100 protein-coding genes and 3 pseudogenes are annotated in these 111,503 nt (G+C 72.4%); 51 read left to right on the top strand and 52 right to left on the bottom strand.

Translation table 11 applies throughout. The features are described from left to right. Positions 1–73 precede the first annotated feature (73 nt). Positions 74–940: a universal stress protein gene (locus tag ACIRF8_RS19310; RefSeq protein ID WP_404216402.1), complete on the bottom strand. Its 867-nt coding sequence runs from the start codon at positions 938–940 to the stop codon at positions 74–76. Between the two features lie 262 nt (positions 941–1,202). On the opposite strand from ACIRF8_RS19310, the gene ACIRF8_RS19305 reads away from it, so the two are divergent. From ACIRF8_RS19305 to ACIRF8_RS19295, 3 genes are all read left to right on the top strand, one after another. Further along, positions 1,203–1,787 carry a hypothetical protein gene (locus tag ACIRF8_RS19305; RefSeq protein WP_404216400.1) on the top strand — a complete coding sequence of 195 codons (585 nt, stop codon included), beginning with the start codon at positions 1,203–1,205 and terminating at the stop codon, positions 1,785–1,787. Positions 1,788–2,030: 243 nt separating this feature from the next. After that, positions 2,031–2,489, top strand: coding sequence for a Crp/Fnr family transcriptional regulator (locus tag ACIRF8_RS19300; protein ID WP_404216398.1), 459 nt, complete (start codon positions 2,031–2,033; stop codon positions 2,487–2,489). Positions 2,490–2,582: 93 nt separating this feature from the next. Beyond that, on the top strand, positions 2,583–3,287 hold the full coding sequence (locus tag ACIRF8_RS19295; RefSeq protein WP_404216396.1) for a response regulator: 705 nt from the start codon (positions 2,583–2,585) through the stop codon (positions 3,285–3,287). A 6-nt stretch (positions 3,288–3,293) separates the two neighbouring features. Here ACIRF8_RS19295 and ACIRF8_RS19290 read toward each other — a convergent pair whose 3' ends face one another. Continuing rightward, positions 3,294–5,027 (bottom strand): GAF domain-containing protein, encoded by a 1,734-nt coding sequence (locus ACIRF8_RS19290; RefSeq protein ID WP_404216394.1) that lies wholly within the window; start codon positions 5,025–5,027, stop codon positions 3,294–3,296. Positions 5,028–5,388: 361 nt separating this feature from the next. Between ACIRF8_RS19290 and ACIRF8_RS19285 the strand changes: the two genes are divergently transcribed. Together ACIRF8_RS19285 and ACIRF8_RS19280 are read left to right on the top strand one after the other, a co-directional pair. Further along, positions 5,389–6,099, top strand: a complete 711-nt coding sequence (locus ACIRF8_RS19285; protein ID WP_404216392.1) for a PP2C family protein-serine/threonine phosphatase — start codon at positions 5,389–5,391, stop codon at positions 6,097–6,099. 94 nt (positions 6,100–6,193) lie between these two features. Further along, positions 6,194–6,454, top strand: a complete 261-nt coding sequence (locus ACIRF8_RS19280; protein ID WP_404216390.1) for a DUF5133 domain-containing protein — start codon at positions 6,194–6,196, stop codon at positions 6,452–6,454. A 6-nt stretch (positions 6,455–6,460) separates the two neighbouring features. Here ACIRF8_RS19280 and ACIRF8_RS19275 read toward each other — a convergent pair whose 3' ends face one another. Further along, positions 6,461–8,242, bottom strand: coding sequence for a coagulation factor 5/8 type domain-containing protein (locus ACIRF8_RS19275; RefSeq protein WP_404216388.1), 1,782 nt, complete (start codon positions 8,240–8,242; stop codon positions 6,461–6,463). A gap of 261 nt (positions 8,243–8,503) precedes the next feature. Between ACIRF8_RS19275 and ACIRF8_RS19270 the strand changes: the two are divergent. Next, a pseudogene (locus tag ACIRF8_RS19270) lies at positions 8,504–9,067 on the top strand (glycoside hydrolase family 16 protein); the annotation flags it as partial. A 15-nt stretch (positions 9,068–9,082) separates the two neighbouring features. On the opposite strand, the gene ACIRF8_RS19265 reads toward ACIRF8_RS19270, so the two are convergent. Then, positions 9,083–9,643, bottom strand: a complete 561-nt coding sequence (locus ACIRF8_RS19265) for a DUF4232 domain-containing protein (RefSeq protein ID WP_404216386.1) — start codon at positions 9,641–9,643, stop codon at positions 9,083–9,085. Between the two features lie 149 nt (positions 9,644–9,792). On the opposite strand from ACIRF8_RS19265, the gene ACIRF8_RS19260 reads away from it, so the two are divergent. Beyond that, positions 9,793–10,431, top strand: coding sequence for a TetR/AcrR family transcriptional regulator (locus tag ACIRF8_RS19260; protein WP_404216384.1), 639 nt, complete (start codon positions 9,793–9,795; stop codon positions 10,429–10,431). A gap of 120 nt (positions 10,432–10,551) precedes the next feature. Continuing rightward, positions 10,552–12,210 (top strand): MDR family MFS transporter, encoded by a 1,659-nt coding sequence (locus tag ACIRF8_RS19255; protein ID WP_404216382.1) that lies wholly within the window; start codon positions 10,552–10,554, stop codon positions 12,208–12,210. A gap of 79 nt (positions 12,211–12,289) precedes the next feature. On the opposite strand, the gene ACIRF8_RS19250 is transcribed toward ACIRF8_RS19255, so the two are convergent. From ACIRF8_RS19250 to ACIRF8_RS19240, 3 genes are read right to left on the bottom strand one after another with little or no spacing between them, the layout of a single operon-like run. After that, a complete protein-coding gene (locus tag ACIRF8_RS19250; protein WP_404216380.1) occupies positions 12,290–12,757 on the bottom strand; it encodes a pyridoxamine 5'-phosphate oxidase family protein in 468 nt (155 codons plus the stop codon). Between the two features lie 43 nt (positions 12,758–12,800). Continuing rightward, positions 12,801–13,325, bottom strand: a complete 525-nt coding sequence (locus tag ACIRF8_RS19245) for a GNAT family N-acetyltransferase (RefSeq protein WP_404216378.1) — start codon at positions 13,323–13,325, stop codon at positions 12,801–12,803. Between the two features lie 29 nt (positions 13,326–13,354). Continuing rightward, positions 13,355–14,701 (bottom strand): ROK family protein, encoded by a 1,347-nt coding sequence (locus tag ACIRF8_RS19240; protein WP_404216376.1) that lies wholly within the window; start codon positions 14,699–14,701, stop codon positions 13,355–13,357. Positions 14,702–14,879: 178 nt separating this feature from the next. Here ACIRF8_RS19240 and ACIRF8_RS19235 point away from each other — a divergent pair, with 178 nt between their 5' ends. From ACIRF8_RS19235 to ACIRF8_RS19215, 5 genes are all read left to right on the top strand, one after another. Then, the gene (locus ACIRF8_RS19235; RefSeq protein ID WP_404216374.1) at positions 14,880–16,196 is read left to right on the top strand and encodes an ABC transporter substrate-binding protein; all 1,317 of its coding nucleotides are present in this window, start codon (positions 14,880–14,882) and stop codon (positions 16,194–16,196) included. 14 nt (positions 16,197–16,210) lie between these two features. Then, the gene (locus tag ACIRF8_RS19230) at positions 16,211–17,218 is read left to right on the top strand and encodes a carbohydrate ABC transporter permease (RefSeq protein ID WP_404216372.1); all 1,008 of its coding nucleotides are present in this window, start codon (positions 16,211–16,213) and stop codon (positions 17,216–17,218) included. Then, on the top strand, positions 17,211–18,104 hold the full coding sequence (locus ACIRF8_RS19225; RefSeq protein WP_404216370.1) for a carbohydrate ABC transporter permease: 894 nt from the start codon (positions 17,211–17,213) through the stop codon (positions 18,102–18,104). The genes ACIRF8_RS19230 and ACIRF8_RS19225 overlap by 8 nt, the downstream gene beginning before the upstream one ends. A gap of 41 nt (positions 18,105–18,145) precedes the next feature. Continuing rightward, positions 18,146–19,510 carry a GH1 family beta-glucosidase gene (locus ACIRF8_RS19220; RefSeq protein WP_404216368.1) on the top strand — a complete coding sequence of 455 codons (1,365 nt, stop codon included), beginning with the start codon at positions 18,146–18,148 and terminating at the stop codon, positions 19,508–19,510. A gap of 155 nt (positions 19,511–19,665) precedes the next feature. After that, complete coding sequence (locus ACIRF8_RS19215) at positions 19,666–20,613, top strand: SDR family oxidoreductase (protein WP_404216366.1); 948 nt, start codon at positions 19,666–19,668, stop codon at positions 20,611–20,613. 19 nt (positions 20,614–20,632) lie between these two features. On the opposite strand, the gene ACIRF8_RS19210 is transcribed toward ACIRF8_RS19215, so the two are convergent. Both ACIRF8_RS19210 and ACIRF8_RS19205 read right to left on the bottom strand, forming a co-directional pair. Then, complete coding sequence (locus ACIRF8_RS19210) at positions 20,633–20,872, bottom strand: hypothetical protein (RefSeq protein ID WP_404216364.1); 240 nt, start codon at positions 20,870–20,872, stop codon at positions 20,633–20,635. A gap of 38 nt (positions 20,873–20,910) precedes the next feature. Next, complete coding sequence (locus ACIRF8_RS19205) at positions 20,911–21,072, bottom strand: hypothetical protein (protein ID WP_404216362.1); 162 nt, start codon at positions 21,070–21,072, stop codon at positions 20,911–20,913. Between the two features lie 539 nt (positions 21,073–21,611). On the opposite strand from ACIRF8_RS19205, the gene ACIRF8_RS19200 reads away from it, so the two are divergent. Both ACIRF8_RS19200 and ACIRF8_RS19195 read left to right on the top strand, forming a co-directional pair. After that, the gene (locus tag ACIRF8_RS19200; RefSeq protein WP_404216360.1) at positions 21,612–22,547 is read left to right on the top strand and encodes a MerR family transcriptional regulator; all 936 of its coding nucleotides are present in this window, start codon (positions 21,612–21,614) and stop codon (positions 22,545–22,547) included. A gap of 23 nt (positions 22,548–22,570) precedes the next feature. Continuing rightward, entirely contained in the window at positions 22,571–23,917 is a 1,347-nt protein-coding gene (locus ACIRF8_RS19195) for a hypothetical protein (RefSeq protein WP_404216358.1), read from the top strand. Here ACIRF8_RS19195 and ACIRF8_RS19190 read toward each other — a convergent pair. After that, complete coding sequence (locus ACIRF8_RS19190; RefSeq protein ID WP_404216947.1) at positions 23,814–24,650, bottom strand: endo alpha-1,4 polygalactosaminidase; 837 nt, start codon at positions 24,648–24,650, stop codon at positions 23,814–23,816. The two genes, ACIRF8_RS19195 and ACIRF8_RS19190, sit on opposite strands and share 104 nt — an antisense overlap. 300 nt (positions 24,651–24,950) lie before the next feature. After that, on the bottom strand, positions 24,951–26,282 hold the full coding sequence (locus ACIRF8_RS19185; protein ID WP_404216946.1) for a S41 family peptidase: 1,332 nt from the start codon (positions 26,280–26,282) through the stop codon (positions 24,951–24,953). A gap of 185 nt (positions 26,283–26,467) precedes the next feature. Here ACIRF8_RS19185 and ACIRF8_RS19180 point away from each other — a divergent pair, with 185 nt between their 5' ends. The 4 genes from ACIRF8_RS19180 to ACIRF8_RS19165 all read left to right on the top strand — a co-directional run bounded on the left by ACIRF8_RS19180 (position 26,468) and on the right by ACIRF8_RS19165 (position 29,920). After that, positions 26,468–26,863 carry a nitroreductase/quinone reductase family protein gene (locus ACIRF8_RS19180; RefSeq protein WP_404216356.1) on the top strand — a complete coding sequence of 132 codons (396 nt, stop codon included), beginning with the start codon at positions 26,468–26,470 and terminating at the stop codon, positions 26,861–26,863. A 76-nt stretch (positions 26,864–26,939) separates the two neighbouring features. Further along, entirely contained in the window at positions 26,940–27,563 is a 624-nt protein-coding gene (locus tag ACIRF8_RS19175; RefSeq protein WP_404216355.1) for a TetR family transcriptional regulator, read from the top strand. Beyond that, positions 27,547–29,193, top strand: coding sequence for an acyl-CoA dehydrogenase family protein (locus ACIRF8_RS19170; RefSeq protein ID WP_404216353.1), 1,647 nt, complete (start codon positions 27,547–27,549; stop codon positions 29,191–29,193). The genes ACIRF8_RS19175 and ACIRF8_RS19170 overlap by 17 nt, the downstream gene beginning before the upstream one ends. A 7-nt stretch (positions 29,194–29,200) precedes the next feature. Next, positions 29,201–29,920, top strand: coding sequence for a ribonuclease H (locus ACIRF8_RS19165; protein ID WP_404216351.1), 720 nt, complete (start codon positions 29,201–29,203; stop codon positions 29,918–29,920). A 61-nt stretch (positions 29,921–29,981) separates the two neighbouring features. Here ACIRF8_RS19165 and ACIRF8_RS19160 read toward each other — a convergent pair. Next, positions 29,982–30,836: pseudogene (locus tag ACIRF8_RS19160) on the bottom strand (family 16 glycosylhydrolase); the annotation flags it as partial. A 216-nt stretch (positions 30,837–31,052) separates the two neighbouring features. After that, positions 31,053–32,483 carry an endo-1,4-beta-xylanase gene (locus ACIRF8_RS19155; protein WP_404216349.1) on the bottom strand — a complete coding sequence of 477 codons (1,431 nt, stop codon included), beginning with the start codon at positions 32,481–32,483 and terminating at the stop codon, positions 31,053–31,055. 366 nt (positions 32,484–32,849) lie between these two features. Between ACIRF8_RS19155 and ACIRF8_RS19150 the strand changes: the two genes are divergently transcribed. Continuing rightward, entirely contained in the window at positions 32,850–33,812 is a 963-nt protein-coding gene (locus tag ACIRF8_RS19150; RefSeq protein WP_404216347.1) for a D-2-hydroxyacid dehydrogenase family protein, read from the top strand. Positions 33,813–33,827: 15 nt separating this feature from the next. Here ACIRF8_RS19150 and ACIRF8_RS19145 read toward each other — a convergent pair whose 3' ends face one another. Next, complete coding sequence (locus tag ACIRF8_RS19145; protein WP_404216345.1) at positions 33,828–34,292, bottom strand: cupin domain-containing protein; 465 nt, start codon at positions 34,290–34,292, stop codon at positions 33,828–33,830. A 237-nt stretch (positions 34,293–34,529) separates the two neighbouring features. On the opposite strand from ACIRF8_RS19145, the gene ACIRF8_RS19140 reads away from it, so the two are divergent. After that, positions 34,530–35,315, top strand: coding sequence for an SAM-dependent methyltransferase (locus ACIRF8_RS19140; protein WP_404216343.1), 786 nt, complete (start codon positions 34,530–34,532; stop codon positions 35,313–35,315). Positions 35,316–35,438: 123 nt separating this feature from the next. Then, entirely contained in the window at positions 35,439–37,073 is a 1,635-nt protein-coding gene (locus ACIRF8_RS19135) for a GMC oxidoreductase (protein ID WP_404216341.1), read from the top strand. A 40-nt stretch (positions 37,074–37,113) separates the two neighbouring features. Here the strand turns inward: ACIRF8_RS19135 and ACIRF8_RS19130 are convergent, their stop codons facing one another. From ACIRF8_RS19130 to ACIRF8_RS19115, 4 genes are read right to left on the bottom strand one after another with little or no spacing between them, the layout of a single operon-like run. Then, positions 37,114–37,593 carry a carboxymuconolactone decarboxylase family protein gene (locus tag ACIRF8_RS19130; protein ID WP_404216945.1) on the bottom strand — a complete coding sequence of 160 codons (480 nt, stop codon included), beginning with the start codon at positions 37,591–37,593 and terminating at the stop codon, positions 37,114–37,116. A gap of 5 nt (positions 37,594–37,598) precedes the next feature. Continuing rightward, the gene (locus ACIRF8_RS19125) at positions 37,599–38,681 is read right to left on the bottom strand and encodes a dihydrodipicolinate reductase (RefSeq protein ID WP_404216339.1); all 1,083 of its coding nucleotides are present in this window, start codon (positions 38,679–38,681) and stop codon (positions 37,599–37,601) included. Between the two features lie 39 nt (positions 38,682–38,720). Then, positions 38,721–39,587 carry a fructosamine kinase family protein gene (locus tag ACIRF8_RS19120; RefSeq protein ID WP_404216337.1) on the bottom strand — a complete coding sequence of 289 codons (867 nt, stop codon included), beginning with the start codon at positions 39,585–39,587 and terminating at the stop codon, positions 38,721–38,723. Positions 39,588–39,592: 5 nt separating this feature from the next. Continuing rightward, a complete protein-coding gene (locus ACIRF8_RS19115; protein ID WP_404216335.1) occupies positions 39,593–40,855 on the bottom strand; it encodes a benzoate/H(+) symporter BenE family transporter in 1,263 nt (420 codons plus the stop codon). A gap of 146 nt (positions 40,856–41,001) precedes the next feature. On the opposite strand from ACIRF8_RS19115, the gene ACIRF8_RS19110 reads away from it, so the two are divergent. Continuing rightward, positions 41,002–41,535, top strand: coding sequence for a helix-turn-helix domain-containing protein (locus tag ACIRF8_RS19110; protein WP_404216944.1), 534 nt, complete (start codon positions 41,002–41,004; stop codon positions 41,533–41,535). Between the two features lie 16 nt (positions 41,536–41,551). Here ACIRF8_RS19110 and ACIRF8_RS19105 read toward each other — a convergent pair whose 3' ends face one another. From ACIRF8_RS19105 to ACIRF8_RS19085, 5 genes and pseudogenes are all read right to left on the bottom strand, one after another. Beyond that, the gene (locus ACIRF8_RS19105; RefSeq protein WP_404216333.1) at positions 41,552–43,090 is read right to left on the bottom strand and encodes a substrate-binding domain-containing protein; all 1,539 of its coding nucleotides are present in this window, start codon (positions 43,088–43,090) and stop codon (positions 41,552–41,554) included. 117 nt (positions 43,091–43,207) lie between these two features. Next, a complete protein-coding gene (locus ACIRF8_RS19100; RefSeq protein ID WP_404216331.1) occupies positions 43,208–43,840 on the bottom strand; it encodes a DUF6629 family protein in 633 nt (210 codons plus the stop codon). A 67-nt stretch (positions 43,841–43,907) separates the two neighbouring features. Next, positions 43,908–45,323, bottom strand: coding sequence for an FAD-binding oxidoreductase (locus ACIRF8_RS19095; protein ID WP_404216329.1), 1,416 nt, complete (start codon positions 45,321–45,323; stop codon positions 43,908–43,910). 100 nt (positions 45,324–45,423) lie between these two features. Beyond that, positions 45,424–48,024 carry an ATP-binding protein gene (locus ACIRF8_RS19090; RefSeq protein ID WP_404216326.1) on the bottom strand — a complete coding sequence of 867 codons (2,601 nt, stop codon included), beginning with the start codon at positions 48,022–48,024 and terminating at the stop codon, positions 45,424–45,426. Positions 48,025–48,101: 77 nt separating this feature from the next. Next, positions 48,102–48,224: pseudogene (locus ACIRF8_RS19085) on the bottom strand (oxidoreductase); the annotation flags it as partial. Positions 48,225–48,376: 152 nt separating this feature from the next. On the opposite strand from ACIRF8_RS19085, the gene ACIRF8_RS19080 reads away from it, so the two are divergent. Both ACIRF8_RS19080 and ACIRF8_RS19075 read left to right on the top strand, forming a co-directional pair. Further along, positions 48,377–48,847 carry a MarR family winged helix-turn-helix transcriptional regulator gene (locus tag ACIRF8_RS19080; protein ID WP_404216324.1) on the top strand — a complete coding sequence of 157 codons (471 nt, stop codon included), beginning with the start codon at positions 48,377–48,379 and terminating at the stop codon, positions 48,845–48,847. Further along, the gene (locus ACIRF8_RS19075) at positions 48,844–51,489 is read left to right on the top strand and encodes an FUSC family protein (RefSeq protein ID WP_404216322.1); all 2,646 of its coding nucleotides are present in this window, start codon (positions 48,844–48,846) and stop codon (positions 51,487–51,489) included. Before ACIRF8_RS19080 ends, ACIRF8_RS19075 begins: the two co-directional genes overlap by 4 nt. Here the strand turns inward: ACIRF8_RS19075 and ACIRF8_RS19070 are convergent. After that, the gene (locus ACIRF8_RS19070; protein ID WP_404216320.1) at positions 51,486–51,869 is read right to left on the bottom strand and encodes a Ser-Thr-rich GPI-anchored membrane family protein; all 384 of its coding nucleotides are present in this window, start codon (positions 51,867–51,869) and stop codon (positions 51,486–51,488) included. The genes ACIRF8_RS19075 and ACIRF8_RS19070 overlap by 4 nt on opposite strands. A 240-nt stretch (positions 51,870–52,109) precedes the next feature. On the opposite strand from ACIRF8_RS19070, the gene ACIRF8_RS19065 reads away from it, so the two are divergent. Continuing rightward, on the top strand, positions 52,110–52,496 hold the full coding sequence (locus tag ACIRF8_RS19065; RefSeq protein WP_404216318.1) for a hypothetical protein: 387 nt from the start codon (positions 52,110–52,112) through the stop codon (positions 52,494–52,496). A 120-nt stretch (positions 52,497–52,616) separates the two neighbouring features. Continuing rightward, complete coding sequence (locus ACIRF8_RS19060; RefSeq protein WP_404216316.1) at positions 52,617–53,123, top strand: DUF5709 domain-containing protein; 507 nt, start codon at positions 52,617–52,619, stop codon at positions 53,121–53,123. 22 nt (positions 53,124–53,145) lie between these two features. On the opposite strand, the gene ACIRF8_RS19055 is transcribed toward ACIRF8_RS19060, so the two are convergent. Then, on the bottom strand, positions 53,146–53,316 hold the full coding sequence (locus ACIRF8_RS19055; protein WP_404216314.1) for a hypothetical protein: 171 nt from the start codon (positions 53,314–53,316) through the stop codon (positions 53,146–53,148). A 112-nt stretch (positions 53,317–53,428) separates the two neighbouring features. On the opposite strand from ACIRF8_RS19055, the gene ACIRF8_RS19050 reads away from it, so the two are divergent. Next, the gene (locus ACIRF8_RS19050) at positions 53,429–54,223 is read left to right on the top strand and encodes an SDR family NAD(P)-dependent oxidoreductase (RefSeq protein ID WP_404216312.1); all 795 of its coding nucleotides are present in this window, start codon (positions 53,429–53,431) and stop codon (positions 54,221–54,223) included. 43 nt (positions 54,224–54,266) lie between these two features. Then, positions 54,267–54,590, top strand: a complete 324-nt coding sequence (locus tag ACIRF8_RS19045) for a YkvA family protein (RefSeq protein ID WP_404216310.1) — start codon at positions 54,267–54,269, stop codon at positions 54,588–54,590. On the opposite strand, the gene kdgD is transcribed toward ACIRF8_RS19045, so the two are convergent. Together kdgD and ACIRF8_RS19035 are read right to left on the bottom strand one after the other, a co-directional pair. Further along, positions 54,559–55,488 carry a 5-dehydro-4-deoxyglucarate dehydratase gene (gene kdgD, locus ACIRF8_RS19040; protein ID WP_404216308.1) on the bottom strand — a complete coding sequence of 310 codons (930 nt, stop codon included), beginning with the start codon at positions 55,486–55,488 and terminating at the stop codon, positions 54,559–54,561. The genes ACIRF8_RS19045 and kdgD overlap by 32 nt on opposite strands. A 79-nt stretch (positions 55,489–55,567) precedes the next feature. Then, positions 55,568–56,740, bottom strand: coding sequence for a mandelate racemase/muconate lactonizing enzyme family protein (locus ACIRF8_RS19035; protein ID WP_404216306.1), 1,173 nt, complete (start codon positions 56,738–56,740; stop codon positions 55,568–55,570). Positions 56,741–56,874: 134 nt separating this feature from the next. Here ACIRF8_RS19035 and ACIRF8_RS19030 point away from each other — a divergent pair, with 134 nt between their 5' ends. After that, complete coding sequence (locus tag ACIRF8_RS19030) at positions 56,875–57,750, top strand: LysR substrate-binding domain-containing protein (RefSeq protein WP_404216304.1); 876 nt, start codon at positions 56,875–56,877, stop codon at positions 57,748–57,750. Positions 57,751–57,900: 150 nt separating this feature from the next. Then, a complete protein-coding gene (locus ACIRF8_RS19025; protein WP_404216302.1) occupies positions 57,901–59,304 on the top strand; it encodes an MFS transporter in 1,404 nt (467 codons plus the stop codon). A gap of 76 nt (positions 59,305–59,380) precedes the next feature. Here the strand turns inward: ACIRF8_RS19025 and ACIRF8_RS19020 are convergent, their stop codons facing one another. Next, positions 59,381–60,742 carry an MFS transporter gene (locus ACIRF8_RS19020; protein WP_404216300.1) on the bottom strand — a complete coding sequence of 454 codons (1,362 nt, stop codon included), beginning with the start codon at positions 60,740–60,742 and terminating at the stop codon, positions 59,381–59,383. Between the two features lie 178 nt (positions 60,743–60,920). Next, complete coding sequence (locus tag ACIRF8_RS19015) at positions 60,921–61,589, bottom strand: TetR/AcrR family transcriptional regulator (protein WP_404216298.1); 669 nt, start codon at positions 61,587–61,589, stop codon at positions 60,921–60,923. 165 nt (positions 61,590–61,754) lie between these two features. On the opposite strand from ACIRF8_RS19015, the gene ACIRF8_RS19010 reads away from it, so the two are divergent. Both ACIRF8_RS19010 and ACIRF8_RS19005 read left to right on the top strand, forming a co-directional pair. Next, on the top strand, positions 61,755–62,657 hold the full coding sequence (locus tag ACIRF8_RS19010; RefSeq protein ID WP_404216296.1) for a shikimate dehydrogenase: 903 nt from the start codon (positions 61,755–61,757) through the stop codon (positions 62,655–62,657). 47 nt (positions 62,658–62,704) lie between these two features. Continuing rightward, positions 62,705–64,522 (top strand): bifunctional sugar phosphate isomerase/epimerase/4-hydroxyphenylpyruvate dioxygenase family protein, encoded by a 1,818-nt coding sequence (locus ACIRF8_RS19005; protein WP_404216294.1) that lies wholly within the window; start codon positions 62,705–62,707, stop codon positions 64,520–64,522. A gap of 99 nt (positions 64,523–64,621) precedes the next feature. On the opposite strand, the gene ACIRF8_RS19000 is transcribed toward ACIRF8_RS19005, so the two are convergent. Next, the gene (locus ACIRF8_RS19000; RefSeq protein ID WP_404216292.1) at positions 64,622–65,197 is read right to left on the bottom strand and encodes a DinB family protein; all 576 of its coding nucleotides are present in this window, start codon (positions 65,195–65,197) and stop codon (positions 64,622–64,624) included. Between the two features lie 81 nt (positions 65,198–65,278). Between ACIRF8_RS19000 and ACIRF8_RS18995 the strand changes: the two genes are divergently transcribed. From ACIRF8_RS18995 to ACIRF8_RS18985, 3 genes are read left to right on the top strand one after another with little or no spacing between them, the layout of a single operon-like run. After that, positions 65,279–65,545, top strand: coding sequence for a hypothetical protein (locus ACIRF8_RS18995; RefSeq protein WP_404216290.1), 267 nt, complete (start codon positions 65,279–65,281; stop codon positions 65,543–65,545). Positions 65,546–65,589: 44 nt separating this feature from the next. Continuing rightward, positions 65,590–66,816, top strand: coding sequence for a 4-hydroxybenzoate 3-monooxygenase (locus ACIRF8_RS18990; protein WP_404216288.1), 1,227 nt, complete (start codon positions 65,590–65,592; stop codon positions 66,814–66,816). A 36-nt stretch (positions 66,817–66,852) separates the two neighbouring features. After that, positions 66,853–67,323: an SRPBCC domain-containing protein gene (locus ACIRF8_RS18985; RefSeq protein ID WP_404216286.1), complete on the top strand. Its 471-nt coding sequence runs from the start codon at positions 66,853–66,855 to the stop codon at positions 67,321–67,323. 91 nt (positions 67,324–67,414) lie between these two features. Here ACIRF8_RS18985 and ACIRF8_RS18980 read toward each other — a convergent pair whose 3' ends face one another. The 4 genes from ACIRF8_RS18980 to ACIRF8_RS18965 form a co-directional block, all read right to left on the bottom strand. Beyond that, positions 67,415–69,697: a beta-glucosidase gene (locus tag ACIRF8_RS18980; RefSeq protein WP_404216943.1), complete on the bottom strand. Its 2,283-nt coding sequence runs from the start codon at positions 69,695–69,697 to the stop codon at positions 67,415–67,417. Positions 69,698–69,804: 107 nt separating this feature from the next. Next, positions 69,805–70,647 (bottom strand): carbohydrate ABC transporter permease, encoded by an 843-nt coding sequence (locus ACIRF8_RS18975; RefSeq protein WP_404216942.1) that lies wholly within the window; start codon positions 70,645–70,647, stop codon positions 69,805–69,807. Beyond that, on the bottom strand, positions 70,647–71,591 hold the full coding sequence (locus ACIRF8_RS18970) for a carbohydrate ABC transporter permease (protein WP_404216941.1): 945 nt from the start codon (positions 71,589–71,591) through the stop codon (positions 70,647–70,649). Before ACIRF8_RS18970 ends, ACIRF8_RS18975 begins: the two co-directional genes overlap by 1 nt. A gap of 11 nt (positions 71,592–71,602) precedes the next feature. Next, positions 71,603–72,910, bottom strand: coding sequence for an ABC transporter substrate-binding protein (locus tag ACIRF8_RS18965; RefSeq protein WP_404216284.1), 1,308 nt, complete (start codon positions 72,908–72,910; stop codon positions 71,603–71,605). A 141-nt stretch (positions 72,911–73,051) separates the two neighbouring features. Here ACIRF8_RS18965 and ACIRF8_RS18960 point away from each other — a divergent pair, with 141 nt between their 5' ends. From ACIRF8_RS18960 to ACIRF8_RS18945, 4 genes are all read left to right on the top strand, one after another. Further along, a complete protein-coding gene (locus ACIRF8_RS18960; protein ID WP_404216282.1) occupies positions 73,052–74,086 on the top strand; it encodes a LacI family DNA-binding transcriptional regulator in 1,035 nt (344 codons plus the stop codon). Positions 74,087–74,214: 128 nt separating this feature from the next. Then, a complete protein-coding gene (locus tag ACIRF8_RS18955) occupies positions 74,215–75,210 on the top strand; it encodes an alpha/beta hydrolase (RefSeq protein ID WP_404216280.1) in 996 nt (331 codons plus the stop codon). A 71-nt stretch (positions 75,211–75,281) separates the two neighbouring features. Next, positions 75,282–75,917, top strand: coding sequence for an RNA polymerase sigma factor (locus ACIRF8_RS18950; protein WP_404216278.1), 636 nt, complete (start codon positions 75,282–75,284; stop codon positions 75,915–75,917). Next, positions 75,914–76,969: a CU044_5270 family protein gene (locus tag ACIRF8_RS18945; protein ID WP_404216276.1), complete on the top strand. Its 1,056-nt coding sequence runs from the start codon at positions 75,914–75,916 to the stop codon at positions 76,967–76,969. The genes ACIRF8_RS18950 and ACIRF8_RS18945 overlap by 4 nt, the downstream gene beginning before the upstream one ends. A 27-nt stretch (positions 76,970–76,996) precedes the next feature. On the opposite strand, the gene ACIRF8_RS18940 is transcribed toward ACIRF8_RS18945, so the two are convergent. The 4 genes from ACIRF8_RS18940 to ACIRF8_RS18925 form a co-directional block, all read right to left on the bottom strand. After that, entirely contained in the window at positions 76,997–78,361 is a 1,365-nt protein-coding gene (locus tag ACIRF8_RS18940; RefSeq protein WP_404216274.1) for a DEAD/DEAH box helicase, read from the bottom strand. A 175-nt stretch (positions 78,362–78,536) separates the two neighbouring features. Further along, entirely contained in the window at positions 78,537–79,517 is a 981-nt protein-coding gene (meaB, locus tag ACIRF8_RS18935) for a methylmalonyl Co-A mutase-associated GTPase MeaB (RefSeq protein ID WP_404216272.1), read from the bottom strand. A 12-nt stretch (positions 79,518–79,529) separates the two neighbouring features. Continuing rightward, the gene (gene scpA, locus ACIRF8_RS18930) at positions 79,530–81,725 is read right to left on the bottom strand and encodes a methylmalonyl-CoA mutase (RefSeq protein ID WP_404216270.1); all 2,196 of its coding nucleotides are present in this window, start codon (positions 81,723–81,725) and stop codon (positions 79,530–79,532) included. Further along, positions 81,722–83,536 carry a methylmalonyl-CoA mutase family protein gene (locus ACIRF8_RS18925; protein ID WP_404216268.1) on the bottom strand — a complete coding sequence of 605 codons (1,815 nt, stop codon included), beginning with the start codon at positions 83,534–83,536 and terminating at the stop codon, positions 81,722–81,724. The genes scpA and ACIRF8_RS18925 overlap by 4 nt, the downstream gene beginning before the upstream one ends. A 257-nt stretch (positions 83,537–83,793) precedes the next feature. On the opposite strand from ACIRF8_RS18925, the gene ACIRF8_RS18920 reads away from it, so the two are divergent. After that, positions 83,794–87,165, top strand: coding sequence for a CARDB domain-containing protein (locus tag ACIRF8_RS18920; RefSeq protein ID WP_404216940.1), 3,372 nt, complete (start codon positions 83,794–83,796; stop codon positions 87,163–87,165). A 79-nt stretch (positions 87,166–87,244) separates the two neighbouring features. Here ACIRF8_RS18920 and ACIRF8_RS18915 read toward each other — a convergent pair whose 3' ends face one another. After that, positions 87,245–87,619 carry a PPOX class F420-dependent oxidoreductase gene (locus tag ACIRF8_RS18915; RefSeq protein WP_404216939.1) on the bottom strand — a complete coding sequence of 125 codons (375 nt, stop codon included), beginning with the start codon at positions 87,617–87,619 and terminating at the stop codon, positions 87,245–87,247. Between the two features lie 164 nt (positions 87,620–87,783). Here ACIRF8_RS18915 and ACIRF8_RS18910 point away from each other — a divergent pair, with 164 nt between their 5' ends. The 5 genes from ACIRF8_RS18910 to nrfD all read left to right on the top strand — a co-directional run bounded on the left by ACIRF8_RS18910 (position 87,784) and on the right by nrfD (position 95,194). Then, a complete protein-coding gene (locus tag ACIRF8_RS18910; RefSeq protein ID WP_404216266.1) occupies positions 87,784–89,799 on the top strand; it encodes an ATP-binding protein in 2,016 nt (671 codons plus the stop codon). 112 nt (positions 89,800–89,911) lie between these two features. Continuing rightward, the gene (locus tag ACIRF8_RS18905) at positions 89,912–90,139 is read left to right on the top strand and encodes a hypothetical protein (protein WP_404216264.1); all 228 of its coding nucleotides are present in this window, start codon (positions 89,912–89,914) and stop codon (positions 90,137–90,139) included. A 23-nt stretch (positions 90,140–90,162) separates the two neighbouring features. Continuing rightward, positions 90,163–93,408, top strand: coding sequence for a formate dehydrogenase (fdh, locus tag ACIRF8_RS18900; RefSeq protein WP_404216262.1), 3,246 nt, complete (start codon positions 90,163–90,165; stop codon positions 93,406–93,408). Continuing rightward, positions 93,405–94,238 (top strand): 4Fe-4S dicluster domain-containing protein, encoded by an 834-nt coding sequence (locus tag ACIRF8_RS18895; RefSeq protein ID WP_404216260.1) that lies wholly within the window; start codon positions 93,405–93,407, stop codon positions 94,236–94,238. Before fdh ends, ACIRF8_RS18895 begins: the two co-directional genes overlap by 4 nt. Before the next feature lie 56 nt (positions 94,239–94,294). Then, entirely contained in the window at positions 94,295–95,194 is a 900-nt protein-coding gene (nrfD, locus tag ACIRF8_RS18890; RefSeq protein WP_404216938.1) for an NrfD/PsrC family molybdoenzyme membrane anchor subunit, read from the top strand. A 15-nt stretch (positions 95,195–95,209) separates the two neighbouring features. Here the strand turns inward: nrfD and ACIRF8_RS18885 are convergent, their stop codons facing one another. From ACIRF8_RS18885 to ACIRF8_RS18870, 4 genes are all read right to left on the bottom strand, one after another. After that, the gene (locus tag ACIRF8_RS18885; RefSeq protein WP_404216258.1) at positions 95,210–95,593 is read right to left on the bottom strand and encodes a hypothetical protein; all 384 of its coding nucleotides are present in this window, start codon (positions 95,591–95,593) and stop codon (positions 95,210–95,212) included. Positions 95,594–95,663: 70 nt separating this feature from the next. Beyond that, positions 95,664–96,632 carry an LLM class F420-dependent oxidoreductase gene (locus tag ACIRF8_RS18880; RefSeq protein ID WP_404216256.1) on the bottom strand — a complete coding sequence of 323 codons (969 nt, stop codon included), beginning with the start codon at positions 96,630–96,632 and terminating at the stop codon, positions 95,664–95,666. A gap of 26 nt (positions 96,633–96,658) precedes the next feature. Further along, the gene (locus tag ACIRF8_RS18875) at positions 96,659–97,216 is read right to left on the bottom strand and encodes a DUF6328 family protein (RefSeq protein WP_404216254.1); all 558 of its coding nucleotides are present in this window, start codon (positions 97,214–97,216) and stop codon (positions 96,659–96,661) included. After that, the gene (locus ACIRF8_RS18870; protein WP_404216252.1) at positions 97,204–99,582 is read right to left on the bottom strand and encodes a phosphoketolase; all 2,379 of its coding nucleotides are present in this window, start codon (positions 99,580–99,582) and stop codon (positions 97,204–97,206) included. The genes ACIRF8_RS18875 and ACIRF8_RS18870 overlap by 13 nt, the downstream gene beginning before the upstream one ends. Positions 99,583–99,916: 334 nt before the next feature. On the opposite strand from ACIRF8_RS18870, the gene ACIRF8_RS18865 reads away from it, so the two are divergent. The 4 genes from ACIRF8_RS18865 (at position 99,917) to ACIRF8_RS18850 (ending at position 101,656) form a co-directional block, all read left to right on the top strand. After that, on the top strand, positions 99,917–100,498 hold the full coding sequence (locus ACIRF8_RS18865) for a cysteine hydrolase family protein (RefSeq protein ID WP_404216250.1): 582 nt from the start codon (positions 99,917–99,919) through the stop codon (positions 100,496–100,498). Positions 100,499–100,582: 84 nt separating this feature from the next. Then, positions 100,583–100,843: a WhiB family transcriptional regulator gene (locus ACIRF8_RS18860; RefSeq protein ID WP_404216248.1), complete on the top strand. Its 261-nt coding sequence runs from the start codon at positions 100,583–100,585 to the stop codon at positions 100,841–100,843. Positions 100,844–100,940: 97 nt separating this feature from the next. Further along, the gene (locus tag ACIRF8_RS18855) at positions 100,941–101,219 is read left to right on the top strand and encodes a hypothetical protein (protein ID WP_404216246.1); all 279 of its coding nucleotides are present in this window, start codon (positions 100,941–100,943) and stop codon (positions 101,217–101,219) included. Positions 101,220–101,257: 38 nt separating this feature from the next. After that, positions 101,258–101,656 (top strand): VOC family protein, encoded by a 399-nt coding sequence (locus ACIRF8_RS18850; RefSeq protein ID WP_404216244.1) that lies wholly within the window; start codon positions 101,258–101,260, stop codon positions 101,654–101,656. A gap of 6 nt (positions 101,657–101,662) precedes the next feature. Here the strand turns inward: ACIRF8_RS18850 and ACIRF8_RS18845 are convergent, their stop codons facing one another. From ACIRF8_RS18845 to ACIRF8_RS18830, 4 genes are all read right to left on the bottom strand, one after another. Then, positions 101,663–103,384 carry a PP2C family protein-serine/threonine phosphatase gene (locus ACIRF8_RS18845; RefSeq protein ID WP_404216242.1) on the bottom strand — a complete coding sequence of 574 codons (1,722 nt, stop codon included), beginning with the start codon at positions 103,382–103,384 and terminating at the stop codon, positions 101,663–101,665. Positions 103,385–103,528: 144 nt separating this feature from the next. Next, the gene (locus tag ACIRF8_RS18840; RefSeq protein ID WP_363193868.1) at positions 103,529–103,732 is read right to left on the bottom strand and encodes a cold-shock protein; all 204 of its coding nucleotides are present in this window, start codon (positions 103,730–103,732) and stop codon (positions 103,529–103,531) included. Between the two features lie 109 nt (positions 103,733–103,841). Beyond that, positions 103,842–104,606: an alpha/beta hydrolase gene (locus ACIRF8_RS18835; protein ID WP_404216240.1), complete on the bottom strand. Its 765-nt coding sequence runs from the start codon at positions 104,604–104,606 to the stop codon at positions 103,842–103,844. Between the two features lie 68 nt (positions 104,607–104,674). After that, positions 104,675–105,391 (bottom strand): MIP family channel protein, encoded by a 717-nt coding sequence (locus ACIRF8_RS18830; RefSeq protein ID WP_404216238.1) that lies wholly within the window; start codon positions 105,389–105,391, stop codon positions 104,675–104,677. 208 nt (positions 105,392–105,599) lie between these two features. On the opposite strand from ACIRF8_RS18830, the gene ACIRF8_RS18825 reads away from it, so the two are divergent. Next, entirely contained in the window at positions 105,600–105,812 is a 213-nt protein-coding gene (locus ACIRF8_RS18825) for a hypothetical protein (protein WP_404216236.1), read from the top strand. Between the two features lie 101 nt (positions 105,813–105,913). On the opposite strand, the gene ACIRF8_RS18820 is transcribed toward ACIRF8_RS18825, so the two are convergent. The 5 genes from ACIRF8_RS18820 to ACIRF8_RS18800 form a co-directional block, all read right to left on the bottom strand. Next, a complete protein-coding gene (locus ACIRF8_RS18820; RefSeq protein ID WP_404216234.1) occupies positions 105,914–106,564 on the bottom strand; it encodes a fasciclin domain-containing protein in 651 nt (216 codons plus the stop codon). Positions 106,565–106,691: 127 nt separating this feature from the next. Further along, complete coding sequence (locus ACIRF8_RS18815; protein ID WP_404216232.1) at positions 106,692–108,287, bottom strand: molybdopterin-dependent oxidoreductase; 1,596 nt, start codon at positions 108,285–108,287, stop codon at positions 106,692–106,694. Between the two features lie 57 nt (positions 108,288–108,344). Then, complete coding sequence (locus tag ACIRF8_RS18810) at positions 108,345–109,091, bottom strand: anti-sigma factor domain-containing protein (protein ID WP_404216230.1); 747 nt, start codon at positions 109,089–109,091, stop codon at positions 108,345–108,347. After that, positions 109,088–109,672: a sigma-70 family RNA polymerase sigma factor gene (locus ACIRF8_RS18805; RefSeq protein ID WP_404216228.1), complete on the bottom strand. Its 585-nt coding sequence runs from the start codon at positions 109,670–109,672 to the stop codon at positions 109,088–109,090. The genes ACIRF8_RS18810 and ACIRF8_RS18805 overlap by 4 nt, the downstream gene beginning before the upstream one ends. A 121-nt stretch (positions 109,673–109,793) precedes the next feature. Next, complete coding sequence (locus ACIRF8_RS18800; protein ID WP_404216937.1) at positions 109,794–111,287, bottom strand: SDR family oxidoreductase; 1,494 nt, start codon at positions 111,285–111,287, stop codon at positions 109,794–109,796. Positions 111,288–111,503: the final 216 nt, after the last annotated feature.

Raw genomic sequence — 111,503 nt, 5'->3', positions numbered from 1 at the left:
CGGCGCCACTGCCTTTCGGTCGAGGAAGACCGAGCCTACGAGCGGTGACGGGGGGAGCGCAGCCCGGAGGCGCTCACGTGTGCGGGACGATCGCCACGGGGCTGGTCACGTGGTGCACCACCGAGTGCGCCGTACGGCCCAACCGGTCCGCGTCGATGTCGCGCCCGATCACCGTCAGACCGGCCGCCGTGGACGCCTTCAGCAGATGGTGGCCCGGCTGCCCGTACAGCAGGCGCTCCACCACCCGCACCTCCGGGTACTTCGCGCGCCACACCTGGAGCGCGCCCTCCAGAGCACGGCGGCGCAGCGTCTCGCGGCGCGCCGCGTCCCCCGGCGCCACCGTCACGCCGGACGCGTCGGCCCGCAGCGGCGGCAGCGTCCAGGCGTGCAGCGCGTGCAGTTCCGTACCGCGCAGGGCCGCCGCCTCGAAGGCGTAGGACAGTATCTCGTCGGACGGACCGGTCACGTCCAGGCCGACGACCACCGGCAGGAACGCGCCACCGGCGCGGGCGCGTTCGTCCTCGGGGAGTCCTCCGGCCCGTACCAGGACGACGGGCCGCTCGGCGCTCGCCGTGACGGCGAGCGCCACCGAGCCGACGAGGAACCCGGAGTACCCGGTGAAGCCGCGCGAGCCCAGCACCAGCGTCTCGGACTCGGCTGCCGCCGCCAGGAGCGCGGCGACCGCGGGCGCCGGGCGGCGGCGGGCGATGATCTCCAACGACGGGTACAGGTAGGAGAGTCGGAGGGCGGCGCGGTCCAGGACGCCCCGTCCGGGAAGGTCGACGTCGTGCGGTGGCGGGGCCGGGCGCTCGCCGCAGTCGGCGTGCAGCAGGCGCAGGGGCAGACCACGGCGAAGCGCCTCGCGAGCCGCCCAGTCGGCGGCGCTCATGCTCTCGTGCGAACCGTCCGTCCCGACGGTCAGGATGCGCATGCTGGTCATGGCGGAACCTCTCGATGGCATGGGTGCGGTGCTCCGTGACGGGTTCCACGCAGGAGGGCGGTCACGCGTGTCCGCCCGAGGAACCGGATGCACGGTGCGGCGCGTGCGCCGGGCAGGCGACTGCGCGCAGGTCGAGGTCGTGCCACGGACCCTGTCACCCGCGCCGGGCGCGCCGCGAGAGGCGAACCGGCTCTGGAACAGGGGTCGTTCGGCCCCTGTGTGCGCGGGGCCCGGCCGCGCCACCGTAGGGCAGGGGGCCGCCATGACGAGGTGCAGGCCGAACCGGACAGCGCGCGACAACCCGTTGCGCCGCAGGTCGGACGTGATCGAGGCCCGGGCGGCGCTGCTGCTCGCCGTGCTCGCCGTCCTGGTGGCACCGCTCCTCGGAGCGCTGAGCGGCTGGGCGGCCCACGCCGACGCCCGCGACCGGGCCCGCGCCGAACACGGCGCCCGCCACATGCAGCGGGCCCGACTGCTGGAAGCGGCACCGGAGTTCGTGCCGTCCACCACCGGCGTCCAGGACGCCGCCACCTACCCGGTGACGGTGCGCTGGAGCGACGGGCGGGGCCGCACGATCACCGCGCTCGCCCCCGTCGAGGCGGGGCTCGACCGCGGCGACCCCACCACCGTCTGGCTCGACCTCCACGGGGGCGTCACCACGGCGCCCTGGGGCAGCGGCGACATCTGGTCCCACACTCTCGCCGCGGGGTTCCTCGTCGCCGCGGTCACGGCGGGGTTCGCCGTCACGAGCCGTCTGGTCCTGCACCGCGTCCTGGACCGGCGCCGCCTCGCCGCCTGGGAACGCGACTGGCTGCGGGTCGCACCCGCGTGGGACCCCAGGCGCTGACCGTCCTGCCCGCCCGGCGCGCCCGCGGACCCGACCCGGATCCGACAGGCCCCTGGCCAGAGCCGTTCGGCCCCTGGCCCGTGCGGCGCGGGTCCCCGATCGTCGGAGGTAGCGCACGGCGGCAGTCCGGAAGTTGCGACGACCGTCGGCCGGGGCCACGCGCCGACCCACACGGCCCCGGCGGAGGACGCCGGAGGGAAACGTTCCCGGCCGTCGTGCGGTGCCCCCGAAAGGAGGCAGCTCATGACCACCATGGCCCCGCGCATGAGCCAGACCCTGCCCGACGAACACCGTGGCCGGCTGATGCGGATCTCCCGCGAGGTGGCCTTCCCGCAAGGCCGCCGGCTCTTCGAGGAGGGCTCGCGCGCGGACCGCTTCTGGATCGTGGCCAGCGGCAGCGTCGCCCTCGACATGCGGGTGCCCGGACAGCGGGCGCCCATCGTCGAATCGCTCGGACGCGGCGAACTGATCGGCTGGTCCTGGCTTTTCTCGCCCTACGTGTGGCAGCTCGGGGCGCAGACCGAGACCCCGGTGCGCGCCCACGAGTTCGACGCCGTCACCGTGCGTCTGATGTGCGCGTCGGACCTGGGACTCGGCTCGTTCGTCGCCCAGTGGGTCGGCGGCATCCTCGCCCACCGGCTGAGCATCACCCGCTCCCGGCTGCTGGATCCCTACGTCCCTTACGGTCACGAGGCGGCGTGACGGCCGCGCGGCGAGCCGATCGGGACCGTTCGGCCCTGGCGGATCACCGCGCAGGCCCCCATGATCGAGGGACATCGCATCCGAGGGGGACGTATGCCACAGCCACCCGGTTCCTCCGCGGACCGTCCCATTCGCATCCTGCTCCTCGACGACCACGAGGTGGTCCGGCGCGGCCTGCGCGATCTGCTCGATGCCGAGCCGGACATGGAGGTCGTCGGAGAGGCGGCCACCGCGGCCCAGGCCCTCGCCCGGGGGCCCGCCCTGCGGCCGGACGTCGCCGTGCTCGACGTCCGGCTGCCCGACGGCGACGGCATCACCGTCTGCCGCGAACTGCGCTCGAAGCGGCCCGACTTGAGCTGTCTGATGCTCACGTCGTTCGACGACGACGACGCGCTGCTCGACGCCATCATGGCGGGGGCGGCCGGCTATGTGCTCAAGCAGATCAAGGGCTCCGACCTGGTCTCCGCCGTACGCACCGTCTCCTCCGGCCAGTCGATGCTGGACCCGGCGACGACGGCGCGGCTGATGCGGAGCCTGCGCGGACCCGAGGCCGCGAGCGCGGAACAGGACGACAGCGCCACCGCGGCCGACGGCCGGGTCGCCGACCTCACCGAGCGGGAACGGGACATCCTCGTCCTCGTCGGGGAGGGGCTCACCAACCGGCAGATCGGCCTCAGGCTGTTCCTCTCCGAGAAGACGGTGAAGAACAACATCTCGCGGCTCCTCGCCAAGCTCGGTGTCGAGCGGCGGATCCAGGCGGCGGTGCTGGCCAGCCGGTTGCCACCGCGCCCCCGGTAGCCGCCGTCACTGCCCCGGCCGCAGCGGCACGTGCCACTCCAGACGTGCGCCGTCGCCGCTCGCCCGGGTCGTGGTGGTCAGCGTGCCGCCCCGGCCGCGAGCGCGCGCCGCCATGTTCGCGAGGCCGCTGCGGTGCTCGGTCACCTCCTCCGGGATGCCGACGCCGTCGTCCTCCACGGTCAGGGCCAGGGCGCCGCCCCGTACGACGAGCGCGACCTCGGCGGAGGAGGCGTGCGCGTGCCGCGCCACGTTCGTCAGCGCCTCGCCGAGCACGGCCACGGCGTCGTCGGCGACGGGCGGCGGTACGTCCACGTCGATCAGTCCCTCCATCCGCAGGGCCGGGGTGAAGCCGAGCACGCGCGCCGCGTCCTCCACGGCCCGCACCGTGCGGATCCGCAGCCCGGCACCGGTCGGCCGTGCCTCCTGCTCCCGCAGGCCGAAGATGGTCGAACGGATGATCTTGATGGTGGTGTCCAGGTCGTCGACGGCCCGCATCAGCCGCTCCGAGGCCTGCGGATGCTGCACGAACCGTTGTGCGCTCTGCAACGTCATACCTGTCGCGAACAGCCGCTGGATGGCCAGGTCGTGCAGGTCCCGGGCGATGCGGTCACGGTCCTCGAGCAGGCTCATCTGCTCCGCGTCGCGGCGCCGGTCCGCCAGCTCCAGGGCGAGCGCCGCCTGCCCGGCGAACCCGACCAGCGGTACCAACTCGGCGGCGGAGAAGGGCTGTCGCTCCGCGCGGCGGGCGAGCGTCAGCACGCCCCGCACGGTCTCGTGGGTGCCGATGGGCACGGCGACGGCGGGGCCGAGCCCCTTCCAGCGGGCCGGCTGATAGGTGATCCTCGGGTCCGCCAGCACATCGTCCGACGTGACCAGTTCGCCGGCGGCCAGCGCGGCGCCCGCGAAGGTGCCTTTGCGCGGCAGCGTCACGTCGTGGTGGGGCGCCGCGTACTGTCCGAGCGCCAGCGTCTCGTGCAGCTCGTCGGTGCCGGGGATGACCAGTGCCACCATGCCGAGGTCCGCGGCGGCGATCTCCCGGGCGCGCTCCACCATCAGCCGCAGCACCGGCATCTCCGCGGTGCCCGACAGCAGGCTACCGGTGAACTCCGCGCTCAACTGGAGCCATCGCTCACGGAGTTGGACTTCCTCGTACAGGCGCGCGTTCTCGATCGCGACGCCCGCGGCGGCGCCGAGGGTCTGGAGCACCGCCACGTCCTCGGCGTCGAAATCCATGCCTCCCCGCTTCTGGGTGAGGTACAGATTGCCGAACACGTGGTCGCGCACCCGGATGGGAACGCCCACGAAGGTGTGCATCGGCGGATGGTGCGGCGGGAACCCCGACGACGCCGAGTGGTCCGCGAGTTCGGGCAGCCGCAGCGGCTCGGGGTGGCGGATCAGCTCACCGAGCAGGCCGTGCCCCGAGGGCAGGTCGCCGATGCGGGCCCGCAGGGTGTCGCTGATGCCGACGGGCAGGAACTGCGAGAGCTTGCGCCGGTCCTCGCCGATCACGCCCAGGGCGCCGTACTCGGCGTCGACCAGGACCACCGCCGCCTCCACGATGCGGCGCAGCACCTGCGAGAGGTTCAGCTCCTGGCCGACCGAGAGGACCGCCTCCAGCAGGCCCTGGAGACGGTCGCGGGTGCCGCGTACGGCGTCGATCCGCGCCTGGAGTTCTTCGAGCAGTTCGTCGAGCCGCAACCTCGGCAGCGGCCCGGGCCCCCGTGCAGCATCGTTGCCCATCCGTCCTCCGCGGGACTTCGGCGCACGTCCGTCCTCCTCACGGTAGCGGCCCGGGCCGCCGTCATGACCTGCCTTGTCGCACCCGGGACGGTGGAGTGCGGGCGTCCGGTGCGGATCGCCCCCACGCGGCGGTGCCGTGGCGCGCGCGGAACCTCGTCCGTGCGGCGAAGGAAAAGAGGAAACTGCCTTCTCCCGCGAGCCTGGCGCGTGCCAGGATCAGGATGCCCCGGGCACATTCTGTGCATGCTTCGGGGAAACCGTCACACAGAGCGCCCGGATGACTACACTCTCCGGGACATCGAAACGGCCGCGCTCCCCTCCCGCCGGAACCGCCCGCCCGGCCCGCCCCCGGAAGGCTCCCATGACCACCCGCCCGCGTACGACGAGCTCGCTCCCGGAGACGGTCGGCACCCTGAGCGTCTGCGCCCGCCGCCTGACCTCGGGCGCCCGGCAGGACGGCAGGGGCGGCGACCTGCACGGCGCCGTCGCCACCCCGTTCGGCACCCGGCTGCTCATCGGGGACGTCATGGGGAAGGGCCCCGAACTGTCCCGTACCGCCGATGCCGTACTCCGCGCCTGGCATCAACTGGCCGGGCGTCAGCGGTCGTTGGAGGTGCTCGCGGTCCGGCTCCATTCGCTGGTCGCCCACTCCGACGAGCCCGACCGGTTCGTCACCGCCACGTTCGTGAGCGTCGCCGACGACGGCTCCGCCGAGCTCGTCTGCTGCGGCCATCCGCCACCACTGCTCCTGCGGGGCGGCGGCGCGGTGCCCGCCGCCGTGCCGGCCCCCGCGCCCCCGCTCGGCCTGCTCGACCTCGCCCACGGCTGGTGCGCGGCCCAGCCCGTCCCGCGCACCGCCTGGGACCGGATGCTGCTGCACACCGACGGGGCCTCCGAGGCGCGTGATGCCACCGGCACCTTCTACCCCCTCGCCGAGCGCGCCGCCGAACTGGGCCGGGCAGCCCTCGCCGCCTTCACCGCCGCCCTCGCCGCCGACCTGATCCACTACGCGCGCGGGCCCTTGCAGGACGACGCCACGCTCCTCGCCGTCGAGCCGGCGCCCGCCCCCTGACCGCGGGTCCCGCGACGGGCCGGCACCCGTCCGTTTGCCCGATGATCGGCAGGGCACAAGGGCGAGGACCCCGCGACGACAAGGAGCCCTCACGATGCTGCTGGCCCACCCCGCCCTGCTGGCCGATCTCGTCCGCGAGTACGAGGCGCTCAGCCTGCTCGACGCCGACGAGGGCGGCGCCGAGGCGCGGCGCCGCCTGGACGACGTCTCCTACACGCTGTGCGTCGCGACCGGCACCCGCGACATCGACGCCGCCCTCGTCGCGGCCAGGCACCGGCTGCCCGGTGCCCGGGTCCACGACGACTCGCTCATCGGGGCGGCCCGCCCCAGGACGGCGCGGATGTCGAAGGTGTGAGACCGGTCAGGGGTAGGACACCACCGTCGACGGCACGGTGGACGTCCCCGAGGTGGCGGCCCCGATGTTGTTGATCACGTGCTCGTACTGGCCGTTGCCGCCCAGTGAGACCACCAGCAGATCGTGGAACTTCACGCCCGCCGTGTTCGGCGCCGCGAAGCCGTGGTCCTGCCGGATGGTCGGATCCACGTTGTAGTAGCAGTACGAGCCGAGCCCCCAACCCTCGTGACTGGTCACGGAGTTGGCGACCTTGTACGCGGCGTAGCCCCGCACCGAGCCGTTCTGGATCGCGGCCTGGTTCGGGGCGTCGTAAGCCTTCTCGTTCTGGAAGAAGATCGTGCGTCCCCGCTGGCCGTTCCACTGCACGTCGTACTTGTTGAAGTGCTCCACGAACAGGCCGGTGGCCAGCACGTCGTCGCCGTTGACGACGATGCCGTAGTCGGCGCGGTTCGTCTCCCAGCCGACGCCGGTGCCGTGGTCGGCGCGCCACACCCAGGTGTGGTCGACGATCGTGTGCCGCGCGTTGATCACCATGCTGGTGGTGGCCTTGCCCGCGCCCGCGCCGCCGATCCGTACGAACACGTCCTGCACGGTGATCGGGTCGGCCGAGTGGTCCGCGGACGCGCCCTGCGGGCCGACCTCCAGCAGGACGGGGGAGTTGACGGGCCCCGCGTCGATGAGGAACCCGGCCAGCCGCACCCCGCCCACGTCCGCCACCTTGAGCGCGGTGACCCCGCCGTCCGGGACGAGCGTGGCATAGCCGAGACCGAGGACGACGGTGCCCGCCCGGTTCACCCGGATCGGCGCGTCGAGGTGGTAGATGCCGGGCGTCAGAAGCAGGTGCAGCCCCTGGGACAGGGCGGCGTTGATGGTGGCCGCGCTCACCCCGGGCTTGGCGACGTAGAACTGGCTCAGCGGGACCGACGTGCCGCGCGGGGTGCCGCTGCCCCAGCTCGTACCGCGTGCGTTGGTCCGCTTCTCCGGCAAGAACACCTTGTACTCCGCGCCGTCCAGATACAGGAACGGCTTCTCGCGGGAGACCGGTGTGGTGTTCAGGGTGGTGTACGGCGGGTTGGGGAAGCTCTGCGCGGGCGCGCCCTCGACGCCCGAGAAGACCATGTTCCAGACGGCGTTGGCCCAGCCGCCGACGGACGAGTCACGGGTGTACCACTGCTGCTGGGAGTAGGGTCCCACGCTGCCGTCGATGCGGCTGTCGGCGATGTAACCGCCACTGGCCCAGCCGTATCCGGCGGGTGCCAGGTTGAGGCCGCCGCGCACATGCATCCGGCGGAACGGGGCGGCCTGCGCGACGGCCCACCGGTTCGTGCCGTTGACCGGCACCAGCGCGAGGTTCTCGGCGCTGCGCCAGAAGTTCTGCGTCGCGTTGCCGTCGAACCAGCCCGCGTCGACCGTGACGTCCCCGTTGATGGTGGTGTTGTCGGGGGACAGGCCCAGGCCCGCTATCGAGGTGTAGAAGCCGAGTTGGGCGTTGAGGCCGTGGTAGGTGCCCGGCTTGAACAGGAGCGCGTAGCGCCCGGTGCCGAACTGCGCCGTCTCCTGCTTCTTAAAGATCTCGTCGAGCTTGGCCTGGATACCGGGGGTGGAGGGGTCGAAGACGATCACGTTGGGGCCGAGATCGCCGCCGCCGGCCAGGGGTGCGCGCGACTCGGCCGACGGCTTGGCAGGTGCGGCGGAGGCGACCGCCGAACCGAGCACGGGCAGGGCGGCCGAGGCGGCGACCGCGCCGAGGACGGTCCGACGGGAAGGGGGCGGGGGGAGGTGGGACACGGCGGCTCTCCTGGTTCATGAAGTGAACGAGTGGGGGTGGTGGGAGCGCTCTCCTGGCGACGCATGCTTCAGGCGTGTGAAACGGGCGTCAAGAGTTGTGACCGAAGTTCGCGGCGATTCGGGGGGCGCAGCCCCAACAAAACGCCCAAAGTGGGCAGTTGCTCGTCGTCGGCGATTCAGGAAGTGACGGAAGGAGTCCTTCACATCCGTCCCCTCCGGCACGCTTGACACTCGGAGACGGGGACTCATACCTTCCGCCGAGAGCGCTGCCCGGTCAACGGCGGGTCGCAGGCCTGCGTCGACTCCACCGACTCCGTCCGCACGCAGAACGGCAACCTGGTCCTCGCCGCCAAGTACTGCGAGGGCACCTACGGCAAGGTCAGCGTGCGAATGAGGCTGCCCGTCGGCGACGGGTTCTGGCCCGCCTTCTGGCTGCTCGGCAGCGACGTGGACGACCCCTCGGTGTCATGGCCCGCGTCGGGCGAGACCGACATCATGGAGAACATCGGCTACGGCGACTGGACCAGCCCCGCGCTGCACGGCCCCGGCTGCTCCGCGGACGGCAGCATCGGCGCGCGGCAGCACTGTCCCGACGGCGGCCTGGCCGACCAGTGGCATACCGGTGGAGCGCTGCACGACCTGGTCGTCGACGGTGAAGCGCAGTTCGGGCGGGGTCCACTCGACCCCGTAGGCGGCGCCTGTCCGGCGGGCTGGAACAAGGTCACCCAGCCCTGCTGGGGGCTTCCGCAGTCCAGCGTGGACGCGATCGCGCGCGGCGGTGTCCAGGCGGAGGTGGACCGGGTCCGCGTGGAGCAGAAGCGGTGAGCGCCTGAGAGCCTCCTAGACGGCGAGGATGCCCCGGCCGGTCGTCTCCTCGTGGAGCACCTGCGCCGCCCGCTCCTGGGACGTCTGCCAGAGCGTGGTCACCGGCTCGAAGACGCGCAGCCCGGCCGGGGCACCCAGCTTCAGCACCTGGAACGTACGGCCGTCGTGGTCCGGCACGGCGGCCACATGCACGGACAGGACGGTACGGGCCTCCTCCTCGGCGTCCTTGGAGTCCGACAGGGAGCGGACGGCCGCGTAGGCGGTGCTGTGCCCGGCCAGTTCCCGCCCGGCGTGCGGCAGGGCCGGCACGGGCAGGGCGGCCCCGTCGAGATCGCCGTAGGTGACGGTGGGGACGCGGTCGACGAGGCAGGCCCGCGCCGAGTCGTTGCGCACGCTCAGCCTCAGCACGCCGTCGCTGTCGTCGGACGGCTCGGCGCGCACCGTCAGATCCTTCTCGGCGCAGGGTGCCGGTTTCGCGGCGGACGGTCCCGCCCAGGCGGCGGGGATCGCGAGGGAGATGAGGGCGACCGCGGCGACGGCGGCGGCCACGACAGGACGTGCGTGCGTCGGATGCATCGGGAACCCCACATCGTTGCCGCAATACGGACATACCAGGCTAGCCCGGAGGGCGGTCTCCGCGCATCGCCAGGGATCGGGACGGGGTGGAGGTGGGCGGGGCGGGGTGGAGTGACCGCAAGTTTGCACGGTGTGCAAGAATCCTCCGCGTGATCACCACCGACCCGCAGCCGAGCGCCCCCACCGAGGGGCTGCGCGCCCGCAGGCGCCGCCGTACCCGGGCCGAGCTGCACGCCGCCACCGTGCGGCTCGTCCGCGAACTGGGCTTCGCGCACGTCACGGTCGAGATGATCAGCACCGAGGTCGGTGTCTCACCCCGTACCTTCTTCAACTACTTCCCCAGCAAGGAAGCCGCGCTGTTCGCCCTGCCCGGCAGTCTGCCGCCCGCCCTCGCCGACCGGTTCGCCGAAGGGACCGGCCAGGACACCGACGCCGTCCTGCGCGACCTCGGCGACGTGCTCGCCGACCACCTCCAGGAGGCGGCCCCCAGCCCCCAGGAGCTGGAGGACATGCTGCGTATCGCCGAGGGTGTGCCGTCCGTCCTCGCCACCTTCCTCGCCCAGTGCGAGGCGGCGGAGCGCGAACTCGCCCGCACGATCGCCCGGCGTACCGGCACCCCCGCCCAGGGGGAGAGCGCCGAACTGCTCGCGGGCATCGCCATGGCGACCGTCCGCAGCGCGCTCAAGAGGTGGTCGCGGACGGGCGAGAACCGCGGCGGCCCCGCGGTCTGCGTACGGGAGTCCTTCACGACCCTGCGCACGCTGCTCGGGCAGGCCGCGGTGCGGTAGGCACGCCCCACGACGCACCTCTCCCAGGACCCCGCACCACCCGTACGCGGCCACCGCTCTCCCCATGCCGCACGGTCAGCCGAACCATCCACACCCGTACGTACATCGGAGAACCACGCAATGACGCACGCCCCCGCGACCGAGGGCATCGACAGCGATCCCACCGAGAGCGCAGAGAGCGCAGAGAGCGCAGAGAGCGCAGAGAGCGCGGAGAGCGCGGAAAGCACGGTCAAGCCGGCCAACTTCGGGCTGATCTTCGCCGCGCTGATGCTGACCATGCTGCTCGGCGCCCTCGACCAGACCATCGTCTCCACCGCCCTGCCGACCATCGTCGGCGAGCTCAACGGCATCGAGCACATGGCGTGGATCACCACCGCCTACATCCTCGCCGCCACCATCGGCATGCCGGTCTACGGCAAGCTCGGCGACCTCATGGGCCGCAAGAACATCTTCCTCGCCGGTATAGCCCTGTTCCTGGTGGGCTCGGTGGTCTGCGGACTCGCCCAGAACATGGGCACGTTGATCGCGGGCCGCGCCCTCCAGGGCCTCGGCGGCGGTGGCCTCATGATCACCTCGCAGGCGATCATCGCCGACCTCGTGCCGCCGCGTGAGCGCGCCAAGTACATGGCACCGATGGGCGCCGTCTTCGGTCTGTCCTCCGTCGTGGGACCGCTGCTCGGCGGCTGGTTCACGGACGAGCACTCCTGGCGCTGGGCGTTCTGGGTCAACCTGCCGCTCGGTGTCCTCGCCCTCTTCGTCGCCGCCGTCGCGATCAAGCTGCCGCGCAAGACCGTCCAGGTCACGCTCGACTACCTCGGCACCGCCCTGATGGCCGCCGCCGTCACCTGCACCGTCCTCTTCGCGAGCTGGGGCGGCACCCAGTACGCCTGGTCCGACCCGCTGGTCATCGGTCTCGGCGTCGGCGCGGTGATCGCCTGGGTCCTGTTCTTCGTCGCGGAGAAGCGCGCCGAGGAGCCGGTGATCCCGCTCCACCTGTTCCGCAGCCCGATCTTCAACGTGGCCACGCTGCTCGGCATGATCGTCATCGGCCTCGGCATGTTCGCGATCGTCGGGTACATGCCCACCTACCTCCAGATGGTCTACGGCAAGTCCGCCACCGAGTCCGGGCTGCTGCTGATCCCCATGGTCGTCGGCATCATGGGCACCGCCCTGCCGTCCGGCGCGATCATGTCCAGGACGGGCCGCTACAAGATCTATCCGATCGTCGGCACCGCGATCATCATGCTCGTCGCGTACCTGATGTCGACGCTCGACGTCTCCGACCCGGTCTGGCTCGTCTGCCTCTACGTCGGTCTCGCGGGCGCCGGTGTCGGCCTGATGATGCAGACGCTGGTGCTCGCCGTGCAGAACGACTTCCCGGGCTCGGAGGTCGGCACGGCCACCTCCGCGAACAACTTCTTCCGCGAGATCGGCGCGACGCTCGGTGTCGCCGTGGTCGGCGCCGTGTTCGCCAGCCGCCTCACCGACAAGCTCGCCGCCGGCCTCCCGGCGGAGGCCGCGGCCAAGGTCGGCGACAGCGACTCGCTCACCCCCGCCCTGGTCCGCGATCTCCCGCCGGCGCTGCGCGAGACCGTCGTCAACTCCTACCAGGAAGCGCTCGTCCCGATCTTCCTGTACCTGTTGCCGGTCTTCGCGGTCGGCCTGGTGCTCGCCTTCGTCCTGAAGGAGAAGCCGCTCGCCGACAGCGCCGACTGGCACGCCGAGAACACAGCGCCCGGCGACGCCTCCGCCGAGAAGGAGCCGACCCCGGTCGGCTGACCCACCCGGCCACCCCCGTGCCCCTCGCCGCCCGCGCGGCGAGGGGCACACGCGCGTGTGCCTCGTGCGCGGTCGGTTGTCAGTCCTCGACGAGCCATTCCCCGTCGCGCATCAGGTCCCGGTCGGCGATCTCGTTCACCTCGCGCCAGGCCTGGACGAGCAGCGGGCGGATACGGAAGTACGGGTACGGGCCGGCGGAGTCACGCGGGTCGAACCCGCACTTCGCCGCGAACGTGTCGCAGAACGCGGTCGTGGCCTCCGCGTCCGGCACCACCTCGGCCTCGCCCACGATCCGCACGACGTCCCGGGTCTCCCCGAGGGTGAGCTGCACCCGCCCGGTCGCGAGGAGATTGCGGGCGAGCGGATTCGTGGCACGGGTCGACACATGGACATGCCCGTCCTGCCACAGGAACGACAGCGGCATCAGATACGGCTGCCCGCCCTCGGCCCCGGCCGTCGCCACCCACGCGTCGACGTCCGTCTCCAGCCGGGCGAGAGTGTCCTGCTTGCGCTGCTTCGCCGAACGGGCGGGCGCGGCCTGCGTCATCAAGGCTCCTTCGTGCGGGACCGGTCGAAAGGCGGCGCCGTCGTCACGACGGCGGCGCCGCGTAACACCGTACGTCCACCAACTCGCCAGGCCCCCAGCGTTGTCGCGTCGCGCCCAGGCATTCCCAGCCGAGCCGTTCGTACAGGGCGACGGCCGCGCTGTCCGTCGCGACGACGTCGAGGACGGCACGCGCGCCGCGCCGCCGTGCCTCCCGCACGGCCCGGTCGAGCAGCGCCGCCCCGATCCTGTGCCCCCGGGCCGCGGGGTCGACGAACAGCCTGCTGACGACCGCCACCTCGGTGTCCACCGAGCCCGGGAGCACGGTCGGCGCCACATCGCCCGCGCCCGGTGGCACCAGCATCACGTGCCCGACGACCCGCCCGCCCCACTGCGCGACCCAGGCCGCGGCGTGCCGGTCGCCGGTGAGCCAACCGGCGGGGTCGGACGGCCAGTTGACGGGGTAGCCGTCCGCCGCGTGCACCGCGCCGAGGACGGTGGCGCACGCGTCGAGGTCGTCGGTGTCGCGCGCCCTGACCAGCGGTTCGGCGGCAGTGGTGATCTTTCGCACGGCCTCATGGAAGCACGTTCCGCCCGCGGCTACTGGCCCGACGCCTGACCTTCCACGGCAGGGACCCGTCCCCGTACGCCCCGCCGTGCCACCAACGCCCGCCGCCAACCCGGGAGTTCCTGCGCCGGGGCCGGTTCGGCCCGGCGACCGCCCCGGGCGAAGAACCCCGCGAGCGGCAGGGTGGCGGCGCCGACCGTCACCGCGTCGGGGCCGAGGCGGCCCAGCTCCACACCGACCCGGCCCACCGGATAGTCGAGCGCGTACGTGCCGATGTGCCGGCGCACCGACTCCAGGAAGCGGGGTCCGAGCCGCAGCCCCGCCCAGCCGCCGATCAGGACGCGCTCCGGCTGGAAGAGGTTGATCAGGTCGGACAGGCCCGCCCCCAGGTACTCGGCGGTCTCCGCCAGGACCGAGAGCGCCAGCGCCCGTTCCCGCTCGGAGGCGTCCGGGCGGCCTTGCCCGTAGGCGGTCTCCAGGAGTTCGGTCAGCGCCGCCTCCTCGCCGCCGTCGCCGCTCGGGGACCCGCCCGCCTCCCGCCACCGCTCGACGAGCGCCTGCGCTCCCGCGTACGCCTCCAGGCAGCCCAGCGCCCCGCACCGGCAGCGCCGCCCCCGCACCCGCACCGTCAGGTGGCCCCATTCGACGGCCCGCCCCTCGGCGCCCTCCTCGGCGACCACGCAGGCCCCGACGCCCGAGCCGAACAGCACCACGACCGCGCTGCCGGCCCCGCGCCCGGCCCCGAACCACATCTCGGCCTGACCGAGCGTCTTGGCGCCGTTGTCGATGAAGTACGGCACGGAAGAGGGGAGTTGGGAGCCCTCGCGCAGCAACTGCTCCAGGGGAACCGCCCGCCAGCCGATCGTCTGGCCGTGCACCACGGCGCCGCGCTCCGGCTCCCGGGCCACGATGCCGGGGACGCCGACGCCCACCCCGAGCAGGTGCCCGGGGTCCGCGTCCGCCGCCGCCAGGACATCGGCGACGCCGTCGCGGATGTGCCGCACCACGAGATCGACGTCGTAGCGGTCCCGCACGGCCAAGGGCCTTTCCACCCGGGCGAGTTCGGTGAGGACCAGGTCGAACAGCTCGACGCGGACCAGGTTCTCGCCGACGTCCACCCCGATCAGCAGGCCGCAGTCCGGCGCGATCCGCAGCAGCGTGCGGGGCCGTCCGCCGTCGGACTCGACGCTGCCCGCCTCCTCCACAAGACCCTCGGCGGCCAGCTCCGCCACCACATTGCTGACGGAACCTGAACTCAGGCCGGTCGCCGGGCCCAGCTCGTACCGGCTCAGCGGACCGTCGAAATACAACTGTTGCAATAGGGCCGCGCGATTCTCGCGCCGCAGGTCGTGCACCGTACGCCCGTTCCGCCCGGCCATGATCTCCCTCTCCCTGCGTCGACAAGACGCCAACAACCCCCGACCCGCGCAAGATACCCGTGCGCGAGCCCTTGACGCCCTCTTCCTGTGCGGCTTAACTCACAGCCTAAATTAAGCCCTGAGGGCGTTCATTACCTGAACGCGTCGGGGTTCCTCCGGATAAGGGACACCTGGAGCCATGAGCAGAATCCGAGCCGCAGCCGTCGGCGCCGCCACCCTCTCGCTCGCCCTCGCCGCGACCGCCTGCGGCGGCGGCTCGTCCTCGGGGGGCGGGTCCGACGCCTCCCCGAAGACCCTCACGTACTGGGCCTCCAACCAGGGCCCCAGCATCTCGGTCGACAAGAAGGTCCTCCAGCCCGAACTCGACAAGTTCGAGCAGCAGACCGGGATCAAGGTCAAGCTCGAGGTCGTCCCGTGGACGGACCTGCTCAACCGGATCCTCACCGCCACCACCTCCGGCCAGGGCCCCGACATCCTCAACATCGGCAACTCCTGGAGCGCCTCGCTCCAGGCCAGCGGCGCACTGCTGCCCTGGGACGCGAAGAACTTCGAGAAGATCGGCGGCAAGGACCGGTTCGTCGCCTCCGCCGTCGAATCGGCCGGCGTCCAGGGCAAGGACCCCGCCGCGGTGCCGCTGTACTCGCTGTCGTACGCGCTCTTCTACAACAAGAAGATGTTCAAGGACGCGGGGATACCGAAGCCCCCGACCACCTGGGACGAGATCGTCGCCGACGGCAAGAAGATCTCCAAGAACGGCAAGTGGGGACTGGCGGCCGAGGGCTCCAACCTGTCCAACAACATCCACCAGGTCTTCGTCCTCGCCAAGCAGCACGGCGCCGACTGGTTCACCGCCGACGGCAAGCCGGACTTCACCTCCGACGGCGCCGTCGCGGCCGTCAAGCAGTACGTCGACCTGATGGCCAAGGACAAGATCATCGCGCCGGGCAACGCCGAGTACGCGCAGAACCAGTCCCTGAGCGACTTCTCCAAGGGCAAGACCGCGATGGTGCTGTGGCAGGCCGCCGCCTCCACCTTCGCCTCCCAGGGCATGAAGGACGACGAGTGGGGCGTCGTGCCCGCACCCGTCCAGTCCGGCGCCCCCGGCCAGGGCCGCAACATCAACTCCATGGTCGCCGGCATCAACATCGCCGTGTTCAAGAACACCAAGAACCTCGACGGCGCCACGAAGTTCGTGAAGTTCATGACGAGCGACGAGGAGTCGAAGATCCTCAACAAGGCCTACGGCTCGGTCCCGCCGGTCAAGGCCGCCCAGGGTGACGCGGCCTTCGACACACCCTCCACGTCCGTCGTCAAGGACACCCTCGCCAAGAGCGCGGCCCCGCTGCCGCAGGTCGCGGACGAGTCGCAGTTCGAGACCGCCGTCGGCACGGCCGTGAAGGAACTGTTCGCGGACGCCGCCGCCGGCAAGCCGGTCACCACGGACTCCGTGAAGGCCGCGCTGACCAAGGCCCAGCAGTCGATGCCGACGAAGTGAGTCCGGAGACCCTCATGACCACGACCGCCACCACCCCCGCCGAGGCGGGGGAGGGGCGGGCCGTCGGCGAGAAGACCCCCGGAGCGGCGCGCGGCAAGAACCGCCGCCCCGGGCGGATCCGCCGCATCGGCCTGCCGTACCTGCTGCTCCTGCCGGCCCTGGCCCTCGAACTCCTCGTGCACCTCGTGCCGATGGTCATCGGCATCGTGATGAGCTTCCGCGAGCTGACCCAGTTCTACATCCGCGACTGGACCACCGCCCCCCGGACCGGCCTCGACAACTTCGAGGTGGCCGTCGACTTCGACGCCCCCGTCGGCCAGGCCCTGCTCCACTCCTTCTTCGTGACCGTCCTGTTCACCGTCCTGTCCGTCGGCCTGTGCTGGGCGATCGGCACGGCGGCGGCGATCTACATGCAGGAGACGTTCAAGGGCCGAGGCATCCTGCGCGCCGTGTTCCTCATCCCGTACGCGCTGCCCGTCTACGCCGCCGTGATCACCTGGGTCTTCATGTTCCAGCACGACAACGGCCTGGTGAACCACGTCCTGCACGACCAACTCGGCGTCACCGACAAGCCCTCGTTCTGGCTCATCGGCGACAACAGCTTCTACGCGCTCCTCACCGTCTCCGTGTGGAAGGGCTGGCCGTTCGCCTTCCTCATCGTGATGGCGGGACTCCAGAACATCCCCAAGGAGATGTACGAGGCCGCCTCCCTCGACGGCGCCGGCCTGTGGCAGCAACTACGCCGCATCACCCTGCCCTCACTGCGCCCCGTCAACCAGGTCCTCGTCCTCGTCCTGTTCCTGTGGACGTTCAACGACTTCAACACGCCGTACGTGATGTTCGGCAAGGCGGCGCCGAAGGCCGCGGACCTGATCTCGGTCCACATCTACCAGTCGTCGTTCGTCACCTGGAACTTCGGCAGCGGCTCCGCCATGTCCGTCCTGCTCCTGCTGTTCCTGCTCGTCGTGACCGGCGTGTACCTGGCGCTCACCTCACGGGGAAGGAAGACCGCCGATGTCTGACACCCACGTCGCCCGGGCCGCGACCGGCGCCCCGCACCGCTCGCCGACGGCCGCGCCCCGCTCCTTCGTCTGGTCCCGGCGGATCTTCCTGACGCTGCTCACCGGCTTCGTGCTGCTGCCCGTCTTCGTCATGGTCTCCAGCTCGCTCAAGCCGCTCGAAGACGTGCAGGGCGAGTTCCACTGGATCCCCAGCGGGCTGACGATCCGGCCGTACATCGACATCTGGTCGACCGTCCCGCTCGCCCGGTACTTCACCAACTCGCTGATCGTGGCGGGCACGGCGACGGTCTGCTCGGTCGTCATCGCGGTGTTCGCCGCCTACGCGGTCAGCCGCTACCGCTTCCGCGGCAAGCGCGTCTTCACGGTGACCGTCCTGTCGACGCAGATGCTGCCCGGCATCCTCTTCCTGCTGCCGCTGTTCCTCCTCTACGTCAACATCGGCAACGCCACCGGCATCGCCCTGTTCGGCTCGCGCGGCGGACTGATCCTCACCTACATGACGTTCACGCTGCCGTTCTCGATCTGGATGCTGATCGGGTACTTCGAGTCGGTGCCGCGCGACCTCGACGAGGCCGCCCTCGTCGACGGCTGCGGCCCCCTCGGCGCCCTGTTCCGCATCATCGTGCCGGCCGCGATCCCCGGCATCGTCGCGGTCGCCGTCTACTCGTTCATGACGGCCTGGGGCGAAGTGCTGTTCGCCTCCGTCATGACCAACGACACGACCCGCACCCTCTCCGTCGGCCTCGGCGCCTACGCCAACCTCAACGACGTGTACTGGAACCAGATCATGGCCGCCTCCCTGGTCGTCAGCGTGCCCGTCGTCGCCGGCTTCCTGCTGCTCCAGCGCTACCTCGTCACCGGACTGACCGCCGGCGCCGTCAAGTGACCGACGCCCGTACCAGCGCACGCCCTTGTGAAAGGAACCCTGTGTCCGACCCCCTTGACCTCGCCGCCTTCCCGCACGACTTCCTGTGGGGCACGGCCACGTCGGCGTACCAGATCGAAGGTGCCGTCAGCGAGGACGGCCGCTCGCCCTCGATCTGGGACACGTTCTCGCACACCCCCGGCAAAGTCGACAACGACGACCACGGCGACATCGCCTGCGACCACTACCACCGCTGGCGCGAGGACATCGGCCTCATGCGGCAACTGGGCACCAACGCCTACCGCCTGTCCGTCGCCTGGCCGCGCGTCGTGCCCGGCGGCGACGGCCCGGTCAACGCCAAGGGCCTCGACTTCTACGACGAGGTCATCGACGCGCTGCTCGCCGAGGGCATCACCCCGTCGGTCACCCTCTATCACTGGGACCTGCCGCAGACGCTCCAGGACCGGGGCGGCTGGCCCGCCCGCGAGACCGCCGAGCACTTCGCCGCCTACGCCGCCGTCGTCGCGGAGCGGCTCGGCGACCGCGTGAAGCACTGGACGCCGCTCAACGAACCGCTCTGCTCCGCGTGGATCGGTCACCTCGAAGGCCGGATGGCGCCCGGCTGGACCGACCTGACCGCCGCCGTCCAGGCCTCGTACCACCTGCTGCTCGGCCACGGCCTGGCCACCCAGGCGATCCGCGCGGCCGTGCCCGGCGCCGAGATCGGCATCGTCAACAACCTCGCCCAGGTCGAACCCGCCACCGACCGGCCCGAGGACGTCGCCGCGGCCCGCCGCATGGACGGCCACTCCAACCGCTGGTGGCTCGACCCGGTGCACGGCCGCGGCTTCCCCGCCGACATGGTCGAGGTGTACGGCGTCGAACTCCCCGAACAGCCGGGCGACCTGAAGACGATCGCCGAACCCCTCGACTGGCTGGGCCTCAACTACTACTTCCCGTCCACGATCGCCGACCACCCCGCGGGGCCCGCCCCCTACGCGCAGGCCGTACGCCGGCTCGGCCTGCCGCGCACCGGCATGGACTGGGAGATCGACGCGGACGGCATCGAGACGCTGCTGCTGCGCCTCACCCACGAGTACGGCGCCCGCAAGCTCTACGTCACCGAGAACGGCTCCGCCTTCCCCGACGTCGTACGCCCCGACGGCGCCGTGGACGACCCGGAGCGCGAGGAGTACCTCGTGAACCACATCGCGGCGTGCGCCCGCGCGGTCCGCAAGGGCGCCCCGCTCGCCGGGTACTTCGCGTGGTCGCTGCTCGACAACTTCGAGTGGGCGTACGGCTACGACAAGCGCTTCGGCCTCGTCCACGTCGACTACGCGACGCAGACGCGCACCATCAAGGGCAGCGGCCACCGCTACGCGGACCTCGTGCGCCGCCACGGGGCCCGGGCGCGGCGCGCCGCCTGAGAGGCCGGGGGCCGGCGGGGCCGCCGGGAACGGCCCCGCCGACACGGTCACGCAATCCCGACAGAAGATGTCGGGATTTACCGAGACGCTTGACGACGCTTGACCAAGAAGCCGCTGACGAGGCGGCGGACAGCGCCGAGACTCGGGAGACACACGTGACCCACGCGCAACCACAGGACCGCCAGGACAGCCCGGCGCCGCTCGACGGAAAGGTCGCACTCGTCGCGGGCGCCACCCGCGGCGCGGGCCGCGGCATCGCCGTGGAACTCGGCGCGGCGGGCGCCACGGTCTACGTGACCGGCCGCACGACGCGGGCCCAGCGCTCCGAGTACGACCGCGCCGAGACCATCGAGGACACCGCGGAGATGGTCACGGCGGCGGGCGGACACGGCATCGCCGTCCCCGCCGACCACCTGGAACCCGACCAGGTCCGCGCCCTCGTCGAGCGCGTCGACGCCGAACAAGGCCGCCTCGACGTCCTGGTCAACAACATCTGGGGCGGTGAACTCCTCTTCTCCTGGTCCGCCCCCGTCTGGGAGCACGACCTCGACAAGGGCCTCAGGCTGCACCGCCTCGCCGTCGAGACACACGCCATCACCAGCCATTTCGCGCTGCCGCTCCTGCTGCGCCGGCCGGGCGGCCTGGTCGTCGAGATGACGGACGGCACGGCCGAGTACAACCGCGCCCACTACCGCACCTCCTTCTTCTACGACCTGGCCAAGAGCTCCGTGCTGCGGATGGCGTTCGCCCTCGGCCACGAACTCGGCCCGCGCGGCGCCACCGCCGTGGCCCTCACGCCCGGCTGGATGCGCTCCGAGATCATGCTCGACCACTTCGGCGTCACCGAGGACACCTGGCGCGACGCCGTCGCGGCCGAACCGCACTTCGCCATCTCCGAGTCCCCGCGCTACGTCGGCCGTGCGGTCGCCGCGCTCGCCGCGGACCCGGACGTCCGCCGCCACAACGGGGAATCCCTCTCCAGCGGCGGCCTCGCCCAGGTCTACGGCTTCACGGACCTCGACGGCAGCAGGCCCGACGCGTGGCGCTACCTCGTCGAGGTCCAGGACCCGGGCAAGCCGGCGGACGTCACCGGATACCGGTAGCCCCAGGTGTATTGATCAGCTAGATCCCGTCGTCCGGAGTGTCGACGCGGGTGGGCCAGACCGCGCTGCCGCCGCCGCGCCACTCGATGAAGTCCGGATCGTCGAGCGGCGCGTCGTCGAGGCCGGCGCGGCGCAGGAACTCCACCACGTCCGCCCGCGAGGTCGCGAGGCCCGCGTCCTCGCCGTGGATGGCGACCCGCCGCCCGCCGGGCTGCGCCGCGTGCACGACCACTGAGGGGTATCCGTCACGTCCGTCCATGCCCCTCAGCTTCGTACCCCGCGGACGACTCCGCACCCTCAGCCGGCCGGCGGCGCGGCGGGGGACAGCCGCTCGCCCTCGTCCGCGGCGGCCCGCACCAGCACCCTCGCCACATCGAGCGGAGCGGACAGCATCGGCCAGTGCCCCGTCGCCAGCTCGAAGCAACCGACGGTCGGCCGCGCCGGCACCCCCAGCGGCATCGGTGCCGCGAACCCCGACAACCCCTCCCGCTCGGCGGGCCCGAGGTCCTGGAGATCCCCCCCACACCCGTGTCTTCGCCGGCGCGGGCGGCGGCGCGCGCACCCCCTCGCCCTCGGTGCGCGCCCGCTCCAGGAGATATCCGCGTACGTCCTCGGTCACCAGGTCCATGGTGCTGTCCCCGTCGCCGGGCGGCCCCGCGTCGAGGCAGACGAGCCGGGGGACCCGCTCCGGCCGGCGCGACGCGGCGCCCAGCGCCGGATGGATGCCGTAGCAGTGCCCGACCAGGACCACATCGGGCTCCGCGACGTGATCGACGAGCTGCACCAGATCCTCGATGTGCGCGTCCAGGTCCGTGGTGGCCGACGCCAGATGACGCCGGTCGCCCAGACCCGTCAGAGCCGCCGCGACGTCCCGCCAGATCCGGCCCGCCGTGCAACCCCCCGACACCAGCACGAAAGCCGCCATGAGCGTGCCCCTTCTCCTTCGATACGTGTGGAACGGCCGTACCGTAGGAACGCCCCCGGAGGGAGGTTCAAGCGTGACGCCGCACGACGAACCGGGTGACATGGGCATCGGAGAGCTCGCCGAGCGGGCCGGTACGAGCGTGAAGACGGTCCGCTTCCACGCGGACCGGGGCCTGCTGCCGCGGCGCCCGCGCACCCCCGGCGGGCACCGCCGCTTCGGCGACGAGGCGCTGCACCGGCTCCGCACGATCCGCGGGCTGCGCGCACTCGACGTGCCGGTGCCCGACATCGAGCGCGCCGTGAAGGAGGAGGACGCGCTGCGCGTCGCCGTCGCCCGCCGCCTCACGGCCGTCAAGGGCGAACCGGCCGCACTGCGCCGGCGTGAGAGCGCGCTGCGGCTGGTCGAGGAGTCCGGCGCCTCGGCCGAGCGCGCCGACCGGCTCGCCGTGCTCGCCGCCGCGCCGCTGCCGCCGACCACCACCGAACTCGCCCGGTCCTGGCGGCGCAGACCGCCGTCGCGCCGCCTGCCGAGACCGCTCGCCGCGGCCATCGTCGACGCCGCCGTCCGCACCCCGGCGCCCGACCCGGCCCCGGGCCCGCTCCTCGCCTACGCCCGTCTGCACGCCCTGGCCCGCACCGCCGCGGCGCCCGCGCCGCCCGCCCGTGACCCGGGCTGCGACCCGGTCGCCCTGTACGAAGGCCTGGGCGTGGCCCACGAGTCGGGGGCCGCCGCCGTGGCCGCGGGCCGCACCCCGGGGCCGGGTCCCGCCCTCGACGCGTTCGTCACCGCGCACGCCGACGCCCAACGCACGCGGAACAGCGCCGACTTCAGGCGGCGCCTGCGCACGCTCCTCGCCCGCACCACCGACCGGGCCGTGGACCGCTACGGGCGATTCGCCGCCGCCGTCGACCCCGCCGCGCCCCCCACCATGGGCGCGGCCCACGACCGGCTCGGCGCCGCGCTGCGCGCCGACCCGGGACCGAGTGCCGAGGCGGGGCGCGGGCCATGACGGATTCCGGTTACGGTGCTGGGGTGATCAACCCGCAAGGCAATTACGAGGCACACCCCAGCGAGCCGGGGACGGCGCTGCTGCTCGCGGCGGCACCCGCGGGCAAGGGGTGCCTCATCGACGCGGCGTCCGTGCTCCCGTCGCTCGCGGCGGTCCCGCCCGGCGCGCTCACCGGCACGGCGACGGCCACCGTCGTCGAACTCGCCGACCCGCTCGACCCGCAGGCCGTCCTCACCCGTCTCCGCACGGTCGCCGCGCTGCCCGGACCGCTGCACCTGTACGTCACGGGCCAGCTCCACCTCGACCACCGCCAGCGCCTGCTGCACCTCGCGCTGGCCCGCACCACCCCCTCCACGCTGCGCTACACGGCCCTGCCCTGGCACTGGCTGACCGGCGAACTCGCCCTGCGCCGCCCGCACACCACCACCGTCGTCGTCGACCTGGTCACCGACGCCGCCGCCTGGCACCACGTCCGCGCCGGCGGCCTCGGCCTCGGGCACGGCACCGGCCTCTACGGCCGGGTGAGCCCGCCCCCGCCCCGGCGCACCGTAATGACCCCTGCCTACCTCAAGACCTACGCCGACATCTGGCGCACCGGTGAACGGCCCACCCAGGCCCATCTCCACGAGACAGCAGCCGCCCGCTCGGGCCCCCAGGGCGCGCTGTTCCTGTCCCAGGCCGCGCCCGCGCGGACGGTGCCCGCGCAATCCCCGCCCCCCGCTGCCGCGGTCGTCCGGGCGGCTCAGGCCCCGGCTGCCCCGGTGCCCGTCGTTCCCGCTCCCGCCCGGCCCGGCCCCCTCCCTCCGGAGCCCCCGCGATCAGCCCCCCGGCCCCCGGCGCAGGGTGAGGACCCGCACGTCGTGCTGCTCGCGGCCGCGCAGGCGGGGCGGCACGGGGAGGCCGCCGCCATCGCCGCCCTGTGGGAGAGCGAGGCGCTGCGCGCGCACGGGGCCGGGTCGGCCCAGGCCATCCACTGGCTGGAGGTGCGGGCGGACCTGGCGCGGCTGGCCCAGGACCCGCCCCGCAGTTGCGAGTTGTGGACGGCGGTCGCCCAGGCCCGGCTCGCCCGCGGCGAAGCACCGGCCGACGAGGACGTGGAGGCGGCCGTCGACCGGGCCCACCACCAGTGGGAGCAGGTCGAGGACCCGGTCAGGGCCAGGTCCCAGGCCACCGCCCTCACGGCCCTGCGCCGCCAGGTCCCGGGACGGCGCCCCGGCGCGCTGGAGGCGATCCAGCGCCGCCTGGACGCGCTCGCCGCGGCGCCCGTCAACAGGCCTTCCGCACATACCCCTCGGACCCCGCCGGACGCACGTCCAGGTCCCGCAGCACGATCGACAGCCGCGCGCCCCACGCCCGGCAGGCCCGGGTGAAGTCGGCGGCGCGGTACTCGATGACGAAGACCCGGTCGTCGTACGCGGACGCGTAGGCCCCGCACTCGTCGTAGCGGGCGCACTCCTCCGCCACCGCGAAGTCGAAGCCCACCGCGGCATGCTCCGGCAGCAGCTCGGCCGTGTTCTTCTGGCCGACGGCGAGCCCCGCGGTGTGCGCGCGGCGGGCGAGCAGTCGCGCGAAGGCGACCGCGTCGGCGGGCTTCAGCAGGCCGTCGGAGCGTTCGTAGGAGTCGAGGTTGTCGGGCTCGACGGCCTGGTAGCCGTCGTCCGCGCAGCCGTCGATCCACGCCCCGACGATCTTCGCCAGCCGTACCCGCTTGTCCGCCGTGGACAGGTCCAGGAGCGCCTCGTCCCAGTCCTCGTCGATCACCAGGTCGCCGTCCCCGTCGCGCAGCAGCAGGTCGGGGTGGTGGCTCCGCCACCAGCGCAGCGCGTCGGGCTGGGCCTGGAAGGCGTTGACGTAGCAGACGTTGTAGCGCCCGCGGGCCGGTCGCGCGCTCCGGTCGCGGGCGAGGGCGCGCACCCCGGACGGCGGTCCGTAGGCACCGCCGATCTGGTAGTCGAAGTCCATGTCCGCCGTGGGGCGCTCGACGCGCGGTGGCCGGTCCTCGGCGGACGGAGGCGACGAGCAGGCGGACAGCGGGACGGCGAGGCCGAGGACGAGGCACAGGGCGGACAGGCGACGCAGGGTCCGGGAGAGCGGGGCGGAGATCACCACGGCACCCTACGGCCCTGTGAGCGGCGGGGCGCGGGCCGGTCCGCACCGGCCGTGGCGCACCTCACGCCCCACCCCCGGACGCCCGGGAACAACTTCGGCCCGGCGCCCGTTGAACCCACCGTGGGCACGGATGGAACAGTGTCCCCGGGCCTCACCTATCGCCCGCAGGGAAGATCGTTCGGCTGAAGCCCTGCGGAGCCCCCCGCCGAGAGGCGACCGCCATCCGTGCTCACCTCGGGCCGCCCCGGCCGTGATCCCCCGTCACGGCCGGGGCTTTCCGCTGCCCGGGTGCCGTCAGCCGCGGGCGAGCGCCGCGACCGCCGCGTCGAACGCCGTGTCACGGTTCTTCGCGAACTCCTCGTCGGTGAAGACCGGGGTGCGCACGTGCGGCGGGATCCCGGTGCCGTCGAAGGTCTGCCCGGAGCGGGTCAGGAACTCCTCGTTGGGCAGCAGGACCTCCATGCCGTTGGGCAGCCTGCGGTCCATCGTGTCGGAGAAGACGCCCTGGGTGGCCTCCCCGACGCGGATCGTCCTGCCGGGCCGGTCGATGAGCGCCTGGGTGAACGTCTCGCCCGCGCTGATCGTCGAACCGCCCGTCAGCAGGGCGATCGGGCCCGTGTAGCGCGGCACACCCCGCGCGGGCTCCACCGTGATCGGCTGCGGACGGGTGTATCGGGTGCGCTTGCGGTACGCCGTGTACGAGGTGTCCGTGAGGCGTTCGGCGATGTGCAGACCGAGCGAGTCGTAGCCGCCGCCGTTGACCCGCAGATCGATGACCAGCCCCTTGAGGGAACCCGCCCGCCGTGCGGTGAGGACCGTGTCCAGCGCCTTGTCGAGCTCCTTGACATGGACGTCGTACGAGCGCTCCTGCCCGGCGTAGCCCGCGAACGCGGAGATACGCAGGTACCCCTGCCCGTTCGGCAGATCCGCGTAGCCGATCCGCCCGCCGGCGAACTCGCGCAGCTCCTTGCCGCCGAGGTCGCGCCGGACCACGTACTCCGTGACCTTGGCGTCCAGCTCGGCCCCGGGCATGGTGGTGCCGGGCCGGACCTGTGCGAAGCGGCGGTCGCCATCGAGGACCGCGACATGCGCGTCGTACAGCGGCGCGACCATCTCGCTGAGGACGGCGAACAGCTCGTCCCGCGTCGTTCCGGCGTCGATCCTGGGCCGGTAGGTGTCGCGTACGGCGTGCCAGTCGATGCCCTTGGCGGCGAAGAACGGGTAGTTCTCCTCGAAGGACTGCCAGAAGACGTCGAACGCCGCCACCGGGCTGTCGGGCAGCGGACGGCGGCAGTCCTTCGGCAGTGCCGCGATCCGGCGCAGTTCCCGGTGTCCGGGTGAGCCCGCCACCTGGAGGGTGCCCCGCGGTCGCAGGGTGAAGACCGATCCCTCGCTGTCCGTGTACGTGCCCGGCCCCGTGCGGCGTGCGGTGTCGCCCTCCATGCAGCCGGCCGCTGTCGTCTGGTACTCCCGCAGCCGCCCGTGGGTCACCGACAGGACCGTGCCGTAGCCGGTCACCCGCCAGACGCCCTCGACCGACGGCCGCCCGGCCGTCCCCGCGGCGGATCCGGGCGCCGCCGCGCCCGCGAGCGCCAGTGTCACGAGCGCCGCGGTCGTCGCCGTCACCGTTCGGAAGTGCTTCTGTCGCACCGTCATCTTCTCCCCGTCCACGCCCTGTCGAGGCCGTGCTCATGTCGTGTGCCTGCTGAGGGGAGTGACGATTCCGGACCGGGGAGCCCGGCACCATCGGGTGACCCGGTCGATTCGGCCTGGGGCTGACCCCCGGCTGGGACAGGCCCTAAAGTGCGGGCATGTCGCGTGCCCAGGAGACCAGACACCGCATCGTCACGACGTTCCAGCGCCGGGTCGCCAATCCGCTGTCGGTACGGCTGCCCGGGCAGGTCCTCGTCGAGACCACCGGCCGCGTCTCGGGCCGGGCCCGCCGCACCCCGGTCGGCGGTCGGCGCGTCGGCGACTCGTTCTGGCTCGTCTCCGAGTTCGGCCTCGCCTCGCAGTACGTGCGCAACATCCAGGCCGATCCGAGGGTCCGGGTCCGGCTCCGGGGCCGCTGGCACACCGGCACCGCACACCTGCTCCCCGACGACGACCCCCGCGCCCGCCTGCGGACCCTGCCGCGCTACAACAGCGCGGCCGTCCGCGCCCTCGGTACGCAACTGCTCACGATCCGGATCGACTTGACCGACTGAACCGGCCGCCCCTTCGCCGGGCCGGGGTATCCGCCCACCCCTTGTTGAAGCAATGAATCAGTGCTTCACTCCTTGTGTGCCCTACCGACGAACACCTGCCGTGCAGGCCCGCATCGACGCCCAGCGCACCACCGTCCTCGACGCGGCCACCGCCCTGCTCGCCGAGCACGGTTACGCGGGCTGCTCCATGTCCGCGGTCGCCGCGCGCGCGGGCATCGCCACCGGCAGCGTCTACCGGCACTTCCCGAGCAAGGCCGAGCTGTCCGTCGAACTGTTCCGGCGCGTCGTCACCCGCGAGGTGGCCGCCGTACGGGAGGCGGCGGCCAGACCCGCGGGGTCGCCCGCAGAGCGGGTCGTCGCCGTCGTCGAGACCTTCGCGCGCCGCGCCCTGAAAGCGCCGCGCCTCGCGTACGCCCTGCTCGCCGAACCGGTCGACCCGGCGGTGGACGCCGAACGCCTCGTCTTCCGGCGCGCCTTCCGCGACGTGTTCGCCGAGCACATCGCCGACGGCGTACGCGCGGGGCAACTCCCGGCACAAGACGCGCAGGTGACGGCCGCCGCGCTGGTCGGGGCGGGCGCCGAGGCGCTCATCGGACCGCTGTCCGACCCGGACCGGGGACCCGACGCCGTCCCCGCCCTGCTCACCTTCACCCTGCGAGCCCTCGGAACCTTGGGAGCCGTCGATGCCGACCACGCATGAAGTCACCAACCAGGTACCGCCGCTGACCGGCCACGACGCAGCCGCCGATCCGGCGCTCCTGGAGAGCCTGCGCCGCGAGGGCGCCGCCTGGGCCGAACCCGACCTGCACGACCTGGGTACCCTCGCCGGTTCCGCGCAGGTCCAGGAGTGGGGGCGGCTGGCGGAGCGGAACCATCCCGTCCTGCACACCCACGACCGCTACGGCCACCGCGTCGACGAGGTCGAGTTCCACCCGTACTGGCACGCCCTGATGACCGTCGCCGTCGAGCGCGGCCTGCACGCCGCGCCCTGGGCCGACGACCGGCCCGGCGCCCACGTCGCCCGCGCCGCCAAGATCTACGTATGGGGACAGGCCGACCCCGGCCACCTCTGCCCGGTCTCCATGACCTACGCGGCCGTCCCCGCGCTGCGCACCACACCGCGCCTGGCCGCCGTCTACGAGCCGCTGCTCACCTCCGGCGTCTACGACTTCGGGCTGCGCGAGCCCACCGGCAAGCGCGGCCTCATCGCCGGGATGTCGATGACGGAGAAGCAGGGCGGCTCCGACGTCCGCGCCGGCACCACCCGCGCCGTGCCGACGGGGGAGGAGGGGCAGTACGCGCTGACCGGCCACAAGTGGTTCACGTCCGCGCCCATGTCCGACGTCTTCCTCACCCTCGCCCAGGCGCCCGGCGGCCTCTCCTGCTTCCTGGTGCCGCGCGTCCTGCCCGACGGCACCCGCAACGCGATCCGCCTCCAGCGCCTCAAGGACAAGCTCGGCAACCGGTCCAACGCCTCCTCCGAGATCGAGTACGAGGGCGCGCTCGGCACGCTCGTCGGCGAGGAGGGCCGGGGCGTCGCCACCATCATCAAGATGGTCAACATGACCCGCCTCGACTGCGCCGTCAGCTCCGCGTCCGGCATGCGCCAGGGCCTCGTCCAGGCCGTCCACCACGCCACCCACCGCAGCGCCTTCGGCGCCCGCCTCATCGACCAGCCGCTGATGACCAACGTCCTCGCCGACCTCGCCGTCGAGGCCGAGGCCGCCACCGTCGCCGCCCTGCGCCTCGCGGGCGCCGTCGACCGGTCCGCGCGCGGTGACGACTCCGAGGACCCGCTGCGCCGCATCGGCCTCGCCGTCACCAAGTACTGGGTGTGCAAGCGGGCCCCCGCGCACGCCGCCGAAGCCCTGGAATGCCTCGGCGGCAACGGCTATGTCGAGGACTCCGGCATGCCGCGCCTGTACCGGGAGGCGCCCCTGCCCTCGATCTGGGAGGGCTCGGGCAACGTGGCCGCGCTCGACGTGCTGCGCGCCATGGCCCGGCAGCCCGCCACTGTGGAGGCGTACTTCGAGGAGGTCGAGCGGGCGAGCGGCGCCGACCGGCGGCTCGACGAGGCCGTGGCCCGGCTGCGCAAGGACCTGGCCGGACTCGGCGGTGACCCGGGCGCCCTCCAGTTCCGGGCCCGCCGCCTCGTCGAGACACTGGCGCTCGTCCTCCAGGGCTCGCTCCTCGTACGCCACGGGGCCCCTGCCGTCGCCGACGCCTTCTGCGCCTCACGGCTCGACCGCGACTGGGGAGTGGCCTTCGGTACGCTTCCATTGGGCGTGGACACGTCAGCAATCCTCGATCGGGCGCGGACCCTGGCATGATCGAGGCATGGCAGAACGTGTGATCGCCGCGTGTGACGGCGCGTCGAAAGGAAACCCCGGGCCCGCGGGCTGGGCATGGGTCGTCGCCGACAGCGACGAGCGCCCCGTCCAGTGGGAGGCCGGCGCGCTGGGCACGGCGACCAACAACGTCGCCGAACTCACCGCGCTGGAAAGGCTGTTGAGCACCATCGCCGCCGATGTGGCGCTGGAGGTCCGGATGGACTCCCAGTACGCCATGAAGGCGGTCACGACCTGGCTGCCCGGCTGGAAGCGCAAGGGCTGGAAGACCGCGTCCGGCAAGCCCGTCGCCAACCAGGAGCTGGTCGCCCGGATCGACGCGCTGCTCGAAGGCCGCGAGGTCGAGTTCACGTACGTGCCCGCGCACCAGGTCGACGGCGATCCGCTCAACGACTTCGCCGACCGCGCCGCCAGCCAGGCCGCGATCCAGCAGGAGGACGCGGGCAGCGCCCTCGGCTCGCCCGTGCCGCCGCCGTCGCCCGCGTCGAGCAAGTCCGCGCGGCCCTCGGCGTCCTCGGGCGGCTCCACCCGCGCCGGATCCGCCAGGAAGCGGACGTCCGGCTCCGCGCAGGCCTCCGGTTCCGCCTCGCGCACCCTGAAGGCGAAGTTCCCCGGCCGCTGCCGCTGCGGTCGCTCGTACGCCGCGGGCGAGGAGATCGCCAAGAACCCCGACGGCTGGGGCCACCCGGAGTGCCGCGCGTCGGCCTGACGGGCCCCGAGGCCCTGCCCGCTCGGCGGCAGGGCCTCACTCACCACGCGAACCGGGTCTAGTTGGACACCCGCACGTAGTCCACGACCAGTTGCTGCGGGAACCGCGTGTTGCCGTCCGGGTCGCCGGGCCAGTAACCGCCGACGGCCAGGTTCAGAATGATGAAGAACGGCTTCTCGAACACCCAGCGGTTGCCGCCGAGATCCGCGGGCGTGCGCGTCTGATAGACCGTGCCGTCCACCGACCACTTGATGGAGTTCGGCGACCAGTCCACCGCGAACGTGTGGAAGGCGTCCGCGAACGCCTGCCCGCCGGGCAGCGAGTAGCCCGCGCCGATACCCCCGGAGCCCGAGTACCCGGGTCCGTGGATCGTGCCGTGCACCGTCGACGGCTCGAAGCCGACGTTCTCCATGATGTCGATCTCACCGGAGTTGGGCCAGCCGACCGAACCGAGGTCGTCGCCGAGCATCCAGAACGCCGGCCACATGCCCTGCCCGCGCGGAATCTTCATCCGCGCCTCGACGTGTCCGTGCGTCGTCGTGAACTTGCCCGCCGTGTTCAGCCGTGCCGAGGTGTACTGACAACTCCCGTACCAGCACTGGTAGTTGCCGGGGTTCTCCTTGCGGGCGGTGATCACCAGGTGGCCCTGGCCGTCGAGCGCCGCGTTCTTCGCGCCGGACGTGTAGTACTGCCGCTCGTGGTTGTTGACGTTGTCGCCGGTCTCGATCTGCCACTTCGACCCGTCGGCCGCCGCGCCCGCGGGCCCGTCGAACTCGTCGGAGAAGGTGATCGCGGCAGCCGCGGCGCGGCCGTTCGTGTCCGTGTCGGCGGCGTGGGCCGCGGGCACCAGGCCGGCGCCCAGACAGAGGAGGGCGGCCGTCGCCAGGGGCAGCCTGCGGCGGAGGGGTATGCGCATGAGAGATCACGTCACTTCGGGTAGGGGGATCGCGCCTGTCTCGGGCGCGCCAGAAAGTGAAGACGAGGAAGGTGCACGTGGTGCGTTAACTTCAAGAGTTGATTTAAGGGAGAGGCGGAAGACCCGTCAAGGGATACGACACACCTGGACCGGCCGGGAGCGCGCGAGGGCCGCCGCCACGAGGACGGCGACCCGGGGTGCGTCAGGTGGCTCTTCTCAGGTGCGGGTCCAGCGCTGGTTGCTGCCGTTCGAGCAGGAGTAGAGCTGGATCTGGGTGCCGTTGGCGGTGCCGTTCCCGACGGCGTCGAGGCAGAGGCCGGACTGGACGCCGACCACGGAACCGTCGGAGTTGAGGCGCCACTTCTGGTTGTCGGCGCCCCAGCAACTGTAGATCTGCACCTTGGCGCCGTTGCCCGTACCGGCGGCGTCCAGGCACTTGTTCCCGTAGACCCTGAGTTCACCGGCGGCGGTGTACGTCCACTGCTGGTTGGTGCCGTTGTTGCAGTCCCAGAGCTGGATCTGGGTGCCGTCGGCGCTGCCGGTGCCCGGCACGTCGAGGCAGCGGCCCGAACCGACGCCCTTGATCTGCCCGCCGTCCGCCGGGGGAGTGGAGGTGCCTCCGTTGAGCGCGTTGAGGACGGAGGTGTACGCGGGCTTCTTGCTGCCGTCACCGTTGAACAGCAGCGGCGTGTCCCCCGAGCGCCAGGAGTCGGTGTCGCGCACACCCCAGACGGTGATGCCGAGGCAGCGCGAGACGGCCAGGCAGTCGTTGGTCACGTTCGCGTACGTCGTCGGCGAGGCGCCCTGGATGTCGAGTTCGGTGATGGCCACGTCGACGCCGAGGGCGGCGAAGTTCTGCAGGGTGGTGCGGAAGTTGCTGTTGTAGGGGCTTCCGCTGTTGAAGTGCGACTGGAAGCCGACGCAGTCGATCGGCACACCGCGCTGCTTGAAGTCCTTGACCATGGCGTACATCGCCTGCGTCTTGGCCCAGGTCCAGTCCTCGACGTTGTAGTCGTTGTAGCAGAGCTTGGCGGCCGGGTCGGCGGCGCGCGCGGTGCGGAAGGCGACCTCGATCCAGTCGTTGCCGGTGCGTTGCAGGTTGGAGTCGCGCCGGGCGCCCGAACCGCCGTCCGCGAAGGCCTCGTTCACGACGTCCCACTGCGCGATCTTGCCCTTGTAGTGGGCCATCACGCCGTTGATGTGGTCGATCATCGCCTGGCGCAGCGCGCCGCCGCTGAGGCTCTGCATCCAGCCGGGCTGCTGGGAGTGCCAGGCCAGGGTGTGGCCGCGCACCTTCTTGCCGTTCTGCACCGCCCAGTTGTAGACGCGGTCGCCGCCGGAGAAGTTGAACTGGCCGCGCTGCGGTTCGGTGGCGTCGATCTTCATCTCGTTCTCGGGCGTCACCATGTTGAATTCACGGCCCGCGATGGACGTGTACGCGGAGTCGCCGAGCCTGCCCGAGGCGATGGCGGTGCCGAAGTAGCGGCCGCTCTGCGCCGCCGCGGCGCCGAGCGTGCTCTCGGCGGCGTGTGCGGACGCCGGCGCGGCCAGCGCGGCGACCGCGCCGAGGATGCCGGCGGCCAGCGCCAGCAGCAGGCCGCGGATCTTCCGGCGGACGACGGATCTGGGAAGGGCGTACGAGCCCATGGCTGTGCCTCCAAGGTAGAAGTCACGGAAGGACCGAAGTGCGAGGAGGGGACGGCCGGGCGGCGTCGCGGACCTCTCGCCGGTTCCTCAGACAGGGATGATTGAGGTTTTGACGGTGGATCGTCAATACCTCACGCAGAAGAAGTTTCCGTTTCAGCTCCGAAACTTTCCGGTATCTCGGTGAGCTGGGCGAAAAAGGCCCGCCGCCCGCAGAGGAGGCGCAATTTGTGGACAGATTGGCGCTCGTTCTTGACCGGGGAGCTCCGCATTCCTACTCTGCGGCGCCGCTGTCTCCGGAAGTTCTCCGAAAACCTTTCGGCGGTCGATGGCTAAGGTGGGCGGACAAGATCGATCCGGGGAGTGTTGATGACCATGCTGCGTTGTGCCGTACTCGACGACTTTCAGGACGTGGCCCGTGAGCGAGCCGACTGGGCGCGCCTCACCCACCGGGTCGACGTCCGCTTCCTGCACCGCCACCTCACCGCGCACGACGACCTCGTCGCCGAGCTCGGCGACTGCGAGATCGTCGTCGTGATGCGGGAACGCACCCCGTTCCCCGCCGAGTTGTTCGCGCGCCTGCCCAAGCTGCGGCTGCTGATCACCTCGGGGATGCGCAACGCGTCGATCGACCTGGCCGCGGCGACCGCCGGCGGCGTCACCGTCTGCGGCACCCCGAGCAGCTCCGAGCCGCCCGCCGAGCTGACCTGGGCCCTCATCCTGGGGCTCGCCCGCGGCATCGTCACCGAGAACGGGAACCTGCGCTCCGGTGGCCCCTGGCAGTCGACCCTCGGCGCCGACCTGCACGGCCGCCGCCTCGGTCTGCTCGGCCTCGGCAAGATCGGCACCCGCGTCGCCAGGGTCGGCGCCGCCTTCGGCATGGACGTCGCCGCCTGGAGCCAGAACCTGACCCCGAAACGCGCCGCCGAGGCCGGGGTCGCGCTCGCCGGGTCCAAGGAGGAACTGTTCGAGACCAGCGACTTCGTCTCCGTGCACCTCGTACTGAGCGAGCGGACCCGCGGCCTCGTCGGCGCCGGGGAACTGCGGCGGATGCGCCGCGACGCCTACCTCGTCAATACCTCGCGCGCCGCGATCGTCGACCAGGAGGCGCTGCTGCGGGCGCTGTGCGAGGGCTGGATCGCCGGAGCCGGCAGCGACGTGTTCGAGACCGAGCCGCTGCCCCTGGACGACCCGCTGCGCACGGCGCCGAACTTCCTCGCCCTGCCCCACCTGGGGTATGTGACCCGCCGCAACTACGACGGCTACTTCCAGGGCGCGGTCGAGGACATCGAGGCGTATCTGGCGGGCAGCCCGATCCGCACCCTGAACTGACGTTCCGGCCCGCTCCTACGTGCGCACGAACTCCCGCAACTCCTCGGCGAGATGCGGGAACTGCGCCAGCACCGAAGGCGGGGCGAACTCGTGGTCCGCGTAGTCGAACCCGGGCGTGACGACCTCCGCCACCAGGCCGTGACCGGCGCCGCCGACCAGCCGCGACGCCTTCCACCAGGAGCCGGGCACCAGCAGGAACCGTTCGGCGTCGGCGCCCAGCACGGTGCGCGACAGCGTCCCCGCGGGGTCGACCGTGACGTACTCCAGCGGGCCGCCGTCGATGAGGAAGTGCAGGATGTCGCTGCGATTGCGGTGCAGCAGGCCGCTGGGGTGGGCCGCGTCGAGCAGGTAGTAGATCGACGTGGCCGAGGGGCGCGGGCCGTGCGGCGTCGCCATCTCCCGCGGACCGGTGTAGACGCGCCGGAACCAGCCGCCCTCGCCGTGCTCCTCCAGGCCCAGTTCGTTTCGCCAGTCGCGCACGGCGGCTCCCTCCTGCGATGTACGGATCCACGCGCACCGGGCGCGCCCGGTAACCGTACGGGCGCCCGGCGACCACGGCACGTCGGGGCCGCCGCACGGCGCGGCCGACGCCACCGTCCGCTGTCGGACCCGTACCCCCCGTGCACGCCCAACGCCCTGGTCGGTGCCGGGAGTTGGCATGGCAGACTGAGACCAAGGTCATCCGACACCCCGCCCCTCGCGACCATGGAGCCCCCCATGACGGCACCCGCCCCCCGGCCCAGAATCGACACCAGCCAGGCGCACCCCGCGCGGGTCTACGACTGGCTCCTCGGCGGGAAGGACAACTACCCGGTCGACGAGGCCGTCGGCGCGCAGCTCCCGCCCGAGGCGCGCGAGGGGGCGCGGCAGAACCGGGAGTTCATGCAGCGGGCCTCCGCCTGGCTCGCGACGCAGGGCGTCGACCAGTTCCTCGACATCGGCACCGGCATCCCGACCGCGCCGAACCTGCACCAGATCGTGCAGCGCGTCGTCCCCGCCGCGAAGGTCGTCTACACGGACAACGACCCCATCGTGCTCCGGCACGCGGAGGCGCTGCTCGTCAGCACGCCCGAGGGTACGACCGACTACATCCAGGCCGACGTCCGTGAGCCGCGGACGATCCTGGAGCACGCCCGTACCGTCCTCGACTTCGACCGCCCGATCGCGCTCTCGCTGATCGCGCTCATGCACTTCATCTCCGACGAGCAGAACCCGTACGACCTCGTCTCCACGCTGGTCTCCGCACTGCCCTCCGGCAGCTACCTCGTCCTCTCGCACGCCTCGTCCGACATCTTCCCCGAGCTGTCGGACCAGGTCACCGCCGAGTACGCGAAGGGCGGCATCACGCTCGGCTTCCGCGACCGCGCGGGCGTGGCCCGGTTCCTGGAAGGGCTGGAGCCGGTGGAGCCGGGTCTGGTCACGGCGTCCGAGTGGTACCGCGACGAGGCCGCGCCGAAGCCCGAGGACAGCGGGATCTACGCCGTGGTGGCCCGCAAGCCCTGAACCGGGCCGGGGTCATGGCGCATCGGTGGGAAACCCGTGCTCGTTACCTATTGGTATGCATCGACTTGTACGGCGATCAACAGTAGAACTCGTTCTCATTCACCCGAGAGTGAGGACCCCACGATGACTGACGCAACCCGCCCTGAAGTGGACCGTACCGGGATCTCCCGCCGCGGCTTCCTCGCAGGAACAGGTTCTCTTCTGGGCGCCGTGGCCCTGGGGGGCCGCGCCGCGGCCGTGGAGCGCGACGCGGACTCGGCCGTCGCCGACGGTGCCCGCATTCCCGCCCTGGTCATCGGCACCGGGTACGGCGGTTCCGTCGCCGCGCTCCGGCTCGCCGAGGCCGGGGTGGACGTGCACATGGTGGAGATGGGCATGGCCTGGGACACTCCGGGTGCCGACGGCAAGATCTTCGCCAACACGACCAGCCCGGACAACAGATCCTTCTGGCTCAGAACCAGGACGAAGCAGCCCCTCAGCAACTTCCTCGGCTTCCCGATCGACCGGGACATCCCCCGCTACACGGGCATCCTCGACGCCGAGGACTTCGCCGGGATCACCGTCTACCAGGGCCGTGGTGTCGGCGGCGGCTCGCTGGTCAACGGCGGCATGGCCGTCACGCCGAAGCGGGAGAACTTCGGTGCCGTCCTGCCCTCCGTCGACGCGGGCGAGATGTACGGCACGTACTACCCGCGGGCCAACGCCGGCCTGGGCGTCGCCACCATCGACCCCGACTGGTTCGAGAGCGCCGAGTGCTACCAGTACGCGCGCGTCGGCCGCAAGCACGCCGAGCGCTCCGGCTTCCCCTTCGTCTTCGTGCCGGACGTCTACGACTGGGACTACATGAAGCAGGAGCAGGCGGGCACGGTGCCGAGATCCGCGCTGGCCGGCGAGATCCTGTACGGCAACAACCACGGCAAGAAGTCCCTCCAGAAGACCTACCTGCCCCGCGCGCGGGCCACCGGCCGAGTCGCCATCTCGCCCCTGCACAAGGTGACGTCGGTGGCGCCTGCCTCCGGCGGCGGCTACACCGTGCGCGTCGACCAGCTCGACACCACGGGCGCCGTCACCGCCACCAAGGAGATCACCGCGGAGCGCGTGTTCTTCGCCGCGGGCAGCGTCGGCACCAGCAAGCTCCTCACCAAGCTGAAGGCGACGGGCGCGCTGCCCGCGCTCAACGACGAGATCGGCAAGGGCTGGGGCGACAACGGCAACGTCATGTGCGGTCGCGCCAACCACCTGTGGGACCCGACCGGCGCCCTCCAGTCGGCGATCCCCACCGGCGGCATCGACAACTGGGCCGCGGGCGGCGCGTTCGCCGAGGTGGCGCCCCTGCCGACCGGCATCGAGACGTACGCCTCGTTCTACCTGTCCATCACGAAGAACCCGCACCGCGCGCAGTTCACGTACGACCCGGCGACGGGCGGGGTCGGGCTGAACTGGCAGACCGCGTGGAAGCAGCCGGGGATCGACGCGGCCAAGACCATCTTCGACAAGATCAACGCGAAGGAGGGCACGATCTACCGCACCGATCTCTTCGGCACGTACAAGATCTGGGGCGACCACCTCACGTACCACCCGCTGGGCGGCGCCGTGCTCGGCAAGGCGACCGACAACTACGGCCGCCTGCACGGCTATCAGGGCCTCTATGTCATCGACGGCTCGCTGATCCCGGGCAATACCAGCGTCAACCCGTTCGTGACGATCACGGCGCTCGCCGAGCGCAACATCGACCGTATCGTCGCCACCGACCTGTGACGGCCTTGCCCTGCTCAAGCCCCGTGCGCCGCACCGGCGTTCACGGCTTGGGCAGGGTACACACCGCGTCGAGGCCGAGCACGTGGTTGAGCCGCCCGAACGCCAGCCACGAACCGATGGCCATGCTCAGCTCCACGATCTCGGCCTGGCTGTAGCACGCCGTCATCCGCCGCCAGAACGCCTCGTCGAGCCCGTGGTGGTCGACGGTGTACCGCTCCGCGTACTCGGCGGCCAGCCGGGTCCGCTCGTCGAACGCGATGGTGTCACGCCAGTCCGCCACCGCGTCGGCGAACGACTCCTCGACCTTCTCGCCGTCCCGCTCGGTGCGCCAGTCCAGGCAGAACAGACAGCCGTTGAGCTGCGCGACCCGCAGCCGCGCCGCCTCGAACTCCCGCAGCCCCAGGGACGAGTGGTCGTACACCGCCATGGAGAACTGCGCCGCCACCGGACCGATGCCGGGCACCATCTCGCCCCACACGTACGGGATGGGCTCCTGGCCGTCGGGTATGTCGATGCTCATGCCGGTCATGGCTGCTTCCTTCCGAGTCGGCCGACGGCGGGCAGGACGGGTACGTCGAGTGCGTCGTACAGGCCGGGCGGCGCCGCGAGCAGCCACTCGATCGCGCCGACGAGCCGCCCCACGGCGGTCGCGTTGCCGCCCGCCGCGTGGTTGCCGCCCTCGTCGGTGGCCTGGACGGTCACCTCGATGCGCGGGCGGCCCTCCACGATCACGCGGTGCGCGCCGGCTCCGCCACCGGGCGGCACCGGCCAGTCGGGCGCGCACGAAGGGTGGATCCGGGTCACGTGCTCGACGACGATGCGGACCTCGCCCTCCACCACGCCCTGCACCTCGAAGCGGACCGCGCCCTGGGTGCCCGCCGCGAAGTCGCCCATGGCGGCCGTCGTGACGTCGCTCTCCAGGGGGCGACGCTCCACGGTCTCGCGGATCTCGTCGAGTTCGGCCCCGAGCGCCCTGGCCAGCAGCCGCAGTTGCCCGCCCCACACCATGGTGGGGACCGACTCGGCGAGCATCAGCGGTTGGTACTCCATGGGGTGCCCCATGCCGACGAGGTGGCGGACCGAGTCCTCCTGGTCGTACGTCGAGTAGTCGAAGATCTCCTGGCAGCGCAGGACGTCGATCCGGGCGCCGAGGCCGCTGACCAGGAGGGGCAGGACGTCGTTGGCCCAGCCGGGGTCGACGCCGGACACGAACAGCGAGCCGCCGCCCTCCTCGATGGCCGCGCGCACCGGACCGGTGAACTCGGGGGGCGCGCCGCGCGGATCGTAGAGGGGGTACAGGGCCGGGCTGACGACGACGGCGCCGGCGCGCAGGGCCCGGCAGATGTCGGCGAGGGCCTCGTCGGGGCGGAGTTCGCCGGAGGCGGCGTAGAGGACGGCGCCGGGCCGTGCGGCGAGCACCGCGTCGACGTCGGTCGTCGCGGTGACGCCGAGGGCGTGGTCGTGACCGGCCAGGTCGCCGGCGTCGCGGCCGTCCTTGGCCGGGTCGTGCACGAGTACGCCGCAAAGTTCGAGCCCGGGGTGGGCGTCGACGGCTCGGATCGCCGCGCGGCCCACGTTCCCGGTGCCCCAGACCACCGTGGAAGTCATGGGCCGGAGGGTAACCTGACGTACCGTCAGTTCATAGCCCTAACGGGCGAGTTGGTGGTGGGCCGCGGTCAGGGCCTGCTCGGCGTAGCCGCGGCCGAAGAGGACCGCGTGGACGAGGATCGGAAACAGTTGGTGCAGCGGGACGCGGTCCTGCCAGCCGGGTGCGAGGGGCGCCGCCTCCTGGTAACCGTCGAGGATCCGGTCGAGGTGCGGGGCGCCGAACAGGCGCAGCATCGCGAGATCGGTCTCCCGGTGTCCGCCGTGCGCGGCCGGGTCGATCAGCCACGCGCCGCCGTCCGGGCCCCACAGCACGTTGCCGTTCCACAGGTCGCCGTGGAGCCGGGCGGGCGGCTCGGCGGGCCCCGCGAGCCGGGGCAGCAGATCGGCGACCTTCTCGAAGGTCGCGGCCTCGGCGGCGCGCAGGGTGCCCGCGTCCACCGCGAGCCGGACGTAGGGGAGCACGCGGTGCTCGGCGTACCAGCGCGGCCAGTCCCGACCCGGGACGTCGCGCATCGGGGCGAGACCGATGAACGCGTCCGTCGGGCCGCCGGGCGGGGCCGCGCCGAACGCGGGGGCGCCCGCGGCGTGCAGAGCGGCCAGGTCCGCGCCGAACCGCCGCGCGCTCAGATCGGTCGCCCGCCCCTCGGTGACACGGTCGGTCACCAGCCATCCCTCGTCCTGCCCGTGCACCCGGGGGACGGCGACGGCCCCCGCGTCGGCCAGCCAGCGCAGCCCGGCCGCCTCCGCCCGCGAGGCGTCGGCGGTCTCGGACTTCTTGACCATCACCACGCGCCCGTCGTCGAGGACCACCTCGGACAGCGCGGAGGAGAGACGGCGCTGCTCGGCGGCCCGGCGGCCCGTGCAGCGTGCGACTGCGGCGGCGACTGCGGCTGAAGGGTGGGACATGCGTCTCAGCGTACGACCGCGGGCGGGCCGTCGCCGTGGTGTGCGGGGGCCCCGGGATCTCCGTGACGTGCGGGGGCCTTCGCCTGCTGCCGGCGGCGGCCGAGCGCGGCGACGACGCTGGTGAGGACCCCGGCGAGCAGCCCCCAGAACGCCGAACCGATGCCGAGCAGTGTCACGCCGGAGGCCGTCGCGAGGAAGGTGACGGCCGCCGCCTCCCGGGAGCGCGGGTCGGACAGGGCCGAGGCCAGCGACGTCTCGATCGTGGCGAGCAGACCGACGCCCGCGACGGCCAGCACCAGCGCGTGCGGCATCGCGACCAGCAGCGAGGCGACCGTGGCGCCGAGCAGCCCCACGCACAGGTAGAAGATCCCCGCCCACACCGCCGCGAGGAAGCGCCGCTCCCGGTCGGGGTGGGCCTCCTCGCCGGTGCAGATCGCGGCGGTGATCGCCGCCAGGTTGAGCCCGAACGCGCCGAACGGGGCGAGCACCGCCTGCACCGCCCCCGTCATCGTCAGCAGCGGCGACACGGGCACCTGGTACCCGGAGCCGCGCAGCACGGCGACGCCCGGCAGGTTCTGCGAGGCCATGGTCACCACGAACAGCGGTACGCCGACGCTGACGAGCACCTTCCAGTCGAACTCCGGCGTCGTGAACACGGGGTGCGCCAGGGAGAGCCGCACCTTCTCCAGGTGCCAGCCCCCGGTCATGACGGAGGCGACGACACCGCCGCCCAGCGCGACCAGGACCGCGTACCGGGGCAGGAACGCGCGCCCCAGCAGGTACAGCACGAACATGGGGAACGCGAGGGCGAAGCTGCCGTCCATCTCGGTGAACAGCCCCGTGCCGAACTTCAGCAGGACCCCGGCGAGGAGCGCCGCCGCGAGCGGGACCGGGACGCGGTCCATGACGCGGGCGAACCAGCCGGTGAGCCCGCTGAGCAGGATCAGCACGCCGCTGAGGACGAACGCCCCGACGGCCTGGCCCATCGACACCCCGCTGAGCCCCGTGGCCAGCAGCGCCGCGCCCGGCGTGGACCAGGCGGTCACCACCGGCGCCCGGAAACGCAGCGAGAGGCCGACGCTCGTCACGGCGAGCCCGACGCCCAGCGCGAGCATCCACGACGAGATCTCCCGCGCGTCCGCGCCCGCCGCCCGCGCCGCGGTGAAGACCAGGGCCGCCGAACTCGTCACACCGACCGTGACGGCGATGAGTCCGGCCGCCACGGCCGAGGGCGGTGCGAGGGCGCGTATGCGGGCGAAGAGGGACATGCGGGCATCACTTCCGAAGGGCGCGACGAGGAACGGAACGCTCCGCGCACGGCGTTCCATAAACGGAACGTTCTGTATATGGAACACTAGGGAGCCGGACGGTGAGCCGTCAACAACAGCGCGGACGGCGGACGGGAGCGGAGGCGATGGGCCTCAACGACGAGGTGGGACGCAGACTCAAGGCGCTGCGCCGCGCACGGGACCTGTCCCTGTCGGAACTCGCCCGCCGCTCGGGCGTCGGCAAGGGCACCCTCTCGGAACTGGAGAGCGGCCTGCGCAACCCCACCCTGGAGACCCTCTACGCGCTGACCACCGCGCTCGGCAGCCCGCTGAGCGCCGTCCTCGACGACCCTCCCGCGGGGGCGCGCGGCGGCGTGTCCGGCAGTGCGGTGACCGCGGTGCTCCTGGAGCGGTACGACGACCGGGACGCGGCCACCGACGTCTTCCGCGTCACCATCGCCGCCGGCGCCACCCAGGACTCGGCCGCCCATGCCGCGCACACCACGGAGAGCCTCATGGTGCTCTCCGGCACCGCGCTCGTCGGGCTGCCCGACGCGCCGCAGAGCGTCGGCCCGGGCGGCCACGCCCACTGGCGGGCCGACGCCCCGCACCGCTACGCCGCACCGGACGGCGAAGTCCACGGCATCCTCTTCGTCCGGTACCCCAAGCGCCGCCCATAGGGCGGAAGTTCGGGCGTCAGGTGCCGTCGCCGCACACCCGGAGTCCGACCGGTGTGCCGCAGGGCAGGTGGCCGTGGGCGGCGATCACCCCCTTCCCGACCCCGTCGTCGACGGCGTACGCGAGGAAGCTCGACGCCAGTGAGCCGGCGGGCGGACGGCCGTAGGTGTACGCGTACTCGATCTCGCGGTACGGGTAGCCGTTGTCGGCGAGCCGGTCCGGGTCGGGCGCCCGCCCGTCGAGGGTGACGCGGTGCAGACCGCGGGGCGCTTCCGGCGGGGTCGCGGCGCGCAGCTCGCTGTAGCCGATGGCGCCCGGGGTGCCCGCCACCGTGGAGAGGACCTGCTCCGTCGAGTCGAGTTCGCAGCGCAGCACCGCGGCGGCGCGGACCGTGCGGTCGACGCAGTCGTCGGAGGAGGCGGGTGGCTCCTCGGCCCCCGCGAGGACCCGGCGGCCGAGCGCGCCGCGGGTGCCGGAGCCCGAGGTGCGGCTGACGAGGACGACGGGCAAATCGGGGCCGCCGAGCCGGGACCAGTTGCGGATCTCGCCCCGGTAGAGGCGGCGTACGTCGGCGACGGACAGGTCCGTCAGACGCACGTCGTCCTGGACGACGAGGGTGAACAGGGAGACCGCGACGCGGCTCTCGCCGAGCCGGGTGTAGCTCGCGGGACGCGGCCCGTCCGAGAAGGCGATCACCGCCCCCTGCTCGGGCCCGCCCCCGGACAGGGCGAGCTCCCGCACCCCGGTACGGCTGCCGTGCGCGGCGACCGCGATGTCCGGACGGCCGCCGCAGTGCTCCCGGTACTTCGCCGCAAGCTCGGACAGCACCGGCGCGAACGCGGTCGACCCCGTCAGGCGCAGCGTCCCGCTCTCGCAGTCGTCGGGCAGCGGGGGCGGCATCAGCAGGGGCAGGGTGGCCGCGGCGATCAGCGCGAGGCCGAGCACGACGGTCGTCCAGCGGGCCTGTCGGCTGAACACCGGCGGCTTCTCGTCCGGGGTGAGGCTGTGGTTCTCGTGGAGCGTGCCGTCCTTCAGATCACCGGTGACGACGACCCGGTCGCCCTCCCGGCCGCCCGTCAGAAGCACCAGGATCTTGTAGTGCGCCCCCGGCTTCAACGGGACGCGCGGTATGCGCAGGGTGCTCGGTCCCGCGACGAGCAGACCCGGCTGGTTCTCGAAGTAACCCATCAGGTTGGCGTGTTCGGCGGGCAGCGTGACGTCCTTGGCCTCGATGCGGCGCCCCGGGAACTCGGCGGTGAGCCCGTACTGCGCGGAGGGGTCGATGTAGTCCGACTCCTCGATGTGCCGCGAGCCGTCGTTCTCGACACGCAGCAGCACGAGGGTGGCGTCCCGCATCGCGGGCAGGTCGTTGAAGAGGCCGAGCCGCGGATCGGCCGCGCTCACCTGCCCGTTGTGCCCTATGGCGATGTCCATCTGCTTGCGGAAGCCGATGCGTCTGCTGCGCCGCGCCCGCCGGTCCGCGACGAACGGCGTGACGATGGAGACGGCGCCGAGCAGCAGGCCCGCGGCGGTGAAGGTGATCTCGAGCCATCCCATGGAGGCGACGGTACGGACCCGCCCGATCGCCGCGACGGGGCCGCCGCCGACCTTCGCCCACTGTTCGTCAGGCGTTCAACCGCGCTCGCCCGGCCGCGTCGTCGCCGCCTTCCGCGCCTACCGCGACAGGGCCTGTCCCCGGCGGCGGCGTGTCCAGGCGTACAGCACCACCGAGCACACTGCGGCGCAGGCGCACCAGGTCGACAGGAACTCCCAGCGCCACAGCGCCGCGCAGACGGCGGCGGCGACCGCGACCAGCGCGCCGAGCAGCACCAGGCCCGCGTCGCCCGACAGGAGCAGCGAGCCGACCGTCGCCAGCAGGTATCCGGCGATGAGCCATCCGGCGTGCGGCAGGCCGATCGCGTAGGCCATGGTGTGACCGCGGATCGTGGCCGTGACGGTCTTCGTGACCAGGACGTACGCGAGGGCGGCGCCGGTCACGACGCCGCACGCGAGCGGGAGCGCCAGGCGCCGGCGGGCCCGCGGCGGCGCCGCGCACAGCACGCCCGCCGGTACCCACAGCGGCAGCAGCGGCAGCGCGATCACCGCCCAGACGAGGACCGCGGGTCCGCGGCCACCGCCGTCGTCCCAGATCACCGCCTCGGTGATCTGGTGCGCGCCGAGGAGCAGCGGGAGCGCCGCGAGCGGCAGCGCGCGCGGCCGGGTGCGGGCCGCGCGCACCACGCAGGCGACCCCCACCGCGGCGATCGCGCTGCCCGCCACGAGATCGGCCGTCGCGCTCCAGCACATGCGGGCCACGCTACGTTCCCGCAGCTCATACGGCGCGTCGACGCCCGCCCGGTGGGTCAGGGGACGGTCAGGGCCGGGCCTCGTAGCGGGCGGCCGGGTCCGGCTCGATGTTCTGGTTGAGGCGGAAGACGTTCTCCGGGTCCAGGGCCGCCTTGACGCGGGCGAGGCGCGTGTAGTTGCCGCGGTAGCTCGCCCGCACCCGCTCCTGCCCCTCGTCCATCATCATGTTGACGTAGGCGCCGCCCGCCGAGAACGGGTGCAGGGCCTCGAAGTAGTCGATCGTCCAGCGCTTGACGAGGTCGGCGTTGGCCGGGTCGGGGTCCACGCCCGCGTAGACGCTCGCCCACCGCGCGTCCCGGTAGTGGAAGGCGGTGTCGCTCGCGCGGTGGTCGTGGACGGCTCCGTCGATCGGGTACAGGTGCATCGTGGACTGCATGCTGGGCGCCTCGGGACCGAACTTGGCGTGCAGCGCCACGGCCTCGTCGGGGATGTCCCGCACGAAGTCGGCCCGCCAGTACCACTGGTCGCCCGGCGGGTAGAGACCGTCGAACATCGACTGGAGCGCCGGATGCGGCATCGGCGCGACCGCGTGCAGCAGCGGCGCCGGGAGCCCGTCGAGGAGCGGCGCCATCGCCCGGCCGGCCGCCTCGGGGTCGTCGTGCGTGTGGCACCACACGACGGCGCACACCTTGCGCAGATGCAGCTCCTCGGGGAACGGCGGCGCGGGCGGCACGGTCGCGAACATGAAGAAGCCGTTGACGTCGCGGGGCGCCGAGGGGAGGAACTCCCGGTAGGCGGCGAGGACCTCGGCGCCCTGTTCGGCCGGCCAGAAGGTGGGGCCCGCCACGACCGTGCCCACCTCGTGCAGGCGGAACGTGAACGCGGTGACGACGCCGAAGTTGCCGCCGCCACCCCGCAGCGCCCAGTACAGGTCCGGGTCCTCGTCGGCGTCCGCGCGCACGTGGCTGCCGTCGGCGAGGACGACCTCCGCGGCCAGAATGTTGTCGACGCTCAGGCCGCAGCGCCGGGTGAGGTGGCCGATCCCGCCGCCGAGTGCGAGGCCGCCGACCCCGGTGGTGGAGATGATGCCGCTGGGCGTGGCCAGACCGTGTTCGTGCGTGGCCGCGTCGACCTGGCCCCAGGTGGCGCCGCCGCCGACGCGCACCGTGCGGGCCGCGGCGTCGACCTCGACGGAGTCCAGCGGCGCGAGGTCCGCGACGACCCCGCCGTCACAGGTGCCGAGCCCCGCCCCGTGATGGCCCCCGCCCCGCACCGCGAGCGGCAGCTCGTGACGGCGCGCGAAGGCGATGGCACGCGCGACGTCGTCGGCGTCGGCGCAGCGCGCCACGAGCGCGGGACGCCGGTCGATCATCGCGTTGTAGACGGCACGCGCCCCGCCGTACCCGGGATCCTCCGGGCCGATCAACTCGCCGTGAAAAGCGCTGAGTTCGCTGCGTGCCGCTTGTGCGGGCGTGATGGTCATGCGGTCCCCCGTGGAGCGATGGATGTGGTCCGACCGTTCTACGGCCTCGGGGAGCGCCCCGGCATGCGTGCCGGACACCCATCTCGGGCCCGGCGCCTACCTACGTTTCGGCGTCCCCGAGCAGCCCGAGTTCGCGGGCCCGCGCGGCGGCCAGGCGCCGGGTGGGGGCGTCCAGCTTCTCCAGGACCGCGCGGACGTGGTTGTCGACCGTACGCACGGAGACGACGAGCCGGTCGGCGATCTGCGGATTGGTCAGCCCCTGCGCGAGGAGCCGCACCACCTGGAGCTGACGGCCCGTCAGCCCCGCCGGGTTGCGTCGCGTCGCCGCGTGCGGCCCCCGGGGCACGCGGCGCACCCCGAGCGCCCGCAGCCCGGCCCTGACCAGACGGGCCAGCGGCACCGCGCCCAGGGCGTCCAGGGTCGCGAGCGCCCGCAGCCGGTCCGCCGGGTCGGGGCTCTCCGCGAGGGCCGCCGCGTGCTCGTAGGGGCAGCCCGCCTCCTGCCACAGCCGGGCCGCCTTGTCCCACTGGCCCGCCGCCTGCAACGCGTACGGATGGCCCGAGCCGTCCCGCGGCACCGGCCGGCCCGCCTTGGTCAGCCAGTAGCCCAGCTCGGCCCCGTGCGGTGAGCCGGTCGCCTCCCTGGCCCGCGCGTACACCGGCTCGACCGCCGCGACGACACCGGCCGGGTCGCCGCGCAGCCAGGCCGCCTCCGCGCGCGCCGCCGCCACCGGACCGGTGCGCTGGAGCTCGCGGGTGCCCTGGGCGATCCGCCACGCCTGGTCGAGGAGCGCGCCGCCGCCCGCGACGCCGCGCCGGATCCTGACCCGGGCGAGGACGGTGAGCGCCGGACAGCGGGCGGGCGGGAAGACGTCGGTGCCGAGCAGCGCGAACCGCTCGGCCGCCGCCCAGTCGCCCTCGGCGAACCGGTGCAGTGCCCGCTCGACCTGGAGGTAGGTGAGGAAGCCCAGGTGCTCGGCGCGGTCGGCGAGCTCGACGGCGGGCGTGAGGAACCGGTCCGCCTCGGCGAGGCGCAGGTCGTCGAGGAGGAACCAGATGATGTTGGCGTACGCGCGACAGGCGTGCTCCACCTCACCGGCGGCCAGCGCCACGCGCAGGCTCTCCTCCAACTGCCGCTGCCCCGACGGGTCGCCGCACCGCCAGCGGGCGCTGCCCACGTTGTTCAGCGCGTGCGCGAGGATCGCCGTGTCGCCCACCGAGCGGGCGAGCGCCATCGCCCGCTCGCCGTAGTCGACCGCCTGCGCGTACTCGTCGGACAGCATCCGCAGTTGGGCCGTGTTGCTCAGGGCGAGGGCCAACAGGCGCGCGTCCCCGGCCCGTTCGAGGACAAGGAGTGCTTCGCGAGCGGCCTCCTGCGCCGCGTCCGCGTCACCGGCCCACCAGTGGATGCGCGACAGCCAGCGCAGATCCGCCCCCAGCGCCCGCAGATCGCCCAGTTCCCGGCGCAGCGCGACGGCGTCGCCCTGCGCGGCGACCGCGGCCACCGAGTCCCCGATGGTGTAGCTCTCGACCGCGTACCGCTCCAGGAGATCGGCCCGTTCGGCGGGGCCGAACCGGCTCCGGTGCCGCAGCACGAGCCGCAGGTGGGCGGCGGCCTCCCGGTGCGCCCCCGCCCGCGCGGCGTCCCGGGCGGCCCCGGGGCCGAACCGCGTCACGGCCCCGGTGTCCCCGGCCGCCGCCGCGTGGTGCACGATCCGCGAGCGGTCGGTGCCGGGTGCCGCCACCAGCGCGGCGAGCACGGCCCGGTCGAGCGCGATGCGCCGCGCCGCGGGCAGGGAGTCGACCACCGCGCGGCGGATGATCTCGTGCCGGAACGCCACCCGGTCCACCGCCACCACCAGGAGTCCGCCCTGCTCGGCCGCCGCGAGTGCGTCGTCGCCGTCCCGCAGCAGGGCGTCCGCGAGGGGGCGCTCCACCGCCGAGGGCACCACGGCGAGCTGTTCGAGGGCGTCCAGGGCCGCGTCGCCGAGGCCGCGCAGCCGGGCCAGGACGGCGTCGACCACGGTCGGCGGGACCACGCCGGTACCGCCCGCCGCGATCACCTCGGCGACGAAGAACGGATTGCCCGACGTCACGGTGTACACCTGCGCCGGATCGAGGTCCGCCGCCGCGCTCAGCGCGCGGACCGCCTCGGGGGAGAGGGGAGCCAGCGGCAGCCGGTGCACCCGGGCCGCCCCCGACACCACCCCGAGCAACTGGCGCAAGGGATGGCCCCGGCCGAGCTGGTCGTCCCGGTAGGTGAGGACGAGGACCGCCGGCAGGTCCTCGACCCGGCGCACCAGGTAGCGCAGCGCGTCCAGGGACGCCTCGTCGGCCCAGTGCACGTCCTCCACGACCAGTACGGCGGGGTGCGGAGCGCCGGCCAGCTCGGCGCGCAGGGCCTCGTGCACCCGGTGCCGGTCACCCGCGTCGCGCACGGCCCGCGCCAGCTCGGTACCGACGCTGCCGACGAGGTCCCGCAGCGGCCCGAGCGGGCGGCCGGTGACCAGGTCGTCGCACTGCCCGACCAGAAGCCGGGCGCCGGGCGGCAGCACGCCCGGCAGGGCCCGTACGAGGGACGACTTGCCGATCCCGGCCTCGCCGAGGACGAGCACGACGGAACCGGCGCCGACCGTGGCGTCCCGCACGGCGGCGGCCAGCCGCTCCAGTTCGAGATCCCGTTCCAGGATCCCCCCGTCCACGTCCGGATCCTCCCACCGCGCCGGGTTCGGCGGGCGCGGTGGCGGGACGGATACGCCGATCGTCCCGGGCGTGCTCGTCAGCTCTGCGCCGTCGGCCGGACGACGATCTCGTTGACGTCCACGTCGGCCGGCTGCTCGACCGCGAACGCGACGGCGCGGGCGATCGCCTCGGGCGCGATCCCCACCCGGTCCCGCATCCCGGCGACCTCCGCGCGGACCCGCTCGTCGGAGGCGTGGTCGCGTACGACTACACCGCGTTCCACGTGGCCGGGCAGCCGGAGCACACGCTGGTGATCTACGCGGAGACGGGCGCCGGTTAGGTATTTGTATCCACCACGTATATAGTTTCCGTATGCATCTATCCTCGGGGTCCGCCGGACCCGCTGAGGCTCTGCGGATCGAAGGCGCCGCCCGCGGCCTCCTGCGGGGGATCGGGCACCTCACCCAGACCCTGTTCAAAGCCGGGGACTTCGGACTCACCCGCAGCCAGGTCGCCGTGCTCGACGCACTCGAACCAGGAGCGTGCCGGGTGACCGGACTCGCCGCCCGCACCGGAATGGCGCAGCCACGGGTCACCGTGCTCCTCCAGAAACTGGAGGAGGCCGGACTCGTCGCACGGCAGCGCTGCCCGGACGACCGGCGCGCGGTGCGCACGGAGCTGACGTCCGCCGGACGCGACCTGCTCGAACGCGGTCGCCGTCGCATGGCGGGCGCCCTGCTCGCCGCCCTGGACGGCGGCATCGAGGACTCGGAGCAGGCGGTCAGGGCCGCCAGGGATGCCATCGCCGTACTCGTCGACGCCATGGAATCGGAGACCAGTTGACCACCCCGGACACACTGCCGGACACCGCCACCCCGCCCGCGGCCCCCGCCGCGGACCTCGCCCCCCACCGGGTCGCCGGACCGCGCAGATGGTGGGACTGGGTCCTCGCCGCCGACCCGGGCCTAGGTCAACTCCAGGCGGGCTGGCGGTCGTTGGTCGCCATGGTCACCTCGCTCGCCGTCGGCTACGGGATGGCCGAGGCGCTGCGGATCCCGGCCATGATCGGCATGATGGTCGCCGGGATGATGGGCCTGATGAGCGCCTTCGCGGTCGCCGAGAACACCTGGGACCGCCTCGCCCGCGCCATCCTGTGGATGCCGTTCCCGTACACCGCCGTGCTGTGGCTGTGCGCGAACCTCACCGGACACCGCGCCGCACAGATGGTCCTGATGATCAGCGCGCTCGCGCTGACGTTCTTCCTCGCCAGGTTCGGGCCGATGGCCCTGATCACCGGCATGATGCTGTTCAACGGCCTGATGGTCGGCATGCTCGCCGGCATCCTCGCCGCTCTCGTCGGCAAGACGTTCGCCGTCGCCCTGGTCGCCGCCGCGGCCGTCCTCGCGACCCGGCTGCTGCTCTGCTTCCCCATGCCCCGTGAGGACCTGCTCCGCACCCAGCGGGCGTTCGTCGTCGAGGCCCGGCGGGTCGCGGACGCCGCCGTCGACGCGCTCGACCCCGACGCCGACCCCGAGCGGGCCGTGCGCCGCATGGACCGCTCCCTGCGTCGCCTCAACATCACCACCGTCACCATCGACGGACGCCTCGCCCAGCCCGAGGTGGCCGCCGACCCCGCCGCCGCCGAACTCCTTCACCGGCACCTCTTCGACGCCGAACTCGCCCTGCGCGGCATCGGCCAGGCCACCGCCGAACTCACCCGGCGACCCCTGCCCCCGCCGCTGCGCGAAGCCCTCGCCGTCGGCCTCGTCCTGGCCCGCGACACCCCGCTCGGCCGGGCCGAAGGGCTCCGCCCGGTCGCCGCCCGCGTCCAGGAGCGGGCCGAGGCGATCCTGCGCGACCCGGCCGCCCCGGCCGACGACGTCGAGGCCGCCGTGCTCGCCCGCCGGATCGGCCACCTCCTCGACTCGCTCGCCGCGTCCCTGCACGCCTGGCTCACCCTCGGCCGCACCACGTCGGCCGGCCCGGCCGATGTCCCGTTCCGGCCCACCGTCGCCCTGGAGAACAACCGGCTGCCCGGCTCGGCGGGCCCCGCCCGGCGCGTCCTCGCCGCGGGCTCGGAATCCGGCTGGCGCCGCGTCGTCCCCTTCGTCCGCGTCCCCGTGCACGCCGCCGTGGCCGCCGCCATCGTCTGCCCCATCGCCGACGCCATCGACCCACGTCGCTTCTACTGGGGCCTGGTCGGCGTCATGATCACGCTGTTCGGCACCAACACCACCCACGAACGCCTGCGCAAGTTCGGCCACCGCATGGTCGGCACCGTGATCGGGGCCGTGCTCGGCATCGTCGTCCTGCACCTCATCGGCCGCGACCACGTCTACGCCACGCTCGCCGTCATCGTCGCCGGACTCGCCTTCGGCGCCTGGGGCATGCAGCGCGCCTACGCCTGCTGGGTCGTCGGCCTCGTCGTCGCGCTCACCCAGCTCTACGGCCTCACCACGCCCGACAGCGGCATGAACCACCTGCTGGGGGAGCGGCTCCTCGACAACGGCATCGGCGTGCTCGTCGCCACCGCCTGCGCCGCGCTGATCTTCCCCCTGTCGCGCCGCACCGTCGTCAAGGAGGCCGAACGCGGCTACGTAGACGCGCTCGCCCAGGTCGTCATGCAGGTCGAACAGCGCTGGACCCACCCGGACGAACCCGTACGCCTGCGCGGAGCGGCCCGCTCGGTGGACGCCGCGCTGATCCAGGTGCAGAGCGTCGTACGCCCGCTCGTGCGGATGCCCGTCGGTGTCCGCGGGCCCGCCGCCGAGCACCGGGCCGCACTCCTCGCCACGGCGACGGGGCACGCCCGGGCGCTGGCCGTCGCCGCCGACGTCGACGTGGACCTGCCGCCGCGCCTGGCCGAACGGGCCCGGCTGATCACCGCTACCCTCACCGCCTCCCTCAAGGAACTCGACCGGTTCTTCGCGAGCGGCGCCCCCGAAAGCGCCGACGCCGGCGCCTGGCGCAGGGTCGGCCCGCTCGTGCGCGAACTGGAGGCGGAACTCGCCCCGGCCCCGCCAGGACCCCGCGCCCGGCGCCTGGCCACCGCGCTGCGCGAGCTCGACGCCCTCGACGAGACCCTGGCCGCCTACGCCGAACAGGCCGGCCTCCCGGTCGCCGCCGAAGGCCGCACCGCGCAGGCCCCCGCCTCACCCATGCAGCGGCGCACCCGCTCGGTGATGGCGGCCTGGAACGAGCCGCGGCACCGCGAACCCGCGCTCACCGGGACGGCCCGCGTCGAGGGCCGCGTGACGTGCGCCGCGCACCCCGAGGGCTGTGCCGCGTGGGTGACGGTGATCAGCGCCCGCGGCAAGCGGCTCGCCAAGTCCCCGGTGACGGCGGGCGGTTACGCCGTGGACGCGCTGCCACCCGGCACGCACACCCTGGTCGTCTCCTCCTCCCGGCACGCGCCCCGCGCCGACCTGGTCACCCTGGACGGCCCGTCGGGGACGGCGCGGCACGACGTCGAGCTGGGTGCCTAGGAAGACGGTGCTCCATGGGCCCGGCGCCCCACGGTGAACGACGGGCTGTAGGCGTGCTCGCCGCCGTCGCGGGCCACGACCTCGATGGCGTAGTCCGACCCCTGCGGGACATCGGGCAGGACGGCCGCCTTCTCGCCCGAGGGCGCGGCGCTGAGCTTCGCGGCGAGCTGGGCCACCCGGGCCGTCTTGTCGCGCACGAGCCACATGTCGACCTCGCGCCCGGTGCTGTTGCGCCAGGCCACGAGGACGCTGCCGCCCGACGGGTACACCGAGCCCGCGGACGGCGCGGTCACCGTGACGGCGGGGCCGGCCTCCGTCGCGGGGCCGAAGGCGAACAGCAGGGGCGCGACGGCCAGGGCCAGGAATCCGGTACGGCGCATGCGACGACCTCGTTCCGAAGAGGGGAGACGACATGGTCACCCATCCCACCCCGGCAAGATCCGTAAGGCCGTCACGGGCAGCGCCACTCCATGGGGGACGACCCTGTGCCCGAAGCGGACGCCTCGACAGGACAGGGCGGGCGGGGCCACGCACCCTGTACCGGCGCCGGGCCACCGCCCCACCCGGGGCGTGCACCGGACACGGGGCCGCCGGTAGCGCTTGCGTGGAAAGATCACCGGATGACGATTGAGTACCTCCGCTACCAAGCGGCCACGGCCAATGAACGCGGCCACTTCACCGGCGTGTTCGGCCTGGTGAACAATCTCGGGCGCACGGGCCGGCTCGACGCCGTACAGGAGCGGTTCCGGCGGGAGAACAACGCCTGGTACGACGCCGCGTACACCGACCCCTCGACGCTGGACCCCACGGTCTACGACCCGGAGGTCAACCCGGGCGCCACCGCCTGGTTCAAACCGGCCGCCACGCACCTCGTCGAACGGATCGACGGCTATCTGGAGATCCTCGACGCGCACGGCGTCCCCTGGACGAAGGTGACCTCGGCCGACCCCGGCTGCGTCGTCTACGAGGACGACGTACAGATAGTCGTGGTGCCCCACGGGACCTGAGAGGTGATTGCGCCCCGCGGAAACGGATAAGGGGCCGACATGCGTGACCTGGCGCAGGCTGGTTACGTGACGGGGGCGGGGACCACCGCGACGGGGGAGAAGGAGAAGAGGTGACACGGGATGACCGACGGGAACGACGAGACCCTCATGGGCGACGAGGTCTACCAGCCGAGCGACGAACCCGAGGCGCGTGACGACGAGGGCACCCTCGAGGCGGAGGACATGCTGAGCGACCGCGGCGTCGACCCGCACGACGAGGGCTGGTCGCCCCCGGAGCGTCCGCTCGGTGTCGAGCACACCGGCACCACCGCGGCCGAGCAGCGCGAGGGCGAGAGCCTCGACGAGCGGCTGGCCGAGGAGCGCGCGGACCCCGTGGTCGACGAGTACGAGGCCCTGGAGTCGGGTGAGGACGTCGGCGACGAGGTCGGCGACCTCCGGGACGGCGAGGGCGAACCGCTCGACGACGAGGTCGGCGCCGACCGTTCGGGCCGGCTCGTGGCACCGGACGAGGGCGCCCATGAGGACGCCGAGAAGGACATGCTCGCCGAGGACGTCGGTATCGACGGGGGCGCGGCGTCGGCCGAGGAGGCCGCCGTCCACCTGGTCGACGAGGACGAGCTGCGCTGACAGCGCCCCGGGGCCGGGGGCGTCAGTGACCGTAGGCGGTGGCCGTGAGCATCAGCGCGACCGAGGCGAACGCGGCCAGGAGGGCGAGAACCGGCGGCCCCGGCGCGATGTCGTCCGTCGCGCACTGGCGGGCGGTGATGCCGACGCAGAGCACGCTGATGCCTGCCAGGACCATGGCGACGATGATGAGCACGGCGTCGATCTCCTCGTCTCGGCACTCCGCCCCCGGCCGGTCCACATCCTCGCGTGCCGCGCGGCGGTGCGCACGCGGACGGCCGACCCACCGAGAAAGGACATGGCGGAACATGCGGATCGATCTGACGGGGCGCACGGCGCTGGTCACCGGCTCCACCCAGGGCATCGGAGCGGCCATCGTCACGGGCCTGGCCCGGGCCGGCGCGCGGGTGGGCGTCAACGGGCGATCGGCCGAGCGGGTGGAGCGGAGCATCGCTCGGCTGGCGGCCGAGACCCCCGGGGCGGACCTGGTGCCGGTCGTCGCGGACGTCGCCACCGAGGACGGCGCGCACCAGGCCGCCGAGGCGCTCCCGGAGACCGACATCCTGGTCAACAACCTGGGGATCTTCGGCTCCGCCGAACCCCTGGAGATCAGCGACGACGAGTGGCGCCGCTACTTCGAGGTGAACGTCCTCGCGGGGGTCCGGCTCACCCGGATGTTCCTGCCCGGCATGATGGAGCGGGGCTGGGGGCGGGTGCAGTTCATCGCGAGCGACTCGGCCGTCGCGGTGCCCGCCGAGATGATCCACTACGGCATGTCCAAGACGGCCCTGCTGTCGGTGAGCCGCGGCTTCGCCAAACGGGCCGCGGGCACGGGCGTCACCGTCAACTCGGTGCTCGCCGGGCCCACCCACACCGGCGGCGTCGAGGACTTCGTGTACGAACTCGTCGACCGTGACCTGCCGTGGGAGGAGGCGCAGCGCGCCTTCATGCGCGAACACCGGCCGCAATCGCTGCTCCAGCGCCTGATCGAGCCGGAGGAGATCGCCAACATGGTGGTCTACCTCGGTTCCGACCAGGCTTCGGCCACCACCGGAGGTGCGGTACGGGTCGACGGCGGGTACGTGGACTCCATCCTGCCGTGAGCGAGGGTGTCCGAACCGGGACCAGGACAGGGGTGGACGACTGATGGATGAGCGGACATGGTTCGTCCTGGCGGCGGTGGCGGCCCTCATCATGCTGGTGGCCGCCGGTTACCTCCTCGTACGCGTCTTCCAGGCGCGCAGACTGCTGCTCGACGCCGGGATCCCGCTGCGCAGCAAGGCCCTGTTCTGGGTCGCCGTGATCTACACGATCTCGCCCGTCGACCTGCTCCCCGACCCCGTCTACCTGGACGACATCGGGCTGCTCCTGGTCGCGCTGAAGTCGCTGCACTCGGCGGCCCGCGCCGTCACGGCGGGACGCGGCGGGTCCACACAGCTCAGCTCCGAGGAGCGGGCACGCCCTCGATGAGCGCGGTCAGTTCGGCGAGTTCCGCCCCGGTCAGATCGGTCAGCGGTGGGCGGACGGGACCGGCGCCGTGCCCGGTGGCGGTCAGGCCCGCCTTGACGATGCTGACGGCGTACCCTCCCCGCCGGTTGCGGATCTCGGTGTAGGGCAGGACGAAGTCGGCGAGGTGCTTGACGACCGTGTCGTGGCGCCGTTCGCGTACCGCGCGGTAGAAGTCGAGGGCGAACTCGGGCAGGAAGTTGAAGATGGCGGACGAGTAGGTCGTGACGCCGAGTTCGAGGTAGGGCAGGGCGAACGTCTCGGCGGTGGGCAGACCGCCGATGTACGTGAGGCGCTCGCCGAGGCGCGTGTAGATACGGGTCATGGCGTCGATGTCGCCGATGCCGTCCTTGTACCCGATGAGGTTCGGGCAGGCGTCGGCGAGCCGGGCCAGGGTGTCGGCGTGGTAGGCGGCGTTGGCGCGGCCGTACACGACGACGCCGAGCTTCGTGGCGCGGCAGACCGCTTCGACGTGCCGCGCGAGCCCTTCCTGGTTGGTCTCGGTGAGGTAGGGCGGGAAGAGCAGGAGGCCGTGGGCGCCCGCGCGTTCGGCGGCCAGGGCGTACTCGATCGCGGTGCGGGTGCCGTACCCGGCGGGCGCCAGGATCGGGGTGTCCTCAGGGGCCGCCCGCACGGCCGCGCGCACCACCCGCTCGGTCTCGGTGGCGGTCAGCGAGAAGAACTCGCCGGTGCCGCCCGCGGCGAACAGCCCGCCGACCTCGTATGCGGACAGCCGCTCGATGTGGGCGCGGTAGGCGTCCTCGGCGAACGACAGGTCGTCGGCGTCGAAGTGGGTGACGGGGAAGGAGAGCAGGCCCGAGCCGATGCGCCGGCCGAGCTCTGACGGGGTGAAGGACGTCATGGTGGAGTGCTCCGGGGAGGAAGGCGAAGGGGAAGGAAGATCGGACGGGGCGGGCCGGGCCGGGGCGGAACGGCGCCGGTCAGGGGCGCTTGCCGACCTCGTGGGTGCCCTGGGTCCAGGCGCGGGCCTGGTCGGTGAGGGTCACCCCGAGGCCGGGCCGCGCCGGGACGTGCATCCGGCCGTCGCTGATCGTCAGCCGCTCCTCGAACAGCGGCTCCAGCCAGTCGAAGTGCTCCACCCACGGCTCGATCGGATAGGCGGCGGCCAGGTGCAGGTGGATCTCCATGGCGAAGTGCGGGGCGAGTTGCAGGTGGTGGTGGTCGGCGAGCGCGGCCAGTTTGAGGAACTGCGTGATGCCGCCGATGCGCGGGGCGTCGGGCTGGATGATGTCGGCGGCGCCCAACCGGATCAGTTCGTAGTGCTCGGCGACGCTGGCCAGCATCTCGCCGGTGGCGATCGGCGTGTCCAGTGAGGCGGCGAGCGCCGCGTGCCCCTGGGCGTCGTAGGCGTCGAGCGGCTCCTCGATCCAGCCCAGGCCGAACTCCTCCAGGGCGCGGCCCATCCGCTGGGCCGTGGGCCGGTCCCACTGCTGGTTGGCGTCGACCATCAACGGCACGTCGTCGCCGATGTGTTCGCGCACGGCGGTGAGGCGGGCGAGGTCCTGCTTGCCGTCCGGGTGCCCCACCTTGATCTTGATGCCGCCGATGCCGTGGGCGAGGGAGGCGGTCGCGTTGTCCAGGACCTGCTCGGTGGGCGTGTGCAGGAAGCCGCCGGAGGTGTTGTAGCAGCGGACCGAGTCGCGGTGCGCGCCGAGGAGTTTGGCCAGCGGCAGACCGGCCCGCTTGGCCTTGAGGTCCCACAGGGCGATGTCGAGCGCGGCGATCGCCTGGGTGGCGACGCCGCTGCGGCCCACGGACGCCCCGGCCCACACCAGCTTCGTCCACAGTCGGCCGATGTCGCTCGGGTCCTCGCCGATGAGGTTGTCCGCTATCTCCTTGGCGTGCGCGAACTGGGCCGGGCCGCCGGCCCGCTTGGAGTAGCTGAAACCGATACCGGTCTGTCCCTGCGCGGTCTCGATCTCCACGAACAGGAAGGCGACCTCGGTCATCGGCTTCTGGCGGCCGGTGAGCACCTTGGCGTCACTGATCGGCGTGGCCAGCGGCAGGGCCACCGAGGAGAGCCTGATCCAGGCGATCGAGTCGAGAGTGGCCTCGCCCCGGAGGCCGGCGACGGGGGTGGCTGCGTGCTTCATGGTCACCACTTCGTGTTGCTGGGAGGTACCGACGGCGGGGCGGGAGGCCCGCCGCTGACGTTCTTGACGCTAAGGTCGGCGATTGATCCACGTCAAACATAGTTTTTGGATGCGTCGATACCCGGAGGGCATCATTGTTCACGCTCGCTCAGCTCGTGAGTTTCGTGGCCGTCGCCGAAGAACTGCACTTCACACGGGCCGCCGAACGGTTGCGCATGACGCAGCCGCCCTTGAGCCGCCAGATCCAGCTCCTGGAGCACGAGTTGGGCGTGCAGCTCCTGGACCGCACCAACCGCACGGTCCGGCTCACCCCGGCGGGCCGTGCCTTCCTCAGTGAGGCGCGCACCATCCTGCGCCAGACCGAGGCCGCCACGCTGGCCGCGAAGCAGGTCTCCGCGGGCGAGGCCGGGGCCATCGCCGTCGGGTTCACCGCGGCCAGCGCCTACTCCGCGCTCGGCACCCTCCTGGACGTCGCCCGCTCCGTCATGCCGGGCACGGAGATCGTGCTGCGCGAGAAGGTGACGCGCGACCAACTGGAGGCGATCGCCGACGGCTCCCTCGACCTCGGCATGATCCGCCCCTCCAGCACGGGACCCGACCTCGTCACCCGGCCCACCATCCAGGAGGGCCTGCTCGCGGCCGTACCGCTGGACCATCCGCTGGCCGGGGGCGAAGGGGCGCTGCCGATGCGGGAGTTCGACGGGCAGGAGGTGCTGATGTACTCGCCGGTCGAGGCCAGGTACTTCCACGAACTGCTGGTCAGCGTCTTCCGTACGGCGCGGGTCACCCCCCGGTTCAGCCAGTACCTCAGCCAGGTGCACAGCCTGCTCGCCATGGTCAACGCGGGCTGGGGCATCGCCTTCGTACCGGAGTCGGCCGCGCGGATGCGGTTCTCCGGCATCACGTTCAGAGCGCTCGAACTGGCCGACCCCACCCCGGTCGAACTGCATCTGGCCTGGCGGAGGACCAACGACAATCCCGCGCTGCACGCCCTGCTCCAGCACCTCTGACCCCGAGCCGATCATATAGGGAAGGTATCGCAGCCTACAAAAATCGATCTAGACGGGAATGGGCGCCGAACCTACGGTCAACTCCAGCCACTGGCTCGGACCACCCGCGGCAGAGCCGCCGCCCCTCCAGGTCTAGGAGAACGACCGCACATGACAGCGCTCAACCGGCAGGACCGCCCGGCGACTTCGGCCGCCCCCGCACGGACCGGCCGCCTCAGGTACGCCATCTTGGCCATGCTCTTCGTGGTCACGACCATCAACTACGCCGACCGGTCCACGCTGTCGATCGCCGGTGACACCATGCAGAAGGACCTGGGCATCAGCTCGGGGGAGCTGGGCGTGCTCTTCTCCGCGTTCTCGTGGTCCTACCTCATCGCGCAGATCCCCGGCGGCTGGCTGCTGGACCGCTTCGGCTCGAAGAGGGTCTACGGCGTGGCCATCTTCCTGTGGTCCGTGTTCACGATGGCGCAGGGCGCCATCGGGTTCTTCGCGGGCGCCGCGGTCGTGCTGCTGTTCGTCCTGCGGTTCGTCGTCGGCTTCGCCGAGGCGCCCTCCTTCCCCGGCAACTCCCGCATCGTCGCCGCCTGGTTCCCGACGAAGGAGCGGGGTTTCGCGTCGGCCCTCTTCAACTCCGCCCAGTACTTCGCGACCGTCGCCTTCGCCCCGCTGATGGGATGGCTGGTGACCGCGCTGGGCTGGGAGCACGTCTTCACGGTGATCGGCGGCGCCGGTGTCGTCCTGGCGCTGATCTGGACCCGGGTCATCCACCCGCCGCGCAGCCACCCCAGGATGACGGCCGCCGAACTCGACCACATAGGCGCGGGCGGCGCGCTGATCGACATGGACAGTCCTGCCGGTCCTGCCGGTCCTGCCGGTCCTGCCGCGTCCGAGCGCGACGGGGGCCTGCGTCACCTGAAGACGCTGCTGAGCAACCGCAACATGCTCGGCATCTTCATCGGCCAGTACTTCATCAACACCATCACGTGGTTCTTCCTGACCTGGTTCCCCGTCTACCTGGTCCAGGAGCGTGGCATGAGCATCCTCGAAGCGGGGTTCGTGGCGTCGCTGCCCGCCCTGTGCGGATTCACCGGCGGCGTCCTCGGCGGCTACCTCTCCGACCTGCTGGCCCGGCGCGGCGTCAGCCTCACCAGGGCCCGGAAGATCCCCATCGTCACCGGTCTGCTGCTCTCCACCACCATCATGGTCTGCAACTACGTGACGGCGTCGTGGCTCGTCGTCTGCATCATGTCGCTCGCCTTCTTCGGCAAGGGGCTCGGCGCCCTCGGCTGGGCCGTGATCGGCGATGTCGCCCCGAAGCAGATCGCGGGCCTCGCCGGCGGTGTCTTCAACGCCTTCGGGGCCGTCGCGGGCATCGTCACCCCGCTGGTCGTCGGCTACCTCATCGACGCCACGGGCTCCTTCGACCTCGCTCTCGCCTTCGTCAGCGTCTGCGCCGCCCTGGCCGTCGTCAGCTACGCCGTCGTCGTCAAGGACATCAAGCGCCTGGACCTCGGCGAACTCGCCGACGCACCCCGCGGCCCGGGGACCGTCTGAGCCCCTGACCTCCGGGGCCACCGCACACGGGAGGGCGGGCCGTCGCGCACGGCCCGCCCTTCGTCGCGTCCGCTTCTCAGACCCGCACCGGCCGCGCGTCCTCGGCGTCCACGGCGCCGGACCGCCGCTCGCCGAGGAGTTCGGTCGGCACTTCATGGGTCTCGCGCGCTGTGACACCGGCGATCATCGGCGGCACGCACAGCGCCGCCGTGAACAGCGCCACCGCGAACCAGTCGGTACCGTCCGGGCCCGCGATGCGCGCCGCGAACGTCACCGCGAACCCGGCCACCGCGAAACCGATCTGCGTGCCGATCGCCATGCCGGACAGCCGGACACGGGTCGGGAACATCTCGCCGTAGAACGAGGGCCATACCGCGTTCGCCGCGCTGTAGACGACGCCGAAGGCGAGGATGCCGAAGACGAAGGTGAGCGGGTACGAGCCGGTCGAGATCGCCCAGAGATAGCCGAACATCAGCAGGGCACTGCCCGCGGCGCCCGCGACGTAGACGGGGCGGCGGCCGACGCGGTCGGCGAGGCGTGCCCAGAGCGGGATCGCGCCGAGCGCCACGAGGTTGGCGAGGGCGCCGACCCAGAGCATCGCCGAACGGTCCATGCCGACCGCGTCGCTCGTCGCGTAGGACAGGGCCCACACGGTGAAGATCGTGCTGACCGAGGCGACGAGCGCGCCCCCGATCACCCGCAGCACGTCCGCCCAGTGGTCGCGGAGCAACACCAGCAGCGGCAGCCGCGCCACCCCGTCGGAGGCGGTGGACTGGCGGGAGAACTCCGGGGTCTCGTGGAGCGTGCGGCGGATGACGTAGCCGACGACGGCGACCACGATGCTCAGCCAGAACGGCACGCGCCAGCCCCAGGACAGGAGTTGGTCCTCGGGCAGCGCGGCGACGGGCAGGAAGACGAGGGTCGCGAGGAGCTGCCCGGCCTGGGTGCCGCTGAGCGTGAAACTCGTGAAGTAGGCGCGACGGCCCGCGGGGGCGTGCTCCAGCGTCATCGACCCGGCGCTCGCCTGTTCACCGGCGGCCGAGACGCCCTGGAGCACCCGGCACAGGACGAGCAGCACGGGCGCGAGGGAGCCGACCTGGTCGCGCGAGGGCAGGCAGCCGATGAGGAAGGTCGACAGGCCCATCAGGACCAGGGTGAACACCATGATCTTGCGGCGGCCGAGCCGGTCGCCGACATGGCCGAGGAAGAACGCGCCGACCGGGCGGGCCGCGTAGGCCACACCGAAGGTGGCGAGCGAGAGCAGCGTCGCGTTCGCGGGGTCCGACTCGTCGAAGAACACCTTCGGGAAGACCAGCGCGGCGGCGCTGCCGTAGATGAAGAAGTCGTAGTACTCCAGGGCGCTGCCGATCCATGCGGCGAGCGCGGCCTTGCGCGGCTGGCCCTGCGGAGGGCGGGACGGCGCGGCGGGGACGGACACACTGGCTCCTTCGGGGGACGGGAAGGGGAGAGGTGCCGGGGCCCGGTGGGGTGAGCGGGTCGGCGGGCCGGAAGCGCGTCCGGCTAATTAACCCACTGGATAGTTAGTAGCGGGTGGCTTCGGATGGTGCGCCGGTGTCACCCGCCTGTCAAGGGGGCGTGCAGCGGTCGCCGCCCGCTCAGGCGCCGGCCGGGCGCTCCGCCGTCAGATAGGCGATGACCATGTCGCCGAGCATGCTGCGGTAGTGCTCCCGCCGGTCTTCCGCGGTCAGGTCGCGGCCGAACAGGGCGCCGAAGGTGTGCCGGTTGGAGACCCGGAAGAAGCAGAACGAGCTGATCATGGCGTGCAGGTCCACGGCGTCCACGTCCGCTGTGAACAGCCCCTGCGAGCGGCCCGCTTCCAGGATGCGGCGGATGACGTCGATGGCGGGGGAGTTGAGGGAACTCAGCGTCTCCGAGGCGCCGATGTGCTCGGCCTCGTGGATGTTCTCGATGCTCACGAGCCGTATGAAGTCCGGGTGGGCCTCGTGGTGGTCGAAGGTCAGCTCGGCCAGCCGCCGGATCGCCGCCACCGGGTCGAGGTGCTCCACGTCCAGGTCCCGCTCCGCGCGGCGGATCACCGCGTACGAACGCTCCAGGACGGCCGTGAACAGTTGCTCCTTGCCGCCGAAGTAGTAATAGATCATCCGCTTCGTGGTACGGGTCCTGGCGGCGATCTCGTCGACCCGCGCCCCGGTGTACCCGGCGCGGGCGAACTCCTCGGTGGCGACCGCGAGGATCTCCGCCTTCGTGCGGGCCGCGTCGCGGATGCGGCCCGTGCCTCGCGCCGGTTCTTCGACAGTGGTCATCGGGTTCCTTCGGGCGGGCGGACGGCGGGCCTGTGGAGCGATTGTAGAAGCAGGTTGCGCGGTCCCCGCGGGCGTGGCCCTTCCCCTCGCAGCGCTCGGCTTGATATGAGTAACGAACCAGTTCGTACATTAGCGCCGGGCTCCACCCCGGCCGGGAGGTCCCACGTGCCCCAGGACTCGTATCTCATCGGCCTGATCGGAGCCGGTATCGGCCCCTCGCTCACCCCAGCCCTCCACGAGTACGAGGCCGACCGGCAAGGGCTGCGCTACCTCTACCGCCTCCTCGACATCGACACCCTCGGCCTGCGGCCCGAGCGGGTGGGAGAGCTGCTGCGCGCCGCCCGCGACCTCGGCTTCGACGGCCTGAACATCACACACCCCTGCAAACAACTCGTCATCGAACACCTCGACGCCCTGTCACCGGGGGCCGAGGCGCTCGGCGCCGTCAACACCGTGGTGCTCGCCGACGGCCGCGCCACCGGGCACAACACCGACGTCACCGGGTTCGCCGCCTCCTTCGCGCGCGGCCTGCCCGACGCCCGTATGGACCACGTGGTGCAGCTCGGCGCCGGGGGAGCGGGCGCCGCCGTCGCACACGCCGTGCTGACCCTCGGCGCGGGCCGGATCACCCTCGTCGACGCGGCGCCCGAGCGGGCCGCCGCACTGGCCGCCTCCCTCGAAGCGCACTTCGGCGCCGGACGCGCGAGCGCCGCCGCGCCCGACGCCCTCCGCGCCCAGCTCACCGGCGCCGACGGCCTCGTCCACGCCACCCCGACCGGCATGGCCGCACACCCCGGACTGCCGCTCCCCGCCGCCCTGCTGCACCCCGGGCTCTGGGTCGCCGACGTCGTGTACCGGCCCCTGGAGACGGAGCTGCTGCGCACCGCCCGCGCCCTCGGCTGCGCGGTGCTCGACGGTGGCGGCATGGCGGTCTTCCAGGCCGTCGACGCGTTCCGGCTGTTCACCGGGCGCGAGCCGGACGCGGGACGGATGCTCGACCACTTCGCCCGACTCACGCTGCCGGACGGCGACCTGCGGACCTCCGCGGCCGCGACAGGCACCGACTGACCCCACCCCGCCGAGCCCCCGTCCGCCCCGAACCGCAGGAGCCCGCCGTGCGCACCGCCATCGCCACCGTCTCGCTCAGCGGGTCGCTCACCGAGAAGCTCACCGCCGCCGCCCGCGCCGGGTTCGACGGCGTCGAGATCTTCGAGAACGACCTGCTCGCCTGCCCCCTCACCCCCGAGGAGATCCGCGACCTCTGCGCCGACCTCGGCCTGAGCATCGACCTCTACCAGCCGATCCGCGACATCGAGGCCGTGCCCGACGACCTCTTCGCCGACAACCTGCGCCGCGCCGAGCACAAGTTCCGCGTGGCGCGGCGTCTCGGCGCCGACACCGTCCTCGTCTGCTCCAGCGTCTCCCCGCACGCCGTCGACGACGACGCCCTCGCCGCCCGGCAGCTTCGCCGACTCGCCGAACGCGCGGCCGACTCCGGGGTCCGCGTCGCCTACGAGGCACTCGCCTGGGGCCGCCACGTCCACACGTACGACCACGCCTGGCGCCTCGTCGAGGCCGCCGACCACCCCGCCCTCGGCACCTGCCTCGACAGCTTCCACATCCTCTCCCGCACCCGCGACCCCAAGGAGCTCGAAGGCATCGCGGACATCCCCGGCGAGAAGATCTTCTTCCTCCAGCTCGCCGACGCGCCGCTGCTCGCCATGGACGTCCTGCAATGGAGCCGCCACTACCGCTGCTTCCCCGGCCAGGGCGACCTCGACGTCGCGGGCCTGCTGCGGCAGGTGCTGCGCACCGGCTACGCGGGACCCCTCTCCCTGGAGGTGTTCAACGACGTGTTCCGCCAGGCCGAGGCAGGACCCACCGCCGTCGACGCCCTGCGCTCCCTCCTCGTCCTGCAAGGGACGGTCGGCGAGGGAGAGTTGCCGCCCGCCGCCGCCCCCACCGGCGTCGCGTTCGCCGAACTCGTCACGCCAGACGTCGAACCCGCCGCCGCCCTGCTGAGCGCGCTCGGCTTCACCCGCACCGGACGCCACCGCGGCAAACCCGTCGACCTGTGGGAGCAGGGCGCCGCCCGCGTCCTGCTCAACACCGGACCCGGCGCCCGCCGCGACGGCACCGTCCTCGCCGCCGTCGGCCTGGAGAGCCCCGACCCGGCGGACGCCGCCCGGCGGGCCGAGGCCCTGCTCGCCCCCGTGCTGCCGCGCCGCCGCTCCACCGGCGACGTCCTGCTCGACGCCGTCGCCGCCCCCGACGGCACCGAACTCTTCTTCTGCGCCACCGGCCGGCCCCCACTGCCCGACTGGACAACCGACTTCGCGCCCACCGGCGAGCGCCCGGCCGAAGACGCCGGTGTCCACGGCATCGACCACCTCGCACTCAGCCAGCCCTGGCACCAGTTCGACGAGGCCGCGCTCTTCCACCGCGGCGTCCTCGGCCTCGACGCCCAGCGGAGCGTCGACGTCGCCGACCCCTACGGACTCCTGCGCAGCCGCGCCTTCACCAGCGCCGACGGCGCCGTCCGGATCGCCCTCGGCGTCGGACCCGCCCCCGGCGACGAGCACGCCCGCGCCCAGCACATCGCCCTCGCCACCGACGACGTCGTCGCGGCGGCCCGCCGCTTCCGCGCGGCCGGCGGACATCTGCTGCCCATGCCCGCCAACTACTACGACGACCTCGCCGCACGCCACGACTTCGCCCCGGGCGAGCTGGAGACGTACCGGGAACTCGGCATCCTCTACGACCGCGACCGCCACGGCGTCTTCCGGCACTGCTACACGCACACCCTGGGCCGGGTCTTCTTCGAGCTGACACAACGCGACAACGGCTACCGCGGCTACGGGGCCCAGAACGCACCCGTACGGCTCGCGGCCCAGCACAGCACGGGGGCAGCACCACGGACCGCGATCGGATGACGAGCCCGGCGATCTCATCGAGCCCCAAGAAAACCGGCCTACGCTCAAGAAACGACGGGATCGACTGACGCGACGCCGGGCGGGGCAGGGCCGGCGCGGCTAGCGTGACGTCGCGGCCTGCTCGGCCACCTTCTGGAGACGGTCGCGGTACGCCTGCCACCACTGCGGATCGTCCGAGGCCAGGCTGTCGTTGTCCGCGCGCCACCCCACGGCGCCGTCCAGGCCCTCGCGCAGGATGTCGGCGTGCCCGGCGTGCCGCTGCGTGTCGCCCAGCACCCGCACCAGCGCATGGTGGAACGTCACCTCGTCGCGGCCCTCCGGCCACCACGGCACCTTGCCGACCGTGTCCAGGGGGAGTTCGCGCACCGAGGCGTCGGTGTGGGTCCAGGCGCGCCGGTAGCGGTCCACGATCAGCTCGCGCGTCTCGTCGGCGGTGGCGTACAGGTCGTCGTCGGGACCGGGCATCGGTTCGCCGTGCGACCTGCCGAAGACGTCGCAGAGGTAGCCCAGTTCCACGGCCGTCGCGTGCTTCACCAGGCCGAGGAAGTTCGTGCCGGTCGGCGTCAGGGGGCGGCGGACGTCGTACTCGGACAGCCCCTCCAGCTTCCACAGGAGGGCGTCGCGGGCATCCTGGAGGTACCGCAGCAGGTCCGTCTTCTGTTCGATCTCGCTCATGCCAGGAGTCTGCCCCGCGTGCCCGGCCGGGCCAAGAGCCACCGGCGGCCGATGTCAGTGGCGCCTGCGAAGGTGGAGGGCATGGACGAGGAGGAGTTCATGCGGGGACGGGTGTACGGCGCGGACCACGAGGACGCGGGCCCACGGCCGTGGCGTGCCTACGCACAGTTGGTGGGCGGGCCGTTGGACGGTCTGCTCCTCGACGTCACCGACCGGCTCGCCGAGGAGGCGCGCGGCGTCGTCGCGCTCCCCACCGAACTCGGCGCGTTCGGCCCGGGGGGCCGCGCGCTGTACGGGCCCGTGGACGCGGCCGGGCGCCGCCTCGCCTGGCAGGGCGATGCGCCATGACGCCGGACGATGGCAGGGCCGGAGGGGGCCGACATCATGACCGCGTGACCTCCTCGCCGTCTCCCGGCCCCGGTTCCGCGCAGCGTGTCCCGGTGGTCATCGTGGGCGCCGGCCCGGCGGGACTCACCGTGGGCAACATCCTCAGGGCCGCCGGTATCGACTGCGTGGTCCTGGAGTGCGAGACCCGTGCGTTCATCGAGCGGCGCCCGCGCGCCGGCTTCCTGGAGGAGTGGGCGGTGCGCGGCCTCGACCGGCGGGGCCTCGCCGGGAACCTGCTCGCCAGGGCGGAGCGGCACGCCGCGTGCGAGTTCCGCTTCGAAGGAGAACAACACCGCTTCCACTACGGCGAGCTGACGAACAGCCACCACTACGTGTATCCGCAGCCACTGCTGGTGACCGACCTGGTGCGCGAGTACGCCGACGTGCGCGGCGGCGACATCCGCTTCGCCGTCCGCGACGTCCGCCTGCACGACCTGGGCACCGACCGGCCCCGCGTCTCCTACACCTGCCCGCGGACCGGCCGCGTACAGGTGCTGCGCTGCGACTTCGTCGCGGGGTGCGACGGTGCCCGCGGGGTGAGCCGCGGCGCGCTGCCCCCGGGCCGGGCCCGCGTCGCGCGGCACGACTACGGCATCGGCTGGCTGGCGCTGCTCGCCGAGGCGCCGCCGTCCGCGGACTGCGTACTGTTCGGCGTCCACCCCGACGGCTTCGCCGGCCAGATGCCGCGCAGTCCCGACGTCACTCGCTACTACCTGCAGTGCCCGCCCGGCGACACCCCCGGCGACTGGCCGGACGACCGCGTCTGGGAGCAGCTCCACCGCCGCCTCGCGGCGACCGGCGCCGCACCGCTCACGCGCGGCCCCCTCATCGAGAAGCGCGTCCTCGACATGCATGACTACGTCGTCGAGCCGATGCGCCACGGCCGCCTGTTCCTGGCCGGTGACGCCGCCCACCTGATCGCGCCGATCGCCGCCAAGGGCATGAACCTCGCCCTGCACGACGCCTTCCTGCTCGGCGACGCCCTCACCGCGCGACTGCGCGGGCTCCCGGGCGCCGAAGCCCTGTCGGACGCGTACTCACCGGCGTGTCTGCGCCGCGTATGGGACTACCAGGAGTTCTCACAATGGCTTTCGGACATCTACCACGGGGCGGCCACCGGCGACCCGTTCCGCGCGGGCGTCACCCTGGCGCGGCTGCGCCGCCTGTTCACCTCGCCGCGCGCCGCCGCCGCCTTCGCCGAGCAGTACCTGGGCGCGGCGGAACGCTACTGACGGGCCGCGCGGCCGTGGCCCGGTCGGAGTGGCGCCATGTATGAGACGCGGATGTCCCACCACGTGGACGCCCCGCCCGGCGCCGTCTACCGCGCGCTGCTGGACGCCGACGCGGTCGCCGTGTGGCGCGTGCCCGACGGGATGCGGGGACAGGTCCATGTGTTCGAGGCGCGCGAGGGCGGCAGGTTCCGCGTCTCGCTCACGTACGAGACGCCCACGGGCACCGGTAAGACGGCCGCCCGCACCGACACCTATGGCGGCAGCTTCGTCCGGCTCGTCCCGGACGAGCAGGTGGTGGAGGAGCTGGCCTTCGAGACCGACGACCCCGCCCTGCGCACCACCATGAGGATCACCACCACGCTCCGCGCCGCCGACGGCGGCACCGACGTCCTCCTCGTCCACGAGGGCGTCCCCGACGCGGTCCCGGCCACCGACAACGAGACGGGCACCCGCATGGCCCTGACCCATCTCGCCCACTACGTGGAGGACCGCGCACGCCGGGCCTGACACCGGCACATCGAGGCCTCACGAAAGTTTTCGCCGCGTCGCGCGTCGTGTGTCCGGCCGCCCCTGACCGGCGGCCGGACACACGGACCGGTCAGGCGCTCGGCACCGGCTCCGTCACCAGTCGCGCATGCAGTCGGCGACGGTGGTCGACCTCCCGGACGGCCCCCGTGAGGGTGACCCGCGCGGTCAGCAGCGGCCGAGTGCTCGACGCGCTCAGACGCAGCTCCAGTTCGCCGGGCTCGACGATCCGGCGGCCCGCACGCCCGGTGAACGAGGCCAGATCGGCCGGGACCCGCGCCCGCACCCGCACCGCCTCGCCCGGCGCCAGTTCGGCAAGCCGCAGATAGCCGACGAGCCGCTGGACGGGCTGCACCACCGAGGCGACCGGGTCGTGCAGATAGAGCTGGACGACCTCGGTGCCGGGCCGCTCCCCGGTGTTGCGGACGGTGCAGGAGATCTCGAACTCGCCGTCCGTGGGCGCCGCCTGCCCCGCCACCTCCAGGTCGCTCCACTCGAACGTCGTGTAGGAGAGCCCGTGGCCGAAGCCGAACGCGGGCCCCGGATCGAGGTTCGACACCTCCGAGGCATGCCCGAGCCGCGCCGCGAGATACGTCGCGGGCTGCGCCCCGGCCTGCCGCGGCACACCCACGGGCAGGCGGCCCGAGGGCAGGACGCGACCGCTGAGGACTCCGGCCAGCGCACGCGTCCCCTCCTCGCCGGGGAAGAAGGTCTGCACGACGGCGGCGGCCTCGTCGACCGCCCGGCCCAGGACGTAGGGCCGGCCCGCGAGCAGCGTCACGACGACGGGGACCCCCGTGTCCAGCAGGGCGTCGAGCAACTCGCCCTGGGCCCCGGGCAGATCGAGCGACGCGACGTCGCAGCCTTCGCCGCTGGTGCCGCGACCGAACAGTCCGGCCCGGTCGCCGAGCGCCGCGACGACCACGTCGGCGCCGCGCGCCAGCTCGACGGCCGCGGCGAACTCCTCGCCGCGCGGCGCGTCCACGGCACCGAGCCCGGGCGCCGTGACGATCTCGGCACCGGGGTACTCCGCCGCCAACGCCTCGCGCAGGGTGGGCAGTTCGATGCCGAGCGGGGTGTCGGGCGTACGGCTGCCGACGTGGACGGGGAAGGAGTAGCAGCCGAGGACGGCCGTGGGGACCTCCGCGAGAGGGCCGATCACGGCGACGCGAGCGGGCGGCGTCGCGAGGGGAAGCGTGCCGTCGTTGGCCAGGAGCACCACGGACTCCTCGGCGACGCGGCGGGCCAGCTCGCGGTTGTCCGCGGGGTCCAGGTCGACCGTGCCCCGCGCCTGCCGCGCGTCGACACCCGTCAGGGCGGCGGGGGTCGGGTCCCAGTCCGGGTCGAGGAGACCCAGCTCGGCTTTCTGGGCGAGGACCCGGCGGGCCGCGCGGTCCACCAGGTCCTCCGGCACGAGCCCGTCCGCGATCGCCTTGCGCAGCGGCTCGCCGAAGGCCTTCACCGTCGGCAGCTCCACGTCGACGCCGGCGGCGAGCGCGGCGCCCGCGGCCTCCCCGAGCGAACCCGCCACACCGTGCAGGGTCTGGAGGAAGGCGATGCCGAAGTAGTCGGCGACGACGGTCCCCCCGAAGCCCCACGTGTCACGGAGCAGCCCGGTCAGGAGCTGTTCGTCGGCGGCGGACGGGATGCCGTCGGTGTCGGTGTAGGCGTGCATCACGGACCGTACGCCGCTCTCCCGCACGGCCATCTCGAACGGGGCGAGCACCACGTCCGCGAACTCGCGGCCGCCCATGGAGACCGGGGCGAGGTTGCGTCCGGCCCGGGACGCGGAGTATCCGGCGAAGTGCTTGAGCGTGGCGACGATCCCGGCGGACTCCAGGCCCTGGATGTAGGCGGTGGCGACCGTGCCGACGAGATAGGGGTCCTCGCCGATCGTCTCCTCGACCCGGCCCCAGCGGGCGTCGCGCACGACGTCCAGGACCGGGGCCAGGCCCTGGTGGACGCCGACCGAGCGCAGGTCGCGGCCGATCGCCGCGGCCATCTCACGGACCAGCGCGGGGTCGAACGTGGCGCCCCACGACAGCGGCACCGGATAGGCGGTGGCGCCCCAGGCGGCGAACCCTGCCAGGCACTCCTCGTGGGCGAGCGCGGGGATGCCGAACCTGTTGGCCGCGGCGATCCGCCGCTGCGTCCGCGCCAGCGACAGGGCGCCGACGGCCGGGTCGACGGGCGCGGTCCCGAACGGCCGGGTCAACTGCCCGAGCCCGTGCGGGAGCAGCTCGTCGAGGTCGACCGCCTCCTCCATGTCGTGCTGGTACGGGGCGACATCACCGCCCTCCGCCGAGGCCCCCACCCAGACGCCGAAAAGCTGGGCGATCTTCTCCTCGAGGGACATCTCGGCGAGCAGGGCGTCGGCCCGGTCCGCGGGGGCGGCCTCGGGGTCGCGCCACAGCGGGGCGGGGGACGCGTCGGGTGCTCGGTCCGCTCGGGTCATGTGGTCGGTCACTTTCCTCCGACTCCCATCAGCCCCTGGACCAGGGCACGACGGGCGAACAGGTAGACGATCAGGATGGGGAGCATGGACAGCACGACCGCGGAGAGCAGGCCGGGGATGTCGACGCCGTGCTCGGTCTGGAAGTCGTAGAGGCCCATGGTGATGACCTTGGACTCCGTCGACTGCGTGAGGACCAGCGGGAAGAGGAAGCCGTTCCACGCCTGGAGCGCGGAGTACACGGTGATCGTCGAGAGGCCGCTGCGGGACAGGGGCAGCACCAGGCGGAAGAAGATCCGCCACGGTGACGCGCCGTCCATCGTCATCGCCTCGTACAGCTCCGGTGTGATGTCCCGCATGGCGCCGGTCAGGATGAGCGTGCACACGGGCATGGCGAAGGCGGCCGTCGGCAGGATGACGCCGATGAGGTTGTCGTAGAGGCCGGCCTCGCTGATCACGTAGAACATCGGCACGATGACGGCCTGCGCGGGGATGGCGAGGCCCAGCAGGAACAGCCGGAACACGCCGCCGGTGAGCCGGCCCTGGCCGCGCACGATGGCGTACGAGAGCGGCGGCACGAGCAGCAGGACGATGCCGACCACGCAGACCGTGACGAGCAGGGTGTTGACGAAGTACTGGCCGAAGCCGCTGTTGAAGTTGTTGATGTAGTTGTCGAGCGTGAAGTGGTGCGGAAGGGACAGGGGCCCGTTGCCGCCGTAGTCGGAGCGCGACTGGAACGTGGCCACCAGCATCACGTACAGCGGCAGCCCGACCAGGAAGAGCCAGACCAACGAGCCGAATCCGGCGAGGTAGTTGGGGCGTTCCCGGCGGCCGGTGCCGGTTCTCGTGCCGATCACAGGCCCTCCATCTGGCTGCGCATCTTGTCGTAGCCGGACAGCCGCACCATGACGAGCGAGACCACCGTGGCGACAAGGACGAGGAGGAGGCCGACCGCGGAGGCCGAGCCGTAGTCGAAGCTCTTGAACGCCTTCTGGTACATGTAGTACGCGCTGATGGTGGTGTCCGTGCCGGGCCCGCCCTGGGTGAGGATGAGCACCGTGTCGAACGTGGTGAGGCCGCCGACCACCATCAGGATCGTCGAGGTGATGATGCTGTTGCGCAGTTGCGGCAAGGTGATGTGGAAGAACTGGCGGACCGTGCCCGCACCGTCGATTTGCGCCGCCTGGTAGAGGACCGGCGGCACCGCGCGGGCCGCGCCCTGGTAGATCAGCGTGTGCAGCGGCGTGAACTGCCAGGTGCTCACGAAGACGAGGACGCCGATGGCGGTGGTCTGGTGCCCGAAGAGGTTGCCGTCGCCGAACAGCCAGGTGGCCTGCGCCGGCACACCGAAGTTCGGGTCGAGGACGGCGCGCCACAGGACGGACACGGCGGCGGCCGACAGCAGCAGCGGCACGAAGTAGATCGCGGACAGGACGGCCCGGTTGCGCTGGTGCCCCGCGGCCCAGACCCCGAGGAGCAGGCTGAGCGGCGTCTGGACGGCGACGCCGAGCACGGTCAGCAGGAGGCTCAGCCACAGGCTCTTGAGCATCACGGGGTCGGCGAAGAGCTTGTGCCAGTTGTCGAGGCCGACGAACTCCGGGTCCGTCAGGCCGTTCCAACTGGCGAACGACAGGACGGCGACCAGGACCAGCGGTACGAGGGCGAAGAGACCGAAGAAGAGCGCGGCGGGGACCGCCCAGCCGACGCCGGGGCGACCCACCCCGGTGCCGCGGGCCTCGTGGCGCTCCGGGTCGGCTGAGGTGCGCACGCGCTGGTCCCGCGTGCGCTTCTCGGTCATGAGATCACTGGTCATGACGTGGGCAGCGCCTGCATCGCCTTGATGAAGCCGTCCTCGTCCAACTGGCCGTTGAAGAACTGCTGGACGGCCTGGTACATGGAGGTCGCCGCGGACTGCGGGTAGGCCTGGTCCCACGACAACTGGAAGGAGGGCGCCTTCTTCACCAGGTCGTACTGGAACTTCGCGTACGCGGGGCTCGCCGCCTCGTCCAGGTGCTCGGCCGTGTTGGTCGTGGTGGGCAGGTTGCCGATGCCGAGGTGTGCCTTCACGAACGTGTCCGAGTACTGCATCTTCAGGAACTCCGCGACCGCCTCGGGGTGCTTGGTCTTCTTCAGGACGGAGTAGAAGTTGTTGGTGTTGCCGACAAGGTCGTCCGCCTCGCCCTTGCCGCCGGCGACGGTCGGGAAGGCGGTGTACCCGAAGTCCTTCTTCGCGAACTCGGGGTGGGCCTCCTGCTGCGTCGAGTACTCCCAGGAGCCCATCAGCTCGAACCCGGCCTTGCCGGTGGCGAGCAGGGTGGGCGAGCCCTGATCGGTGAACTTCACGGAGTCGTAGTTGGAACCGAACGCCCCGGCGTCGACCAGTTCGCGGATCATGCCGAGCGCCTTCTTGCTGTCGGCGCTCTCCCAGGCCGACTTGTCGCCCTTGACGGCCTTCTGGAACAGGTCGGGCCCGGCGATGCGGTCGTAGAGGTACTCGAACCACATCAGGGTCGGCCACCGGTCGCCGCCGCCGAGGGCGATCGGCGTGACGCCCTCGGACTTGAGGGCCTTGACGGCGTCCAGCAGCTCGTCCCAGGTCTTGGGCGGCTTGACGCCCGCCTTGTCGAGGACCTTCTTGTTGTGGAAGAGGAGGACCGGCTGGGTGCCGCGCATGGGAACGCCGTACGGCTTGCCGTCGACCAGGGCGCTGTTGAACACGGACGGCAGGAAGTTCGACCTCAGCCCCGGGTCCTTGGCGATGAAGTCGTCCAGGGGGAGCAGCAGGCCCGCGTCGACGAACGGCTTGATGCTGCCGCCGCCCCAGTTGTAGAAGACGTCCGGGGCCTGCTTGCCGCTGATGATCGTCTGGAGCTTGGCCTGGTAGTCGGCGCCCGGGATGGTGTCCAGGACCGCCTTGACCTTCGACTTCTTGTTGAAGTCGGCGATCAACTGCTTCTCCACCTTGTTCGCCGAGTCGCCGTAGACAAGGACGTGGATCTTTCCGTCGTCACCGCCGCCGACCGAGTCGGAGCCTCCGCAACCCGACAGGGTGAGCAGCAGGGTCAGCGCCGCCCCGCCCGCGGCGACAGATCTCGGCAGCCGTACGCGTAGAGTCATGGTTTCGCCCTCCCGAAACTCTTTCGGTCGAAGTACCGAAAGTTCACACGTCGGGACGCTAGGTGTCGTCCACGGAGGGGTCAACCCCGCGTAGTCGAGTTACCAAAGTGTTACGAGGTGGGGGCGGTCGGCCGGTGCCTTATGCTCCTCCACATGCGAGATGACGAGGAGTTGGGCCGGATCACCCTGGCGCAGGTGGCCCAGGAGGCGGGGGTCTCCATTTCGACAGTTTCGAAAGTGCTCAACGGGCGTCAGGACGTCGCGGGCCAGACCCGGATCAGGGTGGAGCGCCTCCTGGAGGAGCACGCCTACCGGCGCACGACCCGGGCCGCCCGCGAGGCCCCGCTCATCGAGCTCGTCTTCCACGAGCTGGAGAGCGTCTGGGCGCTGGAGCTCATCCGCGGCGTGGAGAAGGCCGCCAAGGCCCACCAGGCCAGCGTGGTGCTCACCGAGAGCGGGACGCGCCAGGCGCCGGGTCCCGAGTGGATCGAGGGCGTGCTCCAGCGCAGGCCGCGCGGTGTCGTCCTCGTCTTCTCCGCGCTGCCCACGGAGGTCAAGCAACGGCTGCGGTCGCGCTCCATCCCCTTCGTCATCATCGACCCGGCAGGCGACCCCGACCCCGACGTGCCCTCGGTCGGCTCGGCCAACTGGAACGGCGGCCTTGTCGCCACCCGGCACCTGATCGAACTCGGGCACCGCAGGATCGGCATCATCACCGGCCCCGGCGACATGCTCTGCTCGCTGGCCCGCCTCGACGGCTACCGCTCGGCGCTGAGCATGGCCGGACTCCCCGCCGATCCCGACCTCGTGCACTACGGCGACTTCCACGTCGAGGGCGGCAGGGAACGCACCGTGGACCTCCTCGACCTGCCCGACCCGCCCACCGCGATCTTCGCGGGCAGCGACCTCCAGGCACTCGGCGCCCTGGAGGCGGCCCGGCTGCGCGGCCTGCGCGTCCCCGAGGACCTGTCCGTGGTCGGCTACGACGACGTGCCGCTCGCCCAGTGGTCGAGCCCCGCCCTGACCACCGTGCACCAGCCGCTTCGGCGGATGGCCGAGGAGGCCGTGCAGATGCTCATGCGGCTGCGGGTGCGGGAACCGGTGACGACGCGGCTCGAACTGGCGACGAGCCTGGTCGTCCGCAAGAGCACGGCGGCACCGGCCGCGACCACATGAATCACGTGTACATGCCTTGACTGTCGGTCTCGGCCGCACGCACCGTTGCGGGGTCGCTCCCCGTCGACCGGTGGCGACACCCTGCCGCTCGTCCCCGGCCGCCACCGACCGCACCGACGGGAGCCGCCATGACCCCCGCACCGACGATCCGCCGCCTGCTGCTCGCCCTGGCCGCGCTCCTGTGCACCCTCGTACCGCACGCGCCGACAGCGGCGGCGGCCCCCCGCGGCGGCGCCGAGGTCGTCGCGGTCGAGCGGGTCGCCGACCGCCAGGTGGATCTGTCCGTCCGCTCGCCGGCGCTCGGCGACCGCACGGTGAACGTCCGCCTGCTCACCCCCGACGGCTGGAACCCGAAAGACCGCCACCGGCACTGGCCGACGCTGTGGCTGCTGCACGGATGCTGCGGTGACTACACGTCATGGACGAGCATGACCGACGTCGCGAACATCGAGAGCCTGCGCGACGTCCTCGTCGTCATGCCCGAGGCCGGCTGGAACGGCTGGTACAGCGACTGGTGGAACCACGGGCAGGGCGGCGCCCCCGCGTGGGAGACCTTCCACACGCAGGAGTTGCGCCGGCTCCTCGAACGCGACTGGGGAGCGGGTGGACGCCGCGTCGTGGCGGGCCTGTCCATGGGCGGCCAGGGCGCCCTGATGTACGCGGCCCGGCACCCGGGCATGTTCAGGGCGGCCGCGGCGTACTCCGGCTCCGCCCACCCGCTCCTGGACGACGAGTCCGTCCACCGTCTCATGGGCTTCTTCGCGGGACAGGGCGGTGACCCGCGCGACGTCTGGGGCGACCCCGTCGCGCAGCGCGCGATCTGGGCGGCCCACGACCCCTACCACCTGGCCCGGCGCCTCACGTCGCTCCCCGTCTACCTGTCGTGCGGCGACGGAACCACCGGCCCCCTGGACCCGCCCGGCCCCACCAGCGACCTCGAAGCGGACTTCGACCGCCAGAACCACGCCCTCGCCGACGAGCTCCACCGCCTCGGCGCCCGCCGTCTGACCACCCACTTCTACGGCCCCGGCACGCACGCCTGGGCGTACTGGCAGCGCGAACTGCACGCGTCGCTGCCGATGCTCCTCGACGCACTGAGCCCGGAGCACCCACCGGTACCGTGAGCGGTGGACGCGGACGACGGGCATGGCGCACATCACAGGAACTCCGCCGGGGCGGCGGAGAGATAACGACTGTGAGGGACTCAGAAAACGATCTGCGCGCGCGGGTGCGGGCCGGTGAACGCGGTGCGTTCGCCGAGCTGTACGAGCAGTGCGCCGGCCCCGTCCATCAGCACGCCCTGTGGCTCACCGGCGACTGGTCGACGGCCGAAGACATCATGTCGGAGACGTTCCTGACCGCATGGCGGTCCAGGGAACGGGTGCACCCGGAGGGAGGTTCCCTCCGTCCCTGGCTCCTCGGGATCGCCACGCACAAGGCGGAGAACGCCCGGCGCGGCCTGCGCCGCCGCCTGGCGTTCCTGGCCCGCCAGCCCCGGCCCGCCGACGTCGCCGACTTCGCGCCCGAGGTCGCCGGACGCATCGACGACGCACGCCGCCTCGCCGCCGTCCAGAGCTCCCTCGACCGGCTGCGGCGCCACGAGAGGGAAGTACTGACGCTGTGCGTGTGGTCGGGCCTCGACTACCGGCAGACCGCCGAGGCGCTCGGCGTCCCCGTCGGCACCGTGCGCTCGCGCCTGGCGCGGGCCCGCGCGAAACTCGCCCGGTTCGCCGACGAGGCACAGGAGAACCCGGAACCCCGCGCCGCCCGCGGAGAGATGACAGGTGAAGCCGCGCTCGCGGCCCTGCCCGTGAGGGAGGAAACGGCATGAACGACAAGCGTGTCGACGCACACGCCGAGGCGGACTCCGACGCGGACGTCGAGGAGATCGCCCGGCTGCTGCCCGCCCCGGCCCGCCGGCACCTCCCTCGCGAGCAGCACCTTCACCACAAGGAACAACTGATGCAGCGCATCGACCACGACCAGGTCGCCTCTCGCCCCCGCCCCACCCGCCGTCTGCCGCGCCCCGCCCTCCTGGTACCGGTGACGGCGCTCGCCCTCGGCGGCCTCCTCACCGCGGGCGTCGTCGTCGCCACCGGCGACGACGCACCGGCCACCACGGCGACCCGGCGCCACGATGCCCACGGCACCCGGCCCGCGACGGTTCTGCTGGACCAGATCTCCGTCGCCGCCGGCAAGGGCGACGCCCTCCAGGTGCGGGACGACCAGTTCGCCTACACCCGGGAGAAGGGCACGGGCGCGGATCTGACCAGCGGCAAGGCGGTCGTCGGCCCCCTCCGGGAGACCGAGACGTGGAGCGCGCAGCGACCGGGCCCGCTCCGCAAGCTCGGCATCACCAGGACCGACGGCGAGACCCTGCCCATCAACGCCGAACTCGGCGACACCGACGGCACCCCCGCCGGTCTCAGCCGGCCCACCTACCGCTGGCTCGCGTCCCTGCCCACCGACCCCGAAAGACTGCTGACGTACCTGTACGCCAAGACCCCGAAATTCGAGGGACAGGAGCGCGACCAGGAGGTCTTCGAGTGCATCGGCGCCCTCGTCGGCGGGGTCATGCCGCCCGGGACCGCCGCCGCGCTCTACCGGGCCGCCGCCATGATCCCCGGCGTCAGCGAGGCGCCCGCCGCGCATGACGCCATCGGCCGGCACGGCGTGGGGATCTCCCGCGACGACACGACCTTCGGCACCCGCACCGAGTGGGTCTTCGACAAGCGGGATCTCACCTACCTCGGCGCCCGCAGCTATCTGATCAAGGACACCCGCTACGGCAAGGCCGGCACCCTCATGTCGAGCACGGCCGTCCTCGCCCACGCGGTGGTCGACAAGGCCGGACAGGAACCGGCCACCACACGGCGGAGCTGAGGTACGGCACGTGGGCGCGGCCCGGGGTCAGCGCCCGCGCCGCACCTGCGCGGCCTTGCGCGCCTCGGCCAGCTTGCGGGCTTCGCCCGACTTGCGGGACTTGCCGCCGCGGGAGGCGTCCTTCGAGGTGCCGAGACCACGGAACGGCGTGTTGGTGTTCTTGGGCTTGGCGGCCCCCGCGGGCGCGCTGTCCAACGGGTTGCCGGAAGGAGTCATCGCCCCGGTGATCCGGCTCAGCTCCGCCTCGCCGGAGCGCACCTTGGTGACCGTCGCCTCGATACCGGCCTCGGCCATGATCCGGCTCACCTCGCGGCGCTGCCCCGACAGCACCAGCGTGACGACCCGGCCGGACTCCCCGGCCCGGGCGGTGCGGCCCGCGCGGTGCAGATAGTCCTTGGGATCGGTCGGCGGGTCGACGTTGACGACGAGATCGAGGTCGTCGATGTGCAGGCCGCGGGCCGCGACGTTGGTCGCCACCAAGGCGGTGAGGTGACCGTCCTTGAACTGGGCGAGGGTCCGGCTGCGCTGCGGCTGCGCCTTGCCGCTGTGCAGGGCGGCCGCGTGCACACCGCTGGCCCGCAGATGCCGGGTGAGCTGGTCGACGCCGTGCTTGGTGTCCAGGAACAGCAGGACGCGGCCGTCACGGGCGGCGATCTCGGTGATGACGGCGTAGCGGTCGGGGCCGTGCACGACCAGCACATGGTGGTCCATCGTCGTGACCGCGCTCGTCGACGGGTCGGCCGAGTGGACGACGGGGGAGTTCAGATAGCGGCCCACCAACGCATCGACGTCGCGGTCCAGGGTGGCCGAGAAGAGCATGCGCTGACCGTCGGGACGCACCTGGTCGAGCGCTTCGGTGACCTGCGGCAGGAAACCCATGTCGCACATCTGGTCCGCCTCGTCGAGGACGGTGATCCGTACGCGGCCGAGACGGCACGCCTTGCGGTCCACGAGGTCGTGCAGCCGGCCGGGGGTGGCGACGACGACCTCCGCCCCGTCGCGCAGCGCGGCGATCTGGCGGCCGATCGACACACCGCCGACGACCGTGGCCATCCGCAGCCGCAGCGCCTGCGCGTACGGCGTGAGCGCCTCCGTGACCTGCTGCGCGAGCTCCCGGGTCGGTACGAGGACGAGGGCCAGGGGCTGCTTGGACTCCGCGCGCCGCCCGGCCGTCCGCACGAGCAGCGGCAGGCCGAAGGCGAGGGTCTTGCCCGAACCGGTGCGCCCGCGTCCGAGGACGTCACGCCCGGCGAGGGCGTCGGGCAGCGTCGCGGCCTGGATCGGGAACGGCTCCCGCATGCCGTGCTCGGTGAGCGTGCGCAGCACCTCGGCCGGCAGGTCCAGGTCGGCGAAGGACGTGACCGGGGAGCTGTCGCGGTCCGGGTGGTTCATGGGGAGCCTTCCGTGAGGGGAACGTGCGGGGAAGGCCCGACAGGGGTGACTGACCGATGAACTGGGACCGCCCAAACGGTTGAGACTAACACCGAAGCGAGCACACCGTCCGCTCTGGGCCTGTCTGTGCCTGTTTGGTTCTTTTTGGTCCTGTCTGAAACTGTCTGGGCCTGTCTCAGCGACCGCGGAAGGCGTCCAGGATCCGCTCGGCGGCCAGGGTGGCGGTGAGCTCGCCGTCGCGCACCCGCCGTTCGAGCCCGGGTGCCAGGGAGCGGACGGCGGGGTGGGCGGTCAGGCTGCCCAGCAGTTCGTCGCGGACCATGGCCCAGGCCCAGTCGACCTGCTGGTCGCGGCGCCGCTCCGCGAGTCGGCCCGAGGTGTCGAGCAGGGTGCGGTGCTGTTCCAGGCGTTCCCACAAGGCGTCCAGGCCGGTCGACTCGCGGGCGCTGCAACTGAGCACGGGCGGCGTCCAGAAGGCGTCCCTGCCGTGCATGAGCCGCAGCGCGCCCGCCAGTTCGCGCGCGGCGGCGCGTGCGTCGCCCTCGTGCGGGCCGTCCGCCTTGTTGACGCCGACCACGTCGGCCAGTTCCAGGACGCCCTTCTTGATGCCCTGCAACTGGTCGCCCGTCCGCGCCAGGGTCAGGAGCAGGAAGGAGTCGACCATGTTCGCGACGGCCGTCTCCGACTGGCCGACCCCGACCGTCTCCACCAGCACCACGTCGTGTCCTGCGGCCTCCATGACGACGATCGACTCGCGCGTCGCCTTGGCGACACCGCCGAGCGTGCCCGCGCTGGGGGAGGGGCGGACGAACGCCGCCGGATCGACGGCGAGGCGCTCCATGCGGGTCTTGTCGCCGAGGATCGACCCGCCGGTCCTGCTGGAGGACGGGTCGACCGCGAGCACGGCGACGCGGTGGCCCAGCCCGGTGAGCATGGTGCCGAAGGCGTCGATGAACGTCGACTTGCCCACCCCGGGCACCCCGCTGACCCCGATCCGCCGCGCCCGGCCGCTGTACGGCAGCAGGGCGGTCAGCAACTCCTGCGCCAGCGCCCGGTGTCGGGGGCGGGTGGACTCGACGAGGGTGATCGCGCGGGCGACGACGGCCCGCTTCCCGTCGAGCACACCCTTGACATACGTGTCGAGGTCGATGGCCATGGACTCACCGGCTCACAGGTCTGTGGCCGGACGGTGCCCGAGGTCGGCCGCGAGGCGTGACACCAGGTCGTGGGCCGCGTCCGGGATGACCGTGCCGGGCGGGAACACCGCGGCGGCGCCCATCCCGAGGAGCGTGGCCACGTCCTGCGGCGGGATGACACCGCCGACCACGATCATGATGTCCTCGCGCCCCTCCTCGGCGAGCGCCTCGCGCAGCGCCGGTACGAGGGTGAGGTGCCCGGCGGCCAGCGACGACACCCCGACGATGTGCACGTCCGCCTCGACGGCCTGCCGCGCCACCTCGCCCGGGGTCTGGAAGAGCGGGCCGACGTCGACGTCGAAGCCGAGATCGGCGAAGGCGGTCGCGATCACCTTCTGCCCGCGGTCGTGCCCGTCCTGGCCCATCTTGGCGACCAGGATGCGCGGCCGGCGCCCCTCGGCCTCGGCGAACTCCTCGACGCGGGTCCTGGTGCGGTCCACGGCCCCGGACGCGCCTGCTTCGTTGCGGTACACGCCGGAGATCGTACGGATCTGCCCCGCGTGGCGCCCGTACACCTTCTCCAGGGCGTCGGAGATCTCCCCGACGGTGGCCTTGGCCCGCGCGGCGTCCACCGCGAGTTCCAGCAGGTTGCCGTCGCCCCCGGCGGCGCGGGTGAGGGCGTCGAGCGCGTCCCGGCAGGCCCTCTCGTCGCGTTCCTCGCGCAACCTGCGCAGCTTGGCGATCTGCTGGGCCCGCACGGAGGAGTTGTCGACGGCCCGTACGTCGATCTGCTCGTCGGACGCCACCCGGTACGTGTTGACCCCGATGACGGGCTGGCGGCCGGAGTCGATACGTGCCTGGGTGCGGGCCGCCGCCTCCTCGATCCGCAGTTTGGGGATGCCCGCGTCGATGGCCTTGGCCATGCCGCCCGCCGCCTCGACCTCCTGGATGTGCTGCCAGGCGCGGCGGGCGAGGTCGTACGTCAGCTTCTCGACGTACGCGCTGCCGCCCCACGGGTCGATCACCCGTGTCGTCCCCGACTCCTGCTGGAGCAGGAGCTGGGTGTTGCGGGCGATGCGCGCGGAGAAGTCGGTGGGCAGGGCGAGCGCCTCGTCGAGGGCGTTGGTGTGCAGCGACTGGGTGTGACCCTGGGTCGCGGCCATCGCCTCCACACATGTGCGTGTGACGTTGTTGAACACGTCCTGCGCGGTCAGCGACCAGCCCGACGTCTGCGCATGGGTGCGCAGCGAGAGGGACTTGGCGTTCTTCGGCTCGAACCGACCGACCAGCCTGGCCCACAGCAGCCGGGCGGCGCGCAGCTTGGCGATCTCCATGAAGAAGTTCATGCCGATCGCCCAGAAGAACGACAGGCGCGGTGCGAAGGCGTCCACGTCGAGGCCCGCCGCACGGCCCGCCCGGAGGTACTCCACCCCGTCGGCGAGGGTGTACGCCAGCTCCAGGTCGGCCGTCGCGCCCGCCTCCTGGATGTGGTAGCCGGAGATGGAGATGGAGTTGTAACGGGGCATCCGCCGCGAGGTGTACGCGAAGATGTCGGAGATGATCCGCATCGACGGCTTCGGCGGATAGATGTAGGTGTTGCGGACCATGAACTCCTTGAGGATGTCGTTCTGGATGGTCCCGGCCAGTTGCTCGGCGGGCACACCCTGCTCCTCGGCCGCCACGATGTAGAGGGCCAGTACGGGCAGCACGGCGCCGTTCATCGTCATCGACACCGACATCTTGTCCAGCGGGATGCCGTCGAAGAGCTGACGCATGTCGTAGATCGAGTCGATGGCCACACCCGCCATGCCGACGTCACCGGTCACACGCGGGTGGTCGCTGTCGTAGCCGCGGTGCGTGGGCAGGTCGAAGGCGACCGACAGGCCCTTCTGGCCCGCGGCGAGGTTGCGCCGGTAGAAGGCGTTCGATTCCTCGGCCGTCGAGAAACCCGCGTACTGCCTGATCGTCCAGGGCTGGTTCACGTACATCGTCGGGTACGGGCCGCGCAGATACGGCGCCACACCCGGGAAGGTGTCCAGGAAGTCCAGGCCCTCCAGGTCCTGCCCGGTGTAGAGCGGCTGGACCGCGATGCCCTCGGGTGTCTCCCAGCGCAGGTCGTCACCGTCGGCGGCCCGCTTCACCGCGTCGCGCCACTCGTCGGGACCGGTGTCCGGCGCGGGGGTGCCCAGCTCGACGCCGGTGAAGTCGGGGATGCGGGGGGCGGTCATCGGGAGACTCCCATGCGGTCGAGCGCGGCGGACAGCACGGCCACGGCGTCGCAGCCGGCGAAGACATATGTGTCGACCCCGGCGTAGTCGCCGGGGCGGCCCGCGAGGAACACGTGCCGGGCGCCCGCGGCCCGCAGGTCCCGCGCGACGGCCACGGCCCGCTCCTCGTACAGCGGGTCGCTGGAACACAGGCACACGTCGCGCGCGCCGCTCTCCTCGAACGTGCCCGCGGTGACGGGCTCGACGCCGCCCGCCCGGAACAGGTTGGCCGCGAAGGTGAGGCGGGCCGTGTGCGCGGCGGCCGGGCCGAGCGCGGCCAGATACACGCGGGGCCGGGCACCGGTCGCGGCGAGGTGTGCGTCGGAGCGGGCCCGCAGCGCCTCGAACGCCTCGTCCCTGCGCACCCGGGGCAGCCCGCCGGACGAGGTCTCGGGAACCGGCTCGCGCGGGACGGGCTTCTCCTCCAGGTGCGGGAACTCGCTGACGCCGGTGACCGGTTCGCGCCGCGTGGCGAGCTTCCGGCTCCGCGCCGACCACGTCTCGGCCAGCCGGTCGCGGACCATGCCGGAGCGCAGGGCGGCGGCCTGACCGCCCGTCCGCTCGATCTCCTGGAAGAACTCCCAGCCCGCGTGGGCGAGTTCGTCGGTCAGCCGCTCCACGTACCAGGAGCCGCCCGCCGGGTCGATCACCCGCGCCAGGTGCGACTCCTCGATCAGGATGCTGGAGGTGTTGCGGGCGATGCGCCGGGCGAACGCGTCCGGCAGGCCGAGCGCGTGGTCGAAGGGCAGCACCGTGACGGAGTCCGCGCCGCCCACCCCCGCGGCCAGGGTCGCCACCGTGGTGCGCAGCATGTTCACCCACGGGTCGCGGCGCGTCATCATCACCGGCGAGGTCACCGCGTGCTGGAGCTGCGCCCCCGACCGCGGCGCCCCGCAGGCCTGGGCGACGCGCGCCCAGAGCCGGCGCGCGGCACGGAACTTGGCGACGGTGAGGAACTGGTCCGCCGTGGTCGCGTAGCGGAACTCCAGTTGCGCGAGGGCCTGTTCGACGTCGAGACCGGCGCCGGTCAGCTCACGCAGGTAGGCGACACCGGTGGCGAGGGAGCAGCCCAGTTCCTGCGCGGCGGAGCCGCCCGCCTCGTGGTACGGCAGCGCGTCGACGGTCAGCGCGCGCAGCCCCGGGTACCGCCGCGCGCACAACCGGGCCAGTTCGACGACGGGCGCGGTGTCGCAGGTGCTGCCCGTACGGGCCTCGTGGCCCAGCGGGTCCGCGCCCAGGTTGCCCCGGGCCGCGTCGGGGGCGAGTCCCCTGTCCTCGTGCAGCCGCAGCAGGTGGCGGGCGGCGGCCTCCGTCTCCGCGCCCGCGTCGAGCACGACGGGGGCCAGATCGAGATGGACGCCGTCGAGAGCGTCGCCGAGGGCGGTGACGGGGAGGGCGGTGCCGTCCCCGACCGTCAGCCACAGCGACGTGACGCCGTTCTCCAGGTCGGCCAGCACGGTGGCGGGGTCGGCGACGGTGTGCCGCTGGCGCACGTCCCAGCCGCCGCCCGTGTTCCCTGCGGCGCGGCCACCGCGTACGAAGGGGGCGAAGCCGGGCAGGCCGGTGGGTGGCGCGTCGTCGCGGGCCGTGTACAAGGGGCGGGCGCGCAGCCCGTCCTCCAGCGTGGTGGACAGGGCGTCTTCCGCCTCGGCGGCCGAGACCTCCTTGCCCGACCTGCGCAGGACACCCGCGACCAGGTGCTGCCACTGCTCATGCGTCGCGCCGGAGAACTCGGCTGCCAGGGAAAGCCCGTCGTCAGGCAGGACCGTCATGCTCGGATGCTAGGTCAGGTCGACAGACGAGCAGCAGAGGGCAGAGGTGTGACCTTGTTTACCTTGCCCGTAGGGCGCCGACCCTCTATCGGTGCAAAAACTGGTCGCGACCGTTGACACCTCTAATGCATGACGCGAATCTGTCACTCGAAAAGACGCAAAAAATTGACAGAGTAACTCAATACTTGGATGACGGACCGGCTGAACCGCGCCGTGCCGGACCTCCGAGGAACCCCTCAAGGAGTGTCATGGTGGGAATGACAGGGGCACGTCATAGATGGCGATGGCTGGCCGGCGCGGTGACGGCGGGGCTGCTGACCGTCGGCCTCGTACCGGCGACGGCCCAGGCCGCCGAGGCGCAGAACGTGGCGCTCGGCAGACCCGCCACGGCGCAGGCCACGCACGACGGGTACCCCGCGGGCAACGTCACCGACGGCAGCCAGGCCACGTACTGGGAGGGCCCGGCCGGGGCGTTCCCGCAGTGGGTCCAGATCGACCTGGGCCGTACGGTCGACATCGACGAGGTGGTGCTGAAACTCCCCGCCTCCTGGGAGGCCCGCACCGAGACCGTCGCCGTGCAGGGCAGCGCTGACGGGCAGGACTTCACGACCCTCTCGGCCGCGGCGAAGCGGGCCTTCGCCCCGGCCTCCGGCAACCGGGTCGCCGTCGACGTCACCGCCGAGACCCGGTACGTGCGCGTGCGGATCAGCGACAACACGGGCTGGAACGCGGCCCAGTTGTCCGAGGTGGAAGTGGTCGGCACGCCCGGCGGAGGAGACCCGCAGGACCCGCCGCCCGCAGGGACCAACCTCGCCCTGCGCAAGCCCATCGAAGCGACGTCGACCACGCAGAACTACGTGGCGCCCAACGCCAACGACGGCAGTACCGACACCTACTGGGAGGCGAGCGGCCAGTCCGCCGCGCTGACCGTCCGGCTCGGCTCCGAGGCGGACCTGACCGGCGTCGTCCTCAGGCTGAGCCCCGACGCCGCCTGGAGCACCCGTACGCAGACCCTCCAGATCCTGGGCCGCAAGGCCGGCGCCACCGACTTCACCTCGCTGAAGGACCGTGCCACGTACACCTTCGACCCCGCGTCGAACCGGAACACCGTGACCGTCCCCGTCACCGGCCGCTACGCGGACGTACGGCTCCAGTTCTCCGGCAACAGCGGCGCCGGCGGTGGGCAGGTGGCCGAGTTCGAGGTCGTCGGCTCGGCCGCGTCCGCCCCCGATCTGACGGTGAGCGCCCTGACGTGGTCACCCGCGACTCCGTCCGAGGCCGACCCGGTCACGGTCGAGGCGACCGTCCGCAACACCGGGAGCGCCGCCGCGCCCGCGGGCACGGTCGACGTCAGCCTGGAGGGCACGGTCGCCGGGAGCGCCCCCGTCGGCGCCCTGGCCGCCGGCGCGTCGGTGAAGGTGCCCGTCAAGGTCGGCACCCGCCCCATGGGCAGCTACAGCGTCTCCGCGGTCGTCGACCCGACCGACGCCATACCCGAACTGGACAACTCCAACAACAGCCGCAACGCCGACACGAGACTCGTCGTCACCCAGGCGCCGGGGCCGGACCTCGAGGTCACCGGGATCGCCACCACCCCCGCCGCCCCGGCCGTCGGCGCGAAGGTCACCTTCGCCGTCACCGTGCGCAACCGCGGCACGAGCGCGGCGCCCGCCGGGACCGTCACCCGGCTCACCGTCGGCGGCACCGCGCTGACCGGCGCGACGGACGCCATCGCCGCGGGCGCCTCGACGACCGTCCCCGTCACCGGCAGTTGGACCGCCACCGACGGCGGCGCCGCCCTCACCGCGACGGCCGACGCCACGAACAAGGTCACCGAGACCAACGAGGACAACAACACCTTCGCCCGCACCCTCGTCGTCGGACGCGGCGCCGCCGTGCCCTACACCGAGTACGAGGCCGAGGACGGCCGCACCAACGCGACCGTGCTGACGACCGACGCGAAGCGCACGTTCGGACACACCAACTTCGCCACCGAGTCCTCAGGGCGCAAGTCCGTCCGTCTCGCCTCGACCGGCCAGTACGTCGAGTTCACCTCCACCACGCCCTCGAACTCGATCGTCGTACGCAACTCGATCCCCGACGCCGCCGCGGGCGGCGGACAGGAGGCGACGCTCAGCCTCTACGCGAACGGGACGTTCGTCCGCAAGCTCAGTCTCTCGTCCAAGCACAGTTGGCTCTACGGCACCACCGACGACCCGGAGGGGCTGACCAACCGGCCCGGCGGCGACGCCCGCCGCCTGTTCGACGAGTCCCACGCCCTGCTCACCACCACCTACCCCGAGGGCACGACCTTCCGGCTCCAGCGGGACAGCGGGGACACCGCCGCCTTCTACGTCGTCGACCTGATCGACCTGGAGCAGGTCGCCGCCCCGGCCGCCAAGCCCGCCGACTGCGTCTCCATCACCGAGTACGGAGCCGTGCCCAACGACGGCGTCGACGACGCCGACGCCATCCAGCGCGCCGTGACGGCGGACCAGGCGGGCACGATCCCGTGCGTGTGGGTCCCGGCCGGACAGTGGCGCCAGGAGAAGAAGATCCTCACTGACGACCCGCTGAACCGGGGCCAGTACAACCAGGTCGGCATCCGTGACGTCACTCTCAAGGGCGCCGGCATGTGGCACTCCCAGCTCTACTCCCTCATCGCGCCGCAGGACGCGGGCGGCATCAACCATCCGCACGAGGGCAACTTCGGCTTCGACATCGACGACAACACCAAGATCTCCGACATCGCCATTTTCGGCTCGGGCACGATCAGGGGCGGGGACGGCAACGCGGAGGGCGGCGTCGCGCTCAACGGCCGCTTCGGCAAGGACACCAAGATCTCGAACGTCTGGATAGAGCACGCCAACGTGGGCGCCTGGGTCGGCCGCGACTACTCCAACATCCCCGAACTGTGGGGCCCCGGCGACCGCGTCGAGTTCAACGGCGTCCGCATCCGCGACACCTACGCCGACGGCGTCAACTTCGCCAACGGCACCCGCAACTCGACGGTCTTCAACTCCTCGTTCCGCAACACCGGCGACGACGCCCTGGCCGTATGGGCCAGCAAGTACGTCAAGGACACCTCGGTCGACGTCGGCCACGACAACCACTTCCGCAACAACACCGTCCAACTGCCCTGGCGCGCCAACGGCATCGCGATCTACGGCGGCCACGGCAACACCATCGAGAACAACCTGGTCTCGGACACCATGAACTACCCCGGGATCATGCTGGCCACCGACCACGACCCGCTGCCGTTCTCCGGCACGACCCTGATCGCCGGCAACGGGCTGTACCGCACCGGCGGAGCCTTCTGGAACGAGGACCAGGAGTTCGGCGCGATCACCCTGTTCGCGCAGGGGCAGAACATCCCGGGCGTCACGATCCGCGACACCGACATCCGGGACTCCACGTACGACGGCATCCAGTTCAAGACGGGCGGTGGTGAGATGCCCGATGTCCAGGTCACCGACGTGACCATCGACAAGTCGAACAACGGATCAGGCATCCTCGCCATGTCCGGTGCCCGCGGCAGCGCCACACTGACCGACGTCACCATCACCGGCTCGGCGCAGGGCGACATCCTGACCGAGCCCGGATCGCAGTTCGTCATCAGGCGCGGCTGACACCCACATGACCCTTCGTCGCCGGCGTGTCCGAGGCCCCGCTGTCCACGCCGGCGACGAAGGCCGACAGAAGACGGCGTCACAGCGTGACGGCGATGCCGATGTTCGGTTTCCGCCGCAGGCGCAGAAGCCTGGCGAAGCCGTTGCCGACCCGGGACAGCACGTACTTCCTGGCGAGGAGGGACTGGGCGGCCTCGGTACCGGCCGCGTCGAGGAGGCGGGCGGTGCCGGTGAGGGTGGCGGCGCCCGGGGCGACCTTGCCGCGGACCGTGCACACGGCGACCGTCACGGCACTGTCGTTGCGAAGCCGCTTGACCTTCCAGGAGTCCGCGGGCGTGACCACGAGCAGTTCCCGCTCGTCCCGTGCCACGTGCCAGACGGGCGTGGCGACCGGCGTCCCGTCCTTCCGGTACGTCGTGAGGCTGATGTACTTGCTGCGTCGGATCTCGTCCATGGCGGTCACCCGCGGAGTCTATGGCGCCCTCCGGCGCGCCGGAGACCGATCGAAGATGCTCGTCCAGCCGTCAGAGCCGATCGTTTAAGGCCGTTTCTCGTGAGAGGATCCAGCCGCCCGCCCCGGCACGGCAGGATGGCACCGTGGTAGGCAACCTTCCCGTCATGACGACGAGTTTCGTCGGTCGCGTCAGCGAACTGGGCGCCGTCAAAACGGCGCTGACCGAGCACCGGTCGGTCACCCTCACCGGGGGCGGCGGCGTCGGAAAGAGCCGGCTGGCCCTGCGCGTCGCCGAGGAGGTGCGGGACGCGTACGCCGACGGCGTCTGGTGGGTCGATCTCTCCCACCTGTACGACGACCGGCTGTTCACCGCCACCGTCTGCGACGCCGTCGACCTCCTGGACCACAATCCGCGGGCCCCCATCGAGGCGCTGTGCGAATGGCTGGCCGGACGGCACGTCCTGCTCGTCCTCGACTGCTGCGAACGCGTCCTGTCCTCCAGCCGGCTCATGGTGAGCGAACTGCTCACCGCCGCACCCCGGCTCACCGTCCTCGCCACCAGCAGGGAATCACTCGGCGTCCACCGCGAGCGGTGCATCGAGGTCAGCCCCCTGTCCACGGACGACCACGCCGCCGACGCGGTACGCCTCTTCCGCGACCGGTGCGCGTCGACCGCCCCGGCCGTCTCCCTCGACGCACCGGGCGCCCCCGAGACCGTCGCCGCCGTCTGCCGCCGCCTGGAGGGCATCCCGCTCGCCGTCGAACTCGCCTGCGCGCGCCTGCGCGACCTCAGCCTCACCGAGGTCGCCGAGCGCCTGAGCTCCCGGCTCGACACCCTCGTCGACGAGACCGCCTGGCCCAAGCGCCACCGGGCCCTGCGCACCGCGATCGGCTGGAGCCACGAGCTGTGCACGCCCCGCGAACGCCTGCTGTGGGCCCGGCTCTCCGTCTTCCACGGCCCCGTCGAGGAGGCGGACGCGCAGGCCGTGTGCGCGGGCGGTCCCCTCAGCGACCACGACATCCCGCGCCTCCTGGAGCGGCTCGCCGACCAGTCCGTCCTCCAGCGCACCGGCACCCGCTACCGCATGCTCGACACCCTGCGCGAATACGGAGCCATGTGGCTCGCCGAACTCGGCGAGCGGGACACCCTCACCCGGCTCCACGCGGCACACTTCGCCGCACTCCTGGAACAGGCCGAGGCCGAATGGCTCAGTGACCGGCAGGTCTCCTGGTACACCAAGGTGTCCGACAGCCACACCGACGTACGCGCCGCCCTCGACCACCTCATCGCCGAGGACCCCGACGCCGCTCTCGACATGGCCGGCCGCACGGGCCTCTTCTGGCCCTGCTGCGGGCACCTCCACGAGTCCCGCGACTACCTCGAACGCGTCCTCGCCCTCGACACCCCCGAAGGCCCCTCCCGCACCCGCGCGCTCTGGGCCCTCGGCATCACCCTCACCCTCCAGGGCGACCACCGCGCCGCCCTGCGCACGGGAGAGCGGTGCGCGCAGGCCGCGCGGCGCGACGGCACAGCGGCCTCCGCCCTCTTCGCCGCCCACACCCTGGGTCTGACCCACCTCATGGCAGGCCGCCCGCAGGCCGCGTACGAGGTGAGCGACCGGGCCCTGATCGCCCACCGGACCTCACCCCCGGCGGGCGCGCCGCAGTTGTGCTGCATGGTGATCCGGACGTTCGCCCACTCCGCGCTGGGCCGACTGGCCGAGGCCTACGAGGCCGCCACCGGCCTGCGCCGCCTCAGCCTGCGCTACGGCGAACACTGGGCCCGCTCCTACGCCTTCCACCAGCTCGCCTTCATCGACCTGCTCCAGGGCCGCCCCCACGACGCGGAACGCCACGCCCGCGCCATGCTCATCAGCAAGCACAACCTGCGGGACAACCTCGGCATCGCCCTCGCCCTCGACCTCCTCACCGGCGCCAACGCCGCGCAGGGCAACGGCATAGGAGCCGCCCGCACCTCCGGGACCGGGAACACGTACTGGCGCATGCTCGGCCACCCGAACCACGGCACCCCCGAACTCTCCGAGGTCCGGGACCAATGGGAGCGCCAGGCCCGCACGGCCGCCGGGAACGACGCCTACGAGAAAGCCTTCCGCGCCGCCCTGAACGACGACGCCGAGGACGGTCTCGCCCTCGTCCTCCACGGGCCCACCCCCTCCTGAACCGCGCCCCGGCGAAGCGGCACGTTTCGTCTCCGCCGAACCCGGTACCCAGAGTCCGCGTCCGCGACCGGGCGTGCGGACCCGTGCCGGGTGACGAACAATGGAGGCTGCCATGACCGATCATCGACTCGAAGGCGCAGGCGAGGACGGGAAGCCCGTCCCCCGGGACATGCCCGACCAGCAGGCCGACGGGGACGAGCAGGTCGACGCGCCCGTCGAGCAGGCGGACCGCGGCGACGACGTCCCCGACACGGACGAGGCGGGCACGGGGCGACGCGGCGGACCCGGTTCCGGGACCGTGCACCCCGAGCACCCCGACCCCGACGAGCCGACAGCCTGATCCCGCCCCGCCTAGGAGCCTCCATGGGTGTCACCGACCGAATCCGTGACTGGCCCGTCTACCGGCAGCTCACCGGGGACGACCGGCTCGGCCGGGGAAGCGCGGCCAAGTCGCCGACCACGGCCGGGCTGCGCCCGCGCACCGACACCGCCGACCGGGTGACGCAGTCCGTCTGCCCGTACTGCGCCGTCGGCTGCGGCCAGCAGGTCTACGTCAAGGACGAGAAGGTCGTGCAGATCGAGGGGGACCCCGCCTCTCCCGTCAGCCGCGGCCGGCTCTGCCCGAAGGGCTCCGCGACGCTGCAACTGACCACCGGCGCGGCCCGCCACCACCAGGTGCTGTACCGGCGCCCGCACGGCACCGACTGGGAACCGCTCGACCTGGAGACGGCCATGGACATGGTGGCCGACCGCGTCGTCGCGACCCGCCGCGCCACCTGGGAATGGGAGAAGGACGGCGTGCGCACGGCCCGCACCATGGGCATCGCGAGCCTCGGCGGCGCCACGCTCGACAACGAAGAGAACTACCTCATCAAGAAGTTGCTGACCGGCCTCGGCGTCGTCCAGGTGGAGAACCAGGCGCGCGTCTGCCACAGCTCCACCGTCGCCGGTCTCGGCACCACGTTCGGCCGCGGCGGCGCCACCACGTTCATGCAGGACCAGCAGCACTCCGACTGCATCGTCATCCAGGGCTCGAACTACGCCGAGGCCCACCCCGTGGGCTTCCAGTGGGTGATGGAGGCCAAGGCCCGCGGCGCGACCGTCATCCACGTGGACCCCCGCTACACGCGCACCAGCGCCCTCGCCGACCTCCACGTGCCGCTGCGGGCCGGCAGCGACATCGCCTTCATCGGCGGGATCATCAACCACGTCCTGACCGAGGAGAAGGACTTCCGCGAGTACGTCCTGCACTACACCAACGCCGCGACGCTGGTCGGCGAGGACTTCCGCGACACCGAGGACCTGGACGGCGTCTTCTCCGGCCTCGACGAGGACAAGCGCCACTACGACCAGCACAGTTGGCAGTACGAGGGCGCGCAGGTGCAGCAACCGACCGGCGAGGTCGACGAACAGTACGAGGACCGCGTCCGCTCCGCGGGCCGCCCGGAGACCCACGGCTCGGGCGGCGCCCGCACCACCCCGGACGCGCCCAGCGACCCGACCCTGCGGCATCCGCGCTGCGTGTACCAGGTGCTCAAACGGCACTTCGCCCGCTACACCCCCGAGATGGTCGAGGAGGTGTGCGGCGTCCCGCGCGAGACGTTCCTGCGCGTGTGCGACGCGCTCACCGCCAACTCCGGCCCCGAGCGCACCAGCGCCTTCGTGTACGCGGTCGGCTGGACCCAGCACTCCACCGGCTCGCAGTACATCCGCGCCGCGAGCATCCTCCAGCTCCTGCTCGGCAACATCGGCCGCCCCGGCGGCGGCATCCAGGCGCTGCGCGGGCACGCCTCCATCCAGGGCTCCAGCGACATCCCGACGCTGTACAACCTGCTCCCGGGCTATCTGCCCATGCCCCACGCCCACCAGCACATCGACCTCGACAGCTTCATCAGGACCTCGCGCACCGAGAAGGGTTTCTGGGCCGAGATGCGGTCCTACTTCGTGAGCCTGCTGAAGGCGTACTACGGCGACGCGGCCCGCGAGGACAACGACTTCTGCTTCGACCACCTCCCGCGCCTCACCGGTTCGCACTCCACGTACGAGACGGTGATGTCGCAGCTCGACGGCGAGTGCAAGGGCTACTTCCTGATGGGGGAGAACCCGGCCGTCGGCTCGGCCAACACCCGTCTGCAACGCCTGGGGATGGCCCAGCTCGACTGGCTCGTCGTCCGGGACTTCTCGCTCATCGAGTCGGCCACCTGGTGGCAGGACGGCCCGGAGATCGAGAGCGGCGAACTGCGCACCGAGGACATCGGCACGGAGGTCTTCTTCTTCCCCGCCGCCGCCCACACCGAGAAGTCCGGGTCGTTCACCAACACCAACCGCTGGGTCCAGTGGCACCACGCGGCCGTCGAACCCGCGGGCGAGGCGCGCAGCGACCTCTGGTTCATGTACCACCTGGGCCGCCGCATCAAGGAGCGGCTGGCCGGTTCCACCGACCCGATGGACCGCCCCGTCCTCGACCTCACCTGGGACTATCCCGTCGACGGGCCGTTGCGGGAGCCCGTCGCCGCGGCCGTGCTCGCCGAGATCAACGGCCACGGCCCCGACGGCGCCCCGCTGTCCGCGTACACGGAGCTGAAGGACGACGGCTCGACCTCCTGCGGCTGCTGGATCTACTGCGGCGTGTACGCCGACGGCATCAACCAGGCCGCCCGCAAGAAGCCACAGCAGGAACAGGACTGGGTGGCCGCCGAATGGGCCTGGGCCTGGCCCGCCAACCGCCGCATCCTCTACAACCGGGCCTCCGCCGCCCCCGACGGAACCCCGTGGAGCGAGCGCAAGGCCCACGTCTGGTGGGACCCAGAGGCCGGACGCTGGACCGGCTACGACGTCCCCGACTTCGTGCCCGACCGCGCCCCCGACCACGTACCCGACAAGGACGCGAGCGGCCCCGACGCCCTGCGCGGTGACGACCCCTTCATCATGCAGGCCGACGGGAAGGGCTGGCTGTACGCGCCCGCGGGCCTGGAGGACGGCCCGCTGCCCGCCCACTACGAGCCGCAGGACTCGCCCTTCACCAACGCGCTCTACCCGCGCACCCCGCGCTCCCCGGTGCGCGAGGTGATGCCCCGCGAGGGCAACCGCTACCACCCCAGCGGCACCGAGCCCGGCGCCGACGTCTACCCGTACATCCTGACCACGCACCGGCTCACCGAACACTTCACGGCGGGCGGCATGAGCCGCTGGTCGCCGTACCTGTCCGAGCTCCAGCCGGAACTGTTCTGCGAGCTGTCCCCGCAGCTCGCCGCCGAGCGCGGACTCGAACACGGCGGATGGGCCACGATCGTCACCGCGCGCAACGCCATCGAGGCCCGCGTCATGGTCACCGACCGCATCAAGTCCCTGACGGTGCAGGGCCGCACCGTCCACCAGATCGGCCTGCCCTTCCACTGGGGGCCCAACGGCGTGGTCACCGGCGACGCCGCCAACGAACTCTCCGGCATCACCCTCGACCCCAACGCGCACATCCAGGAGGTCAAGGCGCTCACCGCCGACATCCGCCCGGGCCGCCGCCCCCGCGGGCCCGAACTGCCGCGCCTGGTGGCGGAGTACCGGCGCCGCGCGGGGATCACCGAGACCACCGGAACGGAGACCCGCGCATGAGCGAGGAGAGGGTCGGGTTCTTCACCGACACGTCCGTGTGCATCGGATGCAAGGCCTGCGAGGTGGCGTGCAAGGAGTGGAACGCCATCCCCGAGGACGGCCTCGAACTGACCGGGATGTCGTACGACAACACGCAGGCGCTCGGCGCCTCCACCTGGCGGCACGTCGCGTTCATCGAACAGCCCGCACCCGAGGGGCGTACCCAACTACCCGTCGTGGACGGCGCGCCCGGCGCGCCCGGGTCGTCCGGGACGGACATGCGCTGGCTGATGTCGTCGGACGTCTGCAAGCACTGCACCCACGCCGCCTGCCTCGACGTGTGCCCCACCGGCTCGTTGTTCCGCACCGAGTTCGGGACCGTCGTGGTGCAGGAGGACATCTGCAACGGCTGCGGGTACTGCGTCCCTGCCTGCCCCTACGGCGTCATCGAACAGCGCCCCACCGACGGCCGCGTCTTCAAGTGCACGATGTGCTACGACCGTCTGGGCGCTGGCCAGGAACCGGCGTGTGCCAAGGCGTGCCCCACGGACTCCATCCAGTTCGGACCCCTCGACGAACTGCGGGAGAGGGCGGCGCTGCGCGTCGACGAACTCCATGAGGCGGGCGTGCCCGAGGCCCATCTGTACGGGCACGACCCCGAGGACGGTGTGGGCGGGGACGGTGCCTTCTTCCTGCTCCTGGACCGCCCGGAGGTGTACGGGCTGCCACCGGACCCCGTGGTCACCACCCGTGACCTGCCGGCCATGTGGAAGCACGCCGCAGGGGCGGCGCTCGCGCTCCTCGGAGGCGTCGCGGTCTCCTTCGCGGCGGTCGGCAGGAGGCAGCGATGACGGCTCAGGACCGGTCGGCGGGACCGCGGCGGCGTGGCCGTCGCGGCGAACAACTCATGGTTCCGAAGGCGGAGTTCGACTCCTACTACGGCCGACCCGTGATCAAGCCGCCGTCGTGGCAGGCGCGCGACATCGCCGGATACTTCTTCCTCGGCGGGCTCGCCGGGGCGGGGTCCGTCGTCGCGGCGGCGGCGCAGCTCACCGACCGCCCGCGCACCGAGAAGGCCCTGAAGGTGTCCTCCCTGGCCGCCGTCTCCCTCTCCGCCGCGGCGCTGATCCACGATCTGGGCCGGCCGTCCCGTTTCGCGAACATGCTCCGGGTCTTCAAGCCCACCTCGCCGATGAGCATGGGCTCCTGGCTGCTCAGCGCCTACGGACCGGCCGCCGGAGCCGCCGCGGCCACCGCCGTCACCGGCCGGCTGCCCAAGATCGGCGCCGTCGCCACGGGCACCGCCGCCGTGCTCGGCCCCGCGGTCGCCGCGTACACCGCCGTCCTCGCGGCCGACACGGCGGTGCCCGCCTGGCACGGCGCCCACCGCGAACTGCCCTACCTCTTCACGGCGTCCGCGACGGCCGCCGCCGCCGGAATGGCCCTCGTCGTCGCCCCCGCGCACGAGAGCACACCCGCGCGGTGCGCCGCCGGGATCGCCGCCCTCGCGGACACCGTGGCCATGAAGGCGGCGGAGCGACGCCTCGGCCCCGTCGCCGAGACGTACCGGCAGGGGCGGGCGGGCACGCTGCTGCGGACGGCGCAGGCGCTCACCCTCACCGGCGCCGTGGGCGCCGTCGCCCTCGGCCGCAGCCGACCGGCCGCGATCGCCTCGGGTCTCGCGCTGCTCGCGGGCTCGGCGTGCACCCGCTTCGGGATCTTCGACGCGGGCGTCGCCTCGGCCGAGGACCCGAAATACACCGTGGGCCCGCAGCGCGATCGGATCGAACGGCGGCGGGCCCGGTGACGGTGGCGGTGTCGGTCAGCGTGAGGTGAGGCGGAGCTGGACGTCGAGTTCCTGGTCACCGGAGGCGGACCCCGCGTCCTCGACCTGGAACGCCCGGCCCAGCGCCTTGCGGACGGTGTCGACCTCGTGCGGGACGCCCTGGGCGGACACGGAGACGGTGCCCTCCAGCTTCTCGCCGCTCGCGGAGCCGGACGCCGCGTCCGAGGAACCGGCGCTCACGTCGAGTTCGGCGGTCCACACCGTGGTGGGCGTCCCCGAGGCGTCCGAGCCGTCCTTGGTGGGCGCACGGTCGGGGAACTCCGAGGTGAGGTAGGTGAGGACCGACTCGGCGTCGCGGGCCGAGCAGTTGCTCAGGGTCACGGTGACGAGGGTGTGGTTGTCGTCGGCAGCGCTGTTCATGGAAAGGATCTCCCGGATCGGGTCGTCGGCCGGCCCGCTGATCGGGCCGTCGCCGTGTCGGTCGTTCGGGTCACAGAGCTGCCCGCAGGGCGGGCAGCAGCTCGTTCTGGGCCCAGGGGAAGAAGGCGTCCTGGTGGTTGCCGCCGATCTGGACGAGAGCGACCTCGGTGAAGCCCGCCTCCGCGTAGGGCCGTACGGCCTCGACGAACTCGGTGACGTCGTTGCCGCACGGGATCGTCTTGGCGACGTCCTCGGGGGACACCAGCTCGGTCGCCCCGGCGAACGAGACGGGGTGGGGAAGCTCGGCGTTGACCCGCCAGCCGCCCGCGAACCAGCGGAACTGTTCGTGGGCGCGTTTGACGGCCGCCGACCGGTCGGGGTCGTAGCAGACGGGAAGCTGGCCGACGCGGGGCTTGCCGCTGCCCCCCGCGCGGTCGAAGGCGTCGAGCAGGTCACCGCGGGGTTCGGTGGCGATGACCAGATCCGCGACGCGGCCCGCCAACGCGCAGGAGGCGGGGCCCGACACGGCCACGCCGATCGGGGGCGGGGTGTCGGGGCGGTCCCACAGACGGGCCCGGTCGACCTCGTAGTGGCGGCCGTGGTGGGTGAGTTCCTCGCCGTCGAGCAGGGCGCGGATGATGCCGACGGCCTCCTCGAACTTCTCCAGGCGCACGGCCGGTGCCGGCCAGCCGCCGCCCACCACATGCTCGTTGAGGTTCTCGCCGGAGCCGAGGCCGAGTCGGAACCTGCCCTCCGACAGCAGTTGCAGCGTGGCGGCCTTCTGCGCGACGACCGCCGGGTGGTAACGCGTGGTCGGACACGTCACATAGGTCATCAGGGGGATGCGCGAGGTCGCCTGGGCGGCGGCGCCGAGCACGGCCCAGGCGTAGGGGGAGTGGCCCTGTTCGGCCAGCCAGGGGGAGTAGTGGTCGGACGTGACGGAGAAGTCGAAGCCCGCTTCCTCCGCCGCCACGACGTGGCGTACGAGGTCCCGGGGTCCGGCTTGCTCGGTCATCATCGTGTAGCCGATGTCCACCATGGTCGCCTCCAAATTCGTTCTGAGGTTCAACGCGGGGCGTCGTTGGCGTGTGGGGCGTCGTCGGTGTCGTGTTCCTCCTCGGTGTGCCGTCTGCGGACGTAGACGGGCAGGACGAACCAGCAGAGCAGGTACCAGGCGAGCACCCCCGCGACGAGCAGCGGCGTGAGCCCGTCGTGCGTCGCGACGCGCAGGATCAGGAACAACGCCGAGGTCAGGGTGGCGAGGAGCAGGAGAAGGCCCACGAACGTGAGGCGCGACGACCAGAGCACCGCCTGCGGTTTGATCCGGCGCCCGGAGATCTGCCGGTGCAGCGCGACCGGCCCGATCAGGGCCCCGGTCGCGGCCGACCCGATGACCACCGTGACGATGTAGATGGTGCGGTTGGTGTCGGAGAGTTCGGTGAAGCGGGGTGTGAACACGACGGTGAGCAGGAATCCGAAGAGGATCTGCACCCCCGTCAGGGCGACCCGCAGCTCCTGGACGAGTTCCGCCCACTGCCGGTCGGCCTTCTCCTCGACGGTCTCCCGCCGGCCGTGCCGGCGACCGGCCCCATCGGCCCCGTCCCGCTTGTTCAGCCCGGCCACTGCCACTCCACGATCTCGGGCATGTCCGTGCCGTGCTCGCGGATCCAGCGGTGGTGCCTCGTGCGGGCGTCCGCCATCCGCTGCCGGGTCTCGGCGGCGCGCACCGCGAGCCCGGGCACGCGGTCGATGACGTCCATGACCAGGCGGAAGCGGTCGAGGTCGTTGCGGACGACCATGTCGAACGGCGTGGTCGTGGTGCCGGACTCCTTGTAACCGCGGACATGCACGTTGTCGTGACCGTCCCGCTTGTAGGCGAGGCGGTGGATGAGCCACGGGTAGCCGTGATAGCCGAAGACCACCGGCTTGTCGCGGGTGAACAGGCCGTCGTACTCGGCGTCGCTCATGCCGTCGGGGTGCTCGGAGGCGGGCAGGAGGGTCGTCATGTCGACGACGTTCACGACCCGCACGGCGAGCTCGGGCAGATGCCGGCGCAGCAGTCCGGCCGCCGCCAGGACCTCCTGCGTGGGCACGTCGCCCGCGCAGGCCAGGACCACGTCGGGGCCGTCGCCGCGCTCGGTGCCCGCCCAGTCCCACACACCGGCCCCCCGCGCGCAGTGGGCGCGCGCCTGGTCGAGGGAGAGCCAGTCGGGGCCGGGGTTCTTGCCCGCGACGATGACATTGACGTGGTCGCGGCTGCGCAGCGCGTTGTCGGCCACCGCCAGCAACGAGTTGGCGTCCGGCGGCAGGAACACCCGGACGATGTGCGGGCTCTTGTTGAGGACGTGGTCGACGAAGCCGGGGTCCTGGTGCGAGAAGCCGTTGTGGTCCTGGCGCCAGACGTGTGAGGTGAGCAGGTAGTTGAGCGAGGCGACGGGGGCGCGCCAGGGCAGTTCCGCCGACGTCTTCAGCCACTTGATGTGCTGGTTGACCATCGAGTCGACGATGTGGACGAACGCCTCGTAGCACGAGAAGAGACCGTGGCGACCCGTCAGCAGGTAGCCCTCCAGCCAGCCCTGGCACAGGTGCTCGGAGAGGACCTCCATCACGCGGCCGTGCGGGTCCAGGTTCTCGTCGACGGGCAGCAGGCCTTCCTGCCAGGCCTTGCCGGTCGCCCGGTAGACGGACTGCAACCGGTTGGACGCCGTCTCGTCCGGACCGACCAGCCGGAAGTTGCGCTCGCGCGCCGTGTCGGCCATCAGGCGCGCGAGGAGGTCGCCGAGGAGCTGGGTGGGGGAGTGGGCCGCGGCGCCGGGCTTCTCGACCGGCACGGCGAAGTCCTCCAGGGGCGGCAGGGGCAGGGCGCGCAGGCGCAGGCCGCCGTTGGCGTACGGCGTGGAACCCAGGCGACGCGTGCCCTCCGGCACGCAGGCCAGCACCGGCTCCGTCGGACCGCCGTCGTCGTCGAAGAGTTCCTCGGGCCGGTACGAGCGCAGCCAGCTCTCCAACTGGGCGAGGTGCTGGGGGTTCTCACGGACCTCGGGGAGGGGGACCTGGTGGGCGCGCCAGGTGTTCTCCACCGGTACGCCGTCGACCTCGCCGGGTCCGGTCCAGCCCTTCGGGGTCCGCAGCACGATCATGGGCCAGCGCACGGGCCCGGCCGCCTCACCGGTCCTGGCCGCCCGCTGGTGGTCGGTGATGAGGTCGAGCGACCGGTCGAGGGCGCGCGCCAGGGCCTGGTGCACTTGCGCGGGGTCGTCACCCTCCACGTAGAGCGGGAGGTGGCCGTAGCCGCGCAGCAGTGCGTCGAGTTCGTCGTGCGGCATCCGGGCGAGCACGGTCGGGTTGGCGATCTTGTAGCCGTTGAGGTGCAGGATCGGCAGGACGGCGCCGTCGTGCACCGGGTCGAGGAACCTGCCCGAGTGCCAGGACGCGGCCAGCGGACCCGTCTCCGCCTCACCGTCGCCGACCACGCAGGCGACGAGCAGGTTCGGGTGGTCGAAGGCGGCCCCGTAGGCGTGCGCGAGGGAGTAGCCGAGTTCGCCGCCCTCGTGGATCGAGCCAGGCACCTCGGGGGCGACATGGCTCGGCACGCCGCCGGGGAAGGAGAACTGCTTGAACAGCCGGGTCATGCCCGCCTCGTCGCGGGTCACGTCCGGGTAGATCTCGCTGTAGCTGCCCTCCAGCCAGGCGCCCGCGAGCACGGCGGGGCCGCCGTGTCCGGGGCCCCACACGCACAGGGCCTCCAGCTCGCGCTGCTTGATCACCCGGTTCAGGTGCGTGTACACGAGGTTCAGGCCGGGGGAGGTGCCCCAGTGCCCCAGCAGGCGCGGCTTCACGTGTTCGGGGCGCAGCGGCTCGCGCAGCAGCGCGTTCGACATCAGATAGATCTGGCCGACGGCCAGGTAGTTCGCGGCGCGCCAATGGGCGTCCAGCGCACGCAGTTCGTCGGCGTCCAGCACCGGGGCGTCTCGGTCGGCCGTAGTCATCGAATGCTCCAGAACCGTGTCGGCGGGCGTCATCGGGCGGATGCTGCTGCTGACGGGCCCAGTATGGCTGCTTCGGCCGTTTCGACCGCTTCGTCTGCCGGGACCCGCACCTCACCGCGTTCCCACACACGCCGACGGCACTCACCTGAATTTCCCGTCGTTTCCCATCGTGACCTGCGCGGATGGTGGACGCACGTGCTGCGCGTCCGCGCGCATCGCGTGAGCGCCTCCGGGGTACCCGGGGTGATCGTCGGCGTAGGCCGTCCTGTGGCGGGGCGGCGCCAGGTGTGACCAGCCTGGTTGTGGAGCCGAGCACGAGGAGAGCCGCTGAGCCATGGAACAGCAACCGTGTGCCCTGATCGTCATCGACATGATCAACACGTACGACCATCCGGACGCGGACCAGCTCCTGCCCTCGGCCCGCAAGATCGTGCCCGTCGTCGCCGACCTGATCCGGGAGGCGCGTGCCCACAGCGTCCCGGTGATCTACGTCAACGACAACTTCGGGCAGTGGCGGTCCCATCAGGGTGAACTCGTCGACGAGGCGCTGGCGGGCCCGCACGCCGAGCTCGTGGAACCGATCAAGCCGGACGACCAGGCCCTCTTCGTGCTGAAGGCCCGGCACTCGATCTTCTACGAGACCCCGCTGACGTATCTGCTGTGGGAACTGGGCGCGGGCCAGGTGATCCTGTGCGGCCAGGTCACCGAGCAATGCGTGCTGTACTCCGCCCTCGACGCCCACATCCGCCACCTGGACGTGACCGTGGTCTCCGACGCCGTCGCGCACATCCACCCCCAACTGGCCGACGCCGCACTGGAGATGATGCGCCGGAACATGGGCGCGCAGATCGTCGCGGGCCAGGACGTGGCCTTCGGCGACAAGGACGGCCGCCGCGCCCCGGATCTCCAGGACTGAGCAGGATCGAGACGGCACCGGGTGATTGGCCCTCCGTCGTCATGGGTACCCGCGCCGCTCCTGATGACTGAGAGGGAGAAGACAATGGAGTGGCTCGACGGAGCGGCATGCGTGGGCGAGGACCCGGAACTGTTCTTCCCCGTGGGGCACAGCGGCCCCGCGCTCCAGGACGTCCATGAGGCGAAGGCGGTGTGCGAGCGCTGCCCGGTCAGGAACGCGTGCCTGGAGTGGGCCCTGCGGACGGGGCAGACGACCGGCGTCTGGGGCGGCACCTCGGAGCACGAACGCGCCCCCATGCTGCGGGCCTGGCGCCGCAGGGTCCGCCAGGAGGCGCACGCCGGATGACCCGCCCGACCAGGCGGCCCGTGCTCCGGCCGACACGAAGACCGGCACGACGGCCCCGCCCGGCCGCGCACCACCTCCACCGGTGATGATGGATCCCATGGACGAAGCCCACGACACCGGTCTCCCGGCGCCCCGCGTACGCGCCGAGGAAGCGTTGAACAGTCTGCTCGCACGCTACGAGGACCGAATCCGACAGCACCGGCGCGCCGCCGTCCCCGACGCCGAACGCCTCGGACAACTGGCGCACGAACAGCAGGAGTTGTTGACCGACAGGGACCTCCTCCCTGAGCTGAGCGAGGAACAACTGCTGCAGGTGACCGCCATCTACGAGACGCGCAACGAGGCCCTGGACTCCACGCAACCGGACGCCCAGTGATCTACACCTGGCCGGGCCCAAGGCCCTAGGCTCCTCGCATGCTGAGACTCGGATTCCCCGTCATCGGAGTGACCGACATCCCGCGCGCGGTCGCCTTCTGGACGCAGGCGCTGCACCTCGTCGTCGCCGAGGAGTGGGAGAGCGAGACGTGGCGGACCCTCCACCACGCCGACGGCTCCGGCCGGGCCCTCGCCCTCATGCGCAGCGAGTCGCCCGCCGAACCGCACCCCCGCCTCCACCTGGACCTCTTCACGGAGACGGCGGAGGAACAACGGGCGGAGGTGGAGCGGCTGATCGGCCTGGGCGCGAAGGCCGTCCCCTGGGACCTCTATCCGCCCGACCCGGACTTCGTGGTCCTCGCCGATCCCGACGACAACATCTTCTGCGTCGTCGACCTGAGCAGCGCCCCGAGCGGCAGCGGCGGCCCGCCGTCCTGACGGGGGTCAGCCGGTGGTGATGCGGCGCAGGGCCAGCAAGGTGGCGTCGTCCGTGCGGTGCGGCCCGTCGAGCCGCGCGACGACCCGTTCGGCGTAGTCCTGGAGAGCCTCGTGGCCACCGACCGGCGGCGCCTCGGCGAAGCACCGCTCCGCGGCGGTGAGGAAGCGCCGGGTGTCCTGGTCGGGGTCGGAGTCGCGCTGCTCGGTCAGACCGTCCGAGTACATCAGGACGATGTCGCCGACCTCCAGGGTCGCGGTCGCCGCGACATAGGTCGTACTCGGCAGGACACCCAGCGTCAGGCCGGGGCCGCCGACCGGATCGGGCAGTTGCGTGGCGACCCCGTTCCTGACCAGGACGGGGCGCGGATGACCGGCGCACGTCCAGCGCAGCAAGGCGTGCTCGGGGTGGTAGCGGGCGATGATCGCCGTCGCCGTCGACTCGTTGCCGTCCGCGCAGGCCACCTCGTTGAGCCACTGCGTCAGGCGCTCCACGGGCTGCTCGGTGTAGGCCAGCCCGGCCAGCGCGTAGCGCAGTTTGGCCATGAGCGTGGCGGCTTCCAGACCGTGCCCGCGCGCGTCGCCCAGCGCGATGAGCGGATGCCCGTCGGGCAGCTTGCGGGCCTTGTACCAGTCGCCGCCGACCCGGGCCTCACGCGCGTCGGGCCGGTAGACGGCGGCCGCGTCGAGGCCGAACGAGGCGAGTTCCCCCTGGAAGTGCGGGAGGACCACGTCGCGCAGCACATCGGCGACCTCCGTGACGGCCTCCACGCGTTCGAGCTGCCGCTGCGCCTCGCGGGCGGCACATTCGGCGCTCTCCCGGCGACGGCGTTCGGCGGTGACGTCGATGAGCACCGCCCGCAGCGCCCAGACCAGGCTTCCGGGGGCGATGCGCACCGGTTCGGCGACCATGCGGAACACCCGCTCACCGGCGCCGGTCAGGCACAGTTCGCACTCCGTCGTGCGTTTGCGCAGGATCACGTCGTACAGGATCTGGTACAGCCGGGGCAGGCTGCCGCTGGTGACGGTGTCCGCCAGCTCGGAGAGGGTCGGCACCGGCGCGCTCTCCGGCAGACCGAGCACGTCGCGGAATCCGCGGGACGGCTCGACATGCTGATCACCGAGGTTCCACTCGGCCCAGCAGGTCCGCATCAGCCGCTGGGCGTCGGCGGCCATGCGCGTCCGCTGGCCGCTCTGCCACGTGATGAGCAGATGAGCGCCGCAGGGAGCCACCCGCACCTCGTCGTGCAGCCGCACCGGGCCGGAGGGAGCTTCCACGAGCCATTCGACCGTCTCCGGGCCCTGGGGTGTCCGGTCGTGGTGGGCGCGGGCCAGCATCGCGGGCAGGGCGCTGGCGGCGAGGGCGGGGAACCGTTCGAACAGCGCCACCGGGCCGGACCAGCGCGGCAGAGCGGCTTCGGGCAGGCGGCTCGCTCCGTAGGCCCGGGCCGGCGCGCTCCCGCCGACGTAGAGGAAGTCCCGGATCTCGCCGTCCTCACCGAGGAGGGGGGCCACCAGCAGAGCGGGCGTGGGAAGCGCGTCGAGCACGTCGAGCCCCGCGGGCGGTGGTGGAGCCTGGGACACGTCGGGGACCGAGTCGGGCACCGAGGCGGAGCCCCACTGGAGTTCGACGTATGTCTGGATGCGCCGCCGTTGTGCCTCCAACAGGGCGCGGATCGCCTGGAGTTCCAGGCGTGAGCGTGCGTCGCGTCTGGAAGGGGCGTCGGACATACGAACACGATCGGCGCGGGGGGCTTAGACGGCCAGCCGGCCTCCGCCAGGTGGCGGTATCCGGCGACGGCCGTCTCCGCGGGGCGCGGAGAGGGGCGGCGACCGTGTGGTCACCGCCCCGCTCCGTCGGTGTTCCGTGGTGGTTCAGCCGCGCACGATGTTCTCGGCCTGGGGGCCCTTCTGGCCCTGGGTGATGTCGAAGGTGACCGTCTCGCCCTCGACGAGTTCACGGTAGCCGTTGCCGGAGATGTTGCTGTAGTGGGCGAACACGTCAGGTCCGCCGCCGCTCTGCTCGATGAAGCCGAAGCCCTTTTCGGAGTTGAACCACTTCACGGTGCCGCTGGCCATACTGCTGTCCTTCGTCTTCTTTCGCCCGGCTCGGAGACGGGCGGGGATGGAGTGGGCCTGTCCCATGATCAGACCGGCCCTGCACCGTCCTACCCCTGTTCGAACGCCGTCACACCAGCCTTTTCGGACGTACTCGCGCGGGATGCTGTCCGGCGCCCGCGCACAGGTCGGCCGTGCGGTGTCCGGCCCGCTCCACGTCGGGCGCCCCGCCCGGGCGGGGCCTGCCGAGAGCGGCGTCGTACGTGGTCATGATCGTGCCCGCGTGGTCCGTGTCGAGCAGGGCCAGATTGGCGTCCCAGTCCTGCTCCCGGAGCCGGGCCGCGAACTCCTCGGAGTGCCGCGAGGGCACCAGCGCGTCGGCGCGGCCGTGCACGAGCCGCACGGGAACGGGGTGCGCACGGGTCGTCCCGAGGCTGTCCAGCGGAGGCCGCCCCGTGGTGCGGGCGGGCACGTCGTAGCGGCCGGATATCGCCACCACGGCCGCGGGCCGCCACCCCGCCACCAGCTCCGGGTGCAGGGCGACACCGACGGCCGCGCCCGCCCCGGCCGACCAGCCCGCCAGGACGACTCGCTCCGGGTCCCCGCCCCAGACGGCGCCGTGCTCGCGCACGGAGGCGAGCGAGGCGAGGAGATGGGCCCGGCCGCCGTCCGGGGCGTCGGCGCGCCAGTCGGGCACGACCACGACCTGGCCGCGGCGTGCGACCTGCTCGGCGAGCGTGCCCATGACGTCCTTCTCGTCCGGGCCGACCCCGTGCCAGAGCAGGACGAGCGGAGCGGGCGCCCCCGTCGACGGCCGGAAGACGTCCAGGTGCTGGTCAGGGCCGCCCGCGCCGACGGCGTAGGGCACATCGCGCGTGACGGTGATCTCGTACATGGTGGGGCTGCGTCCGTTCCCGTGGTGGCCGTGAAGCCGCCACGGTAACGCCCGCCGGGGGAGCGCGGTCAGGCCGCCGCCACCTCGTCGGCGATCATGCGGTCCTCGCCCACCGGGTGCGTCACCCGGTGTGCCAGCGCGGCGAGTACGCCGCCGACCAGCGGCGCCACGATGAACAGCCACAGTTGCGAGAGGGCGGGACCACCGGCGAACAGGGCCGGGCCGAGGCTGCGCGCCGGGTTGACCGATGTGCCGGTCAGCGGGATGCCGACCAGGTGGATGACGGCGAGGGCGATTCCGATGGGCAGTCCGTCGAAGCCGACGACGGCGACCCGGTGCGTCACCGCCAGCACCACGAACACGAGGAGGAAGGTGAGGACGACCTCGGCGAGGAACGCGCCACCGGTGTTGATGTGCACCGCCGACCGGTCCCCGTAGCCGTTGCTGCCGAAGGCGCCCTTCGCGTGGAAGCCCGGGACCTGCTTGGCCAGGAGGAACAGGAGAGCCGCTCCGGCGATGCCACCGACGAACTGGGCGACCCAGAAACCCACCGCCGTGCGCACGTCGATACGGCGCGCGCACAGCATGCCGAGGGTCACCGCGGGGTTCACGTGGCACCCGGAGATGGGACCGAGCGCGTACGCCAGCGCCAGGAGCGTGAAGCCGAAGGCCAGTGCGATGCCGAGGGTGCCGATGAACTCGACCCCCAGGACAGCGGAGCCCACGGCGAAGAAGACCAGGAGCAGAGTTCCCAGGAACTCGGAAGCCAACGCTCTCGTACGCATCGCCACCACCCTCACCACCACGTCGGGACCAGTCGTAAGACGAGCCTTGGCCCGGCGCGGTACGGGCGCCCGCCGGGAGCCGTGATGCGGGGCCGAACGGGTGAGTCGCCGGGTGCGACGGGCTGTTTTGGACACATCCGGGGTGTGTCTGGCAAGGTCGCCCGTCCGTTCCCCTACAGAGACGGAAGGACGTGGCGCGGTGACCGAGGTGAGCACTCGCAGTGTCCAGGAGGCCGCTGCGATGGAGCGGCTGCGTGCGAGCACCACGACGATCGACATCCCCCGGGGCTTCGGCGAGTGGCAGCCCGAGGAGATGGAGGAATGGCTGAACGAGGTGGAGGACGACCCCGGTGTCTCGGACGCCGACTTCTACGAGGCGCGTCAGGCGGTCCTCGGAGCGATGGGCAAGGACGCCGAGTGAGAGCCCGTCCATGAACCCCGGCGCCGCGACACGACCGCGAAGGCCGGACGCCCGTCCTGACGTCCGGCCTTCGGGAGCCGCGGCGGCGGTGCGCGCAAGCGTCAGCTCTTGGGCATGAGCACGGAATCGATGAGGTAGACGCGGGCATTGGCGGTTTCGACGTTGCCGCAGACCACGTCGGCCGTGTCGTTGACCTTGTAGGACTCGCCGGAGCCCGCGGTGGTCAGCTTCGACTTCTCCAGCGTCTCGAACGAGCCGTTCGTCAGGTCCTCGGGCGCCAGTTCCTGACCCACCACGTGGTACGTGAGGATCTTGGTCAGCGTCGCCTTGTCGTTGAGGACCTTGTCCAGGTCGGCCTTGGGGATCTTGGCGAAGGCGTCGTTCGTGGGAGCGAACACCGTGATGTTCTGCGCGTTGTTGAGGGTGTCGACGAGGCCGGCCTTCTTCACCGCCGACACGAGCGTGGACAGTGCGGGGTTGTGGGAGGCGGCCGTGGCGACAGGATCCTTGGCCATGCCGTCGAAGGACCCCGCACCGTCCTCGGGCACCGAGGAACAGGCCGGACCGAACGGCTCGCTCATGGTCCCCGTCGAGCCGGAAGGGCTTACCGCGTCCGCACTCTTGGAGGAACCGGCCGAAGCGCTGTCGGACGCCTTGTCCTTGGAGTCGCTGTCGGAGCAGGCGGTCAGGGTCAGCGGCAGGACGGCGCCGATCGTGACGGCGACGGCGATACGACGGATTCGGGTACGCATGGCAACTCCTCGACGGGGTGCTTCACGAAGGCGATCTGCCTTCCTCGCGGGGAATCCGGAATGGTGCGCCGTCCGGATTGGTCGAGCACCCGTAAGAGTGAGAAGCGGTGCGGAGTGGACGGCGTGGTCAGTCGACGGTGACCACCACGGAGTGCCATCCCGACGCTCCGTCAGGGATGGTGGGGGCGCGTTCCTCGGTCTGGGTCTCGCCGGTGCGGTCGGTGGCCCGGACGGTCAGCGTGTGCGTCCCCTTGGTGGCCCGCCACGGGATCGACCACTGGCGCCAGGTGTCGCGGCTGTCCTCGGCGGCGAGCCGGGCCTCTTGCCAGGGACCGTCGTCGACCCGTACCTCGACCTCGCCGATACCGCGGTGCTGGGCCCACGCGACTCCGGCGATCATGACGGTGCCGCTGCCCGGGCGGGCGAACGGCTTCGGCGTGTCGATCCGTGACTGCGTCTTGACCGGGGCGCGCCGGGCCCAGTCCCGCTGCACCCAGTAGGAGTCGTACGCGTCGAAGGTGGTCAGCTCGATCTCCTTGATCCATTTGCAGGCGGAGACGTAACCGTAGAGGCCGGGCACCACCATGCGGACGGGAAAGCCGTGCGCGAAGGGCAGCGGCTGTCCGTTCATGCCGACGGCGAGCAGGGCGTCACGGCCGTCCATCACGTCCTCGACGGGGCTGCCGATGGTCATGCCGTCGACGGAGCGGGCCACGAGCTGGTCGGCGGAGCCGCCCTCCGACGGCGGTCGCACCCCGCAGCGCCGGAGCAGGTCGGCCAGGCGGACACCGAGCCAGCGGGCGTTGCCCGTGTACGGGCCGCCCACCTCGTTGGAGACACACGTCAGCGTGATGTCGCGTTCGACGAGCGGCATCCGCAGCAGGTCGTCGAAGGAGACGGTCAGCTCGCGCGTGACTCCCTCGCCGTGGACGCGCAACCGCCAGTGCGCGGCGTCGATCCTCGGCACGGTCAGGGCGGTGTCGACACGGTAGAAGGCGTCGTTCGGGGTCATGAACGGGCTGACGCCGCCGATCCGCGGTGCGGCACCGCGGGGCACGGGCGCGGCCCTCGACGCCGGGGAAGGCAGGACGACGCGCCCGCGAGAGGCCACCGCGTCCCGCCCCCGGGACGCGCCGAGCACCCGGCCGGCCAGACCCGCACCGGTGGACGCGGCAGCCGTGGCGGAGGCGGCGACGAGGAAGCCGCGCCGGTCCCACCCCGCCTCCCCGGTGGTGGCGGTCCGCCCGCGCGTCCCGCCGACCGGTGCCAGGCGACCGACCAGCCAGAACAGGGTGCCGGCCCCGACCGCGGCGCCGACGACGGACGGCAGGGCGTCGACCGGGCTCGTCGAGTCGGGCCGCCCCACCGCGGCGAGGCCGCCGACGGCGCCGAACGCCAGAACGCCGAGCGATCCGGGCAGCCGCCACCGGGTGGCCAGCACGCCCAGGGCGAGCGCCAGCAGGGTCAGTACGGCGAGGATGCCGAGCCGCAGCACCAGCTTGTCGTCCGTGCCGAACTCGCGGATCGCCCAGTCCTTGACCCCCGGCGGCGTGCGGTCGATCGCCGCGCCGCCCACCGCGACGACCGGCCCCGACTCGGGACGTACGGCGGCGGAGAGGAGTTCTGCGACGGCGATCGCCGCGTACCCGGCCAGCAGACCGCTCAGGGCCCCCAGCGACAGCCGGGTGAGGCGGCGCGGCGGCCGTTGTGTGATGTCGTCCATGTGCGGGAATCCGTCCCCGCGCCCCGCCCGGATTGGTCGTTCACCCCGATGCCCCGGTCAGGCGGGCAGCCGCATCAGCGCCACCGGCTTCGACGTCGGGTGCCGCGACCCGCCCACCGGCTCGACCGTGACGCCCATGCCGGAGGCGGCGCCCACCGCACCGTCCATGAGGACGGCCTGCGCCGTCCGCCCCGGATCCATCAGCCCGGCGGGCCGCATCGTGCCGCCGTCGTCGAACCACAACTGGTACGTCTTGCCCCGTGGGGGCGGCGCCATGGACGCGGCCACGAACACGGCCCTGTCGCGCGACGCGGAGACGACGACCGTACCGCTCGCGCCGCCCGCCAGCCGCGCGCTGCTGCTTCTCGCGTCGGGCGCCGCGAGGACGTCGGTCACCCGGTCCGTCGCCTGCTGCGTCTGCCGGGCTTCCTGCCGCGCCTCCCGGGCTTCCATGTGCTGCCACACCGTCGTCCCGCCGAGCGCGGCCACGGCCGCCAGGCACGCCGCCAGCGCCCAGGCCGGCACGCCGCGGCCACGACGGACCGCCCCGGCCACCGGGTCCGCGGAGGTACGCGGTGACTCCTGGCGCACGGTGTCGATCCGGCGCAGCACCGCCTCCCTGAGACCCTCGGGCGGTGGAAGCGCGAGGGCGCCGCCGAGCCGGGCCGCCGTGGCGGACAGCTCCCGCACCTCCTGGGCGCACGCGGGGCACGCGGCGAGATGCCGCTCGAACTCGGCGCGTTCGCCGGGGTCGAGGGCGTGCAGGACGTAGGCCCCGGTCAGTGTGTGCAGTTCGGCGGTCATGCGCTCACCCCAAGGCAGTCGCGCAGCCGGATCAGTCCGTCGCGCAGCCGCGTCTTGACGGTGCCGAGCGGCACGGCGAGCAGTTCGGCGACCTGACTGTAGGTGAGGCCGCGGTAGTAGGCCAAGGACACGGACTGGCGCTGGAGTTCCGTCAGCGTCCGCAGACAGCGCCGCACCTGTTCGTGCTCCAGACGTCTCTCCACCGCCTCGGTCACCTCGTCGAACTCCGGCGTCCGCTCCAGGAGGGCCGCCTTGTGGTCCCGCGCGGCGGCGGACTCCACCGAGCGGACCCGGTCGACGGCGCGGCGGTGCGCCAGCGTCAGCACCCAGTTGATCGCCGTACCGCGGTCGGTGCGGTAGTGGGCCGCTTTGCCCCACACCTCGACGAGCACTTCCTGCGCCACCTCCTCGGACTGCGCGCGGTCCCGCAGGACACCGCGCACCACCCCGAGGACGGAGCCCGCCACGGCCTCGTACACCGAGGAGAACGCGTCCTTGTCCCCTTTGGCCACCTCGGCCATGAGCTCCTCGAGGCCGGGCCCGGTCCCGGGTGCGGGGCCGATGCGGACGGCTTCCTTCACGTTGACGACCTCCGACTAGGACCAGTGCGCACGAGAACACGTGCGCACTGGTGATACGGAGCCGGAGGGAGGGCGGATGGGTCCGCGGACGTACATCTTTTCCGCGCGCGCGGAAAGGGCGTCAGGAACGGGCGGGACCGCGTTCCGCGGCGGCGGCGATGTTGCGGGCCATGCCGCCGAAGACCACGGAATGGAAGGGCGCCACACTCCACCAGTACGCCTGCCCCGCCAGGCCCCGGGGGTGGAACAGCGCCCGCTGGCGGTAGCGGGACCGGCCGCCGTCGACCGGCTCCACGGACAGCTCGAGCCAGGCGAGTCCGGGCAGCCGCATCTCGGCCCGCAGCCGCAGCAGCCGGCCCGGTTCGATCTCCTCGACGCGCCAGAAGTCCAGCGAGTCACCGGCCCGCAGCCGGGCCGCGTCGCGCCGCCCCCGGCGCAGTCCGACGCCGCCCACCAGCCGGTCGAGCCAGCCGCGCACCGCCCAGGCCAGGGGGAAGGAGTACCAGCCGTGTTCACCGCCGATGCCCTCCACCACGTCCCACAGCCGGCTCGGCTCGGCGTCGACCAGGCGCTCCCGCTCGTCGGTGTAGAGGCTGCCGCCCGCCCAGTCCGGGTCCGTGGGCAGCGGGTCGCTCGGCGCGCCCGGCAGCGAGGCCGAGGACCAGCGCGTGGCGACCTGGGCCTGCTGGACCCGGCGCAGGGCGAGCGCGACGGCCTCGTCGAAACCGATCGGTGCCCCCGGCGGGTCCGGCACCCACTCGGCGATGTCGTGCTCGTGGCAGACGACCTCATGGCGCAGGGACTCGCACAACGGCCGGGCGATGGAGGCGGGGACGGGGGTCACCAGACCGACCCACCGGCTGGACAGGCCGGGGCTGAGCATGGGCACCGGGAGCAGCAGACGCCGGGGCAGCCGCGCCGCCGCCGCGTACCGGACCATCATGTCCCGGTAGGTGAGCACGTCGGGGCCGCCGATGTCGAAGGCGCGGCTGATCCGCGACGGCATCGTCGCGCTGCCGACGAGCACACGCAGCACGTCCCGCACCGCGACGGGCTGGATCCGGGTGCTCACCCAGCTCGGCGTCACCATCACCGGCAGCCGCTCGGTCAGGTAGCGCAGCATCTCGAACGACGCGGAGCCCGAGCCGATGATGACGGCGGCCCGCAGGACCGTGGTCGGCACCCCGGAGGCGAGCAGGATGTGGCCGACCTCGGCCCGTGAGCGCAGATGCGGCGACAGCTCGCGGATCGGCACGCCCGCCGGGGTGAGGCCGCCGAGATAGACGATGCGCCGCACCCCGGCCCGGCGGGCCTCCTCGGCGAAGATCCGCGCGGCCTCGCGGTCGGTCCGCTCGAAGCCGTCACCGGAACCGAGCGAGTGCACGAGGTAGTAGGCGACGTCCACGCCCTCCATCGCGGCGGCGACCGAGGCGGCGTCCATGACGTCACCGCGCACGATCTCCGTGTCCTTGGCCCACGGGTGGTCGCGCAGTTTCCCGGGGGTGCGGGCGAGGCAGCGCACACGGTGTCCGGCGGCGAGCAGTTCGGGTACCAGTCGGCCGCCGATGTAACCGCTCGCGCCGGTCACCAGCGTGCGCATTCCGCCGTCGGCCATCTCCACGACCACTCCTTCGTTCGCTGCTGACGCCTCCACCCTGTGATGTCAGGCCCGGCTCCGCCAGTCCGGCGATGCCGGACGCCGCCCCGCGGGGGGGGGGGGGGGGGGGGGGGGGGGGCGGGGCGGCCCCCCCCCCCCCCCCCCCCGCGGCGGGGGGGGGGGCGCGGGCCGCCCCCCCCCCCCCCCCCGGGGCGGGGGGGGGGGGCGGCCGGG

It is taken from the genome of Streptomyces sp. NPDC102406, assembly GCF_044765725.1.
Taxonomy (GTDB): Bacteria; Actinomycetota; Actinomycetes; order Streptomycetales; family Streptomycetaceae; genus Streptomyces.
This window is presented reverse-complemented; position numbering and strand designations above follow the sequence as displayed.

What these genes read in the sequence shown, in the direction of transcription:
- ACIRF8_RS19310 (WP_404216402.1), bottom strand. Translation starts at nt 940, where the DNA reads ATGACCAGCATGCGCATCCTGACCGTCGGGACGGACGGTTCGCACGAG.
- ACIRF8_RS19305 (WP_404216400.1), top strand. Translation starts at nt 1,203, where the DNA reads ATGACGAGGTGCAGGCCGAACCGGACAGCGCGCGACAACCCGTTGCGC.
- ACIRF8_RS19300 (WP_404216398.1), top strand. Translation starts at nt 2,031, where the DNA reads ATGACCACCATGGCCCCGCGCATGAGCCAGACCCTGCCCGACGAACAC.
- ACIRF8_RS19295 (WP_404216396.1), top strand. Translation starts at nt 2,583, where the DNA reads ATGCCACAGCCACCCGGTTCCTCCGCGGACCGTCCCATTCGCATCCTG.
- ACIRF8_RS19290 (WP_404216394.1), bottom strand. Translation starts at nt 5,027, where the DNA reads ATGGGCAACGATGCTGCACGGGGGCCCGGGCCGCTGCCGAGGTTGCGG.
- ACIRF8_RS19285 (WP_404216392.1), top strand. Translation starts at nt 5,389, where the DNA reads ATGACCACCCGCCCGCGTACGACGAGCTCGCTCCCGGAGACGGTCGGC.
- ACIRF8_RS19280 (WP_404216390.1), top strand. Translation starts at nt 6,194, where the DNA reads ATGCTGCTGGCCCACCCCGCCCTGCTGGCCGATCTCGTCCGCGAGTAC.
- ACIRF8_RS19265 (WP_404216386.1), bottom strand. Translation starts at nt 9,643, where the DNA reads ATGCATCCGACGCACGCACGTCCTGTCGTGGCCGCCGCCGTCGCCGCG.
- ACIRF8_RS19255 (WP_404216382.1), top strand. Translation starts at nt 10,552, where the DNA reads ATGACGCACGCCCCCGCGACCGAGGGCATCGACAGCGATCCCACCGAG.
- ACIRF8_RS19250 (WP_404216380.1), bottom strand. Translation starts at nt 12,757, where the DNA reads ATGACGCAGGCCGCGCCCGCCCGTTCGGCGAAGCAGCGCAAGCAGGAC.
- ACIRF8_RS19240 (WP_404216376.1), bottom strand. Translation starts at nt 14,701, where the DNA reads ATGGCCGGGCGGAACGGGCGTACGGTGCACGACCTGCGGCGCGAGAAT.
- ACIRF8_RS19235 (WP_404216374.1), top strand. Translation starts at nt 14,880, where the DNA reads ATGAGCAGAATCCGAGCCGCAGCCGTCGGCGCCGCCACCCTCTCGCTC.
- ACIRF8_RS19230 (WP_404216372.1), top strand. Translation starts at nt 16,211, where the DNA reads ATGACCACGACCGCCACCACCCCCGCCGAGGCGGGGGAGGGGCGGGCC.
- ACIRF8_RS19225 (WP_404216370.1), top strand. Translation starts at nt 17,211, where the DNA reads ATGTCTGACACCCACGTCGCCCGGGCCGCGACCGGCGCCCCGCACCGC.
- ACIRF8_RS19210 (WP_404216364.1), bottom strand. Translation starts at nt 20,872, where the DNA reads ATGGACGGACGTGACGGATACCCCTCAGTGGTCGTGCACGCGGCGCAG.
- ACIRF8_RS19205 (WP_404216362.1), bottom strand. Translation starts at nt 21,072, where the DNA reads ATGCCGCTGGGGGTGCCGGCGCGGCCGACCGTCGGTTGCTTCGAGCTG.
- ACIRF8_RS19180 (WP_404216356.1), top strand. Translation starts at nt 26,468, where the DNA reads ATGTCGCGTGCCCAGGAGACCAGACACCGCATCGTCACGACGTTCCAG.
- ACIRF8_RS19170 (WP_404216353.1), top strand. Translation starts at nt 27,547, where the DNA reads ATGCCGACCACGCATGAAGTCACCAACCAGGTACCGCCGCTGACCGGC.
- ACIRF8_RS19165 (WP_404216351.1), top strand. Translation starts at nt 29,201, where the DNA reads ATGGCAGAACGTGTGATCGCCGCGTGTGACGGCGCGTCGAAAGGAAAC.
- ACIRF8_RS19155 (WP_404216349.1), bottom strand. Translation starts at nt 32,483, where the DNA reads ATGGGCTCGTACGCCCTTCCCAGATCCGTCGTCCGCCGGAAGATCCGC.
- ACIRF8_RS19150 (WP_404216347.1), top strand. Translation starts at nt 32,850, where the DNA reads ATGACCATGCTGCGTTGTGCCGTACTCGACGACTTTCAGGACGTGGCC.
- ACIRF8_RS19140 (WP_404216343.1), top strand. Translation starts at nt 34,530, where the DNA reads ATGACGGCACCCGCCCCCCGGCCCAGAATCGACACCAGCCAGGCGCAC.
- ACIRF8_RS19135 (WP_404216341.1), top strand. Translation starts at nt 35,439, where the DNA reads ATGACTGACGCAACCCGCCCTGAAGTGGACCGTACCGGGATCTCCCGC.
- ACIRF8_RS19130 (WP_404216945.1), bottom strand. Translation starts at nt 37,593, where the DNA reads ATGAGCATCGACATACCCGACGGCCAGGAGCCCATCCCGTACGTGTGG.
- ACIRF8_RS19125 (WP_404216339.1), bottom strand. Translation starts at nt 38,681, where the DNA reads ATGACTTCCACGGTGGTCTGGGGCACCGGGAACGTGGGCCGCGCGGCG.
- ACIRF8_RS19120 (WP_404216337.1), bottom strand. Translation starts at nt 39,587, where the DNA reads ATGTCCCACCCTTCAGCCGCAGTCGCCGCCGCAGTCGCACGCTGCACG.
- ACIRF8_RS19115 (WP_404216335.1), bottom strand. Translation starts at nt 40,855, where the DNA reads ATGTCCCTCTTCGCCCGCATACGCGCCCTCGCACCGCCCTCGGCCGTG.
- ACIRF8_RS19110 (WP_404216944.1), top strand. Translation starts at nt 41,002, where the DNA reads ATGGGCCTCAACGACGAGGTGGGACGCAGACTCAAGGCGCTGCGCCGC.
- ACIRF8_RS19105 (WP_404216333.1), bottom strand. Translation starts at nt 43,090, where the DNA reads ATGGGATGGCTCGAGATCACCTTCACCGCCGCGGGCCTGCTGCTCGGC.
- ACIRF8_RS19100 (WP_404216331.1), bottom strand. Translation starts at nt 43,840, where the DNA reads ATGTGCTGGAGCGCGACGGCCGATCTCGTGGCGGGCAGCGCGATCGCC.
- ACIRF8_RS19095 (WP_404216329.1), bottom strand. Translation starts at nt 45,323, where the DNA reads ATGACCATCACGCCCGCACAAGCGGCACGCAGCGAACTCAGCGCTTTT.
- ACIRF8_RS19080 (WP_404216324.1), top strand. Translation starts at nt 48,377, where the DNA reads ATGCATCTATCCTCGGGGTCCGCCGGACCCGCTGAGGCTCTGCGGATC.
- ACIRF8_RS19070 (WP_404216320.1), bottom strand. Translation starts at nt 51,869, where the DNA reads ATGCGCCGTACCGGATTCCTGGCCCTGGCCGTCGCGCCCCTGCTGTTC.
- ACIRF8_RS19065 (WP_404216318.1), top strand. Translation starts at nt 52,110, where the DNA reads ATGACGATTGAGTACCTCCGCTACCAAGCGGCCACGGCCAATGAACGC.
- ACIRF8_RS19060 (WP_404216316.1), top strand. Translation starts at nt 52,617, where the DNA reads ATGACCGACGGGAACGACGAGACCCTCATGGGCGACGAGGTCTACCAG.
- ACIRF8_RS19050 (WP_404216312.1), top strand. Translation starts at nt 53,429, where the DNA reads ATGCGGATCGATCTGACGGGGCGCACGGCGCTGGTCACCGGCTCCACC.
- ACIRF8_RS19045 (WP_404216310.1), top strand. Translation starts at nt 54,267, where the DNA reads ATGGATGAGCGGACATGGTTCGTCCTGGCGGCGGTGGCGGCCCTCATC.
- kdgD (WP_404216308.1), bottom strand. Translation starts at nt 55,488, where the DNA reads ATGACGTCCTTCACCCCGTCAGAGCTCGGCCGGCGCATCGGCTCGGGC.
- ACIRF8_RS19035 (WP_404216306.1), bottom strand. Translation starts at nt 56,740, where the DNA reads ATGAAGCACGCAGCCACCCCCGTCGCCGGCCTCCGGGGCGAGGCCACT.
- ACIRF8_RS19025 (WP_404216302.1), top strand. Translation starts at nt 57,901, where the DNA reads ATGACAGCGCTCAACCGGCAGGACCGCCCGGCGACTTCGGCCGCCCCC.
- ACIRF8_RS19015 (WP_404216298.1), bottom strand. Translation starts at nt 61,589, where the DNA reads ATGACCACTGTCGAAGAACCGGCGCGAGGCACGGGCCGCATCCGCGAC.
- ACIRF8_RS19000 (WP_404216292.1), bottom strand. Translation starts at nt 65,197, where the DNA reads ATGAGCGAGATCGAACAGAAGACGGACCTGCTGCGGTACCTCCAGGAT.
- ACIRF8_RS18995 (WP_404216290.1), top strand. Translation starts at nt 65,279, where the DNA reads ATGGACGAGGAGGAGTTCATGCGGGGACGGGTGTACGGCGCGGACCAC.
- ACIRF8_RS18985 (WP_404216286.1), top strand. Translation starts at nt 66,853, where the DNA reads ATGTATGAGACGCGGATGTCCCACCACGTGGACGCCCCGCCCGGCGCC.
- ACIRF8_RS18980 (WP_404216943.1), bottom strand. Translation starts at nt 69,697, where the DNA reads ATGTCCCTCGAGGAGAAGATCGCCCAGCTTTTCGGCGTCTGGGTGGGG.
- ACIRF8_RS18970 (WP_404216941.1), bottom strand. Translation starts at nt 71,591, where the DNA reads ATGACCGAGAAGCGCACGCGGGACCAGCGCGTGCGCACCTCAGCCGAC.
- ACIRF8_RS18965 (WP_404216284.1), bottom strand. Translation starts at nt 72,910, where the DNA reads ATGACTCTACGCGTACGGCTGCCGAGATCTGTCGCCGCGGGCGGGGCG.
- ACIRF8_RS18960 (WP_404216282.1), top strand. Translation starts at nt 73,052, where the DNA reads ATGCTCCTCCACATGCGAGATGACGAGGAGTTGGGCCGGATCACCCTG.
- ACIRF8_RS18955 (WP_404216280.1), top strand. Translation starts at nt 74,215, where the DNA reads ATGACCCCCGCACCGACGATCCGCCGCCTGCTGCTCGCCCTGGCCGCG.
- ACIRF8_RS18945 (WP_404216276.1), top strand. Translation starts at nt 75,914, where the DNA reads ATGAACGACAAGCGTGTCGACGCACACGCCGAGGCGGACTCCGACGCG.
- ACIRF8_RS18940 (WP_404216274.1), bottom strand. Translation starts at nt 78,361, where the DNA reads ATGAACCACCCGGACCGCGACAGCTCCCCGGTCACGTCCTTCGCCGAC.
- meaB (WP_404216272.1), bottom strand. Translation starts at nt 79,517, where the DNA reads ATGGCCATCGACCTCGACACGTATGTCAAGGGTGTGCTCGACGGGAAG.
- scpA (WP_404216270.1), bottom strand. Translation starts at nt 81,725, where the DNA reads ATGACCGCCCCCCGCATCCCCGACTTCACCGGCGTCGAGCTGGGCACC.
- ACIRF8_RS18925 (WP_404216268.1), bottom strand. Translation starts at nt 83,536, where the DNA reads ATGACGGTCCTGCCTGACGACGGGCTTTCCCTGGCAGCCGAGTTCTCC.
- ACIRF8_RS18920 (WP_404216940.1), top strand. Translation starts at nt 83,794, where the DNA reads ATGACAGGGGCACGTCATAGATGGCGATGGCTGGCCGGCGCGGTGACG.
- ACIRF8_RS18915 (WP_404216939.1), bottom strand. Translation starts at nt 87,619, where the DNA reads ATGGACGAGATCCGACGCAGCAAGTACATCAGCCTCACGACGTACCGG.
- ACIRF8_RS18910 (WP_404216266.1), top strand. Translation starts at nt 87,784, where the DNA reads ATGACGACGAGTTTCGTCGGTCGCGTCAGCGAACTGGGCGCCGTCAAA.
- ACIRF8_RS18905 (WP_404216264.1), top strand. Translation starts at nt 89,912, where the DNA reads ATGACCGATCATCGACTCGAAGGCGCAGGCGAGGACGGGAAGCCCGTC.
- fdh (WP_404216262.1), top strand. Translation starts at nt 90,163, where the DNA reads ATGGGTGTCACCGACCGAATCCGTGACTGGCCCGTCTACCGGCAGCTC.
- ACIRF8_RS18895 (WP_404216260.1), top strand. Translation starts at nt 93,405, where the DNA reads ATGAGCGAGGAGAGGGTCGGGTTCTTCACCGACACGTCCGTGTGCATC.
- nrfD (WP_404216938.1), top strand. Translation starts at nt 94,295, where the DNA reads ATGGTTCCGAAGGCGGAGTTCGACTCCTACTACGGCCGACCCGTGATC.
- ACIRF8_RS18885 (WP_404216258.1), bottom strand. Translation starts at nt 95,593, where the DNA reads ATGAACAGCGCTGCCGACGACAACCACACCCTCGTCACCGTGACCCTG.
- ACIRF8_RS18880 (WP_404216256.1), bottom strand. Translation starts at nt 96,632, where the DNA reads ATGGTGGACATCGGCTACACGATGATGACCGAGCAAGCCGGACCCCGG.
- ACIRF8_RS18870 (WP_404216252.1), bottom strand. Translation starts at nt 99,582, where the DNA reads ATGACTACGGCCGACCGAGACGCCCCGGTGCTGGACGCCGACGAACTG.
- ACIRF8_RS18865 (WP_404216250.1), top strand. Translation starts at nt 99,917, where the DNA reads ATGGAACAGCAACCGTGTGCCCTGATCGTCATCGACATGATCAACACG.
- ACIRF8_RS18860 (WP_404216248.1), top strand. Translation starts at nt 100,583, where the DNA reads ATGGAGTGGCTCGACGGAGCGGCATGCGTGGGCGAGGACCCGGAACTG.
- ACIRF8_RS18855 (WP_404216246.1), top strand. Translation starts at nt 100,941, where the DNA reads ATGGACGAAGCCCACGACACCGGTCTCCCGGCGCCCCGCGTACGCGCC.
- ACIRF8_RS18850 (WP_404216244.1), top strand. Translation starts at nt 101,258, where the DNA reads ATGCTGAGACTCGGATTCCCCGTCATCGGAGTGACCGACATCCCGCGC.
- ACIRF8_RS18845 (WP_404216242.1), bottom strand. Translation starts at nt 103,384, where the DNA reads ATGTCCGACGCCCCTTCCAGACGCGACGCACGCTCACGCCTGGAACTC.
- ACIRF8_RS18840 (WP_363193868.1), bottom strand. Translation starts at nt 103,732, where the DNA reads ATGGCCAGCGGCACCGTGAAGTGGTTCAACTCCGAAAAGGGCTTCGGC.
- ACIRF8_RS18835 (WP_404216240.1), bottom strand. Translation starts at nt 104,606, where the DNA reads ATGTACGAGATCACCGTCACGCGCGATGTGCCCTACGCCGTCGGCGCG.
- ACIRF8_RS18830 (WP_404216238.1), bottom strand. Translation starts at nt 105,391, where the DNA reads ATGCGTACGAGAGCGTTGGCTTCCGAGTTCCTGGGAACTCTGCTCCTG.
- ACIRF8_RS18820 (WP_404216234.1), bottom strand. Translation starts at nt 106,564, where the DNA reads ATGCGTACCCGAATCCGTCGTATCGCCGTCGCCGTCACGATCGGCGCC.
- ACIRF8_RS18815 (WP_404216232.1), bottom strand. Translation starts at nt 108,287, where the DNA reads ATGGACGACATCACACAACGGCCGCCGCGCCGCCTCACCCGGCTGTCG.
- ACIRF8_RS18810 (WP_404216230.1), bottom strand. Translation starts at nt 109,091, where the DNA reads ATGACCGCCGAACTGCACACACTGACCGGGGCCTACGTCCTGCACGCC.
- ACIRF8_RS18800 (WP_404216937.1), bottom strand. Translation starts at nt 111,287, where the DNA reads ATGGCCGACGGCGGAATGCGCACGCTGGTGACCGGCGCGAGCGGTTAC.